We start from the raw sequence: 112,954 nt of genomic DNA, 5'->3' as shown, positions 1-112,954 counted from the left end.
CGTCCGACTCGGCCCGTATCCGTAGGCCGGCGCCGTCGGGCACGTCCCGCTGGGTCAGCAGCACGCAGATGGCGGCGAGGGCCTTGTCTGTCACGGTGAGCAAAGTTGCGATCTCCACAGTCCGTTCGGTGGCCGATGCGGGCCTTCGGGCTGTGCCGTGGCCTCGCGGGGACCGTCCTGCCCGGCGGAGCGAACCGCTGGTGTCCGGACAGGACAGTCCCGCTCGTCCGGCGCGCAGGTGTGCGGACAGACCTCGTCGCCCGATCACACTTCGCGCTGGACCCGGATAGTCTCGTGCGAGTACATGGCGGGAACCGCGCGACATCATGACGGTCTCATGACGAGTTCTCCCGCGACGAGCCCGGCGCTACCGGTTGCCTCGGGTGGCGCGGTTCGGGCCAGAGCCCCGACGGCGGCGGCGCGGCTGGCGAAGATCGGAAACGCCCGTCGAAGCCGCATCGTGTGCAAGACCGTCAGCAGGAAGCGCGAGGGAGCGGCGAGGCACAGCGGAACCTCTAGTTGTTTGGCGGTCTGCCGGGCTCGCACCATGACACCAAGCGCGGCCGCGTCGACGAGGTTGACGCCGTCAAGATCGAGTACTACGGGCTGGCCTGCGCCGATTGCCATCGTCAGCAGCATGCGAAGCTCCTCAGCGCTCCCCAGCTCGATATCGCCCCGGGCGGCAACCACCACGATTCCGGCCTCTTCGCGCAAGCTGTAGCTCGCCCGCGACGGCGACTCCCCGACGGTCTTCCCTTCCGCGGGTCGCCGGCTGCTGGCCCGCGTGGCACAGGGCACGCAGGTGTGCCGACCGGCGGCGAACGGCGAGCCCGCCCAGCCAATCTCGATCAGCACCGTCCGGACGAGCTCCTCGTCATGTACGCAGGTGTTCGTTGCGGTAACGACGACGCCGCAGCTGTCGCAGATGACGTCGATGGTCTGTCCGGTTGGGCTCGGCACGGCGGTCATGTCACCTCGTCCTGTCATCGTCGGAGCTGATGTCGAGCACCTGTGCCGCGCGGGCGAGGGTCAGCAGACGACGCAGCCGTGGGCTGGCTGATCGCAGCGAAAGTCGCGCGTCGTGGCGCCACAGGGCCCGGTGCACGTCGAGCAGCATCTCGATGGCGGCGGCGTCGATGGTCTCGCAGGCCGCGAGATCGACGACGACCCGCCGAGGCCGCAACGCGAGAATGTCACGGAACGTCGCAGTGAGAGCGGGGACGGTAGCAGCGTCGAGGTCGTCGGTGATCGCAACCTGGACCACGGAGACGGTGCAGGTCCTCGCTCGCGTCGTCGCCTCCACCCGCAGCTCCTCTCCCGCTTCGGCCCGCGCCCGCCAGCGTGACGGACGAGCGTGGCAGGGCTTCCGCGGCCGTGTGTCAGTTCGGTGACAATGACCGTCACCGCGGCCCACGGATGCGAGGAACACCTATGGGCCGGCATGATGCGATGGTGACGGCCGTACTGGTGATCGAGGACGACAACCGAATCCGCCTGTCGCTGGTCCTTGCGCTCGAGGACGAGGGATACACGGTCCACGGCGTCGGCACCGCCGAAGAAGGGCTGTTGCTGCACCGCCGCACCCCGGCCGACGCGGTGATCGTCGACCTCATGCTGCCCGGTGTCGACGGCTTCGAGTGCATCGGGCAGTTGCGCGAGCGTGACGACGACGTCCCGATCGTCGTGGTGAGCGCACGGGACGACAAATCCGACATCGTCGCGGCTCTGGAGGCCGGGGCCGACGACTACGTCGTCAAGCCCGTCGCCATCGAGGAACTGACCGCGCGGCTGCGGGCACTGCAGCGCCGGGTACGAGGGGCCGCGCCCCCCGATGACGTCCCCTCGCTGTCCTTCGGTGACCTGGAGGTCCGGCCGGAGGCCGGGGAGGTGCTGCTGCGGGGTACGCAGGTCGCGGTGACCCGCACCGAGTTCCGGCTTCTGTGCGAACTGGCCGAGCACGCTGGCCGGGTGCTCTCGCGTGCACAGCTGCTCACCCGGGTGTGGGGATACGACGTGGGCGACGACAGGGTCGTGGACGTGCACGTCGGTCGGCTACGGACCAAAATCGAGGACGACTCCAGCGCTCCGCGCCATCTCGTGACGGTCCGAGGCCTGGGCTACAAGCTGGTCCGGTGAGGCGGCCGCGGGGCTTGCGGGCCCGGATGACCACCGGCTACGCCGCCGGCGCGCTGGTGCTGTCGATCTGCCTGGCGTTCGCGTCGTACGAGCTGACACGCACGTCGTTGCTCGAGGAACGCGAGCGCACCGCCGTTCGGGCCGCCTACTTCAACGCGACAATCGTCAACGGCGGCATCAGTGGCGACCAGCCCGACGTGCTGGAGGTCCTGCGTTCCCTCGACACGGGGGCCGCGCGCCGCCCGGTGTTGCGCCGCGATGACCGCTGGTATGCCCGCGGCGCCGACAGCGGCGTCACCGACTCGATCCCACCTGCTCTGCGTCAGCTCGTCGAACACGGAAGTCCGGCCGTGCAACGAATACAGGCCATCGACGGCCCGGCTCTGGTCGTCGGAGTTCCGCTGGCCGAAGGCACGGCGTTCTACCAGGTCGACTCGTTGGCCGAACTGGACCGAACGGTCCGCACCCTGGGCGGGGTTCTGCTCGCCGTGGCGCTCGTCACCACCGCCGCCGGTGCCGGTGTCGGCTGGTACGCCACGCGGCGCGTGCTGCGGCCATTGGGGCAGGTGGCTCTGGCAGCTCGCGTTATCGCTGGAGGCGACCTGACCGCGCGACTCGATGCGGCCTCAGATCCCGATTTGGCCGGCCTGACCAGGTCGTTCAACGACATGGTGACCAAGCTGTCGGACCGACTTGAACGTGATCGCCGGTTCGCCGCCGACGTGGCCCACGAGCTGCGGTCACCGCTGCAGACGCTCGCCGCGTCGGCCAGCGTGCTGACCCGGCGCCGGGACGCCCTCGACCGGCGGACCGCGACCGCCGCCGATCTTGTGGCTGCCGAGATCCAGCGGTTCCAGGCGTTGGTCAACGACCTGCTGGAGCTGGCGCGCAGCGACGAGCCCGCTCACCGGGAACAGGTGGCTGTCGCGGAACTCGCCCGCCATGTCTGCCGTTCGCGTCACCTGCCCGATCGGATCGTGATGATGGCCGAGGACAGCGCCGAGAGCTGGCTTGTCGACCGCGGTCGCTTCCGACAGATGCTGGGCAACCTGCTCGACAACGCTGTCCAGCACGGCGGCGGGCCGGTCGCCGTCCGCCTCGGAGCGCAGCAGGACACCTGCTATCTGGAGGTTGACGACGAAGGACCGGGGGTGCACCCGGCGGACCGGGAGGTCGTCTTCGGCCGGTTCGTTCGCGGGCGTGCGGCGGCGGCACGGGGCGACAGCGAAGGCACGGGGCTGGGGCTCGCCCTGGTGGCCCAGCACGCCGCCGCGCACGAGGGCCGCGTGGTCATCCTGGACCGCCCGGGCGGGGGCGCCCGTTTCCGGGTCGAGCTTGCCGGGTGCCTGCGGTGAGGCGGCCAGCGGTCGCCGTCGCTGTCGTGGTCGCGCTGGTAAGCGGGTGCGGTGTGCCCGCCGAGGAGGCCCCGCGCCGGATCGAGGCACCCCATGGCCCGTTCCCGTCGTTCGCGGTTGCCACTGCGGCACCACCCGGCGACACCGACGTGGTCGAGCGCCTGTACTTCATCCGCGATGGACGGCTCGTCGCTGTCACACGGCGGATACCTGAGCCGCCGACCCTCGTCGAACAGTTCGACCATCTTTTGTCGGGGCCGACGGACGACGAACGCGAGCAGAGCATCACGACCGCTTTGACCGGCACCCCTTCGGTGTCGCGTACGCCCGGCAGCGAGGTCGTGACCGTGAACCTGACCGCCGAGGGTATCGGCGCCGGCCGCAGCGACGAAGCGGTCGCCTACGGGCAGATCGTCTGCACGTTGGTCGGCCGAACAGACGTCAGCGGTGTGGTGTTCACCCGCGACGGGCAGCGACGCGGCGTTCCCCGCGGTGACGGTTCACTATCGGAAGGCCCGCTGACCACTGCGGACTACACCGACATCATCGGTTGAGCCCTGGCGACGGCCGTTACACGTCGGTTGCCGAGAGAGGGATTTCGAGCGAGACCACGCCACGGAGGTCAAGCCAGGCGCGGTCGTTCGCGCGGACGAGCCGGATGTTGACGCCCTGGCAGGTCGGGCACCTGGCGACGACGCCTGGCGCGTGGTCGTAGACGTGCAGCCTCGCGACCACGCCGCGGTCCCCGCAGTGAGCGCAGACGCGCTCTGCCATCGACATATCGGCCGCGAAGATCTCCGTGAGCGGGCCGGCGAGGGCGTTGCCGTCGGTGTAGAGGTCGGTCATGGCCTCTCCTAGGATCCGCTCGGCCCGAACCGTTCGGTCTTGACCTTGTCAGGTTCGTGGCCTTGTGCGACGAGGATGTTGGCGACGGCCTCGACGAATCCGGTCGGGCCGCAGATGAACGAGGTCGGCATCACGTCCTGGGGCCACCCGTGGTTGGCGACCGCGCCGGGGTTGAGCCGGCCCACCTCGCCGGACCAATCCGGCGGGGCCTCCCGTGTGTACGCGTACGCGATGTCGAGTCCCGTGTCGTCGTTCATTCTCGACCGCAGTTCGTCGGCGTAGAGCACCTCTGCCGGCGTGCGCACCGAGTAGATCAGGCGGAACGGGACGGGGCTGTTGGCGGCGGCGCGGGCCCGGACCATCGCCATCAGCGGCACGAGCCCTGAACCGCCGCCGATGAGCACCACGGGCTCGGTGTCCGCGTCACGCCAGACGAACCAGCCGCCGATGGGGCCACGGATCTCGATCGGGTCGCCGACACTCATGCCCTCCAGCAGATACGGGGACACCTGGCCGGTCCGGCACGTCGAAGACCAGCGTGGCCGCCGTGGGGGTCTCCATTCGGCGCTCGACCAGCGTGGCCACCCGCCACGCCAGACGGCCGCCGTCTAGTCGCCTTGGTACCGCTGTTCGCGCCATGGGTCACCGTATCCGTGGTAGCCGGCCGTCTCCCAGAAGCCCAGTTCGTCGGTGGCATCAACTCCAAGCCGTGTACCGGCTCCTCGTCGACGTCGGAAGTCCGGTGAGACGATGCCCTTGTTCCAGTCCTATCAGTCCAGGGGCTTTACGCGGCACGATTCATGGCAGGCCGCCGGCTAAGCCGCCCCGTATCACGGGCTGTCCTGATGTGATCGGTCAGCGGGGTCCGTGAGACCTGTGCGCCGATGAGGCAGCCGACGGGCAGCAGTGAGCGTGCTGGCGAATGAGACGCTCAGCCATTCGTCTGGTGATGTGGCTCCACAGGGATCCCGGGCCGCCACGGCCTACATGTAACGCCCGTCGAAACGGCGACCCTGCCTCTCCTCGGTGAAGCTGAGCCCCACAGGCCTGTCGCCCTCGACGATCCAACGGAGGGTGTAACTGGCACGGTAGGCGGGCGGCCAGAATGACGAGAACCTGCCGTTCTCCAGCACCGACCACTCGCCTTCGGTCGGCCTGCCATTCTCGACGTAAGTCGTGCGGCCGTCGGCGGTGAACGTCTGTGTCGCGCCGTCCTCGAATACGAAAGGGCTAGCGGTCAAGGCTGCTGGCATGTGGTCTGCGGCTACGGGGTCGCCGTCGGCGACCGGTGGGATCTCGGATGATCCAGTCATCGCGGTCCTGCCTCAAGTGGTGGTGTCAGGTAAGCCTCACAGACTTATGCTTCACGCACGGCCGATTTCGACACGATCGCGCGCGCCACGGGCGGCGGGTCCAGATCAGGGCTGCGCAGCGGGAACGCACCGGGCTGCGTCGCACCGCACAGTGGTGGGCCGGCAGGCGGGCCACCGACGCCACCGCTGACGAACTGCCGGCCACAGGGCCATCGATCCGCGCCCTCCACGACCCCCCCGTACGCGGCCGCACCGTTCGTGACCACGACGGAGAGAAGGTCGGCAAGGTCGAGGACCTCCTGATCGACGCCGACGCGCGCGAGGTCCGCTTCCTCCGCGTCGAGCACGGCGGCACCCTGGGCTTCGGCGCGACGCCGTCGTTCGTGCCGGTCGACGCGGTGGCGCGGATCACCGACGACGAGGTGCACCTGGCCGGGGCGGGCAACGAGATCGCCGGAGCGCCTGTCTACGACCCCGACCTGGTTGACCAGCGGCCCTACTTCGAGAGCCTTTACGGCTACTACGGAGTCCGGGATACATGTACCCGGGCTTCCCGGCACCCATCGCCTTCGAACCACCGCCGGACGAGCCCGAGGTCCGCTCCGACGGCCGGCGACGCTAGCCGCACGGACCGGGCGGAGACACCGCGGCGGCCCGGCTGGCGGAACGGCCGCATGCGAACGGCGCATGCTCGGACAGGCCGAGATGGGTGGGTTACGGAAGCCTCGCGTCGGGCGGCGTCGACCGGAAGAGGGCGAGGGCCTCGGGCGAGCGGACCCAGCGCTGTCCCCGCCCGAGGAGAACAGCGACGGCGACGGCGAAGAGGTAGGCGACGCCCGCGACGACGAGCACGGCCATCGAGCCGGCGGCGGCGATTGCCAGGCAGGAACGGGTGTCGCGCAGCAACGCCGAAAGAGCGCCTACGGCGACAGCCACGATCACCACTCGTTCGCCGGTGCCCGGGACGGCGACGCGGGCCGCGAGCGCGGCGAGGGCGACCGCGACGCAGCCGCCGAGTGTCGCCGGGATGATCGACATAGGTCGGTTCTCGTCAGTGGACATAGTGCCGTTCCGGAGAAGGGGTCACCCTCCATGTCACCGCATCCGCCCGCGCACCGCTAGGGTCCGTGCCCGTTTCGATACGGTCGAGCGGGTGTGCCGGCTCCGGCTACCTGTAGCGGTGCGCCGCGGGCGGAACGGCCCGAGCTGTCGCAACCCGTTCAACCTTGTGTGTGCCGCCCGGTCCCGGTCTCGTAGACGTCGGGCACGCCGTCGGCGTCCAGGTCGCGTTCTTCTTGCGCACACAGATCGCGGTAGTGACGGTTGCGGGTGCGCAGGACCATCGCCGCGAACGCGGCGGCCAGCACGGAGCCGAGCAGGATGCCGAGCTTGGCGTGGTCGTCGCGGGCGGTTCCAGCGCCGAACGCGAGGTCGCTGATCAGCAGCGAGACGGTGAACCCCACACCCCCGAGCAGGGCGAGCCCTATGACGTCCCACCACGACAGCCCTTCGGCGAGCTGGGCCCGGGTAAACCGCTGGACCAGCCACGTGGCGCCCGTGATGCCGATCGTCTTGCCCACGACGAGGCCCAGGACGATCCCGATGGTGACGGGGTCGCGCAGTGCGCTGGTGACCCCACCCGCGCCGGTCAGGGAGACACCGGCGGCGAAGAAGGCGAACAGGGGCACGGCGACGCCGGCGGACAGCGGGCGCCAGCGGTGCTCGAAGTGCTCGGCCAGGCCTGGGCCGGGGCCGGCCGCGCGACGGACGACCGGGACCGCGAAGGCCAGCAGGACGCCGGCGACCGTGGCGTGGATGCCCGACGCGTGCACCAGGATCCATGTCGCGGCCGCCAGCGGGAGCAGCAGCCACCAGGACCGGATGCGCTTCTGCACGAGCAGCGCGAAGCCGGCCAGCGGCACCAGGGCGAGGAGAAGCGGCGCCCAGGCCAGGGAGCTGGTGAAGAAGATGGCGATGATGGTGATCGCGAGCAGGTCGTCGACCACGGCCAGGGTCAGCAGGAAGGTGCGCAGCGCGGCGGGTAGGTGGGTGCTGAGCAGGCCCAGGACGGCGAGCGCGAACGCGATATCGGTCGCCGTGGGTATCGCCCAGCCGATCGGCGCGCCGGTGGAGCTGAGTCCGTTGACGAGGACGTAGACGCCGGCCGGCACCGCGACCCCGCCGACGGCGGCCGCGACGGGCAGCGTCGCGCGCCGTGGATCGCGCAGGTCCCCGGCGACGAACTCGCGTTTGAGCTCCAGGCCGGCGACGAAGAAGAAGATCGCGAGCAGTCCGTCGGCCGCCCATTCGGCGAGCGTCAGGTCCAGATGCCATGCCGCAGGGCCGATTTCGACGGACGACACCGATCGGTAGCCGCCGGCCCAGGGCGAGTTGGCCCAAGCCAGGGCCACGATCGCCGCGACCAGCAGGAGCACACCACCTGCGGTCTCAGTCCGGAGGATGTCGCCGATGCGCCGGGTCTCGGCCCAGCTGCCACGGGCGAAAAGGCGATCCTGGATCGTTCTCGGCATAAAACGGAAGCCTTTCGGGTCGACGACAAGCTGCCGACCAGGCTTCCCGGCGCTCCTAACCGGCAAGTCTATGTCATGCCAGGGTTGGCGCCTTCGTCATGCGAATGCGAAGTACCGCAGCCAGAGGTAAGGGACGCAAAGCGCAACGGTGATGACGGTGACGACGAGCCCGTACTTGGTGAACTCCCAGAACGAGATCGGTCGGCCGGCGCGTTCGGCCATGCCGAGCACGACGACGTTGGCCGAGGCGCCGATGGCGGTGGCGTTGCCGCCCAGGTCGGCGCCGAGGGCCAGCGACCACCACAGCACCTGCGGGTCCTGGCCGCCGTAGTCGCCGCGGACCAGTTCAGCGACGACCGGACTCATCGTCGCCACGTACGGAATGTTGTCGACGATCGCCGACAGCACGGCGGAGCCCCACAGCAGCACCACCGACGCGGTCAGCAGACGGCCCTCGACCGCGTCGGCGGCCGCCTGCGCGACGCGGTCGACGACGCCGGTGTTGACGAGAGCACCGACCATGACGAACAGCCCGGCGAAGAAGACCAGCGTCGGCCATTCGACGTCGCGGGTCACCTCCCCGGCGTCGAGACGGGATGCCGCCAGCAGCACGAGGCCCCCGACGAGGGCAACCACCGACGGCTCGAGGTGCAGCACGGTGTGCAGCACGAACGCGGCCGTCACGAGCGCGAGGACGACCAGCGAGACGACCAGAAGGCGGACGTCGCGGATCGCGTCGCGTTCGCGCAGCGCCAGCACGGACGCCGCTCGCTCGGGGTCGTACCGGAATGCGTCCCGGAACAGCCACCTGCACAGCACGACGAACGCGATCAGCAGGCCCACCACGATCGGCGCGAGGTGCACCAGGAAGTCGTTGTAGGACAGGCCCGCGCGGCTGCCGATGATGATGTTGGGCGGGTCGCCTACCAACGTGGAGGTGCCGCCGATGTTGGACGCCAGCGCCTCGGCGATCAGGAACGGCGCGACCGGCACCGCCAACCGGTCGCACACGAGAAAGGTCACGGGCGCGACCAGCAACACCGTGGTCACGTTGTCGAGGAACGCCGACGCCACCGCCGTCACCAGGACCAGGATCACCATCAGCCGGTACGGCCGCCCGCCCGCGCGTTTGGCCGCCCAGATCGCGACGAACTCGAACACGCCCGTGCGCCGCAGAACGGCGACGATCAGCATCATCCCCAGCAGCAGAAAGATGACGTTCCAGTCGACGCCGGCGTCCTCCGAGAAGAACGCGTGCTCGGCGTCCGTGGCGCCGATCAGCAGCATCAGCAGGGCCCCGCCCAGCGCGGCGGCGACCCGGTGCACCTTCTCGGTGGCGATCAGCACGTACGCCACCACGAAGACGCCGATGGCGAGCCAGGCGGTGACCGTCACGAGGCGACCAAACGGTCGAGGAGCGCGTCGAGGGTGACCGCTCCCAGCAGGCCCTCCTTCCGGTCCAGGACCGCCACGAGCGGACTTCGGGAGCGGGCCATCAGCGCGGCGATCTCCAGGACGGTCGCGTCAGGGTCGACCACCGGGAGCTCCCGCTCGCGTTCCGGCAGGCAGTCACGAACCGTGCGGTCGCCGAGCTCGCGCAGGAAAAGGTCGGCGGCCGCCTCGTCGATCACGCGGGCCAGCGCCGGGTCGTCCTGGCAGTACGTGGGGATCGCCATCCGCAAGACCTGCGTGCCCGGGAGGATCGTCGAGGGGCGGCCGGCGTCGTCGACGACGATCAGCCCGGGCAGGTCCTGTCCGGCCAGCAGCCGGGCGGCCTCGATCGCCGGCGTGGTGAACGCGACGATGGGGAAAGGTGCCGCAAGATCGCGTGCTCGCATGCCGGCCTCCGAACGCGGACGTACGCTTCGCCGACCAGACTTCCCGGCACACCGCTGAGCACGCTACCGGAGTCGGCGCCCGCTCGCGACGCGGTGGACGAGCGGAGCTGGACTGCGATCTTGACGACTTCTTGACGTATCAGCGTCGACCGCGGCCTATGTGCGGGTTGGCGGAGTGATTAACCTGATTCCATGTGCTCGCCCGCGCTGACGTCGTTCGCGCAGGGCTTGCTGGCCCGTCGGTCGATGCTCGACGACTACCTGATGTACGTCCCGGATCCGCCGGCATCCGCGGCACGCTAGCTTCCGTCGTTTCGTTCGTCGCGCCACGCACGCGACCAGCTCTGTCCATCCTGTGCCTCGTGACATGAGGAGCTTTGACGTGAACGCTTCCAACGGGCCGGCGATCGAGATCGCCGGTCTGACCAAATCCTTCGGCCGCGCCGTCGCGCTGGACGCGCTCGACCTGACCGTCCAGTCGGGCGAGGTGCATGGTTTTCTCGGCCCGAACGGCAGCGGCAAGACGACGACCATCAGGGTTCTGCTCGGCCTGCTGCGTCCGGACGCCGGCACCGTGCGGATGCTCGGACAGGACCCATGGCGGGACGCCGTCGTCCTGCACCGCAGGTTGGCGTACGTGGCCGGCGACGTCACCCTCTGGCCGAACATCACCGGCGGCGAGGTGATAGACCTGCTCGGCCGGATGCGCGGCGGCCTCGACCGCGCCCGTCGTGACGAGTTGCTCGAGCGGTTCGACCTCGACCCGCGCAAGAAGGCCCGCACCTACTCCAAGGGCAATCGGCAGAAGGTAGCGCTCGTGGCGGCGCTCGCCTCGACCGCTGAGCTGCTCCTGCTCGACGAGCCAACCTCCGGACTGGACCCGCTGATGGAGGCCGAGTTCCAGCGGTGTATCCGTCAGGTCAAGCAGGAAGGCCGCACGGTGCTGCTGTCCAGCCACATCCTGGCCGAGGTCGAGGCGCTGTGCGACCGGGTCAGCATCATCCGGCTGGGCCGCACGGTGGAGAGCGGGACGCTCACCGAGCTGCGGCACCTGACCAGGACGTCGATCGCGGTGGAAACCACCGAGCCGCCGACGGGCATCGAGTCCCTGCAGGGGGTGCATGACCTGGTCGTCGACGACCACCACGCCCGTTTCGACGTGGACACCGCCGCGCTCGACGCGGTGATCCGCCGGTTGGCGCCGCTGGGCGTGCGGAGCCTGACCAGCACGCCGCCGACGTTGGAGGAGATGTTCCTGCGGCACTACGGCGAGGAATCCGCTCCCGCTCCGGCGGCGGTCGCGCGATGACCGGCGCGGGCGGGCTGCTGCGGTTCATGCTGCGGCGCGAGCGGATGGCGTTGCCCTGGTGGCTGCTGGGTGCGACCGTGCTGGTGCTCGTCCAGTCAACCCAGAGCCAGAACCTCTACGACACGGCTGAAGATCTCGCCAAGCTGCGTCAGACGCTGGGCGGCAACACCGCCGTGATCGCGATGAGCGGACCGCCTCGGCTTCTCGAGACCATCGGTGGCGAGGTCGCGTTCGAGATTCTCGCATTCGTGTCCATCATCGTGGCGCTGATGAACATGTTCCTGGTCGGCCGACACACCCGCGCCGACGAGGAGTCCGGCCGGGCCGAGCTCGTCCGGTCGGCCCGGGTCGGCCGCCGCGCCCCGCTGGCGGCTGCTCTGGGCCTGGCCGGCGTGGCCAACCTGGCCGTGGCGGTGCTGCTGTTCGCCGTGACCGCCGGCACCGGCCTGCCGCCGGGCGGGTCTGTCCTCTTCGGAGTGTCGGTCGCGGCCGTCGGGCTCACGTTCGCCGCGCTCACCGCTGTGGCAGTCCAGGTGTTCGAGAACACCAGGGCGGCGTACGGCGCGGCCGGCCTCGCCATCGGAGCGACGTTCGTGCTACGGGCCGCCGGCGACGCCGGCGATACCGGCCTGTCCTGGGTGTCACCGATCGGCTGGGCCCAACGCACGTTCCCGTACGTCGACAACCGCTGGTGGCCGCTGCTCCTCCCCGCCGCCGCGGTCGCCGCGCTGACCGCCGTCGCGATGGCGTTGCTCGAACGCCGAGACTTCGGCGCGGGCCTGGTGCGATCGCGGCCGGGACGGGCATACGCGTCGGCGGCGTTGGGGTCGCCGGTGGGACTGGCGTGGCGGCTGCAGCGTGGGTCGCTCATCGGCTGGGTGCTCGGCCTGTTCCTGCTCGGCACCGCCTACGGATCGATCGGCGACAGCATCGAGCAGTACGTCCAGGACAACCCCGAGGTGGTCCAGTTCCTCCCCGGCGGCGCCGCCGACATCGTGGACGCGTTCCTGGGCCTGACCATGCTGACCCTGGCCGTGATCACCGCCGCCTACGGCGTGACGGCGGCGCTGCGGGCTCGCGCCGAGGAGACCTCCGGCCGGGTCGAACCGGTGCTGGCCACCGGGACCAGCCGGGCCGCCTGGATCGGCAGCCACCTCAGCGTCGCGGTCGCCGGAAGCGCCCTGGTCCTCGCGGCGGCCGGCGCAGGCGAGGGACTCGCGTACGGCCTTACCGTCGGTGACCTGAGCCAGGTCCCCCGGCTGCTCGGCGTCGCCCTCGGCTACCTACCCGCCGTGTTGCTGGTCGTGGCGGTCGCGGTCCTCGGCATCGGCTGGCTTCCCCGGGCGGCTTCGATCGTCGCCTGGGTCATGGTCGCGTACTGCGCGATGGTCGCCCTGTTCGCCGACTCCTTCGAGATCCCCGGCTGGCTCCAGCGCGGATCGCCGTTCGCCCACACGCCGCAGGCGCCCCTGGACGTGCTGACACCGACCCCGCTCGTCGTGATCGCGGCGGTGGCCGCTGCGGTCGCTGCGACCGGCTATGCGGGGCTGCGGCGACGCGACGTGGGCTACTGAGCACCGGGGTGCGAAAGCGAGGTCCCGAGCAGACCGGCGGCGGCCACTGCGGTCTTGATACCGACGCAGCGGAGTCGTCCGTACGCCGTTAGTTCTGTCATCGGACCGACGAATTTCCGATCAGTGATCGCCATGAACGGCGGTGAACATGGAGGGCGACAACCGTTGGCGATCGAGGCGAGCTGCCTCCCGTCACGGACAAGACGTGAGGACTCGAGTGATCTCCACTGGTCACGTTCCCAGACGGAGGAGACGCCCTGTGCTGACCATCACGGACCAGGCACTCGCGGCGATCTGCGCGCTGCTGGCGCAGGACGACGTTCCCCAAGGCGCGGGCCTGCGGATTTCGACTGATCCCCATCGCAGGCTCCGCCTCACCTTCACGCCTCGGCCCGACGTGGGCGACTCGGTCGTCGACCGAGCGGGCGCCCGCGTCTTCCTCGATGCCGAAACCGCGCTGACCCTCCGCGACCGGACCCTGGACGCCGAGGCTGATCGCGTGGGCAGAGTGCGTTTCGCCGTGTGTCCTCAATCGCGCGGAAGTCGACCATTTCCCAACACGGAGGTACACGAATGTTGACTGTGACCGAGAGCGCGGTGACCGCGATCTCCACGCTGACGACGGCACAGGATCTGCCAGCCGGTTCTGGACTGCGCATTTCCGCGCATGGCGAGGCGCTGCGGGTTTCGGTGACTCCCCATCCGCAGGAAGGAGACGCGGTCTTCAACGCGTCAGGAGCGTTGGTCTTCATGGACCGGGACGCGGTCCAGCAGCTCGACGGCAAACGACTGGACGCCCAGATGGACGGCGACGGCGGTGTGCGGTTCGCGGTCGACGAGCCGGCCAGCTAGTTGGAGACAGAGTCGAGGGCGCGGCGCCCGCCCCGGCGACGCGCCCTCGGCCCATAATGGCCGCATAGTCGGCGGCGGTTGAGAGCTCTCCGATAACGAGCCGTCGGCGCGCGGCACCCCGTGGTTGGCCTCCGATCCTCGCCCGGCGCATGACGGCGCCCGGGCGTGCGTTGCGAACAAAACACACACTCTTGAACACCTTCGCGGTGCCTCGCGCCGGCGTGGCGGCCGCACCGGCCGGGGACGGACCCGGCGGCGGTTCCGCAACACATGGCGTCGTCTCCGGAGCAACCTTCCAGCGCGGCCGGTTCACCAATGCGAGGTGGCGCCGCACGCGCCGTCGTGTACCACCAGGCAGGCGCGCTCTGCGTTTGTCATGAGACCGCAGAGACTCCGATCGCTGATCGCCATGGCCGGCGGGAAACCTTGAGCATGTCAATCCGAGAGGCGACGCCACCCGATCCGGACGGAGACGAGATGACTGTGTTGGTTACCACTCACCGTGTGCCCGCAGCCGCGATGACCATCGCGATCACACCACAAGGCGACGTCCGCTCGCCTGATGCCCAGATGCTCCGCGACAGGATCATCGCGGTGCTGGCTGCCACTCATCCCGAACTCATCCTGGTGGACCTCAGCGCGGTTCCGGACATCGACGACGCCGGCATCGACGCTCTGCAGGACGGCCAGAAGCTCGCCGCCGCTCAGAAAGCCCGGCTCAAGCTTTTCGACCCGGCACCACAGGTACGCGAGAAGCTTCAGCGTCGTGGCCTCGCCGCTGTGGCCGACGAATAGCTCGCGGACACCGACCAGCGAAATGACCCCGGATCGACTGTCCCACGTCCTGGATCATCGACCGACCTTCCGTACTGTCGCGCGTTACCCCTCATATGTCTCTGCGGAGCAGGGCACTGAGCACCTTCGTGACCTCGGCGTGTCACTGGAGGACGTCACGATCGTCGGTCGTGGACTGGTTCCGTCGGCGGGCGCCAATCGCCTCGTCGCATGGCGGTCGAGCGGCCGCGCTGCCGCTCTGGGAGCGGCGACCGGCGGCATTCTCGGTGCCTTGCTGGGGCTGGTCGACGTCCTGTCACCCGCGGCGGCATACGTCGTGCTGTCTGCTATGGCTATTGGGACAGGACTAGGGGCGGCTACCGGCTACGTGCGGTACCGGGTACGCCGCGACCGCAGCGATCTGACGCGCAGCGGGCTCCGAGCCGACACCTACCAGATCCAGGTGGACGTCCGCAATGTCGATCCGGAACGGGCCGAGCACCGCCTGGCTCAGTTTTGGCCGGCGTGACAGCGCGGGCGAACCCGGCGAACGCGATCCGGCGACCCGACGGAGCGCAGCGAGTCCTCGCGGGTTCGTCCGCGGCCGACGGCGGAGAGCTCGGGCTGCGGCCCCGCTCTAACATGGACCGAGGCATTGATCACGCGGAGTTCGTCTGTCACTAAGGAGGGCTGATGGCTGAACCAGCCGTCTCTCAACCCAGGGCGCCAGAGGACGGTGCGGCGCTGGGCGCGGACAAGCCGGCCCCAGAAGACGACGCGCTGCTCTTAGCCGCACTGGACCACGTCTGGTCCATGGCTGAATCTCGCCGGTCCCAGCGACTGCAAGTGGTCAGCTACTTCCTGGTATCCATCGCCTTTATCTCTGCCGGTTATGTGTCGGCGCTCGGCAACCGACTCGGAGCCGTAGCGGCGGCGATTCCGGTCGTTGGCATCTTTGTAGCACTCGGGTTCTGGCGATCTGATCGCACGTTGAGACCCTTCATCACATCGGCCTACGAGCCGACCATCGCTCTCGAAGAGCGCCTTGCGGCGCGGCTCGGTGTGCCATCGTTGGAGCTCACAAGATGGGTGGTCGACCGGCGTCGCCCCGTAAACAGCGTAGGCCACCTCATTTCCGCAATGTATGGATTTTCCATCCTCGTATTCGCAGGCGCGGCAATCTATGCACTGGCTCGATAAGAGCAAAGTCGTCCGCACCGAACATCATGGCCAATCAGGTCGTCGGCGTGAACAGCTTCCAGTGGCCCTCGGTGACGACCTCGACGCCGTCGTCGTCGGTCACCTTGATGGCCGTCTCGTCGTCGATCGCATAGGCCGCGTTCGGCAGTCCGGCCGCCCACCGCTCTGCTTCGGCCATGGTGTTCTCCGGCAGGTCCACATGGTCGACGTGCGGGAAGATCGAGAAGTCGACGACGCCTAGGGTCTCGTCGTCACCGGTGGGCGCCTTCCAGCCGACGAAGTCCGCGCCGATCCGGGGAGTCAACACCATGCTGCCGGCACTGAACCCGACCCAGACCGCCTCACGCAGCGACGGCAACAGGTCGGCGAGCCCGGACTGCCGCATCCAGTAGGACAGGAAGAGGGCGTCGCCGCCGTTGACCAGCAGGACGTCCGCCTCCCGTACCCAGGAGGTCCACCGCTCCTTCTCGATGCCGGGCAGGGCGGTCAGCTCCAGCACGCCCACGGACTTCCAGCCCAGCTCGCACATCGGTTGGGCGGACTGCCCGCTGACAAAACGCCAGATCCCGGCAGGGCTGCCGTACGAGCTGCCGTAGCCCGCGGTCGGGATGCACAGCGCGGTGGATTCGGCGATCGGCTTGTCGAGCAGGCCGACCAGCGCGGCGTGGATGCTCGGGTTGTTGACGCCAGCGGACGTCAGAAGCAGCTTCATGGTGCCCTTCCGGTCAGGAGCGGTAGGTGGTCTGCCCGAACGGCTCGCCTTGCTGTGGCCGTACGCCGTGGATGGCGTCACCTCGAAGACGATGACCTCGTGGTCGTGGCGCTCGCTTCGCTGCAGCGCCGGTCGATTCGCTCGTGCACTGGTCGCATCTTGCCCCGAAACCGGTTGCGGAATGCAACCGAACAGGCTGACGCTAACATGACCGATTGCGAAGTACCATCAGTCTCCGATAGCTGACTACGCGGGCTCGGTGTGCACCAGGCCTGCGCGTGGTCGCTGATGTTCATGCGTCAGGTTCTCGCGGCAAGGTGTGTGTACTCAGTTGATGAGCGTGGTGATGCGGACGGCGGCGGCCAACGCGTCCGGGTCGCCGGTGCGCGTGTAGACCTCGGCGGCCGTGTCGGTGAACTTGATGACGTGCTCGTCGCCGTGCTCGACGGCGCGGGCGACCACCTCGGCCAGGGGGTCGGAGCCTTCTGGTGCGGACGGCAGAACCTCCGGCGGCGCGGCGTCGGCGGGTGCCCAACCGGCGTGGATCGCCGCGCTGGCCGTCCAGACCGCCGACAGGCTCGGCGCCCACAGGCCCGGTGGCAACGCGGGCAGTGTGTGCAGCACCGCGTTGGGGGCGGTCGCGGTGTGCACCAGCAACACCGGGCTGCCGTGGCCGTGCCGCAGGTAGCGCAGGGTCGCCGCGGTGACGAGGTCGGTCAGTGCCGCCCGGGTCCGCTCAGGATCGGGCAAAGGACGCAGTGCCGCGAGCGCGCGCGGCCACGCCGCCATCCGCTCCAGCTGACCGAATCGGTTGGCGACGTTGCCCTGCTGGTCAGCGACCCGCGGCAAGGCGTCCATCGCCGCACCGGCGTCCGCCGCCGGCGGCAGGTCATCGGGCTGATCACCACGTGGTACGCCACGGAACCGGGCCGCCCAGAAGGCCAGTCCGTGCGCCAACTCGTCCAGGGTCTGCTGATGCTCGGCTCCGGTGAGCAGCGCGCGGACCACGTGACCGACCCGAATCACGCCGTGCGTGGTGCCGGCCGCGATGCCGGGCAGCAGCCGCGGCCACCAGCGGACGAGCACATCGCGCCAGGGCTGCTCGGCGAGCTGTTGGCGAAAGTACGCCGTCCAGTCCCCGATCCGCCGGCCGGCGCCGAGGGCCTCGGCCCAGTTCTCGTCGGTGATCCGGTCGGTGGCCGTGGGCAGCAGGTCGAGTCGCCGCTCGTAGCGGTCGACCCAGCCGTCGACCAGGTAGGCGTACCCGCGCCGGATGAGGACCTCGACCGCCATGGGGCCGTGGTTGGTCAGTTGGTCCTCGCCCCACTCCGGTCCGGTGCGGTGGAACCGCTGGTACGCCTCGTTCAGCACGCCGCCTGTGTTCGTCATGGGACCCAGCCTGTGGCCTGCCGGTGGCACAGTCATCCGTGGTGACCACCTATGCCCACCACCTATCGACACTGGGGGATGATGTGGCGATGCGCGTAGAGCCGGTGTCGGCGCGCGAAGCGGAGGTCCTCACCCTGCTGGGCGAGCATCTGTCCAACGCGGAGATCGCCGGCTCGATGCACATCTCCGTGCGCACCGTCGAGCATCACGTCTCCGCCCTGCTGCGCAAGCTCGGTGTCGCCGACCGGCGGGCGCTGGGCCGCCTCGTCGGCCCGGTGGCGCCCGCCGTCACCGGTGTGCCGGTCGCGCGGGACTCCTTCGTCGGCCGCGCACACGAACGCGACTCGCTGCTTGCGCACATCGAGGAGCCGGGCCTGGTGACGCTCCTGGGCCCGGGCGGGGTCGGCAAGACCCGGCTGGCGGCCGAGATCGCGGCGGCGGCACCCTGCGGCGGCGCGTTCGTCGACCTGTTGCCGGTCCGCGACGGCTTCGTCGACCAGGCGGTCGCCGCTGCGGTCGGCGTCACCGAGGGCGCGCGACAACCGCTGCGCGAAGCGCTCATCGAGCGGCTGCGCGGTGGCCGGGTGCTGCTGGTCCTCGACAACTGCGAGCATGTGGTGGACGCGGTGGCCGAGTTCGTCGATCGGGTGCTGACCGGCTGCCCGGAGAGCGCGGTTCTGGTCACCAGCCGCCAGCGGCTCAACGTGCCGGGCGAGCGGGTCGTTCCCATCGGCCCGCTGCCGTTGGCCGCCGACGCGGAAGCGCTGTTCCTCGATCGGGCCCGGGCAGTGGACCCGGCGTTCACCGCCGACCCGGCGCAGGTGGCCCTGCTCTGCGCCAGGCTCGACGGCATGCCGCTGGCCATCGAGCTCGCCGCGGCGCGCAGCGCTTCGCTCGGGGTCGTCGGATTGCTGACCGGCCTTGACGACTATCTGCGCCTGCTCGACGGGGGCCGGGGGGGCCCTGAACGCCACCGCTCGCTCCGCTCCGTGATCGGCTGGAGCCACGAGCTGCTCGACGACGCGGAGCGGGCGCTGTTCCGCCGGCTCGCCGCCTTCGTCGGCGCCTTCGACCTCCCGGCCGCGGCCACGGTCGCCGACCTGCCCCCAGCGGTAGTCGCAGACGTGCTCGGCAGGCTGGCCGACAAAAGTCTCGTCGCGCGGGTCGCGGACGGCCGGTGGCGGCTGTTGGCGACGGTGCGCGCGTACGCGGCCGAGCGGTTGGCCGACGCGGGCGAGTCGGTCGAGGTGTCAGGGCGCCGACTGGCTTGGGCCGCCGCGACGGCCGAAGAGCTGCTCGGCCGGCGACGCAGCGATCCGGGCTGGTCCGACGAGTTTGACGCGGTCGCCGACGACCTGCGCGCCGCGCTGCGTGACGCCGCGCCGGGTCGGGAGCCGGTAGCGCACCGGCTCGCGCGGGCGCTGGCACGGCTCGCGTACGCCCGGCGGTTCCTGTCCGAGGCGGTGGAGCACGCGACCGGGGCCGCGCAGCGGGCGCCCGAGCCCCGCGCGGCCGCGGCCGACCTGCGGCTGGCAGCGTCCGCGACCTTCGCCGTCGCCCCGGCCGGCGCTGCGTTCGACCTCCTCTGCGCCAGCGAAGGAGACGCTGCCGCGCTCGCCCGAGCCGTCGTGATCGCCAACCGCTTCCCGTCCGGGTTCGACGTCGACGTGCCGCACGACCGGCTGGTCCGGCTGCTGCCGGATCTCGTGCCCGCGGACGCGGTGGCCGCCGCGCACCACGCCGCGGCACGGGCATGGAACGCGACCGGAGAGAAGTACCGGCCTGACCCGGCGCTGGCCGAGCAGGCGGTAGCGGCTGCCCGCGCAACCGGCGACCCGGTGCTACTCAGCGGCGCGCTGGACGCGCTCGGCGCGGTGGCCAGCAACGCGGGACGGCTGGGCGAGACTCGCCGGATCGCGGTCCGGCGGGTGGCACTGCTCGAGAGGATGGACCGCGACGATCCGGAGGCGGCGGCGGAGATCCTCGATGTGCGGCACAACGCCTGGCTGTCGGCGCTGGAGGTGGGCGACCTGCGGGCGGCACTGGAAGCGGCCGAAACGATCATGACGGACGACCTGCTGGGCATCCACCCGTACAGGCCGCTCTGCAAAGTCGTGCCACCGCTGATGCTGCTGGGTCGCTTCGCCGACGGGCTGCGGCACGCGGAGCCCATGTGGACCGCGTGGCGCCGATCCGGCGCGCCGGTCGCCGCCTGGCTGGCGCCGGCGGCCGCGTCCGTCGCGATGGCGTACGGCGTGCGCGGCGACGACACCGGGTTCCACCGCTGGCTGGCCCGAGCCGACCAGGTCACCGGCCCCGGCAACCCGATGCTCGCCGAGCGCCACGCCGGTTTCGCCGCCTTCGTCGCGGCGCGCGTCGCGCTGCACCGTTGGCCGGACGCCGACCCGGATCTTCCATCCGCCGCGAACCCGGGTCCGTTCCAGACCTATGTCGTCGCCGCGGCCGCCGAGCTCGCCGTGGCCGCCGGGTGTCCGGACGGGGCCGAGCGGCTGGTCGCGGCGGAGTGGGCCGGGGCCGAGAATCGTTGGGCAGCGGCGTGCCTCAACCGAGCTCGCGGCCGGCTGCACGGTGACCGCGCGGCGCTGGCGCGGGCGGCCGCGGGCTTCGAGCGGATCGGCGCGCGCTTTGAACGGACCTGCACGCTGGAGCTGCTGCGCGAGACAGGAGGCATGGCAGCTAGAAAGGTGGGCGTGCTGGAGGCGGGTCAGGGCGGTCCAGGCAGAGGTGGAAAGGCGCCCGACATCGCCCTCAGCCCCTGACGCGGGCTTCGCGGTGACCCGCTACCGCCTACCGCGCGGCGGTGCCAGCGAGGTCAGGATCGGGAGCGCCACCACGCCGGCGACGATCCGGAGCAGTATAAGGAGCGCCGTCCCCGCGCCGAGCAGATAAGCCATCGACCCGACCAGGAACCCGATGCCGACGGCGACCAGGACCCGGGTGCCGGGGACCTGGAGCGCCGTGGGCGGCAGCCACCGGTCAACAATGAGTGCCACCCGCGCCGCGTCGACCTCGAATTTCGTGGCGATCTCCACAGGCTGCCCGGCAACGTAAGCGGCGACGATGTCTGACTCGTGCTCGTGCAGCGTCCACGACATCCCGCCACGATAAGCACGGGTGGCGATGTCTGCTGCCCTCAGCGACGGCCGACGCGGGAGCGGCTGGAGACCGTCGACTGTGGAGCGACTGTCCGGTCAGACAGCTCATTCGGCCAGTGGCCATGGCCGGAGGCGCTCTTTCCACCATGCGGCCGGTGTGGCTCAAGAGAAAAAGGCGGTGCGCCGATGGGACGTAGAACCCGGTGACCGCTCGGGAAATCGTCGACACTGGCGATGAACGGCAGCCGTACACCGATGACGTCCGCGACGCCACGAATCGGGTCGTGGCTGCCGTAGAACGGATCGCCGATGGCGAGGATCGGCTCGCCGAGATCTACACATGACTTGCCGAGTACTCGCCGACTATGCGGCGCGTGCCGATCGGTCTCGGCAGCGTGCCGCGAGGGCTCGTCCTGGTTCCCGACGACATCGCCGCATACTCGACGGTCCCATCTGCCCGTAGCGCACCTCGGGCAACGCTGCTCTGATCAAGGAAATCCGTGATCCACGACGCCGTTTCGACGTCGTGGCTAGCGGATTCATTAGCGACGCCTCAGCCTGGACGGCCCGAGTTTCTCGCCGGTCACCCCGCCTCCGTCTTTTCTTGGCATCCTCCCGGGTGATGCCCCGGACTGCCCGCGCGTCGTGTGTGCGCGTCCCAGTGGTGCGGGGACGATAGGTGCATGAAACGGATGGTCGAGCCCACTTTCGTCTACGACGGCGACTGCGCGTTCTGCACGTCTTGCGTGCGGTTCATCGAGCGGTACGCCCTACGACGCCCTGGAGCGACCCCTGTTCGAGTCGTGCCGTGGCAAGTCGCCGACCTGCCGACGCTCGGGCTAAGCGTGGCTCTGTGCGAGGAAGCCGTGCAGTGGGTGGGCCCAGACGGAGACCGGGCGGATGGTCCCGCCGCCATTTCGGCTCTGTTGCGCACCAGCGCCGGCGCCTGGCGTCCCGTGGGTTGGATGCTCGGCTGCGGTCCGGTGCTCGCGCTGGCCCGGCCCGTCTACCGCTGGGTGGCCAGCAACCGGCACCGAATGCCTGGTGGCACCGCGGCCTGCTCCGTGTCGTACGCGCTCCACGATCGGCAGAACGGTCGGGCGTGAACCGACGAACGGTTACGGCAATGGCGACCCACCCCGGGCTCGGCGCCAGGCTTGCTCGAGGAACCGGTAGAAGCGGTCCGGCAGGAACACGGCGTCCGCGATGATCATCGCGCCGGAGAAGAGCGGAAGTCCCATGAGTACGGCGATGGACAGGTGCATCCCCATCAGCATGGCTAGGACGACGTATTTCAACCTGCTGAACAGCACGAACGGGAAAGCCACTTGCAGCAGCACGGTCAGGTAGGAAACGGCGGCGACCAGAATCGGGTAGCTGTCGACCATGGCCGAAAGCGCCGGCCACGGCCGGAAAAGACTGTTGTTCACCACGTAGTGCAGAGCGGTTCCGTTGCCCCACGTTCCGCCCTGCACCTTGTACAGGCCCGCGGCTCCGTAAACGATGCACACCTGTGCCGCGATGACGAACATGGCGCAGTTGTGCATCACGGTAGTCACCGTCTGGCGGGCGGCTCTGAGCGACTGGTACGGGCCGGACGTCGCCGGTGTCTCCGGCGGAGCGTCGACGTTGTCGGGGACAGCCCGAAGCCGGCTTCGTCGCGCGTCGAGAGACCATCGACGGCCACAAGCGGTGAACATGAGGTAGACGGCCATGAGGAGAGTCAGGTTGTCTCCGCCGTCGGTCATGTAGATGGCTCTGGCGTGAAACGAGGCGACCACGACGGCGAACAGGATCGACGTTGCCCTGGTCCGCCAGCCGAGCAGGAACAGCGCGCAGATGACCAGGGCCGCCCCGTAGCAGACCTCGAAGTACGCCCTGCTGTCGGACAGGGTCAGGATGCTGTTCCAGCCGGTCTGCGTGAACAGTTCGGTCGCCAGGGCGGGCGTCCAGGGTGACCCCGGACCCCAGATTTCGTCGCGGTGCGGAAACTCCCTCAGCAGGAAGGTGAGGTAGAGCAGTCCGTACCCGATGCGCAGCACGGCTGCGGCGTAGGGGGATATCGTCTGCTTGGTCAGATCAGCGGCGGACCCACCCAGACGGTTGAGGATCCGCTGCTTGGCTGGCTCGGTGGTTCGCGGCGAGGCGTGGCGCGGTGCGGGTGCCACACGTCGTACGTGTTCAGTGGTCATCGGGTTTCCACCGTCCACCATGGTAGTTCTCGGGTCTCAGCGGGGATCGATATCGCCGGCTGCGGTCCGTCCTTTGTGGCGGGCAGTGGGATGGCACGGGTGATCACGCGCAACTGGATGGCCTCGAAGGGGTCACCGCGGTAGCCGGCGACGCGGTCCACTGCGATGTTGCGGAGGTATTCCTGCACCATCCGTGCCCGCTGCGAGCGCGGTTGGTCGTCGTTGCCGTGGGTGTCGAGATAGGCGGTCCAGGCCCGTCGCAACAGGTTGATCGTGGTGTGGCTCGGGAAGGGATTATGTTTGACGGCAGAATCATCGACTGCGGTCAGGTCGAACCACGCGCTCACCTCGACGGCGCCGGTCGGGGAAGTCCGCTTGGTCCGCGCTGAGATCTGCCGAGAGACAGCGTCCGGATCAGGCGCGAACAGTTTCCAATTCTGTTCGAACACCGGATTGATCCAAGCGTCGATCTGCTCGTCGTACCGCTGGGAGATCGGGTTCGAGGGGGCGACGTGCAGGAATACTGCCATCAGGTGGACCACCGAGATCATCAGGCACAGCGCCACGGCTATCCCTGTCGCCGCCTGGACCAGTTGCGGCGGTTCTGTCGGCTGTTCGCCGTCGGTGACCATGCGGTCCACGATCTGCGGCTCGGACCCTTCTCGTTGCGTCCTCGACGCCTGTTGGCGTAGCGCCCGCATTTGATCTTCCTCTCCTGACGAGGCCTGCGACGGGGTCGCGGGCCGGCCGATGAGCGGGCCGCCTAGCCGGAAAGCCGGGTGGCGCGCGACGGTTTAACGATCCGCCGCGCGCCACGGCTCTTCCGCATCCGGCTACGACGATTCCCGTCGTCGGTGCGTCAGAGGTTCAGTTACGGCTTCTCCGGCTTGTCGGAGTAGTCGTCATCGCCGCCGTATCCACCGTGACTGCCTCCGTGGCCTCCACCCGGACCACCGGTGCCGCCGGTGTCGCCGCCGATCACGCCACCGGTGATGGGCCCGCCAGTGGTGGGGCCGCCAGTGGTGGGGCCGGCAATGGTCCCGCCGGTGATCGGCCCGCCAGTGGTGGGGCCGGCAATGGTCCCGCCGGTGATCGGCCCGCCAGTGGTGGGGCCGGCAATGGTCCCGCCGGTGATCGGCCCGCCGGTGATGGGGCCGGCGATGGTCCCGCCGGTGATGGGGCCGGCGATGGTGCCGCCCGTCGTGGGGGGCGTGTCACAGAGCGGCCGGGTAATCCGGTTGGTGTCCAGCGTCACCGAGCCGTTGCGTGCCAGCGCCCGTCCGTCGATGCTCGCCCCCGTGTTAACGGTGATCGACTCCAGGGCCATGATGGTGCCCACGAACGTGGTGTTGGTGTCCAGGGTGGCGGAACTTCCGATCTGCCAGAAGACATTGCACGGTGAGGCACCGTTGACCAGGAGAACCGTGCTGGAGGGGGCCGTGGTCAACGCCGATCCGATCTGGAAGACCCAGACCGAGTCGGAGTTGCCTTGGGCGTTCAGCGTGAGCGTGCCGGTGATTCCGGCGGTGGACGCCGCCCTGTAGACGCCAGGAACCAACGTCTGACCACCGAGGTCGGCGGTAATGCTCGCGTCCGGCGCCTGACTGGCGGCGTTGTTGTACCCCGTCGTCAGGTCGGTCTGCGCCTGAGCGGCGAGAGCATCCGTTTGATGGATGGCCCCTCCGGTAACAAGGCCGGGCGGGAACCCGGTGATCGACGTCCCCGGACTCACTCCGACGTCTCCGGTGATCACCGAAGGACCGGTATTGGTGACCGACTGGCCGCCCAGCACAGCGAAGCTTTCCGCCGCGCCGAGGTTGACGAACGTCGCGATCGCATATCCCTGACCCGGCATCATCGCCACCGCGACGGTGGCCGCCAGGGCCGTGAGAACGCCCGAAATCCACGCAGAACGCGTGCGCCGACGAGGCGCAGTCGAGGCTTTCACTGTCATCTTGAGCAAACTCCCGTGGAGGACATGGTGGGCTAAGTGGCCGCCAGCAGTTGTGGTGACGCGCTATCCCTCGCCGCGCGCGGGCGTCGCTGGGCCGTAGGCCTGCGGACTCATGGGAAACGAGACTTTCTATCGGCCACGTATAGGGCAGACATGATTCAAATAGGTAAGTCAGACAAAGTCAAACAAATACGCCTAACACGCCCCGCCGGCGTGCCTCGGGTCGATTCGCGATAGCCACTCGCCTCTGGTGGTACCAGGCGATTGCCTACTTAGGACGAACACAATCAGGCGGGTTACCCTGCGCCGACGCGGTCGTTGAGCTGGTGTGACCGCCATTTCTCCGATGAGAAACCTGCCCTCCCGCCGCGCGCTATCCGTCGTTGGCGTAGTCCTGGTTCTTGCCGTCGCCGGTATCGTCCTGTGGTCCCAACGCGCCGACAGCGGGGTCGAAGCCTGCGAGCAGATGGCTGCCGGCAACGCATCCATGACGGCGATCCGCCCGTTGTTCGCCGAGTCCCGCCACGACGACCTCCGCGACCACGGCGGAAAGATGATCGACGCCGCTGAGGCATACGGGAACCCGAACGCCGGATCGGATCGGCGTGACACAGAGCTGAAGATCGAGCGCCAGGCCGTCCAGACGGCATGCGCCGATCACGGGGTGACGGTCGAGCTGGTCTAGGAATAGGACGGCAGCCAGACCACAGTCGGTCGCACATGCGTGGGCGCCGAACCTACCTTCAAGCCGTCATCGGATCACCGTCGCACACTGCGGTACCACCCGCGCTGTGCTCCGGCGCCGCGGCGTCGATTCCGCCGCTCTCCATTGCTGATACAACAGCTCACTCGGGAGGTGCGTACAAACACCGCGGGCAAGCCACACGACCCTCAGCCGTCCACTCATCAGCAGGTCGGTAGGTAGGTGGTCATGCAGCGGGCCGCGCGGCGAATGGCTGCACGGCACCGGTCGCTGCGGCGTAACCGTGCGGCGCACCCGACGCACCCCAGCCCGCCGAGCCAGTTGAGGGCACAGTCATCTTCGAGGCGTCGCCGGGGACAACCGTCCATGCGGTGGCACTGGTGGGCTGTATCCGTCCGCCGAGATGGCCTTGGGCGCTCGGCGCTGTTTGTATCGCCGGGCAGGGCCAGACCGGCGAAGCTTTGTTGTACTACGGTGGCGCGGTGTTCACCGTCCAAGAACGCGACTTCACGCGTGATCGGCTCCTGAGTCTGGCCGTGGGTGACGCCGCCATTGTCGGGGCCGCCGTGACGGGATCCGATGCTGTCCAAGGTGGTGATCGGTGGTCGGACATCGATCTTGTGTTCGGTGTAGAGGGCTCGCTTGAGACCACCATGCGCCGCTGGACCGAACTGATCCACCACGCCTTCGATGCAGTTCATCACTGGGACTTGCACGCCGGCTCGGCGGTGTATCGAGTCTTCCTCCTAGCAAATGGGCTTGAGGCCGACATCGCGTTCGTGCCGGCCGCGGAGTTCGGGCCGCACGGTCCGAGCTGGCGTACGGTCTTCGGACATCCGGCACCCGCGAAGGAAGCACTGGCACCGAACCGCCGGACGTTGACGGGAATGGGCTGGCATCATGCCCTCCACGCGAGCGTTTGCATCCAGCGGCGCCGCTGGTGGCAGGCCGAGCACTGGATCAGCGCCTTGCGCAGCCAGATCCTGGCCCTGGCGTGTCTGCGCCTCGGGCATCCGACCAGCTACGCGAAGGGAGCCCACCTCCTTCCCGATGAGGTGACGGCTCCGCTGGCCGAAACGCTGGTCCGCGCTCTCGACGAAGCCGAACTTACCCGCGCTCTCAACGCCGCCACGAGCGCACTGGTAGCGGAGATCTCGCTCGTCGATCCAGCCCTTTCGAGCCGGCTGGCCCATATCCTTTCTGCACAACGCACCGGCGACGAAAGCCCCCGCCCGACCTGAGCGCTCCCCCCGCCCTGGCAATGTCCGGCCACAACCATTCCGAACACCCACCGCGAGAGGCCAAACGCGGCCGCATCCCGAAAAACCGACGCCTCGCGCGGTGATGCAGTGGATCAGGATCTGGGTCGTCACGACGAAGTGGCGCAGCGTAGAGGACTCGCCCCACCTCACAACCAGGCTGGTTCAGCGGATTCGGTCGAAGCGGGTCCTCGACGGCAAGGCCTCAGACCGTTGCCGCTAGGGGTCGTGGCTACCAGCAGCATGGCCGCCCGTCGGGAGCCGTGCCTTTCGATCGGGAACGGACGGTCGTCCGCTTCGCTTTGGATGCCGCATCTTCTTGGCCGCTTTCCGGGTGGGGACTTCTAGGGCCTCACGGTGTGCTTCGCCGAGCAGTTGCTGGGTTGTGCGGGCGTGTTGCCAATCTGTCGCGAGGGCCGCGGACCGGCGTCACGAGCACGCAGAAGCCCTCCAGGTGATCGATATAGAAGGATGGCTGGCGGTTCCGCGACCGTGCCGGATGACGGGCACCCCGCCACGTTTCCTATACGATCGCCTGGGGCGTCAGAATGCCGCAGCGTTGTGGGAGATGTCAACGGGTTCGCCGGCGGGGAGGTCGGGTGGCCGGCTTTCCGACGAGGTGTACGACTCGCTGCTCGGGCAACTGATGTCGTCGCAGAGGTCATCCATCTGGCCATGGCCGAGCCCCAGGGCGGTGGTGGCCGCGATCACCGCGCGTGACCCCGACGCCGCCGCGTACGCGATGCGTCGGCACATCCTGCGGTCCGGCGACCGTTTTCGGCGATTGTTCGATGAGGGCAAGGCCGCGGACGGAATAGCGGCGCAGGCTTGACGGGCCGCTGGGGCCAGGTGAATGCTGACGCAATCGGATCGGATCGGATTGGATCCATCCCCCGACCGTCCCCCCGACTCGAGGAGAAGCAGGTGCCTAGAGCGCTGCTCCTGACCGGCGACGCCGCCGAGGAACTCGACACCATGTATCCCTACTACCGCGTCCAGGAGGGCGGTTGGGACGTCGACGTCTCGTCACGGACGATGCGCGACGTGCAACTGGTCATCCACGAGTTCGACCCCAACTCCGACGCGTACGTGGAGAAAGAACGGCCGCAAGCTCCCCGTCGACGTGCCCTGGGCCGACGTCGACGTCAAACGCATCACCGAGCACGTCTTCGCCCGCAACCTCCCCATCGCGCTGGTCTGCCACGGCGCCCAGGTGCCGGCGGTCTACGGGCTGCTGAAGGGTCGCAAGACGGCGTGCTTCCCGCCGATCACCGGTGACATGGAGAACGCGGGCGCGACGGTCATCGACGCTCCCGACGTCGTCGACGGCAACCTCGTCTCCTGCCGCGGCTGGCCCGACATGCCGCAGTTCGGCCGGGCGATGATGGAGCTCTTCGCGAAGTCCGTCAACTCCGCATCCGCCTGAGCACATCTGACGTGCCCTGCTGACGGCATTTCGGACCGTCACAGTCGACAGCTCCCCCATCCACATCCCTGGTAAGCGGCACCGCGCCCGCGGTGCTGATGCCGCACGGCTCCGGACCCGGCACGACCGGGTCCGGCTCCTGGGCGACGACGGCGCAGGCGCTGGGCACGTCCTGGCATCGCATGGCTCCTGACCAAGCGGGCGCCGCATCGCACAACACGGACGCAATCCCAACGGTTCCCCCTCGATCAGGGGGAAGAGGAGGAGAGCCTCGCAATGAGGAAGCGCGCATCGTACGCGTTTGGGCTCGCAGGGCTGGTCGCCGCAGCGGCGCTGCTGCTGCAGCCGTCCGCGCCTGCCGCCAAGGCCGCACCACCAGACGCCGGCTTCAAGGTGCTCGTGGTGCGCAGCAGCCAGGACGCGGTGTCGTCGGCCGGCCTGGCCGCGATCCGGGACGCGGCCAGAGCCGGTGACTTCACGGTCGTGGCGCCCGGGCCAGCTGACGTGGGCGACCATTTCACGCAGAAGAAGCTGGAGCAGTACCGCGCGGTCGTGTTCTTGGGCACGGGTCTCGCCAGCCCCCTCACGGACGCGCAACGCGCGAACTTCGAGCGCTACTTCCGCAACGGCGGCGGCTTCGTCGGCGTCGGCTCGGCGGTCGAGACCGACCAGTCCTGGTCGTTCCTGACGGACATCCTGGGCACGCGTGCGTCCGGCAGGACCGACGTGCAATCGGGTGACGTGAAGGTCGCCGACCGCGTCCATGACGCGAGCAAGGATCTGCCGCAGCTCTGGTCGCGGACCGACAACTGGTACAACTTCACGAAGAACGTCCGCGGTGTGTCACACGTCCTCGTCACCGTCGTCGAGGACCCGTTCGGGCCGCAGCCGCAGGGCGCCACCCTCGACGGGATCGCCGGGGGCACGATGGGCGCCGATCACCCGGTCTCGTGGTGCAAGGACTTCGAGGGCGGCCGCTCGTTCTACACCGGACTGGGCAACACGGCCGCGAGCTTCGACGCCGACCTCACCAAGCACCTCGAGGGCGCGATCGGCTGGGCCGCGGGCCAGGCCGACCCGGTCTACAGCGATTGCGGCGCGACCGTGCTGGCCAACTACCAGCAGACGAAGATCGGCTCGCCGCCGAACCTGCAGGAGCCGATCGGCTTCGACCAGCTGCCGGACGGCCGCGTTCTGCAGACGGACCGCCTGGGCTCGCTGCGCATGCACGACTCGACCACGGGCGTCACCACGGTCATCGCCAACTTCGCCGACCCGAGCCTGCCGATGACTCAGCAAATCTATTCCGCGGGCGAGGACGGGCTCTACGGCCCGGCGGTAGACGCCAACTTCGCGACCAACAAGTGGGTCTACCTCTACTACTCGGGGAAGGAGGTCACCGACGTCAAGCTGAGCGACGGATCGGTCGTCACCCAGATCACGCCGAACACCACCCCGCCGAACGTGGCGGCGTCCAAGACCGCGTGGGATCCGTACGTGGGCTATTTCCAGCTCAGCCGCTTCAAGTTCGTCGACGCCACCGACAGCGCGCCGGCGCACCTCGATATGGGCTCCGAGGAGCAGATCCTGCGCGTGCCGGTCAATCGCCAGGAGTGCTGCCACGTCGCGGGCGACATCGACTTCGACAAGCACGGCAACCTCTGGATGGTCACCGGCGATGACACGCCCGCGGGTGGCATCAACGGCGGCGGCTACGGGCCGTACAACTCGCAGAAGACCGACGAGCAGCAGACCGTGCGCGTCACCGACGCGACGGGCGGCACGTTCACGCTGACCTTCGAGGGTCAAACGACGGAGCCGATCGCGTGGAACGCGGACCGCAATGCGATCGACACGGCGCTCGAGGCGCTCTCGAACATCGAGGCGGATGAGATCCAGACCAGCGGCGGCCCGGTCAACACGTCGAACGTCAACGTGTTCTTCCGCCGCGGCAAGCAACAGTCCGACCAGTCGCAGATAACCGCCGACGGCACCGGCCTGACCGGCACCGCCACGCCGGCGATCGCCACCGGCACGGCGCAGGCGGGCGGCTGGTATCAGCGGCTCACCGGTGACTCCCGCCGCAGCGCGCTGAACACCAACGACCTGCGCGGCAAGGTGCTGCGGATCAAGGTCAAGGACGGCGACATCTCCGCCGCCGATGCCAACAAGGTCGACTTCGGCTCCGGCACGGGCGCCTACTCGATCCCGTCGGGCAACCTGTTCCCGCTGGTCGCGGGCGCGCCGCAGGACAAGACGCGACCGGAGGTCTACGCGATGGGTTTACGCAACCCGTTCCGGATCCAGGTCGACGAGAACGACGTGGCGTACATCGGCGACTACTCCCCTGACGCCCAGACACCGCAGCGCTCGCACGGCCCGTCGGGCACCGGCCGCTACGAGATCGTGCGCAAACCGTCCAACTACGGTTGGCCGACGTGCTACAAGCGCGACCTCGCGCACTACGAGTGGAGCTTCCACGAATTCGCGCCTGGCACGACCACCGCGGGCACGCCGCTGCAGAACCCGCCTCAGAAGTTCGACTGCGACGGGCCGACGCAGCGCAACGACTCGCTGTGGAACATCGAGGGCGGTCCGACGGTCGAGCCGGGCCTGAGGGACGTCCCGCCGGTCACCGACCCGGACATCTGGTATTCCTACCGCGACAACAACACGAACGCGCCGCTGGGCACCCCGTGCGAGGCCTACTACGCGCCGACCCCGGGCCCGATCGCGCCCGGCTCGACGACCGAGTGCCCGCGGCTGTTCCCCGAGCTCTTCACCGGCGGCGTCGGTCCGCACGGGGTCACGAAGTACCACTACGACCCGCAGAACCCGAACCCCAACAAGTTCCCGCCGTACTACGACGACTCGGTCATCATCAGCGAGTGGACGCAGGACACGCTGCGCGAGGTCAAGCTCGACAAGCAGAACAACCACGTCCAGAAGATCAACAGCTTCCTGGATTGCGGCAGCCGCGCGAACGCCGGAGCAGGCAGGTTCCGGTTCGAGTGCGACAACCCGATGGACTTGCAGTTCGGTTCTGACGGCGCGTTCTACCTGCTGACCTACGGCAACGGGTTCAACGTCATCAGCCCGGACGCGGGCATGTACAAGTGGGAGTACGTCAAGGGCAAGCGCGCGCCGAAGGCCGTGCTCACCACGGACCGCACCGACGGCCCAACGCCGCTGACCGTGAACTTCTCCAGCGCCGGCTCGCTGGATGAGGATCCCGGCGACTCGATCCGCTACCAGTGGAACTTCGGCGACGGCTCGGCGATCGAGACCGACCCGAACCCGACACACACCTACACGCAGTCCGGCCGCTACACGGCCGTGCTGACCGTGCTCGACTCGTCCGGCAAGCAAACCTCGACCAGCACCGTGATCACCGTGGGCAACACGAGCCCGACGGTGGTCGTCAACACGCCGGTGGAGGGCGGGACGTTCGCGTTCGGCGACGACATCCCGTTCTCGGTCACGGTCACCGACCCCGAGGACGGGACGGTCAATTGCTCCGAGGTGCAGGTGACGTTCGTGCTCGGCCACGACGCGCACGGCCACGCCGAGGAGTCCGTCAACGGCTGCTCTGGCGTGCTCCACACGGTCGCTGACGACGTCTCACACGGCGGCAACGTCTCCGGCGTGGTCCAGGCGCGCTACACCGACCACGGCGGTCCGGGCGGCGTCCCACAACTGACCACGACCGACCAGCACCAGATCCGCCAGAAGCACCAGGAGGTGGAGTTCGTCGTCAACCAGTCCGGCACCAACACGGCGACCAACACCGACGGCGGCGCCGGCGTGCACCGCGGCAGCCTGGGCTCGGGCGACTGGCTCCAGCTCAACGGCCCGTTCAACCTGACCAACATCGATTCGATCACGTTCCGCGCGGCGGACGCGGCTGCCGGCCGGACGCCCGGGTCGCCGCTGGCGGCAATCGAGGTCCGTCAGGACTCGGTCACCGGGCCGATCCTGACGACGGCCAACCTCGTGTCCACCGGCGGGACGGGAACTTGGACGAGCCAGACGTTCCCGGTCTCGATGTCCGGGACGCATGAGCTGTTCCTGGTGTTCCGCCCGGTCACGGGTGGCGCCACGGGCGGCAACCTGTTCAACCTCAACTGGGCCGAGTTCGTCGGCACGGGCATCGGCTCCTAGCGAACCCTCCCCTATCGCGGCAAGAGAGAGAAGACACTCATGCGGAGAAGATTTCGCGCATCGGCAGTGGCCGCCTGCGTGACGGCGGCCGTATTCATCCCCGCTGCGCCGTCGTGGGCAGCGGAAACGACACCGCCGACGATCAACGTGGCGACGCTGTCGCCCGCTGCGCCGACCGGCCAGAACAACTGGTACCGCGGCCCGGTGACGCTGAACCTGTCGGGAACCGACGACGTCGGCATCGCCACGTTCCAGTACTCGCTCAACGGCGGCGCCGCCTACATCGACCTGCCCGTCGAAGGGGCGCCGGCGTCGGCCACGGCGTCGGCGGTGATCACGCAGGAGGGCAACACCAGCGTCCGGTACCGCGTGGTCGACACGTCCGGAAACGTCGCGGCGTTCCGCTCGATCTCGGTCCGGATCGACACGCGGGCGCCGGCTGCTTCGTACCCGGCGATCACCGACGGTCACGTCGGTCACGTCGCCACACTTATCCCGACGCGCACCGACCCCGCCCCCGGCTCGGGCGGAGTGGCGGTGCTGAACATGTACCTCGACGGCAAGCTGGTCCCGCCGTTGCCGGTGCAGACCTCCGAGCTGTCCCTCGGCGTGCACACGCTCGCGGTGCATCTCTCCGACGCCGCTTCCAACAGCGCGAAGTACACGCAGACGTTCATCGTGACGACATCGTTCGCGGACGTCGGCACGCTGATCGCCCGGTTCGTGACCGCCGGCAGCGTCTCGGCGGACGTCGGCGCGGCGCTGCAGGCCCAGCTCGACGAGGCGAAGGCACTCGCCGACGCTGGTTCGGACAAGCGCGCGAGCCAGGTCCTGAACGAGTTCGTCTCGATCGCCAACGACGGGATCGCGCCCGGCCCGGCCCGCAGAACACTCGTGGGCGATGCGCGTTACCTGATCGACCAGCTCAACGACCGGCTCGCGCCGGAGCCTGCGACGGGCCTCGAGTCTGAGCCCGCGGCGGGCCCGACGTTCATCCCGGACCCGGTGCTCGCCCCGCTCCCGCACAACCCGAACGCCGACTACAACGTCCTGGTCTTCTCCCGGACGACGGGCTTCCGGCACGACCACATCCCGCACACCGTGGCCGCGATCCAGAAGCTCGGCATCGCGCACAACTTCAACGTCGACGTCTACGACCCGCAACTCCCGACCGTCACGCTGCCCGCGAGCCCGTTCCTGAGCCTCGACGCGCTCAAGCAGTACGACACGATCGTCTTCGAGTCCAATGTCGGGCACCCGGGCCCGCTCAATCCGATCACCGAGCAGCCGAACCTCGAGGCCTACATGAACCAGGGCGGCGGCTATGTCGGCATCCACGGCGCCGCCGACTCGTTCGAGATCGGCACCTGGCCGTGGTACGGCAACCTCGTGGGTGGGTTCTTCACCAGCCATCCGTCCGGCCAGAACGGGTTCGGCCAGTGCGGCAGCTGTATCCACGCCGAGGTGGTGACCGAGGACAACACGCACCCGGCGACCGCGCATCTCCCCGCCCGGTGGATGACGGTCGACGAGCTCTACAACTTCGACCGCAACATGCGGGCCGACGTGCACACGCTGTTGAGCCTCAACGAGAACAGCTACCAGCGCAGCCTCAACAGCGGCAACGCGGCCACCAACCCGTTGCGGCTGATGAACGGCGACCACCCGATCGCGTGGTGCCAGAACTGGGGCGGTGGCAAGGCGTTCTCGAACATCCTCGGCCACTTCCGGACGCAGTACTACGACGACTCGTTCATGCGGATCATCCTCGGCGGGATCGAGACGACCGCCGACCGCACGGGCGCCAATTGCTCGTCCTACCGCGAGACCAGCCTGTTGATCGAGGCCGACCGAGCAGCCGGGCTGCTGACCGCGGCCGCCGCGGACGCCGCCGATGCCGCCCTGGACATCGCGCGGGACAGCTACCTGGCAACCAAATACACCGCCGCCATTCCGGCGCTGAACTCGATCGTCGAACTGGCGAACGACGAGGCCTCCGGCGACGCGGCGGCGCGTTCTGAGCTCGCGCGGCAGGCGCGCGAGCTGCGGGAGTGGATGCAGAACCTCAACCACTGACCCGTTCGCGCGGCGGGGGCGGCTTGTCGCCGCTCCCGCCACGCTGACGCCGGAGCACAGGGTCAGGGCTCGGCGTCTCGTTGCTGGTCGCGTTGTTGTTGGGTGTCGCGACGTAGTTCGGCCGCGTGGTCGGTGATGTCGGCGACGCGATCGGCGAGGGGGTGCCCAGCCGGAAGGTATTCGTGGATCGCGGCGAGCAGGGGAACCAGGGCGGCGGTGTCGTCGGCGCCGATGGCGTCGTGGAGTTGGTCGAGGCTGTGTTGCGCGTGCGGGCCCAGGTTGTCCAAGGCGGTGATGAGGCCGGCCAGCTGACGCAGCGCGGAGCTCTGCGTCTGGGCCCAGCGGTTGACGGCGCGGTCGGAGGCGCGTTGGTCGCGGACGGCTTGGACCCGCTCGTCCCGGGTTCGCCTGTCGTGGGTGTGGGAGGACGGCGCGAGCCGTAGGTAGCGGCGTTCGGCGGCCTGCCGGCTGGCCACTCCGAGCGCCGGGGCGAGCGCGATCCAGCTGGCACCGAGGTCGCGGCCGTGGTTGATCAACCGATATTCCCAGAGATCCAGTTGGGCGCGGAGCGCGCGTAGCGCTGAGAGCGCGGCGAGCACCTCGGCCAGCGGCTCGGCGTCGGTGCCGTCGATCGCGCCCTCGAGGTCGCGCCCGAGGGCGGCCACCCGCGCGGAAAGCGCGGCCTCACTGGCGAACGTCATAGGTTTGTTGACTTTCTGGTTGTCATCGGACTGATGACATGTTACAACATCCCTAGAGCGCATTGACACCGTCGTTGACGACAAGGAAGCGAGGTGAGATCGATGTTGATGCGCACCGACCCGTTCCGTGACCTGGACTCGCTGGCCCAGCGTGTCTTCGGCACCGCCCAGCCCGGCACATGGTCCCGGCCGGCGGCCATGCCGATGGACGCCTACCGCAGCGGCGACGATTACGTCATCCTTCTCGATCTTCCCGGGGTCGCCCCGGACGCGATCGACATACGCGTGGAACGCAACGTGTTGACGGTCAAGGCAGAACGCCGGCCGCTGCATCTGGGCGACGACGCGCAGCTGCAGGTTTCGGAGAGAGCCTTGGGCGTGTTCTCACGGCAGCTGTTCCTCGGCGACGCACTGGATGCCGACCGGATCGAGGCCGGCTACGACAACGGTGTGCTGGTCGTGAAAATCCCGATCGTAGAAGAGGCCAAGCCGCGCAAGGTCGCGGTCGCCGTGGCCGGCGACCGCAAGGAGATCAACGCCTGAGCATGCCACACCTCGGCTCGGGGGCCGTCGGTTCGACAACCCCGGCCGGCCATTGGTGAGGGGGTGACACCGATGCCCGCAACACAAGCCGGCAACGTCTACGCGGTCGAATCGACCCCGGTTCGGACAGTCGACGACGCGTTCCTCGACATCGTCTACCAGGATGAGGAACTGCTCCGGGCCGAATTCGACGCGCTGGTCGCCGCGTCCTGGGATCGTCCGCCACCCCCGCCACCGGCGTTACCGCGCCCGGCGGAAGGCCCACCACCGTGGCCAGTCCCGAGACCCGCCGTCGCGGTCCTCGGGGAGCAGGTGAGGCCGCGCCTGGTGTGGCGGCGGCCCCGGTCCCCTCCGATCGGGTCGCGACGACAGGAGGTGATCGCGTAAGACACGAAACCGATCAGAGAGCCAAGCAAGGTCGAGGTCCCGGGCGGCAGACAACCGCGGCGCACACACCTCGCCGCCGAACGCGCATCGGCGCACCGTACGCCCGGGCACCTCGACCCTCTCGTTCCTCGGGCCGAAGCGCTGTCGGCAACAGCGGTCACCACGAAAGGTGTTTGCCGGACAACGCACGGACGTAGGCCTACCGTTTGGGGTGACTCGAACCACGACGAGGAACCCCGAGATGACTGATCCGATGAAGGCCGTTGTGCTCGCCCGTTTCGGAGGGGCCGATGCGTTCGAGTTGCGCGAGGTCTCCGTGCCGCAAGTCGAACCCCGCCAGGTACGGGTGCGCGTCCACGCGACAGCCGTCAACCCGCTCGACTATCAGATCCGTCGCGGAGACTACTCGGATCAGGTGCGGCTCCCGGCGATCATCGGGCACGACATCTCCGGCGTGATCGAGGAAGTCGGATCCCACGTGACCGAGTTTCGCGCCGGCGATGCCGTGTACTACACACCCCGGATCTTCGGCGGCCCCGGCTCCTACGCCGAGCAGCACGTCGTCGATGTCGACCTCGTCGGCCGGAAGCCGGAGAACCTCAGTCACCTCGAGGCGGCGAGCCTGACTCTCGTCGGCGGAACGGTCTGGGAGTCCCTGGTAACGCGAGCTGCGCTCACCGTGGGCGAGACGATCCTCATCCATGGAGGCGCGGGCGGTGTCGGCACGATCGCGATCCAGGTCGCGAAAGCCATCGGCGCACGAGTGATCACCACGGCCAAGGCCGGCGACCATGAGTTCGTGCGGTCTCTCGGAGCGGATGCGGCGATCGACTTCACCGCGACGGACTACGTCGACGCCGTCGCCGAGATGACGCGAGGCAGGGGGGTCGATGTCGTCTTCGATACGATCGGCGGCGACACACTCAGCCGAAGCCCGCTGACGCTCGCCGACCTCGGACGCGTCGTCAGCATCGTCGACATCGCGCAGCCGCAGAACCTCATCGAGGCGTGGGGCAAGAACGCCGCCTATCACTTCGTCTTCACGCGACAGAACCGTGGAAAGCTGGACGGGCTCACCACGCTGGTCGAGCGCGGTCTGGTCAAGCCGGTCATCGGCGCGACACTTCCACTCGCTCGAATGGCCGAGGCGCATGAGCTCCTGGAGAACAGGCGATCGTACGCACTTCGCGGCAAGGTCGCGATCGATGTGGCGGGCGAGACTGTTGCGCTCCCCCGCCGCATCTCGTAGCGGAGCGCTCCACGCACCATGTCTCACCGCGCGGGCACGGCCTGGCCTCGGCGCGCATCGCGCCCCAGGCCCGCGATCGTGACCAGGCTGGCGATCACCAGCGCTGTCACCGGCACCAGTAGGCCGGACCGGTAGCTGTCCAATGTGGCCTCTGGATCGGCGCCGGAGCCGGCCACCGCGACCACCACCGCCGTCGTCACGGCCAGCCCCAGCGCCGACCCGAACTGGAACGACGTGGTCAGGATGCCGCTCGCCAGCCCCTGCTCGTCCGCGTCGACGTCGTCGGTCGCGGCGATCGTCAGCGGCCCGTACGCGAGCGCGAACCCGAGCCCGATTGCCAGCAGCCCCGGCAGGAGCGTCAGGAAGCTCCAGGTCATGCCGAGGGGTAGGAACCACGCGAACGCCAGCGCGACCAGCACGAGCCCGACCGCGATCACCCGGTGGTTGCCGAACCGGGCGACGAGTCCAGGCGTCAGGGTCGGGGCGAGGATCGCGTCGATGCCTATCACCGCGAGGGCGAGGCCGGTCTCGATCTCCGACCAGCCCCGCAGCTCCTGCAGGTAGAGCACGGCGAGGAACTGGAAGCCCATGAACCCGCCGACGAGCAGGAACGCGCCCACGTTCGCCCGCAACAGCGGCAACGAGCGCAGGATGCCCAGCCGCATCAACGGCGCCGCCGACCGCCGCTGGATGGCCACGAACATCGCGAACAGCGTCAGGCTGCTGGCGAGCGTCGCGAGCGTGACCCACGGCGCCACCTCCGGCAGGTGCACGACGGTGACCACCAGCAGCAGCATCGCTCCGGTCAGCGCGAGTGTGCCCGCGACGTCGAAGCGGGGCCGCCCCGCCGTCGGGACGTCCCGCGGGATCAGCGGGATCGCCGCGGCGAGCAGCAGCGACGCCATGACCACCGGCGCAAAGAACACCCACCGCCAGTCGACGGAGGTCAGCAGGCCGCCGATCACCATGCCGAGTGAGAAGCCGCCCGCGGCCGCGCCGGCGTACACGAGCACCGCGCGGTCTCGGGCCGGTCCCTCCGGGAACCTCGTGGTGATGATCGACAGGCCGGCCGGGGCCAGGAAGGCGGCCGCGACCCCGGTCGCGAACCGGGCCAGGATCAGCATCCACCCCTCGGTCGCAAGCCCGCCGAGACCGGAGAACGCGATGAACACCACCAGCCAGCCGATGAACATCCGCCGCCGGCCGAGCAGGTCAGCGGCGCGTCCGCCGAGCAACACGAAACCGCCGTACCCGAGCACGTAGCCGCTCACCACCCACTGCAGCGCGGCGGTCGACAGGCTCAGGTCGGCGCGGATGGCGGGTAACGCGACACCCATCATCGAGATGTCGACGCCCTCCAGAAAGATCGCCCCGCACAGGACGAGCAACAGAGCCCGGGACCGGGCGTTGACGTTCGTTGGCACAGGATTCCCCCACGTGAGTCGGTTACCTCTTGTAACCGGCTCCATCCTTGGTCACCATTGGGAACCATGGAAGAAGGCACTTCAACGTCACCTGGTTACTGCTGCGATACCGGGGGCGAGTTCAACGACGCCTTCCAGTGGGACACGCGGGAGGACTGCGAGGTGCGGCAGATCCTCGACCGCATCGCCGACAAGTGGTCGCTGCTGGTCGTGGCGCTGCTCGACAACCGCAAGCTCCGCTTCACCGAGCTGCGCCGGGAGATCGACGGCATCAGCCAGCGGATGTTGACGGTGACCCTGCGCCACCTCGAGCGGGACGGCCTCGTCCGACGTACCGTCCACCCGACCGTGCCGCCACGCGTGGACTACGAGCTGACCCCACTTGGCGTCACGCTGCACGCGACCGTCCAGACGCTGGTCGCCTGGACCGACGCGAACCAGGACCAGATCGCCGCAGCCCGCACCGCGTACGACAAGCGCGAAGCCGAAGCCGTCGCACTCTGAACGTAATCACCGTGACTGAAACGCTAACCACGCCAAGGGCAAACAGGACCCGACTTCCTCGACAGTTCGACCTGGCGCGGGCTTGTCCTGGTCACGTTCGCAACGTGTAGTCGTTCATCGCCGTGGGGCAGACCGCGCCGGCGGAGGTGGGGCCGACCTCACCCAGCCCCCACGTTCCTGGGCAGAGCGCACCTACCGCCTCGTTCGATACACCCGCATGCCGCGCGGCCACTTCGCCGCGCACGAGGAGCCCGTCCCGTCCTGCTCGGCGACGACATCACCGAGTTCTTTCGCACCCTGCGCTGACGGGTTCCTCCGCCGACCTCGATGACAATCTTGTGTCGTCAGAGAAGCCGTGTCACTCCGGCCGTCGTTCACGAGACACGGCGCGCGGCCGGACGGTCGTGGCCACCGCCGCCGCGACACCGCACTGCTAGCCGGGCGGCGGTCAACGCGTGGACGGTGTCAGCTGACTGGATGCCGTCGGGGCCCAACACCCACGACGGCCGACGCAAGCCGTGCCCCTGAACTGGCGGCCGCCCGCGGCGTGCGGGGCAGGACGGCGGGCAACAACGAGGCGGTCACGATGACCACCTGCGCCGTCGCGCCCGCCGGTGTCGTCGCGTCATCTCTCGGGGAGTCGTACTTGCCCCGTCAGTGGAGCGGACCCAGCAGGCCGCACAGAGGCGCACGGGTGATGGCGACACGCAGCACCCGTTGTGTAACGTGCGTTCAGGCCGGCTCCGAGGTGGCAACGACGGCTCCTGCTCACCGGACCAGACGTACGTCAGCGTAGGGTGCGAAAGCGATGACAACTCTTTTCGAATTCGCCGGCGGTGACGAGGCGTTGCACCGCCTCGAAGAGCTGTTCTACGCAAAGGCGTTGGCCGATCCCGTGCTGCGCGAGGTGTTTCCGGTCCGCCAGCCCCGCCACGTCGACCACCTGACTTGGTTCACTGCCGAGTCCTTCGGCGGTCCGGACCGATTCACCTCGGAGCTCGGCTTCCAATATCTGATCGATGTCCACCGCCACCTGAAGATCACCGACGAGCAGCGGGACCGGTTCGTCGAGGTCTACCTGGAGGCCATCGACGAAGCCGGCCTGCCCAACGACCACGATTTCCGCACGGCGGTCCGCGAACATGTCGAGTTCGGCGCCCAGGTCGCCCAACGAAACTCGTTGGCCGAAACCGACGCCGGCCTGCATCCGATCCGCTCCGTTCCGGCCTGGACCTGGGCACGCCAAGACACGACCTGATGAAGCCCGCTACGCCGTACGACTGAGCGGTGTAGGGCAGTCGGCTGATCACACCGCCATCCCGCTATAACGGATCCAACGATGGCACCACCGCCGGAACGTCCTCGACGCGTGGCTACGGGCCCATATGGCAAGGGTCGCGCACCAGGCTGTTCCGCCACACCCCCGGAGCGCTGGACTCTCGGCGAGCACCGCCGACGCCACGCGGCGAGCGCTCGCCGCAGGCAACGTCCGCGGCGATGTGCTGCTAACCCCTGGGCAGGGCGGCGTTGATCGCTCCCGCTGTCAGCTAGGTGATGTATCCGCTGTGGACACCCCCTTCACTAGCGACGGCGCATCAGCTCGTCGGAGGCGATGCCGCCAGGCGGGACTGCTGTGGATCATGACGTTGTGTCCGGTCAAATAGTCGCAGCCCTTCGAGGGTACGGCGATTGGGGACACAGCGGCCGCCTGGCGGCACCGACGACGCAGATCGGCTCGTGGCTGCTCATCTTCAGACACCGGGCTTACGGGGGCGCACATGTACGCGTGTGATCCCGTTGCCGTAGACAGCATGGTCAACCTCGATTCCGATGCGGTTGGCCGCCTTGTCGGGATTGAAGGTCTAGGCGCCAGTGTGAAGCTCGCGCCCGAGATTCTTGCCGCTGCCGACGGCATCACAAGGCAGGCACCGAACGCCAAGTAGCTCAGCGCAGGCATTCGCGGCAAAGTACCGGCGGCCATCATCGGCAGGATCTACCGGCGGGATCGTGCCTTGAGCTTCGCGGCGCGCGCCGCGCAGGGCGGTGGACCGCACGGAGGTGCGATAGGCGCCGGCTTGACGTTCCCGCTGCAGATTCTTGGCTCTGGCCTTTGAGGATCAGGTCGAGACCTGGGTCAGGTCGGAGGTGTCCCGGCAAGCGCCGACCCCCGACCGAGTGCCCGGACGTTGCGTCGCGCAACTCGCGGCATGAGCGGATGCCAGGTGTCCCCAGCCGTGATGCACAATTGTCCTCGTGGCCGGACCTTCAGCCGCAGTTCTGCTGCCGGGCGCGTGGACTGCTGATGACGTCCGGGAGTTCCGTGTGTGGCTGTCGGAGTCGCTCAGCCCGGACAGAGATAACTGGTGGGTACTTCGGGAACCGCGCAACCTCGACATGACGGAGCCGACGCCGGGGACCGGGCCGATGCTCGTCGAACCTGATGCTTACGAATGCGACGACCCTGATGAGGCGGCCTGCTTGACGCGTGCAGCGGGCTTCCTTCCGATCACCGAGATCGTCCTGGCCGCGGCAGTTAACGGCAAGGATGACCACCGGTTTCTCGCCCAGCTCGCTGTGGCGATAGCCCGCCGATACGGCGGCCTCATCGATCTCGACGGCGCGCTTCCGGTACCTCCACCACCGGGCGTCTCTGCTCGATCGGCCCTGGAGTCCAAATCTTGCCGAACGTCCGCTCATCGACAGTTCGGGAAGTCGGCCGGACTGAAGTCCAGGCAGGCAGTGTGACGGCAAGTGCCAGCAGGTAGCGCGCCCGATCGGCGGCAAATCCGGACGTGAAGATCTTGCGACGCTCTCAGCCCACAGAAAGAGTGCTGGTGTGGCAACGACGGGATGGGGCTTGAAGCACGAAGTGGAGTGGCAGGCCGCACTGGCCACACTCAAAACGGAGGGATGGAACGCCGCCCTCACCTGCTCGGCCGCCCCGGTCCAAGTGGAAGGCCACCTGCCCAGCGGAGAACAGTTCTACTTCCGCGCTCGTCATACCGACGCGTGCCTTGGCGTAGGCGGCGCCGACCCCAGCGACGTCCCCATCTGGGAACAGTGCGAGCCGCATCCCGAAGCGAGTTACCTATCCGCCCACGACGGACTGGCGATCTTGCACCGCCTTTCCGCCAGGTACTACCACGAGCAAGGTCACCAATAGTTGGCAGCCGCCCTGGTCGCGGCATGTGCGGATGTCCGTCATGGTGACTCCGCCAACTCGTGGCGGAGATCAGTCGCGTCGGTCCAGATGAGGTGGCGCAGATCCCCCAGCCGTTCGTTGACCACCTTCTCCTGGTCAGGCCGAACCGCATGGCCGTTGACGGCCAGGATCAGAAGATCGTTGAAACTGCCCATACCGCCGAACGCCGCGAGGATGTGGTCGAAGACCGCCGTCTCGTGAGCGACGAGTTCAGCACGGCATCGTACGAGCCACGCGAGCCAGTGCCCCTCGCCGCGCTCCCGAAGGAGCGCGGCGGCCTCATCCACGCTCGCAATGAGACCGGCCAATCGTGCGTCAAAGTCGCTATCACTCACTCACGAAGCGTAAGACACCATGCACGCTCGTCGACAGTTCGGGAAGTCCGCCGGACTGAAGTCCAGCCCCGCAGTGTGACGGCAACTGCCAGCAGGTAGCGCCCGATCGGCGGCAAATGAGTGCGCACGCTGATCGCCGCTGCTTTCATACTTACCTGGTGCTGGAACACGTCGGCGACGAAATCGAGCAGGCACTGCGGACCGGGGGCTGGGCCAACCACGGCGCCGATCCCGCTGCGGTCATGGCCGCAATCAGGGGACTACAACGGGTGCGAACTGCGCAGGAAGGAGAGCGCGCCTACAACGAGGTTCTCGACGCCATCGGGCACAATCACTCGGGCTGGCTCTATGACGCCGCAGGGCCTGCCGCGGGGGTCCTCGTCGCGGTCATCCGCGCCACCCAGGGCAGGCCGCGCAGGACCGCGATCGAGATCCTCATCGACTGCCTTGCCTGGGTACGCCCGGGACAGCAATTCATCGACGCCGACGGCCATACCCGCAGCGTCAAAGCAGCCCTCCGTGACGCCGTCGCAGGCTTGGAACCCGCGCTCCACATAATCGCGGCAACCTCGGACACCGTGCCGCTCGGCGTGTCCGCTAAGAACCTGCTGGAAGCACTACATAAGCACGATGGCTAACCTTCGGCGATCCGCGACCCGCCACCCACCTTGCCGAGCACTTTGCGGCAGACGCGGGCGCTGCAGGCGTACGTCATGATTGACGTCTATGGGCGCCGGCGATTCGTACACCACCATCACCGAGCCGACGTTCGTGGCGCGGTTCCTGCTCGATGCGGACACGGACACCGTGGACACGGTGGCCAACGTCGACGCGTTCGTCGACCTTCCCGATGGCTCCACATGGGCGCTGACAATCTTCACCGTCGATGAGGTCGGCCGCCTGTTGGCGCGGTGGAGACAGACAGGTGAGGTTGCGAACGGCAGCTACTTCTGGACCGCCGACCAACTGATCGTGCCGGAACCAGGTATACCGGCGATGACCGCGGCGATCCGAGAACTGGTGTGCAGCGGAGACATCACGAGTGCCGGCGTCCGATGCGAAGGCCAGGACCGAGACACCTCGGCGGCCGATGGGGAGTGACCCCTTTAGCCGTTGCGTCTAGCGCGATCTGCGGCGTGAGCGGATGCGTCGGCTCATCCACTAGCGTCCGGGCCGTGGCAGCCAAAGCAGCGGGAGCGTTTCGTCGGACGCTGATCGAGCGATCCGACCAGCGGGTCGCATGGGAACGGACGGACCAGGCCTTCTTCGCTGCCGGAGCGTGCCACATCCTCGCCTGGGTCTGGCAAAGCACATCGGCCGAGCGGGGGTTCGCTACGGCGGGTGATGGCCGCACCGGCCGCCTACGCGCTCGATCCGCGGCATGAGCGGATACGTGATCAAGCGTCGCGGTTCAGCGACAGGACGACCCACGTGCCCGGCACGACCTCGCGCTGCCTGATCGTGCGGTTGATCTCAGCGAGTGCCGCGGCGTTCGATGGTCTGCGCCCGCCTGCCGGGCGTCGCACTGGCGACCCCGCATCGCCGCAGCGGGCAGCACACGGGGGCTTCGTCGCGACTGGGCTCACTGGCGGCCAGGACGATCCTTACGTCTTGGCGCGGCGCTCGAATCCCAGGCCGGTGCGGTAAAAATGGTCGGGCAGCCGGTCGGCGATCCACACCCCGAACGCTGCCACGCCAACGCCGATCAGCAGCGTCCACGATCCCCAACCGGCGAGCACGACAATGCCGCCTATCAGGACGGAGAAGATCCTCACCGCGGTGACCTGATGAGCCCGCAGCTTGACGTCTTCTTCCAGGTCGCGGAGCCTTGCCGAGTTCCAGAGGATCCCACGCCGGAGCTGTCCGTAGGCCGGCGATCCGGGTCGCAGCGACGCCAGCCGCGCCCGGTCCTGCTCGACGCGCTGCTGCAGCTCAACGACCGCACGGCTGTCTGCCCCCGTATCGGGCACGTCGTCCTACCTCCAACAACTGTCGGCCTGCCTGCAGCTTCATTTTCGCACGGCCCTGCGCTCACTGCTCACCACGACGATCGAATCCGGCGGTCTGCACGACGGCGACGCGGTGGCAGCAGACTGATGACAATCTTCAAATCGCCGACGTCCGGCAGAGCCCGAGCTGGCTATTCCGACGGACCGCAGTACACCATCCCCTCGTGCGCGCGCTGGCCCCACTCGCTCATGGAGCCGGAAGAGCGCGCCAGAGAAGGCGCACTGGCCTCTCGGCACTGCACGGTACGCGCACAGCCGAATCTCTATGCGGGTAACTGCATCCTGCACCTACAGGGCTCACTTGCTGTGCCCCTGATCTGGGGCTCAACAGCACACCCTGATGAGGGCGGAACGCCCCGACCAGCGGCCGGGGCGTTCTCTGCCTCCCGGCTAGACCGCATCGGTCCACCGAGCGCGGACGGCGGCATGAGCGTGCGTTCATGCTGGGATGAGCGGTAGCCATGGGTATCGGAGGTTCCAGCATTACGCCGCAAATCGAGATACCACCCTGGCTTACAACCGCTAGCCTCCGCGAACGTGGAACCTGTGGACTGGACCGTCGATGAGTTGACTGAGGCGTGCCTGGAGGCGCTGGCCACTGGCTGTATCGAAGGCGTGCCGCTGGAGGCGGACCCGGAGGATCTGGCTTCGCGACTCAGCTATCCGAACCGGCTGCCTCCCGGTCAGCCGGATGAGGCCGAGCCCTACGGCCGCGCCTTCGAGCAGCAACACTTCGCCCGGGGCCTCCACATGACGCGCGACTGGAACCAGGTCACGGCCTTTTACTTCCGTGACCACACGCAGGCGCCGTGGGAGTCCAACGGGATCACTATCCGCACCTACTTGATGGACGAACCTCCCGAGTGGTCAGCCGTCGCAGCGGAACTGCAGCGGTACGGGTTCGAGCTGGTACCCACGCCGGACGCCCTTTCCTATCCGGACGAGTACACCGTTAGAGCGTCCGCAGTGTCGGCGAAGGTGGCGACCGGCGGCGACTATGCCGCAGCGCCGCCCGGCAGGCTGATCGACGTCACCATTGGCCGGAACGTCGTGCCGCTACCGCCCCCGGACCGGCGGGGGCACGTCCGTAATGCAATGCGGGCCCTGGGCAAGGCCGGCGCAGGGGCTTGGTCCGGCTGGCTAGCAGAGCGCGAGTTCACCGCGGATGACTACGTGGCGGTGCTGGCCGCGCTCACCCGGCTCAACAGCGACCAGCCGGCCCGCGCCGACGAGTGGGCCGCACTACTGTCCTGGTTCTTGGAACGGGCACGCGAAGCGACCGTCTTCCGCCGAGAGGAATGGGCCTACCACTGGGCGCGATATGGCTCGCCGTCGCCTGCTGAGGTGTCTCGGGCCTGCATGGCCGCTCTGCCTATGACGCTCGACGAAGCGCGGTCCATGCCGGAGAACTGGCGTGACATCACGCCAGACGAGGCGCGCCGCGCACGGATGACGCGAGCGCTGCTCGCTATGGCTCGTGATGCGGCACCGGACCCGGCAGCCGTCCAGGAAATCGACCGCTGGAAACAGGAAAAACGGCCATGGATCCACTAATTAACAGCCGCTCATCGCCATGAGCGGACAGCCGCTCGGCCGAAGATCGGGCGACGCTGGACCGGCATGCGATCCCGATGCCGCCAGGGCCGCTGGGGAACTGTATGAGGGTTCTCATGACGCCCCTGCGACTGCCTGACAAGCGATTGTGTAGGACGAAGAACGCGTCCAGGACTTCGACCACGCCGGCTCGACATGACCATGGTCAGGGGCCACTGTGCTTGCTCGGAATGGTTGGGATAGTCATGTTCGGATTTGCGGGGCGCAGGCCGTCCATCAAGACGGCGAGATAGGCATCGGCGAGGCCACCGCCGGAGCGCGCGATCGCGAAGGCCGTCTGTCCGATGAGGTCGGTCAGGATGTCCGCCTCCAGGTCCGTGCGGATCGTCCCGGCCCGCTGCGCGCCGACGATCATTTCCCGCACCGCGCTTTCCAACTCCGCGCGCAGCGCGGTCGTTTCCGGCACGGTCAGGCCGCGCAGCTCGTCGCTGATGCCGTGGTACGCCGACTGGAAGTCCATCAGGTCGGTCAGGAACGTCCGCAACGCCCGCTCGGGCTTGGCGTTCGCGAGTAGCTCCTTCGCGCGGTCGACGACGGGTCGCAGCAGGTTCGAGACGGCGGCGTCGAGTAGGGCGTCCTTGCCACCGAAGGCGCGCACGACAGTGCCTGCCCCGAGTCCGGCGCACTTGGCGATCGCCTCGACCGTCAGCGGCGTCGCCCGTTCGGCCAGCAACGCGGTGGCGGCGTCGAGGGCGAGCTGCCGGTTGCGCACCGCGTCCGCCCTGCGTCCACTCACGGGCGCGTTTGACATCTGGAACGCCCCTTCCACATAATTATCTGGAACGTGTATTCCATTTATCTTAGACGAGGGAGCGCGTGGATGAACGAGCGGATCCTCATCGCCGGTGCCAGCATCGCTGGCCTGACCACCGCACACTGGCTGGCGCGACACGGCTTCCGGCCCACGGTCGTCGAGCGCGCGCCCGCCCCCCGTCCCGGCGGCAACGGCGTGGACGTCCGGGAACAGGCCGTCGAGGTCGTGGACCGGATGGGCATCCTGCGGCAGCTCCGTGCGGCCGCCACCGACGTGCGGGGCATGAAATTCGTCGACGCCCACGACCGCACCGTCGCCCGGGTCGACGTCACCGGCGCGAGCGAGATCGAGGTCATGCGCGGCGACCTGGTTGCACTCGTGCATCAGGCGAGCGAAGGCGTCGAGCACGTCTTCGGCGACGCCGTCTGCGGCCTCGCAGAGGACGACGACGGCGTGACCGTCTCGTTTGAGAACGGCCTCGACCGACGCTTCGACCTGGTCATCGGCGCCGACGGCCTGCATTCCGCGGTTCGGCGGCTGGCGTTCGGGCCGGAGGCGAGCTTCGTCCAGCACGGCGGCCACTACTTCGCGTTCGCGAACGCCGACGCGAAGCTGGGCGAGGACTGCTGGGTGACCATGTTCAACCAGCCCGGCCGGATGGCGGGCCTCTACCGCTCCGGCAACCACGCCCAGGCCAAGGCCTACTTCATCTTCCGGTCCGCGCCGATCGCCTACGACCACCGCGACATCGGCGCACACAAACGGCTGGTACACGAGACCTTCGCGCACGAGACCGGCTGGCGCGTCCGGGAACTGCTGGCCGCCGCCCTGGACGATCCCGACTTCTACTTCGACGCCCTCAGCCAGGTACGCATGGACTCCTGGTCCGCTGGGCGCGTGACCCTCGTCGGGGACGCGGCCTGGTGCGCCTCCCCCGCCTCCGGAGCCGGCGCCGAACTGGCGCTCCTCGGGGCATACCGACTCGCCGGCGAGCTGGCCGCCGCCCGCGGCGACCACCGGATCGGCTTCTCGCGCTATCACGACAGCCACCGCGAGCTCGTCGTCAAGCGGCAGCAGATCGGCCCGAACGTCAAGCTCATGGTGCCCAAGACGCGAACAGGGATCGCGGTGCGCAATGCCGTCGCCCGGCTGCCACTGGTGCGCGCAGCGGCCGCCGTCGAGCGGCGCTACCGCACGCAGGCGCCGACGCTGGCACAGTACGCCCCAACGCACGATCAATCCGCGTGACGACACCGCGTTGCCGTCGGACCGCATCACCTTGCCGCGCAAGGTGCGGCCGCCGGTCGGCTGCGGCCGGTGGCGCCGCACCAGGAGGGCGGCGACACTCCCGCGCCGACCGGAACACGCGAGCCGTCCAGTAGCGAACCTGCGCACAGTCCGGGCAGGCCCACGACGTGCGCAGTTCAACTCCCTTGGCTGCCGCAGGAACCCTTGGCCGCCTTGGTGAGGATGCTGGGCAAGCGGCCGAGCATGCCGCTCCCCCCGGGGCATCCAGCGTTGCCTGGTCACCACCCCAAATAGGCCGACTGCTGGCCCAGTGACCTGCCTTGTGGGCGGCTGAACCCATCGTCAGCTCATACGGCCTTCCGCACGACGTCGAGGCGATGCGTTCCCGCGTTTTCGAGCGCTGACGCACGCTGACCCGTCCAGTCAGCCGACGTCGCAGCTCCTGGCCTCGAACTGGAGTTACGGCAATTCCTGCGTTCGGTTTGCCCACGGGTCGCGGGCCGGGCGCCATTCGAGCAGGACGGCGGTCGCGTCGTCCTGAAGGCTCTCGCCGTGGTGGGCGAGCACGGCTTGTACCAGTCGCCGCATGGTCTCTGGGGTCGGCAGTTCGTCGTTGAGGGCCCGTTGCACCAGATCGAGCAGCCGCTCCAGGCCGAACCGCTCACCCGCCCGATTGACCGCGTCGGTAACCCCGTCGGTGTAGAGCAGCAGGCGGTCGCCGGGATGCAACATCTCTTCGTGCACCCGCGGTGGTTTGTCGGAGAAGTACCCCAGACCCAGCGGCAGCGCGGTCGGGCCTGGCAGCTCTTTGATCGCCTTACCGTCGCGAACGACCTGGGCGCCGGGATGGCCCGCGTTGACCATACGGAGCGTGCCGTCACGCCGGTCGAGCTCGATCAACACGGCGGTGGCGAACAGCCCACGGTGCTCGGAGCTGAACCACCGGTCAATGCTGATGGCCGTCGCGGTCAGATCGAGCCCCGAGCGACGGGCGTTGCGGTAGGCGCCGACCGCCAGCGAAGCGAGCGCGCTCGCTTTGATGCCGTGGCCACAGGTGTCGAAGAGGCCGATGCTGAGCACGTGACCGTTGAGCGCGTAGTCGAACACGTCGCCGCCGACGTCGTAGCAGGGCTCGAGCACGGCTGTGACCACCACGTCGCTCGCGGCGAACGTCAGCGGCGGTAGGAGGCCCCAGACGATCTCGGCCGCCACCTGCATCGCCTCCCGGCGCCGCAGCCGCTCGACGGTGTCACCGAAGGCCCGCCGACTCTTCAGCAGCTGGGCCACACAGGCGGTCACGTCCTGGGCGTCGCTCTCGTCCAGGTCAGCATCGCCGGTGAACTGGACGACACCGAGCCGTTCACAGCCGTCGACAAGCGGCACCCAGAGCCTTCCCGGCCCCCGCTGCGCTTGGAGCGTCGTGAACGCGCGCCCGGCCAGCGTGGAGTCGATCGCCGCTGCCTCGACCGATCGGCCGGGAGGGGTCAGCGGCACCAAGCTCACCTGCGCATAGTCGGCCAGGAAGATGATGATGTCGGCCGCGTCGACCAACGGCGCGACCCCGGCCACCAACGCCGACAGCTCGTCAGGCCCGGCCAGCGGGGCACGCGTCAGCAGCCGCCGCATTGCTTCGTCGGCCCGCGCCACGCCACCACCCTAACCGCGTGCCGACCTCGCCCTGCGGCCCGGGCCAACTCAACCGCCGAGGCCAACGCGGATCCGGCGACAGGAACCGTCAGCCTCGATGCTCACCCAGCGCGCTGGCTGCGGGCCATGCACCCCACTGTTTGATCGACGTATGACACACTGCCGGCCATGGATCGGCGGAACGTACTGCGGGGTTCGGCTGCGGCGGGGTTGCTGGCGGTGCCTGTGGTCGCACTGGCGCCGGCGTCGGCGGCGTTCGCGTCGGGGACCGGCGGCACGATTGATCTGGTGGCCCGCGGGCTCGTTGCCGGCGACAACGACACCTACGCGGCGTCGAACACCGTGATCTGGGAGCAGGCCACGGCCGACGCCGTCGCAACGGCCGGCAGTGTGTGCCTGCCCGGTGCCGGCGTCTACCGGTAGGTAGCGTGCACCGCGGCCGTCGCCGGTGCGCCGGTCGGGGTGAGGGTGAGCGTGCCGTCCGCCGCCCCGCTGACGATCAGTTGCGCCGACACCATGCTCGCGGACTCGGGCACCGGTCCCACGCCGCCGACCTGCACGGTCGTCGATCCGGACGCCGGCACCACCAGGCCGGTGACGATGGATGACGGCTGCACCGGCACCAGCCGGGCCAACGACGGTGCGTCGGCGGCAGCGGCTGGTCGCGTCGGTGCCCCGGGCAGGTCGCCGGTCACGGCTACGATGCTCGGCGCGAGCACAACGAACGCAGCCACGATGGCCATTCCAGACCGACGCACGATCTACCTCCCCGTAGCAGCGATCACTGTCGGAGCCAGTCCAGGACCCAGCCAATGAGAACGCGGCGAACGTCAATGGACCAGGACGTTGGACAGGACGTTTGACCGGACGTACGGCTGTGCTGGAGGCAGCACGTGCCGACTACGCGGCAGTCGGCGACGACCCCGTGGGCCACTTACGAGATGAAGGCCCGGTAGGTTTCGTAGGAGGGTCGGTGGGTCCCGTCCGGTCGCACCACGCCCCACATGTTGTCGGCGCCGTAGTCGGCCCACTTGAACCACAGGTAGCCGTGTGCCCAGGGCCAGCTCATGAAGTCGGCCAGCGTGCGCTGCAGCCACATTGCCTGCACCTGCTCGGTGACCGCGGTACCGTCGACAATCTGGTTGATCCGGTAGCCGATCTCGGTGATCCAGACCGGATGTCCGGGGAAGTCGCGGTGGACGGCCCGGACGCTGGGCCAGCCCCTGGCCTCGGTGTACGAGCCGTACGGGTGGACGGTGACCCCGTCCGCCAGCCCCAGCGAGGCCGCCCCGTCCGGCGCGTCGCGCAGCAGCACGTCCCAGGACTGGCTGCTCCACGAGCCGTTCGCGTACTTGAAGGTATGCGGGTAGGCGGCGAGCAGGAACTTCGTAGCCGGGTTGGCCGCCCTGGCCGCCGTCGTCACCCGCTTGAAGAAGGTGGCGTAGGCGGTGGGTTCCGGGTTCGGATAGAACCAGGTTCCGTATGGCTCGTTGAGGACCTCGAAGTACGTCGGCGCGAGGTGCCCGTCGGTGCGCCCCTGCCAGAAGCTGCCCCCGGGGCCGTACCGGGCCGTGACAGCGGCGGCCCACCTCTCCCAGCCGGCCAGGTCGAACTGCGAGATGGAGCCGTACTGCACGAGGATCGGCAGCGGCGTCAGCCCGTTGCCCGCGTCGAGGGCGACCTTGGCGTCCATGCTCTGCACCGACTCGCCGTACACCAGGTTGATGCGGTTGAGGGTGATGCCGAGCTGCTTCGCGTCGGCTCCGGCCGTGCTCTGCGGTCCGTGCGCGTCGTCGATACCGAAGAGCTTCAGCGGCGGCACATCGATAGCGATCTCCGGTGCCCACGGGTTGTCCACCGGGCCTTCGGCGCGGGCGCTGACCCGGACCGATCTCCCGCCGAAGCGGGCCTGATCGATGACGAACGGCGCTGTCACGTTGGAGAAGTAGACGTCCGGCTGACCGGTGACCTTCACGACGAAGACGAACCTGGTCACCCCGGGAAGGGTGGCATGGACGTGGCGTCGGTCCGGCCGTACCGACAGCACCGGCACGTCAGGGGCGGGGGCTGGCACCTCGATCTGCACCGAGGCCGACCAGGGATTGGTCGCCGGGCCCTCGGCGCGGGCACCCAGCCGGACCGTTCGGCCACCGTACTTCCACGGGTCTATCAAGAACGGCGAGGTCGAGTACGAGGAGTAGTAGTCGGGCAGGCCGTCGGACTTCACCGAGAAGACGAAGCTGGCGGTCATCGGTAGCGTCGCCATGACGTGCCGGCGGTCGGCGGCGACCGTCAGCACCGGCTTCGCCGGTGGCACGTCGACCCGCACCGCGGGCGCCCACGGATGCGACGCCGCCCCGGCGGCGCGGGCGCTCACGGTTACCGGAAGGCCGCCGTACTTCCACGGATCCAGCACGAACGGCGAGAACACGTCCTGGTAGTAGGCGTCGGGCTGCCCAGCGACCTTCACCACGAAGACGAACGTGTCGGTGCCGGCCAGGGTCGCGTCGACGTGCCAGCGGTCCGCTCGAACCGTGATCGTCGGTGCCGCTGTCGCGGCGGCCATCGCCGCCGGCGGCCCGGCGAGGCTGAGGCCCGATCCCAGCAGCAGTGCGAAAGCGACAACCAGCCGTACGACAGGGCGCATCAGGACTCCAGGGCACTGGCGAAGCGGAGCGGGCGCGCGGAGCCTACGACAACCGGGTCCTGGTCATCCGCCCGCCGCCGCAGAGGACCCCATGTGCGACGTATGCGGCAAAATTGGTGGTGGAGGTTACGCTGCCCGACCACCCCGACGTTTCCGTCAGCCTGAACAACCTCGCCATGGTGCTGCAAGATCTGGGGGTCTGGCGGCGGCGCGGATGTTGGCCGATCGGCGTTGGAGGCCCGGTGGGTTGAACGGAGGTCACCGGGACAACCAGCGGCTTGGTGGCCAGTGAACCTTCGTCCGGCTGGCCGGGCAGCCTCAGGATCCGTTCGCGGCCTTCCGCACGGTGTCGAGCAGACGCGTGAGCCGGGCCGCGTCGTCGAGCGACGGTGCAGTCACCGTGCCAGTGTCGATGTCGTCGCGCAGCGCGGCGTACACCCCGGCGGTGTTGACTACCGACTCGCGCAGGCCGGCGGTCTCGCCACCTTCGATGTCGACGGGGTCGCCGTCGCGCACCAGCCGCAACGAACCAGCCTGGAAGCCCCGCTCACTTCCGCCCAGGAGATCGAGCGCGCCTTCTTCACCGTACAGCTCCAGGCGGAACGGACAGTCCTCGGCCGGGCGACCACCGACCACTTCGACGGTTACCGGCGTGCGGCCGGCCCGTCCCCGCACCAGGACGTGATCCGGCAGGCTCCGGTGCAGCCGCCGGTCCGTGCCGTCCACCCGCAGCTCGGGATACTGGGTGCTGAACTGGGCGGTGATGTCGCCGAGCGGGCCGAGCAGGACTTCCACGAGATCCAAGGTGTGCGCCAGTTGGATGGTCACCAGGTTCATCCCGACCGTGGGGTCTTCTAGTGCGACCTGGCTCGGCGACAACCGTTCGCCGAAGGCCGCGGTGGACGAATAGACCGTGGCGCTCAGGACGCGGCCGATGGCCGACGCCTCCAGTAGCCGCCGCAACTCGGACACCGCCGGATTGAATCGCGCCTGCAACCCCACTGCCACGTGCGACGAGGCGCCGGCCGTGACCGCCCTGATCCGGGCGCCTTCCGCGGAGTCGACGCCGACGGGCCACTCGGTGAGGACGTGCTTGCGGGCGTGGACCGCTGCGGTGATCAGCCCACGGTGAGCCGGCACCGACGCGACGACGCCGACGACCTCGACCGTCTGATCCGCGATCAGATCCGCGGCGTCACCGTACGCCCGCTCGACGCCGAAGGCTGCGGCCGCGGCGTCGGCGGTTTCCTGCGACCGAGTGGCCACGGCGGCCAGGCGTAGTCCCCGCAACGCTTGGATGGCAGGCACATGCGATTCCCGGGCCCAACCACGGCTCGCGTTCACGCCGATGAGTCCGACACCATATTCGCCGGTCATGGGGCCTCCCATCTTCGCTGTCACCACGCGTTGTTTTGTTTCATTTCATCAAGATTGCTCATCTTGGGAGTGTCGCCCAGCGGCGCTCGGAGGCGCAGGGATTCCCGCCGTTGTGCCGTAAGTGAGCCTTGACGAGGCCTTTGTAAGGGTCCGGCGCCACGCTCCGACGCGGTTGCTACCGACGCAGGTCGCTGCGCTGAATGCAGCTACTGCTGGGGCGTGGTCCTCGTCGATTACTCCTGCGGGATGCGCCCCGATCGGAGATGTCCTTGCCTTATGGCGTTGTTCTGCTCTTCAACGGCACCATGGGCAGAGTCTCGCAGCTTCGGCCATCGCCCCTGCGGGCTGCCTTCTCTGTCGCGATCTACGCGCGTCCCCGCCGCGGACGAAAGGATCGGTCGCCGTAGCGCGACCACTTCACCGTTGCTGGCGCCGAGACGGACGGGTGGCCTAAGGACGCGCCCGATGAGGGCACAGACTGCAGGTCGCCGACCGGCCGTCCGCGGTTTGGCCTCCGACATGGCAAAGGCGTGGCCAGCCAGGCTCGGGCGAACCTGAGCCTGGCTGGCCACGCCACGTCCGGCTAGACGCCGGCGGACCCTGCCCCGGGCAGCGTCCGCACGACGGTCAGCGTCACATCGCCGTGTCGGTAGGACACCCTGAACAGGTGGCGGCCCGCGTTCAGGACCCGCCCTTCCGGCAGGGAATGGAAGCGGCCCTTGATCGTGTCGCCGCGCATGATCGTCAGGACCGTGCCCGGGGTGAGGCGCGCGCGGATGTCCAGCTCGAGTTCGCCGTCCAGCACCAGGTCACCCTCGGCCCGCACGCTCGTGTAGTCGTGGTCGCCGGAGATGGTGATGGCAAGGCGACCCGCTCGGCTGACGGTCACGTCGCCGCCGACCTTCAGGACGTTGCCGGGTGCGACGTCGGTCAAGGTGAGGGACGCCGCGGACGCCGCTTCGTCGGACGACAGACCGGGCTCCAGCACGCCGCGGTCGACGTCGATGCTGCCTGCCACGAGACCGGTGCCGCCGAGCGTGCCGCCCTTGACCTCGATCGAGCTCGCGTGCGAGCCCGTGATCGAAAGCTTGCCGCCTTCAACCCTCGTGCCGCCCTTGTACGTGTTGTCGCCCGTCATGACCAGCGTCCCGTGGCCTCGCGTGGTCAGCGAAGCCACGTAGAGGCGGTTGTCGATCTTGTGCTTGATGTAGGCCGCGCGGGCGTCCATCCATTCCTTGCGCCACTTGACGGCGTCCTCGTGGGTGATCTTGTCGTACAGCTCGGGATGGCCGTCGGTAAGGGCTTGGATGTGGGGATCGGCCAGGATGCCCTGGAGCATGAACGCCTGTTCGTCGAGGGTGCCGTCCGGGTGCAGCACGTTGGGGCTGAACTCACCGGCGTAGTCGATGCCGTGCCGCTTGTAGCCGGCGAGCCACTCCCTGTCTTCCTTTTCCCTCGCCCTGATCGCTATCTCGCTGATGTCGTTCGACCACACGTCCAGGGGCGCTTTGTCCATGGTGTAGGTCATGGGGCCGAGGAGCTGGCCGGGTCCGTACATGCCCTTGGCCAGATCGGGAATCCCCCAGCCCCAGCGTTCGTCCGGAAGACCGTCGGGAGCGGTCCAGGCGATGGACGCGCCGGACGGGGGGGTCTGCCCGGTGCCGAGGAATCTCACGCCGTCGGACATCTTGTTGTTCGCCGTGGTGAACATCAGCTCACGTACCTGCTTGGCGTCCATGTTGGGGTAGCGGGAGAGCAGGACCCCCATCACCGCGGTCGCGACGGGCGTGGCCGGTGACGTGCCGCTCGAGTTCGAGTAGTTGGTGTCGCCGGCGCTGCTCGTGGTCCGAACGCTGTTCGAAGGGGTCGACACGGTCCACCATTTGGCGAGCCCCGCCTCGTTGAACCCGAACTGCTTCGTGTATTCGGGATTGGTCGCGGTGGGCGGCTGCACGCCGCCGACGGCTACGAACTGGTTCTCCGCCCAGGGATTGAAGAGGGGGTACGACGGGCGGAAGAAGGGGTTGCTCCAGTCGTTGTTGCCGGCCGACCTCACGTTGACCGTGCCGCTGTCCTTGATGGCATCCCAGATGGCGTCCATAAAGGACCGTCCGGGGTACCTCGGGTTGTATTGCTCGCCGCCCTCCGAATAGCAGATCTTGAAGAAGAAATACTGGTACTCCAGGTCCTTCAGGAGCTCGTTGGGGAGGATGGTCGCCATCGCCGTGGCACTGACGCTGTCCTTGCCGGCCAGCTCGTACGCATTGGCGAGATTGCCACCGACTCCAAGATCTTTTCCGAGGCCGTCGAAGCGAGACCTGTCCAAGGTCTGGACGAAAGAGCCCCAACTGCTGTTGATGACCTGGGCGCCGGCGTCGACCAGAGCCTTGTTGGCCGTGTACCAGTACACGTAATCGTGGAAGGGGCCGTGCGACTGAGTGTCGGAACCGCCGGTCTTGGCGACATACATCGTCGCCCCGAAGGCGATGCCGTGTTGTTCCTTGCCATCGCGGATGCCGGAAGTGACTCCGAGCATTCCGGTCCCGTGCGAGTAGTCGGTTGTGCGCGCCTGATCGCCGGCCACGGTGAACGGCTCGCCCGCGGTGAACGGGTTTCCCGGGGTTGCCGTGTTCCGATACCCGAAGCCGGACGTGCCGTAGACACCCTCCGCTCTCACCGGAACGATCAGCCCGGTCTGAAACGCTTCGTGGGTGGTCCGGTAGCCCGAGTCCATCATGCCCAGGTCGACGCCCTGCCCGAAGTAGCCGAGGGCGTACGCGGTGGACGCGTTCACCGCGACGAGCTGCCACGGGGAATCGATCGCGGTGCCGGGATTAGCGGGATTGTGTCCGGTGTAGTAACCGTATTCCGGCGTTTCCCAACTGGCCTTGGCGGCAGCGAACTCCTCCGGACGCGTGGCGACGAAGCCGGGGTCTCCCGGGTACGTCGGCACGCCATCGGGCGTCAAGGTGGGACCGGTCCTGGACGATGCCGAGGCGAATCCGGCCGGAAGGAACGCGATGCCCGCTCCGGCGGCGAGGGCGCCTCCCACTCGCTGCAGGAACTGTCGCCGACTCGTGTACCTCATGCTCATTCCGGCTCCTTCCCGAGGGGTCGATATCTTTGACGGACTGGGACGGTCATACGAGGTGGATCGACCGCACCTGGGTGTTGCCCTTGGTCTCGACGTACACCCGGTAATCGCCGACCTGGTACATGCCAGCAGCGTTGTTGTTGATGGTGAACGCGGCCGTCACCGGAGTCTCGCTGCCGTCGACATGGGTCTGCTTCACCGTGATGGTCAGCTCGTTGGTGTTGCCGCTCAGCTTCTTCACGACGGCCGACGGTGTCGCACCGACGACCGCGTTGGCGACTGTCACGTAGACGGCGTCGGGTGAGGAGAACTCCGCGTTCTTCTGCCCGTCACCGAACTGGAAGAAGCCCCGCTGTTCGATGGCACCGCGCCCGGGGAACGGATCGGGGTTCGAGGCCAGGTAGGTCGGGTTGACCGTGTAGAGGTCCGTCTTCGAATCCGCGAGGACGGGCCGCACCCCGGTGTACGGCGCATCGGTGATCGCGAGGTTCACCGACAGGTAGATGGCGTTGCGGTTCGTGGCCGAGATGCGCGACGAGAAGTATTTGTCCGGGCTCTGCCCCGCGGGAACGGCCAGCGGCACCACCTGGTCGCCGACGCGGATGTTGAACCGGAAGTCGCCGTAGCCGCCGGCGCGGAACTTCTCCCAGGCCGCGTCCGACATGTAGCCGGGCCGCTCCACCTTGAACTCCAGCCGCATCGGTGCCACGTACGTGCTGTTCAGGTACTCGGTGTCGGTCAGGGGCAGGTAGACCCCGCCCGGGGCGTGCCCCAGCGCGAAGGCCGCTGCCGTCGGGGCCGAGTTGCCGCGCACGTTCCACATGGGCACGTTGAACGAGGTGGCGGCGAGCAGGGCCTGGCCGTCCAACTGGCCCTTGTCGACGGCGGCCGTCGCGTCCTTGAAGGTTCCGATCGTGACGTCGAGCAGGTCGAGGTCGGCCCGGTCGGCGTTCAGCCCGGGCATGTCCGCCCACATGAACTTGGCACCGGCGGGCCCTGAGTACCGGGCCATCTCCAGCATGCCATCGGCCATGATCTTGGTCATCTGGACTGCCGAGTCGACCTTCATCCGCTCGTTGGCGGTGTGCCACCAGCGCTCGTTGCCCGGGATGACGGCGCCGAAGGCGGTCATCTTGTTCCGGAAGCTGCTGGCCAGGGTGCCACCGGTCGTGCCTTGCGGATAGGTCACGTCCATGAGGGAAGCCGGATCCGCGAACTCCTTCGGGTTGCCGTTGATCGAGGCCCGGTAGCTTCCGAACTGGAGAGCGGTGAGCGGGTTGTCGTGGTCGACGTACAACCCGGCGCCGATCGGCGCGCCGAGGTCGCCGATGGTGAATCCCTTCGCCTGGAACGCGGCCGTGACCGCCGCGGTCGCCTGGCTGGAGTCAGCCGCGTTGACGTGCATGCTGCGCACGAACATCGGCAGGCTGAGGGTGCCGGAGGCGTCGGTGTAGAAGGGCGTCGGCGTCTCCGAGTTGATGCCGCCCATGAGGGCGAAGGTCAGGTTCGGCGTGCCGTTGCTCGGGTTGCGCAACAGGTTCGTCGGGATGCCCATGTACTTGCCGATGTAGGCCTCGCCTTCGACACCGTCGCGGAAGAACAGGTCGGTGATGCCGTCCGCGGCCTTCTTCAACTGCAAGTCGTCGGCTCGCACCGCGTCCAGTCCCGTGGAGAGCAGGTACATCCCCCACACGACGGCGTTCTTGCCGTACTGCGGGGTCGGCATCTCCATCGCCACATCGGTATTGATCTCCAGCGTGAGCGAGTCGCCGGTGATCGTGGTCTGCACCTTGGGCGTGGTGCCGCGAGCGGCCGGGAGCCAACCCTTCTTCCTGGCGGCACCGGTGATCGCCGACGCGAATCGCTCGCGGTCGCCGTCGCGCACGCCGGCCACGTCGAGGGTGAAGATGGCCCGCGAGGCGATCTGCGTGGTGCTGCCGTACGCGATGTCCTTGAGGGTCGGGTCGCATGCGCGCAGCGTGACGCCAGCGGTGGCAGCCGTCAGCCGGAAGGGCTTGGCGCTGTCCGCGGACAAGCTCATCGCCACTGACGGGGTGACCGCTCCGGAGTTGCCGACGATGACTGGGAACCGCGAGTCCGAGGTGTAGGCCGCGATCGGCATCTCTTCCCGGTTGAGGTTCTTGTAGGCCCAGTTGTCGTAGAAGCTCGGGTTCGAGTTGTACGGAATGGACTGGAAGGTGGCGGTGTTCGTTGTCGACGGCGTACCAGGACCACCGTCTTCGTAGATCCCCATGACGATGCGGATGCGTCGGTCGACCGGCAGCCCCGCCTCGAGCAGCGCCTTGGCCGCGAGCAGCGTCGCGAGCGTCGGGCCGCTGTCGTCCTGCAGGCCCGCCCCGTAGACCCAGCCGTCCTGGACATACGGAGAGTGATAGGCACCAGGAGTGCCGAGGTTGCCATCGGCGTCCCGCCAACGCGCGAGCTGGGCCGGCGAGACGGAGGCCGTCGGCGAGTCGAGGTGACTCAACGCCATGACCATCTCCGGGGCGTCCGGGTCACCGATCTCCGCGTAGACGTACTTGTCGGGTTGGCGCTGGACGACCACCGGGAACCCCAGGTCGGTGGCCAGCTTGACCACCCAGGCGAGCTTGGCGACCTTGCGGTCGTACTCGTGTTGGTTGGCTTCGGTGTTGCTGACCGGGAAGGGGTACGCCGTCGCGGCCGTGCCGCCGCGGGAGATGGAGTCATAGCTCGACCCGTCCAGCATCGCCCCGATCAGGGTGAGCGGGTCGTAGCTGCCGTCCCCCGCCCGCGCGCTGTTGACGCGTCCAGCCAACGCCTCGACTTCCGCGTGGATCGCGTCGCGCTCGGCGTCGGTCACCGACAGGTCGTAGGTGACACTCGGCTCGAAGCGCTCCTTGCCGGAGCTGGTCGCGGACGCGTTGGCCGGCACACCCATGGACAGGAGCAATGACGTGGCAAGTGTCAGAGCAAGAGGCTTCTTCCGCATCTCCGCGATCTCCCTGAACGGTCAGACCCAGATCGTCGCTGTACGCGAGCAACGACCACTGCCAGCGCTGCCGGCTTCGTTACGTCACCCGGTGCGCCAGTTCGTCCATCATGGACGGCAACGTCGGCCTGTCGCGCTACGGAAGGGACACCTCCACCCAACTCCAGACGAGGCCGCTCGGTTGGCCTCGATATTAATGATCTTTGGTGATTCTGTATCCCACAGTTATCTCGCCGTTACCTCGACCCGCAGCTCGGTGCTGGCCCCCGGCAGCCGCGTGCGACCCGCTGAGCAGGTCACAGAGCAGCCGGGCGCCGCCCGGGTAGCGCTAGCGGACCGTCGGCTGACGCCCTTGTCGGATGTCTGGCGCGGGAGTTCTTGCCCGCGCGAGGATGCCGATCGCGGCGACCAGGCAGACGAGCCCGATGGCGGCCAGGACCGGCGAGTAGCCACCTGAGACTCCCAGCAGCGACGCCGCGGCGAACGGAGCGGCGGCTTTCGCGAGGGTCACGGGGGTGGCCAGGGCGCCGGCGATCGTGGCGTAGGCGCTCGTGCCGTAGCGGTCGGCGAGCAGGGCGGGCGCGGCGAGGCTGGCGACGCCGAACCCGATGCCGAAGGCGGTGACGCCGGCGGCGGCTCCGATGCGGCTGGCGGCGATGAGCGGGAGCATGAACGCCGCGGCGGCCTGGATCGCGAAGATGGCAGCGACGAGGGCGGTGAGCGGGGCGCGGCGTTGGCCACCGGTCAGCAGCAGTCGCCCGGTCACCGACAGCACGCCGAGCAGACCGGCGATGGTGGCCGCGAAGGTGGCGGGGTGGCCCGCGCTGGTGAGGAAGCCGACGAGGTGGATCGTCATGGTGCTCATCGCGGCACTGTGGGCGACGAACGCGACGGCGAGGAACCAGAAACGCGGATCGTGGAGCGCGGCGCGGACGACCGGCCGGCGCGCCGCCGCGGTCGATGACCGTTGGCCGGAGTGCTCGCGCGGCGGCCGCCGGATGACAAGCGCGTGGAGCGGGACAGCCACGGCTCCGTAGACCGCGGCGAGGACGAGCAGGGTCGTGCGCCAGCCGTGTCGGTCTTCGAGATATCCGGTGAGTGGCATGAAGATCGTGCTGGCGAATCCCGCGACGACGATCATCACGAGCAGTGCCCGCGCGCGGCGGTCGGGCTCGAACCACGAGACGATGACAGCGGTCGCCGGTTCGTAGAGCGCCATCGCCATCGCGACCCCGAGGGCGGCGAAGACGAGATAGAGCTGGCCGACGGTGCGCACCTGGGACCAAGCGACGAGCAGCAACGCGCCCGCGCCGGCACCGGCTGTCATCAGCGCGCGACCGCCGTGTCGGTCGAGCCATCGGCCGACGGGTACGGCCGCGGCCGCCCAGGCGAGGATCGCGGTGGTGAGGGCGCCGGTGACGGTCGCCGGTGAGGCGTGCAGGTCGGCCGCGATCGGGTGGAGCAGGACGGCGAAGGCGTAGTAGAGCGCGCCGTACCCGATGGTCTGGGTGATCGCGAAGACGCCGACGATCCGCCAGCCGTGGAAGGCCGGGTGACGGCCGCCGACCGTCTGGTCGGCGGCCGTTCTCGTCGGCGTCGACATCGGTCAGCCGCAGCAGCCGCCGGTGTCGTCGGAGCCGGCAGGTTGGGCGACCGAGATCAGTGTCAGCGGGGCGCGAAGCAGTCCGCCGGAGATGCCGGTGGAGAGGCCGCGCCCGGTCGGCTCCGCGGCCACCGTGGTCCCGCAGCATCCGCCCCCGCCGGCGATGGTGTCGCTGTCGATCACGGGGTTGCTGTTGCAGACACCGGTCTCGGGCAGGTCGAGCTGGACGTCGCGGGCCGCTGCCCAGTCACCGTCGAGGGCGGCGACCACTGACCGTGCTTGTTCGTAGCCGGTGGCGAGTAGGAAGGTCGGCGCGCGCCCGTAGCTCTTGACGCCGATGGCGTAGAAGCCTGGCTCGGGGTGGGCGAGCTCGTCGGCGCCGTGTGGTGGGACGGTGCCGCAGGAGTGCAGGTTCGGGTCGATGAGTGGGGCCAGCGCCCGGGTGGAGCCGAGCACCGGGTCGAGGTCGAGGCGCAGCTCGGAGACGAACGTGTGGTCCGGCCGAAATCCCGTGGCCGACACGATGCGGTCCGCAGTGATGTCGGTGGCACTGCCCGATACCCGTACCTGGCCGGTGTCGATCGGTTCGATGCGCTCGGCGGCGAATCCGGTGACGAGCTCGATGGTGCCGGCTTCGACGTGGGCGCGCAGGCGTGACCCGAGGGCGCCGCGTGCGGGCAGGGCGTCGGCGGCCTCGCCGCCGTAGGTGCGTGCCGGGCTGGTCGAGCGGATCGCCCATACGACCGTGGTGCCCGGTTCCTGCTCGGCGAGCTCGGCCAGGGAGAGCAGGGTGTTGGCGGCGGAGTGTCCCGCGCCGATGACCAGGGTGCGCTTGCCCGCGAACCGGCTGCGGTCGGTGCCGAGGACGTCGGGCAGCGCGTGTTCCACGAACCCGGCCGCGTCGGATTCGCCATGGGCCGGGATGCCCGACGCGCCGAGGACGTTCGGGGTGGTCCAGGTGCCGGAGGCGTCGATCACCGCGCGGGCGAGCAGGTCCTCGCCGGTGGCCAGGCGGACCAGCAGAGGCGTGGTGTCGCGGCCGGCGGTGCGGACGCGGTCCATGCCCTGCCGGGTCACGGCGACCACGCGGGCGGCGTACCGGATGTGGGGCTTGAGCACAGGAAGGTCCGCGAGCGGACGCAGGTAGTCGTCGGCGAGTTGCCCGCCGGTCGGCAGGACGTCCGGGTCGGGCTCGACCCAGCCGGCGTCGGCGAGCAGGCGACGGGCGGCGGCGTCGACGTTGTATCGCCAGGGCGAGAACAGCCGCACATGGCTCCATTGCCGGACGCTGCTGGTTGGTTCGTCCCCGGCTTCGACCAGGACGAACGGGATCTGGCGCTCGGCCAGGTGCGCGGCGGCGGCCAGTCCGACCGGTCCGGCGCCGATGACGACGACGGGTAGGTCGTCCAGGGGCGTACTCACGGAATATCTCCCTTGTCTTAGACGGTGGGGCTGCGGCGCTCGAGCAGGATCACGTCGCGCCACCGGTCGTGATGGCGGCCGACCCGTTCGCGGGTGCCGATGACGCGGAACCCGGCGCGGCGGTGAAGGGCCAGGCTGGTGCTGTTCTCGGGAAAGATGCCCGACTGGATCGTCCAGATGCCGGCGGCCTCCGTCGAGGCGATCAGCGCTGCCAGCAGCGCCCGGGCCACTCCGCGGCCTTGTGCGGTGGGGTCGACGTAGACGGAGTGCTCGACGACCCCCGCGTAGACCGGGCGGGCGGAGACCGCCGACACGGCGATCCAACCGACCACGGTGCCGTCGTCGTCGACCGCGACGTGCCGGTGGGCGGGCAGCTTGGCCGCGTCGAACGCCGGCCAGGTCGGCGCGGTCACCTCGAAGCTGGCGTCGCCGGTGTCGAGGCCGGCCTGGTAGATGCGCAGCACCGCCTCCGCGTCGGCTGGCGCCATGGGACGAATCCGCATCAGCAACCCACCGGGCCAGGTGCGGGCCTGCCCATCACCACGTCGGCGGCCGAGGGGAAGCAGTCGATGCAGGTCTGGTTGATCCGGTAGTGGCGGGCGTTGCCGACCTGGTCGACGAGCACGAACCGGACCTCGGTGAGGATCTTGAGGTGCTGCGACACGGTCGATTGCGCCAACGCGACCGCGGCGACGATCTCGCCGACGCTCATCGGCCGTCCCTGCCGAGCCAGGTACTCCACGATCTGGACCCGACTCGGGTCCGCGAGCGCCCGGAACCACGACGCGTACTCCGTGGCGACCGCCCGGTCCAACAGCTCGTACATGATCCACCAGCTTCATCGTTAATCGCCGATCAACGATGAAAGCTTAGTCCGGGACATGCTCGCCAGCCACCCGGTCGCGACGACGAGCCGGCAGATGGCGACCATGGTGGCCGGGTCGACGCGCTCGGCGGTGTCGGCCGGGCTGTGATAGCCCGCCATCCCCGCGCCGATCCCGACCGCCGCGAGACCAGCGGCGGCATAGCGGCGGTTGTCCGAGGCGACCGGCCCCGCCGTGAGCGGCAGCCCGGTGTGTCGCGCCGCCTGGTCGAGCACGGCGAGCAGGCCGTGCGCAGGACCCCCGGCCTCGACAGCGGCTGCCTGGTTCAGGTGACCGGCACCGTCCACATTGATCACCAATGGCTGGGTGGTGTCGGCCGCGAGTCGGGCGGCGTGGTGCGCGGAACCGAGCGCACCGGCCTCCTCGCCGTCGAGCAGGGCGACCGACAGGCCGACACCTGGCGGGAGACCCGCGGACAGGATCCGGGCCGCTTCGCAGACCACGGCGACTCCACTGGCGTTGTCGGCCGCCGCCGGCTGACGCAGCCCCGGATGGTCGCCGACACCGTCGTAATGCGCGGTCAGCAGGAGGTCGAGGCCGTCCGGTGTCGCCTCGCGTACGCGGGAATGAAGGTTGGCTCCGTCGACGTCGACGCGGCGGATCGGTGTGCTCGCCGCCCACGTGCTGCCCGCCGCCTCGCTCAGCCGTGCGTGCAGGCTGGCCTCGACGCCGAGCACGGGCAGCGGCCCCGGATTAGGTCCAGCCAGCATCGTGTAGTGCCAGCCGTCCCCGTCGACAGCTCGCCCGACCAGCAGACCGAGCGCGCCCGAAGCGTGCCGGTAGGCGTCGGTGAGAGCCATCGCGGCTGGAACCACCAGCCACCGCCCGGCCGGATCGTCGACGCCGGCCAGGCCCAGCGGCCCTTCCCTGTCCTCGGCCACGTCGGCCGAGGACAGGTGGACCATCACATCGCGGCCGAACAGCAACGGGTACGTGGAGGTGTGGTCGCGCCAGCGGGCCGTCGGTGCCGCGTAGACGTCGGGCACCGCCCGCACCGGGAACGCGTCGGTGGTCACGGTCCCGCCGGCTGCCACCAGGCGGTCGGCCAGCCACGCGCGGGCCGCGGCCCCACCGCTCGTGCCGACTCTGCGGCCGGTGAACGGCGCGTCGGCCAGGGTCGCGACCGTGGCGGCCATGCGCCCGCCGGAGACTCCGGCGAGGAGCTCGTCCAGGCCGGGGTCGCTCGATGCGGCACTCATCCGCAGCACCCGTTGCCAGTCGCGACGGCGTCGGCCTTGGCCGCACTGCCGCAGCAGGCGCTCTCCGCCTTGGCCTCGGCGGCGGTTCCGCAGCAGGTCGTGGCGGACGCATCTGCTGGCTCGGGCAGGGACAGGGTCGCCTGGGCAGGGTTGCCGCAGCAGCCGCCGGTGCCGCCGACCGAGAGTGCGGCGGCCGGGTCACCCACGAACCCACCCTGCGTCTTGGCGTCAGTCATGATCTTCTCCTTCTCGTCGGGGTTACGTCGGTCAGCGGGGTCCGAGCGCTGCCGCGAGGTGCTGCCGGGCGCGCTCGTGTCGTCGCCGAGCCCGTTCGTCGGCCGTGGTGACCTCGGCGCAGCTGTCACAGAACTGCACTCCTGCTTCGGCGACCGACCTGCGACTGATCCGGAACATGGCTCTCTCCTCGCAACTGAGCAGCCTGTCTCGAAGAACTTCGAACTAGATGGCTGTCTAAACAGAGAGTTGCACGCTGTTTCGAGATCTGTCAACCTAGAGGCATGTCAAAACAAGCGGCGGCGCTGCCCCTCGTCGACCTGAACGCGGACGCGCCGTGCTGCCCTCCGCTCGCCACCCGCCGCATCCCGGCGGAGACCGCGGCGGTTCTGGCGCCGGCGTTCAAAGCGCTCGGCGACCCGGTCCGGCTGCAGCTGATGTCGATGATCGCGTCGGCCGACGGTGGCGAGGCGTGCGTCTGCGACCTCACGCCGGCGTTCGAGCTGTCCGGGCCGACGATCTCCCACCACCTCAAGACCCTGCGCGAGGCCGGTCTTGTCGACGCCGAGCGCCGTGGGACGTGGGTCTACTACCGCGCCCGGCCAGGCATCATGCGTCAGCTCGCGGGCCTGCTGGCCACGGAATAGTCACGCGGGAAGGATCTCGGCGGTCAGGGACTGCACGCGGGTACGGATGTCGTCGCGGATGCGGCGCACAGCCTGGATGTCCTGGCCCGCCGGGTCGTCGAGCTCCCAGTCGAGGTGGACCTGGCCGGGAAAGTACGGGCAGACGTCGCCGCAGCCCATTGTGATGACCACCGTGGATGCTTCCGAATCGGCCGGCGTCAGGACCTTCGGCCGCTGGTCGGTGATGTCGATCCCGACCTCCGCCATCGCCTCCACCGCCACCGGGTTGATCTGGTCAGCGGGAGCCGATCCAGCCGAACGGACCTCGACCCTGTCCCCAGCGAGGTGCCGGAGGAAGCCCGCGGCCATCTGGGAACGGCCGGCGTTGTGCACGCAGACGAACAGGACGCTGGGTTTCGTACTCGTAGTCATCAGGCGGTGCGCTCCTCGTTCGTTGCGAATAGCTCTGTCATGAGGTCTCGGACGCGTCGGTCGATCTCGTCGCGGATGGGTCGCACCTGGCCGATCGGCAGCCCTGTCGGGTCCGGGAGCTCCCAGTCGAGATAGCGCCTACCTGGATAGACGGGGCACGCGTCGCCGCAGCCCATGAGCACGACGACGTCGCTGGCTCGAACGATCTCGTCGGTCAGCGGTTTAGAGAACGCGTCAGCGATGTCGACACCGACCTCTGCCAGCGCGTCCACGATCGGCGGGCTCATCGAGCCGGCAGGCACAGAACCGGCGGAGCGCACGTGGACGCGACCGGCCGCGTGGTGGTCGAGAAGGGCTGCCGCCATCTGCGACCGGCCAACGTTGTGGACGCAGACGAAGAGCACCTCAGGGACGCCGGTGACGATTGCGCCCTGATTACGGGCGACAGCGGCAAGCCGGTCGGTGGCGAAACGGACCGCCAGGTTGGGCAGGTGAATGGTCACGGTGGCCGTCTCGGCCAGGAGGGCGTACGACTCGTCGAGATAGCGCAGGATCGTCTCCAGGGAAAAGACGCCCCGGTAGGTGTCGGCGAGATGATCGCCCGCGCGGGCGAGGGTGGCGTCCGGGTGCAGCAGCGTGGGCAACTCTCGGTCGGTGTACGAATCGGTCATGGTGTCCCCCCGACGGGTAAACGCTCAACGGGATCGACAGCGGCGGGCTCCAAGGGCGCCGCAGCTTGTCGCGGAAAGAGGACCGCGACGGCCACGGCTCCGAGTACAGCGCCGGCGAGCTGGGAGACGATGAACCCCGGCAGCGATCCGGGCGCGATCCCCGCGAACGTGTCGGTGAAGGCGCGACCCACGGTCACCGCCGGGTTGGCGAAGCTGGTGGAGCTCGTGAACCAATACGCGGCACCGATGTAGGCACCGACCGCAGCGGGCGCGTACCGCGTGCGCTCCGTGCGGACGAGCGCGAAGATCAGCAAGATCAGCCCAGCGGTCGCGACGATCTCGCCGACCCATAGATGGGGTGCGTCGCGCTGGGTGGTCGACCAGGAGACGGCGCCCAAGCCGAACATGACATTGGCGAGAACCGCACCACTGATCGCCCCCAGTACCTGAGCGACGACGTACGCGGTGAGTTGTGGGGCGTTGACGCCGCCTGCGGCACGGCGGCCCAGCCACCAGTCGATCGCGGTGACGACCGGGTTGAAGTGCGCTCCGGAAACCGGACCCAGCACCAGGATCAGGACCCCCAGCGCCAACATGGTGGCGATGGTGTTCTCCAGCAGCTGCAGGCCCACGTCATCCGGCGACAACGTCGAGGCCATCACGCCCGAGCCGACCACCGCCGCGACGAGCAGCGCCGTGCCGAGGAACTCGGCGAGAAGGCGACGCGCGAGCGCGGGCGTCACGACCGGGACTCCGCGAAGGCGGGTGCGAGCCGGCCGACACGATCCGCGAGATCCGCGAACGCCGCCTCGAAGGCCTCGTCGGTGTCGGTGGGAACCGGATCCGGCACCGACCAATGCAGGCGGGACGCGTCGGCGGCCAGGGTCTCGTGAACGTGATCGCAGACAGCGATCAGCAGATCCCCCTCGTCGACGACAGCATCAAGAGCGGCGGTCCGCTTCGGGTCGATGGTGATCCCGTGACGCTTCGCCGTCCGGACCGCGCGTGGGTTGACCCGCCTGGCGGGCTCGGTGCCCGCCGACGCTGACGGGACGGAGCTCTGCTGCGCCCACAGGGCAGCCGCGAGCTGCGAGCGGGCGGAGTTGCGGGTGCAGACGAAGACGACCCGCCGTGGCAGGGCAAGGCCCGGAGGGGAAAGCGCGGCCAGTGACGCCGCGCGCAGACGCACGTAGCTGCGGCGCCGATCGTGTTCGGACCGGGACCGCTCCACCACACCCGCGTCCTCGAGGACACTCAGGTGATGTGCCAGCAGGTTGCTGGCCATACCCAGCGCCCTGCCGAGCTCGCTGGGCGACCCGTCGCCCAGGGCCAGCGCGTCAACGATCGCGAGCCGAGCCTGGTCGCCGAGAGCAGCGTGGACCCGGGCGCGCCGTTCGAGCTGGGATGACTCAGTGTTCATTGAGTCAATGTTTGCTGAGCATTCCGGCTGTGTCAACACGGTCAGGAAGCCAGACCGATCTGGCTACAGGTCGTCCAGATTATCGATTTCGGCGGCGGTGAGCGTGCGCTGATAGAGCCGCAGATCGTCAAGACCGCCGATGAAGTTGCCCGCTTGCGCCGCACCGATGTGCAGCGACCTGGTCTCCGGCGCCCGCCAGGACGAGGTCGTCGGGCCCGTGCCCTCCAGCACCCCATTGACGTAGAGCTGAGCGCGTCCCCAGCCCTTGTTCCAGACCACAACAAGGTGCGTCCATGCGTTGCCTCGACCAGCGGAAGGCCCGGCTGGCCCTCGAGGTTGTCGTCGCCTGGCTGTCACGTGCGTCGCTAGATCCGAGGCGACGCGTCTTTGCCTTAGCCGCTGGCTCGCGGTGTATTGGCATGGACCGTTAGGCCACGTGAACCCGGCGGGGGCGTCAGTTCGTGGTCGAGGGCGGCAGGGCCCTGACGATTGCGGTCGCTGTCTTCGACGCCCTCTCCTCGGCGGCCGCTGTGATGTCGGTCGCGGAGTTTGCCTTGCGTGAGCGGAGCGCCAGCGTCTCGATGCTGATCAGCAAGGAGCCGTGCGCGAAGGCCAGCTTCGCGTCGCCAGGCAGATAGTCGACACTCGCTTCGACCCCGGGGTTGACGCGCTTCACCGTCGCGGTGGTCAACCGCGCCTGCCTAGAGCCGATCGCCACCGTGCGGGAGTCCCTCCGCGCGGTGGCCAAGCCGATCGTGAGCTCGAAGTCGGCGGTGGAACAGGTCGCCGCCCGCACCTTGGCCGCCGCCGCAACGGCCGCGGCGTCGTCGTGCAGGTGAAACACCCGGATCTCCATGGTGGTCTTGGGACCGTGCAGACCGCTGATCGAGGTCACGGGGTCGACGTCGATGCCCGCGGACCAGTCGGCGTCGAGGGGGAGCCAGCCAGCGTTTCCCGGCGCATCCGGGTCGGCGATGAGCAGGTCACAGGTCGCGTGCGAGGAACTGCCCGGCTCGATCTCGCTCTGCTCGACCTCGTTGCCGAAGCCGCCTTCGTCGATCACTCGACCGATGGTCGCCATCAGCGCCGCGGACCCGGTTTCCGACGGCGACGGCGCTACGGTGACCGAGGGCGTCAGGGCGAGGGGCGGCGGCGCTGGTTCCGGCTCACAGCCGAACAGTCCCGTCACCAGTGCCACGCTTACGAAAACGGTTGCCCTACGCATCCACACCAGCACTCATCGATCGCCCTCCCCGTCCAGCCGGACGGAGCATACTTCGTCGCCGAGGATCGGTCGGTCCGGCGCAAGGTCGCAGCGACGAAGCGTTGGTCCGGGTCAGGCCAGGTCGACCACGATCGGCTGGAGCCGCTCCCCTGCTCAACGGCAGCCGGTTCAAGCGGTCCTACGTCGTGCCCGCACAATGACTCGGTCACGTGGCCACCGGAGTCTCGCTCCGCGAAATCAGGCCGATGCGTCATCCAAACGCCGCAGATTCGGTGCGACCGCCGGCGCGGCCTTGTCGTGGCCGCACGCCGCGACGACGGTTGAGCCTAGCCCGGTGCGTTGGTAGAGGACCCGCCGTCCGCTGCGCCAGGAGGTGACCAGTCCGCCTCGGCCGATGGGATCGGCCGCTAAGCGGATTCGGAGCTATGGCTGGGCGCGAACAGGGCTTCGAGACCGGCAAGCTGAAGCACGCGTCGCGTCAGCCCTTGGGCGCCGCGCACCTCCAGCCGTACGCCCTTCTCGACCGCCCGCACGCGCGCCGTCACCAGCGCGTTCAGGCCTGCCGCGCTGAAGAAGGTGACGCGGTGCAGGTCGCAATAGACGTGTGTGTGCCCCTCGACGGCGGTGATCAGCGCCGCGTGCAGCAGCGGCACTGTGTCCATGTCGACGTCACCGTCGGCGACGACGACGGGCGGTTCGCTTGCGCCGGGGCTGAAGGACAATGTGACCGTCAGTATCGGGTCGCCAGAGGAGTCGGTCACCGTTGCGGTGATCGGCATCGGTAGCTCGGCCGGCTCCAGGCGGGCGACGGCGTCGAATGGCGAGAGATCCGGCTCCGCGGAGGGCTTCGCGGATTCCAGCATGATCCACCCCCTGACGACATCTCAGGCAACTGGGCACACTGCTTGACCCGCTGCAAGCGTACGTATCCACACCCGCCGAATGCCAAACCCAATCGCCCAGGCGGCGGACACGGCTACCGCCGGGGAGCCCATTCGCAGGTGACAGGAGTAGCGTCCGTGGTCTGTGGCTGACCTTCGACGTCAGCGAGCCGGCGTCCAACAGCGGGCGCGGGTCCCGGCGATGGGCGACTGTCCTGATCCGTGCAGCGGCCCGCGAACGCGGACCGCCAACCCTCGTGCTCTGCGGTACTTCGGCCGCGCGGTCAGACCCGGCAGGACGGTCAGCCATGCAGCAGCCTCTGGACGCCACCGAGGCGTTCGGCGACCTCGGCAGGATCAAGCTCAGTGACACCGACCTCAACGGCGTCCTGGCCAAGATCGCGGAGCTCGCACGACGCACGATCCCCGGCGCGGAAGACGTGTCCGTCACCCTCGTCCGTGGCAGCGGCGCCCATACCGCCGCGTTCACCGGCCAGCTCGCGCTCACTCTCGACGAATGGCAGTACCAACAGGGCGCTGGTCCGTGCCTCGACGCCGCCGCGGCCGCCACCGTCGTCTCCGTCCCGGACATTTCAACCGACGAGCGCTGGCCGAGCTGGGCGACCGCCGCGCGCGGACAGGGTGTCTACAGCTCTCTGTCGATCGGTCTGCCCGTCCAGGAGTCAGTCGTCGGAGCGCTCAACATCTACGGCACGAAACCGCAGGCCTTCGACGATGACGCGATTGCACTCGCGCAGGCCTTCGCGGGGTATGCAGCCGTCGCGATGGCCAACGCTCACCTGTATGACACCACCGCCTCACTCGCGCATCACATGCAGGCAGCGATGGAGTCCCGCGCCGTCATCGAACAGGCGAAAGGGATCATCATGGGCGCGCGCCGTTGCACCGCCGAGGAAGCCTTCGCGATCTTGGTGAAGCTCTCTCAGGACACCAACCGCAAACTCCGCGATGTCGCCATCACCTTGGTCAACAAGGCCACGGGCACTGCGCCGTGACCGGTGCCGCGCGGGCGTTGTCGGCTGCGTACCCGATATTGGGGCGGGTGCGCCAGCCACGCTGTTGGACCGACGCACCCTGACCGCGCGTTCCTAGGATTTCGCACGGACGACTCCAGCTAAGCAAACCCTGCGGCGCCGTGTCGGGTCCACGCCGACCGCCGCCCTCATCGCCCTCGTTGGACAGATGGCGACTGCGTCCGCTCGACGAGGGCGGCGGCGATCTGGCGCAGCTTGCGGTTCGAGTCCTGGGACATCCTGCTGAGCGCGACGAAGGCTTCTTCCGGAGTGCAACGGCGGTCCGCCATGATGATGCCTTTGGCCTGTTCGATGACGGCGCGGTGCTCCATGGCCGTCTGCATCTGCGCGACCAAGCTGACGCTGCGGTCGTACAGATAGGCGTTGTCCAGGGTCACGACGGCGTGTTCGGCGAAGATGCACGCAACGCGTACCGCTTCGTCATCAAACGCATCGGGCTCCCGGCCGTAGATGTTGAGCGCGGCGTCGAGGTCTTCGCGCATCGGCATCGGAACTGACAGGACACTGCCCGCGCCGGCGGCGGCGGCCTGGGCGGGCCAGAGGTTCCACCGAGTGTCGCGGGCCGCGTCACTGACCAGCACCACGGCGTGCTCGACCGCAGCCTGCAGGCACGGCCCGGCTTCGTATCGGTATTGCAGCCCGTCCAGAGCAACAGCCAACTCGCTGGTGGACGCGGCCGTGCGGGGCCGGCGGCCGGCAACAAGCGTGATCGAAACGTCGGTCGCGCCGGGCACTGTTCGCGCCGCGACCTGAGCTACGTGGCGCGCGATGCCGTCGAGGTCCACCTCGCCCAGCTTGATCAAACCTAGGGAAGCAAGAGCGCGGTCAGCCTCGGATGGGTGTTGCGGCATCGTCGTCAATCCCCTGCAGCGGACCGTCGCCCGGTGGGACGGCTTCGTGAGTCGGGTCGCTGTCCAGCGGGCCCGAAGGCCGTTCTGGACACGCGCCGCTGCTTGACGCGAACGCTGACTTCGATGGTCAGCGGTCGAGCACGATGCTACCCGAGCACGCTCCGCCGTCGAATCATCAGGACCAGCTCAGCGCCCTATGAGGTTCGCTGACCTGCCCGAGCCCCTCCCCAACACCGCGGAGACGGCTCGAGGCGCTCGACTCCGCCGGCCTGTTGCGCACCGTCACGGCCGAGCACTCCCATGCACTCGACGGCCCTGCGCCTCGGAGCTCGGCCGGGCTGTTTGGGACTCCGGGTTGTGGGAATCCCTGCCACCGGCACATATGGCCAAAAAGAGCTGCTGGAAGGGACATCGTGGACGTCACCCTGCTACTGAAAGATGACCAAGAAACGGTCAGCGGACTGTTCAAGGAGTTCGGCCACGACACCGCAGCCCCATCAGCGAATCGGGCGCCCGCCGACAAGATCGTCAAACAGCGTATGACGTACCCGCTCGAGCTGATGCCGGAGGCGAAATGAGCACGTTGCGCGCTGTGGTCCTGGGGTGCTCGCTCAAGGCCTCCGACGAGGAGTCCAGCAGCGAGCTGCTCGGCCGGCAGGTCCTGGCCGCGCTCGCCGACCACGACGTTGACGGCGAGGTCATCCGTGTCGCCGACCGCAACGTCAAGTTCGGCGTCACCACCGACGAGGGCGACGGCGACGGTTGGCCCGCCATCCGCGCCAAGATCATGGACGCGCAGATCCTGGTCATCGCGACCCCCATCTGGATGGGCCAACCCGCGAGCGTCGCGAAGGTCGTCCTCGAGCGGCTCGACGCCGAACTGAGCGAGACGGACGACCAGGGCCGGATGCTGACCTTCGGCAAGGTCGCCGCCGTCGCCGTCGTCGGCAACGAGGACGGCGCCCACCACGTGTGCGCGGAGGTGTTCCAGGCGCTCAACGACGTCGGCTTCACGATCCCGGCCGCAGCCGGCACCTACTGGGTAGGCGAGGCTATGCGCAAGACCGACTACAAGGACGCCGGCCCGAAACCGGACACCACCGGGGCGGCGACCGCCACCCTCGCGGCCAACGTCGCCCACCTCGCTCGCCTGCTCGCCGCGGACCCGTACCCACCGTCGTGACCAGGAGGAACCGCCAATGACCGACGCCCAGCAGAAAGTGCCGCGGCAGCAACCGCCTGGCACCCTGACCGCGACGGGGCTCAAGCCCGACCACGGCGAAGACAACTACCGCGGCTCCGGCCGACCAACGGGGAAGAAGGCGGTCATCACCGGCGGCGACAGCGGTGTCGGGCGGGCCGGCACGATCGCGGCCGAGAGGGCGCCGACGTGCTCATCTCCTACCTCAGCGAAGACGACGATGCTCGCGACACCGCCGACGTCCTGGTCAACAACGCCGCGTTCCAGATGACACACGAGACGGTCGAAGAGATCTCCGACGACCTCATCCGCTAACCCCGACCGACAGGAGGACACCATGCCCGCAGGATCGAGCCCGAAGAGAGAACGCCAGTACAAGCACATCAAGGCAAGCGCCAAGAAGCGCGGCGAGTCCACCGACCGCGCCGACGAGATCGCCGCCCGCACCGTCAACAAGGAACGCGCCCGCTCCGGCGAGGCTCGCACTGCGAGCCGCTCGTCCACCAACGACGTCTCCTCGGGACACCGGGGTGGCAAACGATCCCACACCGGAGCGCAGGGACGCACCAAGGAACAGCTCTACAACGAGGCCAAGAAGCGCAACATCAAGGGTCGCTCCAGCATGACCAAGGCCCAACTGGAGAAGGCCCTATCGCATTGACGACGACCGGTCGGGCGGCGGCAGCCTGGACTCGCCAGGATGGCTGTCGTCGCTCCGACCGCAGGACAGAGCTGCAAGGCGACGACCGCCGCGCACCGTCGACCTGGACCTCCAGCCCGAACACGTGTCCTGCGCCGTCCTGGTGAGAGGTACCCTGCATGGCGTCGTGTGACCAGATAGCTTTTGCTAGCCCCGGAGACCCCCGCCGATCTGGAGAAGTCCGCGGACCATCCGTGCGCGGTAGCGGCCGCACCGCAGACGCTCGCAGTGGCGTACCCGATTATCGGGACGTCGCGCCGCCGGCGGTCGACGGTCAGCCGAGCTGCCGCAGCAGCGCCGTCGCATCACGGACGGCGTTGCCGTTGCCGTCATTGTTGAAATAGGCGTAGACGTCGCGGCCCTGGGCCTCCCATTCGCCGATGCGGTCCGCCCACCACCGCAGGCTGTCGTCGGAATAGGAGCCGGCGTAGAGGTGATGGTCGTCCGGACCGTGCAGCCGCACATAGACGAACGGGGCGGTGGCCCGCAGCACGCAGGGCAGGTTCGCTCCACTCATCACGCAGTACGCCGCGCCGTGGCGCTCGAGCAACGCGAAGACCGTATCGTCGTGCCAACTCGGGTGACGGAACTCGACCGTGACGCGGATCCAGTCGGGGACGCAGGCGAGAAAGTACTCGAGGCGGCGCTCGTCGCGCTGCATGCCCGGCGGTAGCTGCACCACCAGCGGCCCACGCTTGTCACCGAGCTCGTGCAGGCCCGCGCCGATGCGGCGTACCCATTCTTCTGGCTCGAACAGGCGCTTGCCGTGCGTGAGGCCACGCGGCGCCTTGACCGACATCTGAAATCCCGCGCTCAGCCGTCGCTGCCACCCGACGAACGTGACATCCCGTGGCCACCGGTAGAAGCTGGCATTGAGCTCGACCGACCGGAAACGCTCGAGGTAGCCCGACAATCGCTGCGCTGGCGGCGTCCCAGGAGGGTAGAGGACGTCAACCCAATGTTCGTAGCTCCAACCTGACGTTCCGACATGGATGGTCACGCCTCGTCTGTTTCACTGGCCGGCTTGCTCTAAACCCGGCGCGTGATGAGCCTTGAAGTCGCTGACGCGCCGCCCGGCCCGGGCGCTTGGCGCAGCACCGCCGCGCCCCGCACGCCATATGCGCATGTCCAAACGATCTTTCTGGCGCCGAGGGTAGGCTTGCGCTTGCTTCGTGGGCGGCCCTGCGTTGTCGGCCGCACAAAGACTCGGGGATCACGTGCCACCGGAGTCTCGCTCCGCGAAATCAGGCCGATGCGTCATCCAAACGCCGCAGATTCGGTGCGACCGCCGGCGCGGCCTTGTCGTGGCCGCACGCCGCGACGACGGTTGAGCCTAGCCCGGTGCGTTGGTAGAGAACCCGCCGTCCGCTGCGCCAGGAGGTGACCAGTCCGCCTCGACGCAAGATCGCAAGGTGGGAGCTGACGGTGGGTGGGCTCAAGCCGATCGTCCGAGCCAGATCAGTCGTCGACCGCGGCAGACGCAGGGTCTCGAGAATTTCGGCGCGGGTGCGGCCCAGGAGCGCGCCGAGGGCGTCGTCATCGGCCTCGACGGTTGCGCTGTCGTCGTGCTGCCACAACGAGCCGACGCCGCGGGCGGCGTATGTCAGGCTCGGGTCGCCGGCGAGGCCGTGCTCGATCCAGAGGTGCGGCCAGATGAAAACGCACGGCACCAGCGTCAAACCGCCGCCATCGATCTCGCCCTCGGCTCTGCTGGCGATGCGGATCGCGTGCTCGTTGAGCTCGATCGACGGGTGCAGGTCCTGCATGAGCTCCGCGATGCCACCCCGGGTCAGCCTGCCGACGCGGTAGGCGACATCGGCGTCAAGGACCGCGCGCAACTGCGGCCAGTGCGGCGCGACGGCGACCCGCCAGTACTGCTCGAGCGCGTGGGCCACTCGCGGCGGGCCGTCGGCGCCCACGTCGATGAGTCGCCGCGCGGCCGCCGGCAGACCGCGCCCGTGGTGAGCCCGCCTGAGCTCACTGGCAAAGTGTTCCAGCGGCCAGTTGGCGACAACCTCGAGCTGCTGTTCGATCGTCGTCGTCGTTGCCGTCGCCCCCACGAACAGGAACTCGGCGACGTGCCCTCCGGGCGGGACGACCGCGTTGAGCAGCTCGCGGTCGACCCGCCCGAGGTCCGAGCGGACGCGCTCGTACCAGCGCCTGTGCTGTGGCTGGATCGCGCCAGAGTTGATCATGTAGAGGCTCTTGGCGGCCTCCGCGAGTGGCGAGTAGGCGAAATGGATGCGCGCCAGAGCGGGTGAGGTGAGCCGGAACCGGATCATCAGGACAGAGTTTGGCACATGTTCTCTACGGGGCCTCGGTTCTTGGTGAACTCCCGTGTTCCATCGGGGTTCGCCACGAGGACATGGTGGCCTGACACCAGGTAGATGCCAGGGGTTGGGCTGCCAGCGAAGATGGGCGCGATGCCGTTGCCGTGGAAGACGAACGTGGTGCTTCCATCTGCGTCGTGGGTCGCACGCAGGGTGCCGGAGGCGTCACGTCGCGCTGACTCTCCAGTCTCGACGTTCGAGAACAGCACGCCGAGCGGACCCGCCCAGTCCTGCACCTTCGGGCTGCCGTCCGGGAATGTCTCCACCACCCGGGTGAGCTCGTGGTCGTACACCACCTCGCCGTGCAGCTCGAATGAGCAGGCATCCCCGGCGGGCACGGTGAACGACGGCGTACGGAACGGAACCCAGCCAGAGTCTGCGCCGAGCGCGACATCGGCCGAGGCCGTGGTCGCGGGGACCGTTGCCAGCACGAGCGCCGCGCCGCACGCCGCCAGCGTCTTCACAAGTGTCTTCATGCCCCCCAGCGTGTGCGGATCGCTGATCCGCGTCCACGATTAGGTTCACCTCGAATCGTCGGAGCCACTACGCACGAGGATTGCCTACCCGGTCGCATCCGGATGATGGGGCGCGTCGCCGCAGGTCCGGCACGGGCAAGCGGTGGCGTTGCAGTATCACCGTCGACATCTGACAATGTGGACTCCCGAGAGCACACCGCCAAGCAGAAGCGCAGGTATCGATCGTGACAACGCAGTCTGACGCCGGGCACGATGCGCGGCCGGACATCGACACCACCGTCCCACACTCAGCTCGCATCTGGAACTACTGGCTGGGCGGCAAAGACAACTTCGCCGCCGACCGTGCGGCGGGAGACCAGTACCGCGCGACTTTCCCCGGCGTGGTCGACCTGGCCCGGGCGTCGCGGGCATTCCTCAAGCGCAGTGTGCGCTACCTCGCCGGCGAGGCCGGCGTGCGGCAGTTCCTCGACATCGGCACGGGACTGCCCACATTCGACAACACGCACGAGGTCGCTCAGCGCATCGCACCGGACGCACGGATCGTCTATGTCGACAACGATCCGCTCGTGCTCGTGCATGCCCGCGCGCTGCTGGTGAGCACACCACAGGGTCGCACCGCCTACATGCATGAAGATCTGCACCACCCCGACCGGATCCTGGCCGGGGCCGCGAAAACGCTCGACCTCGCCGCGCCCGTTGCGATCATCCTCAGCGGCGTCCTCGGTCACGTCCCCCGCACCGACGACGCGCAGGGCATCATCCGGAGCCTCCTGGACGGCGTGCCATCGGGGAGTTACCTGGCTATCAACGACGGCACGAGCGAGGACGCCGTCGACGAGGCGGACAAGGCCGCCGACGAATACGCGGAGACCGGGGCCGTGCGCTACAACAACCGCCGGCCGGAGGAGATCGCGGGCTTCTTCGCCGGCCTGGAGTTGGTCGAGCCAGGAGTGGTGTCGGTGCCACTCTGGCGCCCGGACCCCGGCGATAACCTTGACAAGCTCGGCGCGTTCGGTGGAGTCGGGCGCAAACCCTAGGTTCACCCCCGCGCGTAGCGCGTGCGACGAACCCTTCCGCGCCTTGGTAGACGGACGCGGCGTGGAACGGTGACGCCGCGCCCGTCTTGACGAGCGTCAGGGCAGGTCGAGCGGGCGCAAGACCCGGTCGATGCCATGGGCGATTTGCCGGTTGCGCTGGTTGATGTCGAACGAGATGACGCGTGGGTCGCGGTCGTTCCGGTCGGCGTCGACGAGCTTGACCCGCTTCCACCAGTGCCCGTACACGTCGACCCTGATCGTCGAACCGGCCGCGGTCGTCAACGCCGCGCCGTCGGCCTTCAGCGCCGCCGCGCCAGTGATCCTGGCACCCGGCACCACGTGGTAGAGGAGCACCGCCTCGACGGTGTCGATGCCCAGACCAGCTACGGCGATGAACGCCACCTTCTCGCTCGGCAGCCGCTTGGTGTGTCGCAGGTCGGCGACGAGCCGCTGGAAGGCCCGATCGTTCGGGATGAAGGCGGTGAGCGTCGTGCGGCCGTCGGTGAGCACGCCGACCGCGCTGGACGGCTTGGCTTCCAGCACCGCCAGCACCGCGGCGGTCAGGATGTCGTAGTCGCCGCCGTTGCGGTCGAACCCGCTCTTGTCCGCCGTCAGCACCGCGGCGAGCGACCTGGTTCCCAGGGGCTTGGTCTTGCCGTGCGCGGAGGCCGGTGCGGCGACGAGAGCGGACGTGACGATCGCGGCCGCCGCGGTAACGGCGGCCAGCTTGCCGAGTCGGTTGAACCTCATCTTCGGGTGTCCTTCCGAGTACGGGGCGGTGGCGTCGGTGCCACCCACCCCGTACTTCGCCGTCCGCACCCAAGACAGATGCACCTGGTAGGTCAGCCACCGATCCGTGACCGGGGCTGACCGAGTTACAGGGCGTGCCCAGGGGTCGCGTCGACGTGATCGGGAACGGTTTCGTGCCGGTCCCCCACGGTTATCGTCCCCGTCGGTTCCACCATGAGGATCGACGCGCCGCCCTCGGACGAGGGCTTGTGCTCGGTGCCGCGTGGAACTGTGAAGACGTCGCCCGGGCTCATCACGACGGTGCGGTCGCGCAGTGAGATCGTCAGCTCACCGTCGAGGACCAGGAAGAACTCGTCGGTGTGGTCATGCGTATGCCAGACATGCTCGCCGCGCACCTTGGCGACGCGGATGTCGTAGTCGTTGACCCGGGTCACGATGCGCGGGCTCCACAGCTCCGCGAAGGACGCCAGGGCCGTAGCGAGGGAGATCGGTTCGGTCACACCCTCATCGTGGGGCCTTCCCTGAGTACGGCGTGAGTGCTAGGAGTCGCACATGACGCAAGAATCCTTGCACCGCGTCGTGGCCCTGGTCGATGCCGGCTCCAACCCCTTCGAGCTCGGCTGCGCCACCGAGGTGTTCGGGCTGCGCCGCCCCGAACTCGGCCGCGACCTGTACGACTTCCGCCTCTGCTCCGCCGCGCGGGCCACCCGGATGCGCGACGGCTTCTTCACGCTCACCGGTGTCGGAACGCTCGACGCGGTCGACGAAGCGGACACGGTCATCGTCCCGAACCGGCCCGACGTCGAGGTTCCGCGGCGCCCGGCCGTCCTGGATGCGATCCGCCGCGCCCACGCCCGGGGCGCCCGGCTGATCGGCTTTTGCAGCGGGGCGTTCACGCTGGCCGAGGCCGGAGTGCTCGACGGCAGAAGCGCCACCGCCCACTGGCAGTGGGCGGCCCAGTTCCGGTCGCGGTTCCCGCGCGTGAACCTGCGGACCGACGTGCTTTTCGTCGACGACGGCGACATCCTCACCGCGGCAGGCAGTGCCGCCGCCCTCGACCTGGGCCTGCACGTGGTGCGGCGCGACCACGGCGCCGAGATCGCCAGTGCCGTCAGCCGCCGGCTTGTCTTCGCCTACCGCGACGGCGGCCAGCGGCAGTTCGTCGAGCGCCCGATCCCCGACATCCCGGACGCCTCGTTGGCGCCGCTGGTGGCCTGGGTCCGGGAGCACCTCGATCGCCCGCTGACAGTCGCTGACCTCGCCGGCCGCATGGCGGTGAGCCCCGCGACGCTGCACCGGCGGTTCCGGGCCGAGCTGGGTACGACGCCGCTGGCCTGGCTGACCGGCGAACGGATCACCCTCGCCCGCCGCCTGCTCGAACGTGGCGAGCCCCGGGTGGACGTGGTCGCCCGCCGCAGCGGCCTCGGCACCGCGACGAACCTACGCACGCTCCTGCGCCGCGAGACCGGCTTGTCCCCCACCGAGTACCGCCGCCGCTTCGGCCGTCCACCCGCCGATCATCTTGTGGATTGTTCAACAAATCAGGTTTCGCCCGACCTAGCGCCCGATGGACGCTAAGCCGTGAGACTGACCTGTCCACATTGGGCCTCGACGCCATTACGCGCTGCCTGGTGTTGTCGGTCAGCTCAGAGACGAATCGCCCGGTCGGGGCGAGACTCCGCCGGCGGCCAGCCTCATCAGCGGCGAGTCGAGGTCGATGTCTGCCGCGGTCTGCTTCGCGCGTGTCGCGTTCCCGCCACAGCGGTGCTGGTAGCTGGCCCACGCCTGCTCGACGATCTCGATGCCGACACCGCTCGCCATCAAATGCGGTGAGCTCGGTGGCAGCGCGTTCGATGCGATCACCGGGTGCCGGGGTGCTCCAGTCCTCGGGACGGCGAAGACAGAAGGCGGCACCGTGAGCGCACGCAGGAAAGCCAGTAGTGGGCGCAGTTGGTCATCGGTTACCAGTGCGTGGCGGGCGCTGCTTCGGCGGTGAACGCCCTCGCCGTCCTCAAGCCGATCCGCGCGAAGCGGTCTGCAGTGGGCGGCCGCCTAACCCAACCTGGCGACCGTTCGTGGTCAGAGCACTAGTCAAATGCGCGGTTCTCGACGAGTAAGTCGGTTTTCGCGCTCACTGGATGGTTAGCAGAGCACTCTTTTGCAGAATGCTTTGCGTTGCAAAGCTTTTGGTAATGCAGGAGATCGGCGTCGACCCACCGGAGGAGCACCATGCCCGACAAGCCGCATCCCGACGAGGCGCCGGACGAGCTCCTCGCCTCGATGGCCACCCTCCGCCGGCGCACCCGGGCCGCCCGCCACGCCTACTGGTTCCCGCTGATCCTGTTCGGCCTGCTCGTGGTCGCCGCCGCACCGCTCTACGTCGAGTCGACCGAGCGGGTCAGCATGCTCGGCCTGCCGGGCGACGGCCCTCCGCTGGCCGCCCTCGGCGGGGACCATCTGGAGCAGTCCACCGCCCTCGGCTGGTACTGGTTGGTGGCACTGCTCGCGGGCTATCTGCTCAGCCTCGGCTGGTACCACTGGCGCGGTGAGCGGATGGGCCTGCGCACTCCGACCCGGGCCTACCTGCGGGCCGGCATCATCGGCACCCTCGTCGGCCTGCTGCTGCCGATCGTCCTGCGCTTCCTGCTGTTCCAGACGGACGCGTCCGTTTCCGGGGCCACCAGCTGGCTGACCATCCCGGTGCTCGGCCTCGCCAACCGCGGCATGCTCCCCCACCTGATCATCGCGCTCGGCCTGCTCGTGCTGGCCCGGCTCGAACGCAGCTGGGGCCTGCTGGCGGTGGCGGCCTGCTTCACCGCCGCCGTCGTGGCCGTCAACGGCTACTTCCACCTGACCGAGTTCGAGCCCGGCGACCTGACCCGCTACAGCTTCCTGCTGGGCGCCGTGCCACCGGCGGCCATCCTGCTCGTCGGCGGCGCCGCCGCCCTGTTCGCGAACCGGACCGCGCGCGCCGGGAGACCTGCGTGACGGAACCGTTCCCCACCAACGGCCTCAGCGACACCGTCCACCAGCGGCACCGCCTCGGCATCCTCACCATCGCCTCGGAGGCCGAGCGGGTGGAAGTCAGCTACCTGCGCGACGAGCTCGAGCTCACCCCCGGCAACCTCTCGCGACACCTCGCGGTGCTGGAGGAGGCTGGCCTGATCGAGCTCGACCGCGGCTATCACGGCCGTCGCCCCAAGACCTGGGTCCGGATCACGCCACAGGGCCGACACGCGCTGGCCGCCGAGATCAGCGCACTGCGCGAGCTCCTGCGCCGCCACCCAGGCCCCAGTCGCTGACCGCATCTTCCCGAACGGAGAGGGTTTCGTGGCCTCCGTAGGTGACTCCGGAATGGACAGCAGGGCAGTGGCCGTGGCGCTCCCGTTGTCGCTGCTGCATCCACCTGGTGAGGTAAGCGGTCAGCGGCGGCGGCCGAACGTGCAGAAGGGTGGGGCTAGATTCCCCAGCCGCTACAAGGACTCGGCGGTAGAGGCGACGACTCGACTATTGTCGATCACCTCTGCCCGGCGGAGGCAACTGCTCATTTCCGGCCGATAGCGGCAGCACCCGGCGGGACGTTGAAGAGGCCCGTGGGGCTGGTCGTCTCGTCCAATAGATGACCGTCTCGGTTTAGATCGATTCCCCCGGCTTGATAGTCGCTCTTTCCCGGGTGCCCCGTGGCGTCGCGTACAGGTGCTGGGGGGTACGACAAAAGTCTCGTCACTGTTCATGGCGGCCAGATTCGGAGTGACCGGCGACCACGCCTGGATGAAGACGGATTCCGTGGACTTGACGGTGTCCTCGTCACCGACGGCGACCACGCGACCGGCCCGGATCGCCATCGCGTCGGCCACGCTGACCGCGCGTCGCAGGGATGACGTTGGCGTTGGTCACTACCCGTGGCGTTCATGCGAGCTCCGCCCGCGCGGTGAAGTCCGCTTCCGTGCGGACGATCTCGCCGCCCGCCCGGCCGAGCAGTACGAAGCCGGCCGCGAACGGTGCGGCGCCGGCGATCTCGACAACTGAGGTGATCATGGAGTGCGGGCCGAAGCCGAACAGCGACGCGGTGCCACCGACCGCGTAGACGACGGCGCCGACGCCCAGGAGCAGCCCGGCTCCGCGCTGCCCGTGGCGGCTGAGCAGACGGGCGAGCAGCACGTAGCCCAGCGGGAAGAGGACGTTGGCGGCCAGCACGATGATGGCGCCCTCGACGTCGATGTCGCTGGAGGTGTGTACCAGGTCGGGCGCGTACTTGGCCGTGACCGGGTTGTGGCCGCCGTCGTAGACGATGAGGCCGAACCAGAGCACGGTGCCGATCACGGCGGTGTAGATCGCGGCCAGGCCCGGCGAGGCGAGCCGGCGGGTGCTCAGCGCCAGGACGCCGGCGAGGCTGACGGCCAGGACGAGCAGGCTGATGGCCTCCATGGTGTGGGTGAAGGCGTACCACCCGGCGTGCGCCGCGATGTCGTGACCGTCGCGTGCCGGGTGCAGGATGACCGTGAGCAGAAACAACGGGCCGCCGATCAGGGCGGCCGCGGCAGCCGTCCGCGGGACCAGGCGGCTTTCGACCTCGGCGCTCATGACTGCCCTCCGGTTCGGTCCGAACTGATCGGGCCGGCCCGGTGCGCGACTTCGGGCCGTACGGCGCTTACCAGCCAGTACGCGCCGCGCAGCTGGACGCCCTCGGGGCCTTCGTAGGGCCGGAGCGCGGTGGTGACGGCGCGCCGGGCCTGCGCTTCGGTGGTTTCGTCGGCGTCTTTGAGACGGAACCGGACCGGACCGGAGCCGAGGTGCATCTGCGCGGCCTGGGTCGCGTCCGGCCCGTACATCATCGGCACCTCGATAGGTGCGATGGCGATGTGTGCGAAGCCGGCCCCGGCCAGAACGGCGCGGATCCGCTCCGGGTCGGTGAGCGAGAACATGCCCGGGGCGTACGGGTCGGTCGTGTCGGGCCGGGGAGCTCGGCCGAGCAGCGCGGAGGTGAGGACGGTGAACCATTCCTGCCGACTCATCTCCTGCAGGCAGACGAAGGTCAGGCGGCCGTCGGGGCGCAGGCTGCTCGCGATGTTCGCGAACGCGGCGACCGGGTCGGCGAAGAAGGTGAGCCCGCCGCGGCTGATCGCCACGTCGAACTCCTCGGGCGGCAATGGGTGCACCTGCGCGTCTGCGTGCTCGAAACGCACGTTCTCGATGCCCTGGGCCTCGGCGATGAACCGGGCCCGCCGGATCATCGGCCCCGACAGGTCGACCCCCAGCGCGTGTCCGCCGACGGCCATGCCTGCGGCGAGGCGCGTGGTCTGCCCAGTGCCGCAGCCGACGTCGAGCACGTTCTCCGTCGCGCCGACGGTCGCCGACGCGAACAGCGGCTCGTTGAGACCGCCGACCACCCTGTCCCAGTGCTCCGAATAGTCGGCCCAGTACTGTCCGTCATATCCGTTCCACGCCTCGGCCTGCTGTGTGTTGACGATGTGTTCCATCCAGTGCTCCCTTGTTCTCGTTGCGGTCCTGCGGCCTCAGTCGCCGATGCCCAGGGCGGCGTTGACCGAGCGGTGATCCTGCAGGCACTGCAGGATGAAGTGGGCCAGGTCGGCGCGCGAGACGCGCAGGGCGCCTCGCACGTTGCGGCCGACGGCGCTGCGATAGGCACCGGTGCGCGGGCCGTCGGTGAGCCTCGGCGGCCGCACGATCATCCACTGCAGACCGCTGGCGCGGACCGCCTCCTCCATCCGGCGCTTGTCGGCGATGGTGTGGGCGAACAACCGACCCAGCAGCGGCTTGAGAACCAGCCGGGTCAGCGGGCCGTCGCCGGCGGTCGTGACGGTGCCGGCGCTGACCACCACGAGTCGTCCCACACCCGCGGTGCGCATGGCCCGGACGATGCTGGCGGTGCCGTCGGCGCAGATCGTGGTAGGGACCCGCCCGGCCCGCGAGCCCAAGGCCGACACCACGGCGTCGCAACCCTCGATCGCCGAGGTGAAGGTCGCGGGGTCCATCACGTCGGCCCGCACCACGCTCAGGCGCGGAAGTGACTCGCCGAGCCGGTCCGGGTCCCGAACCACGGCGACGACCTCGTGGCCAGCCGCACACGCCTGCTGGATGACCTGACGACCGGTGCCACCGGTCGCACCGAAGACCGCGATTCTCATGGCCGCCACGGTACCACTAATCCGAACATGGCTGTACGGGTTAGGCAGGTGCATCTTGTCACCTAACCATGTTCGGTCGAATCGGATACGGCCCTGTACGAATTACGTCCAGGACGGATAGGCGTCAGCAATCTAGCGCCGCGCGCGGTTGGCTCGACGCATGTCGACAACAACCTCGCACCGACGTCCCGGTGGTCGCCCGACGGCCGGATCATCAACGGCGGCGTCGGCCGGGAGAACCACGACCGGGACAGAGGGGCAACGTACTGGCGCCGTTCCCGTACGCGGTGAGGATCGCCTGATTGGCCTGGCCGCGGAGGTCCCCGGGGAGGAGAAGTCGCCATCAACTTGCGAGCGCCTCGTTCCGGTCAACGCCGTGTTGTCCGCACCGAGCGGACGAGTCCCTCCTCGATCCGGTCCACCGCGGACATGGCGCCGAAGCCAACGAGACGCACCAGGTCCCCATCGGTGCGGCCACCCGCGGCCCGCCACGCGGCGACATGCGCGTCGGTGAGCTCGTGCGGCGCGAGCGCGGCGTGCAGCGCGATCGCGGTGGCGGGTCGATCGGCCGGGGAGACCGTCGCCGACAACCGATCGAGCTGGCCGGCCAGCGGGTGCGTGCCGTCCCAGTCGCGGACCGTCGTACGCACCAGGTCGCGGGCCGGCGGCCCGAGCAGGGCCGCGCCCGCGGCCGCCCCGCCACGCAGCGCGGCGAACGCCGAGCCGATGGGCGTTCCGGCCGCCCAGTCCGGCGTGGCACCCCGTGGGCCATCGGCGATCAGCGCCAGGCTGCGGCCCGGCTCGAGCTCGCGCCGCACGGCCCGGGAGTAGGTCATGCCACCCACCCGCCGGACCGACTGAGACCGTTGCAGGTTGCCCGGGATCAGTTGGTCGTCGGTGAGGGCCGAGAACACGCGATTGGCGAAGTGAGTGGACAGGGCGGTACCGAGGAACTCGGCGGCGTGCTCGCCCGCGAAGGGCAGCTCCTCGGCCATCCGCATCGCGTCCGGGGCGCGCGTCGCCTTCGCCCAGGTGACGAGCCGGTCGTACCGCGGTTCAGCGATCGGCCGTCCGTGCAGCAGGTCTTCGGCGAGTCGATGTTCGCCGGTGGCGTGGATCATGATGGTGTGCGCGTCGATGCAGAAACGGCACTCGTTGGCCTGCGACACCGCTACGGTGACGACTTCCTTGTCGGTGCGGGACGCCTGCCCCGCCAGCTCCGCTTCACGCAGCAATGCCCAGGCCGCGGCGTGCAGGTCCGGGGCCGGCGACAGCAACGTGAAGGCGGCCTGACCGAAGTCGGCGGCCGATTGGGCGTAGACCTCGGCGACTCGGCCGGTGGCCGCTTTCCTCGGCACGGGTGCGACGTAGCGAATTGCCATGTGCTGACTCCCAGTCCATAAATCGAACATCTATGTTCGGATTACTGAACCGAGATTAACCAGTACATCCCTGTTCGGCTTTTGAAGAGGTCGTGGCGATGCTCACAGACGGGCGGCCAGACCCCGAGTCCAGGAGTCCGCGGCACCGTCCGGCGGACGCGATAAGCTGAACAGCCACGTGCGAATAACCCCGAGGGAGGGAAGATGGCCACGTCCTCAGGCCAGGTGCGCACCACTGCCCCACGAGGGCGGCGTGCCGACGCCCGCCGCAACATCGAGGCGATCCTCGACACCGCCGTCGCCTGTCTCGCCCGCGACCCGGAGGCCAGCGTCGTGGACATCGCCGCCGCCGCGGGCGTCGGACGTGTCACGCTCTACAGTCATTTCAAGACCCGGGCGGAACTGATCGACGCGGCCCTCGTGCGCACGATCCAGCACGCCGACCACATTCTCGCGGCCACCGACACCAGCGGTGAGCCGGTGCGGGCGCTCATCAACCTGGTGTCCTCGACGTGGCAGATCGTGCACCAGTTCCGCAACGTTCTGCTGGCCGCCCAACGTGAGCTGCCATCGGAGCGCATCCGCGGCGTGCACAACCGCGTCCTGCGCCGCACCCAGTCGATCATCGAACGCGGGCGGCGCAGCGGGGCGTTCCGCACCGACCTACCCAAGCACTGGCTCATCACCACCGCCTTCAGCCTCATGCACGCCGCCGCCGAAGACGCCTCGTCCGGTCGCATCAAGGTCGAACAGGCTCCCGCACTCATCACGGCCACACTGCTCGCCGCGTTCACCGCACCTGGGGCTACGGTCCACGACCCGCCCGGCCCACCGCCGCAACTACCTCAAGATCTCGACGATGGCTCGCCGGCTGGCGCGTCGAGAAGGGCGAGTGGGTAGTGAGCAAGATCGGCTCGGCTCAGCGAGCCGAGGCGCGGCAGGGATCCGCCGACCGGCGCGGTGGCGGCTCGGCTCAACCTCCGCGACTGGTTGGACACGCTGTCAGTCGCCGACGACTTCGTGGTGTATCCGGTCGACCTGGAGCGGAACCTGGCCGACTGCCTGCCGCCGGACCGACGTACACGTCTGTGACCAGAGACAATCGCCCGGACGGTGCGCGGTTGTGGGATGTATCCGCCGGGGGCACACAGACAGTGTGGTAGATGCCGGCCTCCGCCACCCCAGGACACGCGTCAGGTCGATGTTCGCGGGCTGGCGGCCACGCCGCCAGCCCGCGAGTACCGCGGCGCCGCGTTAAGGAAGGTCGCGGATCCGCAACGTCACCATGTCCGGTTCGGAGAGCTGGTCGGTGATCGCGTAGAAGCGGTTGCCGTGCACCGCGAGCCCGCCGTCGACCAGGGTGTACGCCCAGGTCGACTGGTTGGGCAGGTGGCCGAACTCGTACGTAGCGATCGGGTCCGTGCCTCCCGGCTCGAAGACCCACACGTCCTTGTCGTACGCGGAGTCGGTTCCCGCGACGACCAGCCCGTCCGACCGGATGGCGGCCGCGTTCGGGTAGGAGGTCGTCTGGTACGTGCCGACCCGCATGAGGTCGGAGGTGCGGAAGACCTGGTGGTAGTACGGCGCGCCAGCCGGAACGATGATCTCGTTGCCGTCCGGGGTGACCGCGAGCTGGTCCACGGATCCGCCGTCGGTGCTGCCGACCGCCTTCATCACCAGCAGGTTGTCGCTGATCTCGAAGCGGTACAGCGGGGCCGGCAACGAGTCGGTCTGGCCCGCGATCAGCACATTCGGCTGGCCGGGCACCGTCGCGAGCAACGCCGGCTTGCTGACCAGGTTGCGGACGGTGCCGTCGCCCACCGTTACGTTCAGCTCGTACTCCTTGGTCACTGGGTCGATCCGACCGATGCCGGCCGGGGCGTTGTCGCACCCCCAGGCGACCCAGAGCTGGCCGGCCGCAACCGCGACGTCCCGCGGACAGGTGTTCGTGCCGTCGGTCTTGCCGATCCAGTAGCCGCCCGCCTCGAACGTCGTCGTGTCGATCGTCGCAACCCATGACCCGGCGCTGGCGGCGATGTACAGCGTGCCGCCGTCGGGGCTCAGCACCATCCCGGCGGCACCGTCGACCTCACCGATCTTCCGCGGGTTACCGCCGTCGAGGTCGGTGGCCATGACGTCCTTGGTGTACTTCCCCGCAGTGACGTAAACCCGGTCGCGCGCGGCGTCGATGAGGACGTCGCCCGAGAAAAATCCAGCCTCGTACCCCGGGATCGGAATACGCACGTCAGTCCCGGAGACGGGTGGCGCGGTGGTCGGCGCGGCGGTGGGCGTCGCGCTCGGCGAGCTGGTCGGGCTGGCGCCGGGCCGCGGCTTCTTGCCGGGCCGCGGCGACTCGGTGGCCACTTTCGCGACGCTGCCCCGGCCCATGCCCTGGTTGACCCGCTCTACGTCGCTGCCTAACCGGTCGATCCCGGCCGCGGCAACACCTCCGCCGGCGGCCAGAAGCACGAGGGCTCCGCCCGCCACCATCCACATCCGCGTACGCTTTCCGACCCTGACCAACGGTTTCGTCCCTTCCCCGTTTGCGTTCCCACTCACGTGGGGTGGCACCAAATGCAGATCTTGGCCCGTTGGAGAGCGCCGGGCGGCCCGCCCGCGTCACTCCCGCGGCGCCATCGCCGCCCAAGGCCACGAACACGCGCGCCACACGGGCGGACCCGGCCCGCCTACGACTGCCGCGGAGCTGCTCGTCCCGACGCCCACCGCATCCAGCGGCTGCGCTTGGGAGGGTTGCCACTCAACCCGTCCAGGCGACATCACCCGGTTGGTACGCGCCGCCTCCGCCGCGTACGCCGCGCAGATCGCCGCTCGCGCGCTCCCGCCCATGTCGCAGCGCGGGTTGGCCGGTTTATCCGGCACGGCCTCGAAGGGAGCAATATCATCGGCGCATCAACGCCACGCCCGGCGTCCGTACCGTGCAGCAGGAGTTGATGCAGCCGTGCGAGGCAACGACAGCGTGCCGACCGCCACCGGCGTCACCGTGGAGCGCCTGTCGGGCCTGCGCCAGTGGAACGTCGGCCTCACCCTCCTGCACCTCACTCAAGCGGCCGTCGTCGTGGTACTCGCTGGTGACTTCGCCATCACCGTCACCTCGTCGATTCCCGAGGGGCCACCCGGAACCGCTGTGGGCGCGCCGGAGGCGCTGTTCGACGTGTCGATCGGGTGGGCCGTCGCGGTCTTCCTGCTCCTGGCGGCGCTGGACCACCTGCTGACCGGGACCGTGGCGCGCGGCATCTACGAACGTGATCTGCGGCGCGGCATCAACCGTTTCCGGTGGGTCGAGTACTCGGCCAGCGCGACGCTGATGGTCATCCTGATCAGCTTCTACGCGGGCATTACGAGCATCAACGCCCTCATCACCATCGCCGGCGCCAACGTCGCGATGATTCTCTTCGGCTGGCTCCAAGAACTGATGAACCCGCCGGGTCGCCGTACGACGACGATGCTGCCCTTCTGGTTCGGCACGCTCGTCGGCCTTACCCCGTGGATCTCGATCGCCGTCAACATCATCGGGTCCGAGACCGTACCTGGTTTCGTCTACGGCATCGTCGTCGCCCAGGCCGTGTTCTTCTTCAGCTTCGGGCTCAACCAGTGGCTCCAGTATCGGCAACGCGGCAGATGGGCCGAGTACGCCTATGGTGAAAAGGTCTATCTGGTGCTCAGCCTGGTCGCGAAGTCGGTACTGGCATGGCAGATCTTCGCGGGATCGTTGGCGGGCTGAGAACAACAGCGGCCACGACCGTACGGCTGATGGCATGTCGGGATGTCCACGCTCGAGTGCGCCATCAGAGCCGGTGAGCGCAGGTCGCCGTCGAACAACATGGCCCGGGTCCGGACCGCGAACTCGGTGGTCAAGCTCAGTCCTGGTACCTCAGCGGTCAGCGACCGAGGTCGCAGCCACAGCCTCGCACCGCTGTCGTTCCGCGGCGCCACCTACTCCGGGGTATTCACCTTGCTGCCGATGCTGGCCGGCCGCGGACGCGAGCACTTCGGCGAGATCCTGCGCGAGGTCGCCGTCCTGGCCGACCCAGGGGCGCTGAAGCCCCTGCTCGACCCCCGACGGTCCACCCTCGCCACCTCCCGTACCACGCGGCGAAATCTATTTGCCGAGCAACTGCTGGGTGACGGCCTCGGTCAGCCAGGCCTGGTAACGGGCTCGGCTCCATCCGCAGTGCCGGCGCAGCAGTTGGTACGTGTGCGGCGACGCGAGAGCGTAGAAGATGTCCGCCGCGGTTTGCGCGGTCAGGCCTGACCTCAGGGAGCCGGCCTTGTGGAGGCTTTCGGTCAGGGTGAGCCAGACCTTCCGGGTGGTGCGCGAGCCGGCATCGGCGGCGTTCCGCATGTCAGGGTCGGCGTCGGCGGCTTGCACGGTCACCATGATCAGGTCTCCGGCGCGTTCGAACAGCGCCACCGTGTAGTCGATGCTCTGGTGGATCGCCGTACGTGGATCTGCCTGGGCGAAGGCCTCCCGCATCTCGGGCCGGTCGGGCACGGCGACGGGTGCCTCGTCGCCGACGGTGGCCACGCCGAGGACGTGCCGGAACAGGTCGGCCTTGCTGGGGAACGCCGCGTACACGGTGCGTTCGCCCACCCCGGCAGCCCGTGCGATGTCGCGCACGGTGGTGGCGACATATCCCTGTTCGACGAAGAGCGCGGAGGCTGCGGTTCGGATGCGGGCCTTCGTCTGCGCGGCGGCCAGTTCGCGCTGAGGTGCGTGATATCGGCGGTGTCCAGCCTCGGCGGGATCTGGGTCGGGGCTCTTGACGGCGGGTGGCATGGGGAGCATTCTACCCACATGTTCGCAGCAGTTCTGCTGCAACGAATATTGGGGGTGCCGCCATGACCGCGCGTGAACTCGCCGGAATCCATCACGTCAAGATCCCGGTGACGGACCTGGCTCAATCGGTGCGCTGGTACCGGGAGGTGTTCGGGCTGCGGCCGACGTTGGAGTTCCCGGAGGCCGACGGAGTGGTGCGCGGCTGCGCCGGCGAGATCCCGGGACTGAGCGCGACGCTGGTGGCGTTCCGCGTGAACCCGGTGGCGGCGGAGGGCAACCGCGGCTTTGACCCGGTCAGCTTCGCCGTGCGTACGCGGGACGACCTGCAGGGGTGGGCGGAGCATCTGGACAGCCTGGACATTAAACACTCGCCACTGATCGAGGCGTCCGTCGGCTGGCTGCTGGTCTTCGATGACCCCGACGGGCTGACGCTGCACCTGTACACCTGGGCCGAACACGGGATCGATCAGTCGCACCGGCCCGGCTACGGCCGGCCGATCGTCAACCCCGACCAGTGGCAACCCGACCGCTGATTCCGATAAGGAGCTTGTTGTCGCAACCGTCCGTCGCAGGCGGCCGCCGCTCTGGGGGTCGTGGCCGCCTGAGCTCCATCGTCACCTCATTGGCGGTTCCCGCCGGGTTGATGTGGGACGACCGACCGGACCATGGACGCCGGCAGTCACGACCTCCCGGACTACCTGGCGCCGCGCGCACCGCACATCCCAAAGGTCCTATGCGGTCTCGACGGTGGATTGCGCGGGTGGTGTGACGTTTTCGGGACCTGCGGCGCTAGCGCGTGCGTAGTTGACTCTCACCTCAGACCTCTTGGAGACACCATGTCCCGGCGTGTGACCGTGATGTCCGTCGCGACCTTGTTGACGGGCGGTGCGGCGGCGCTGGCGTTGGCGAGCCCCGCTGCGGCCCAGATGGATCCGCCAGGCGCCAACGGCGATGTCAAGATCGACGGGTTCCCGTACGCGGAGGCCAACTCCAACGAACCCCACGTGTCCTGCCAGTTCCGCGTCGAGTTCTTCAACTTCGACAAGGACGAGCACGCCGACATCATCCTGTCGACCCAGCCACCGTCCGGAAAGTTCGTCGAGATCGAGCGCCTCACAAACGTGCTGGTCAGCGACGACGCCGCGACGGGCGGTTCGGTCAAGCGCGACCCGGACGCCTATTTCGAGTTCTCGGCGGACGATCTCGCACTCGACGTCGCGGAGCCCCACCCGCAGCAGGGCTACCACATCAAGCTGACCGTCGACCGCAGGAACCACCCGGAGTGGACCGAGAAGCACAAGGTGTTCTGGCTCGGGCCGTGCACCACCACGCCGTCTCCGGGCAACGGCGACGGCGGAGGCGGCGGGAACGGCGACGGCGGAGGCGGCGGCAGCGGCGACGCGGAGGGCGGCTCTCTCCCCCGCACCGGACCGGCAGTCGGTGCGATGCTCGCCGCTGGCACGGCACTCGTCGGCGGCGGCGCCGGTCTGCTGTTAGTCCGGCGGCGCCGGGCCCGCTTCGAAAGCTGACCACCCGCGTTTGCGGCCTGATGGGACGAGGGTGTTTGGGGTCCCGCGCTCCCGAGTGCGTCTCGACCACCCACGCCTGAAACGCCTCGACGTGCGCGCGGGCGACCTGACACGGGTCGTCCGCCGCGCCGACGGCGTCATACCCGACGCACTCGTAAGCGGCGGTCACCCCGCCGGCCGAGCCCGGCGCTGCCTGGGTGGTGGCGCAGAAACGACATGATGCTCGGCATCAGCCTTGCCGCGTTCGTCATCGTTGACCTGCTGGTCGGCGCGGTGCGCCGACGCCGTACCCAGCGCGCGGCACCCACCTCGCCCGCCCCGCCCACTTCGCCCGCGCCTGCCAAACCCTGAGCACGGGTCAATCCTGCGAGACTCGTGTAGACGACGACGTGGGTGAGGACAGGGAAGTCTTCGGGTCAGGCTAGGCGTCTGGCCCACACGCCGGGATTGCCGTCGCGCCAGACAACCAAGGTGGGGTTGTCCGCCAGCTCCACGTCGGAGAGCCACCCGGTGGTGATCAGCAGGTCCTCACCGGTGAGGGTGTCAAAAAGGGACACGTTCGGGTTGGAAAAACCCGAGTCGACGTAGAGGATCGCCCGTCCGTCCTCGCTGATCCCCCACGCCTCTGTCTGCTCCTGGTTCTCCGGATACGGACGGACGATGTCGGCGTTGGTCATCGGCTGTCCGTTGTTGCGGGGCCGGGCGATGCCTTGGTACTCGTCGTCTTCGCCCGATCCGTCGTAGGCAAGGTCGGCCGCGATGTAGGCGCCGTCCGCGGAAATCACGGCATGCAGCGAGTCCGTGTATCCCCAGGAGTCCGTGGGCGGGCTCAGCCGCACCGTCTGGCCCGTCGAGACGGTGTACCGGTACAGCAACATCGAAGTGTTGTAGGCCGCCCTGGACGTGTACACGATGCTTTCGCCAGCGCCGTCGACGTCCCAGGGGATGCCGGACGGGTCGCAGTGAGCGGTAGGGCAGGGCACCGGCACCGGGCTGCCCGCTCCGGAGATCACATATATGCCCGTCCCGGAGGCTGCTCCGTCCGGGAGCCTTCCATGGACGACGGCGGCCGTGTCCCCGCGGACAAGCTTGATGCTGCCGATGTCGAGCGACCCGTCCCCCAGCGGGCTGGTAACCCCGGTGGTCAGGTCGAGGATGAGCGCCGGGTACCGCCAGGTGCCTTCGGGGGCGTCCCAGTACCTCGCGACGTACGCCACGCGGTTGCCGTCGTAGCTCGTGGCCATCGCGGACCCTTCGAGGCTGGCCGGTGTCCGGCCGTCCGGCCGGCGCGACGCCAATGTGAGCTCACCGGTGACGAGGTCCTTGCGCATCAGAACCTGGCCGTAGGCACCACTGTTGTTCTGCACCTCGGCTGGCGCGAGGTTGCTGCGTCCGGCGACGTCGAAGAATACGTAGCGGCCGTCGCCGGACACCGTCGCTCCGTAGTCGCCGGCCGAGTCCGTCTTGTCGGGTACGCCGTCGGCGTCGACCGCCACGTTGAACACCGCGCCCGTGGGGCGGACTCCCTCCACCGGGCTCACCGGGTTGGTCGCCACCGAGGCGGCACTGGCTCCGACGGCGTTGACGGCGTAGACCTGGAATCGCAGCGGTACGTTTGGGCTCAGCCCCGTCACCTTGGCCGTCGTCTGCGAACCCGGGACGATGGTGACACGGCCGTTCGGAACGGGGACCACGACATATTTGACGATCGGAGAGCGGCCGTCGGTCACCGGGACGTCCCAGGTGACCTGCGCGGCGAGCGGTTTCGCGACGGCCCGCGGATTACGGGGCACGTCTGGCCGGGTGCTGCCGTTGATGTTGACCACCGCTCGCTGCCGCAGTTCCTTACGGAGATCGGTGGCCGGACTGACCGCCTCGACCACCGCTGTTCCGGACAGCGGTGACTCGAAGGTACCGTCGGACCGCACCGTGCCCGGACCGGAGATCAGCCGCCACGACACGGGCAGGTCACCGGGGTAACCCACGACCGCGGTCGTGAACCGCACGGATTCGCCGGGATCGACGTCGGCCTCGTCCGGCGTGATTTTCAGCCCTTGGAACGGGCCGTCGGCCTTGGCCATCGTGTAGAAGAAGTTGGCCACGTCGTCCCGGCTGAAGTCGATCTGCTTGCCGAAGAACTCCCGGCTTTTCAGGAAGACACCCAGGGTGATGCCAAGCCGCAGCTCCCACCACGGGTCCTGTGTGGTGTCGAACTTGAACTGCAGGTACGGCCGGACGGTGATGCCAGGTCCGGCCGCGTTGTAGAAGTACACGGTGCTTTCCACCGGCAGCGAGACCTCGAGGTTGCCGTCCGCGTAGGCGTCGACGTCGTGCCGAGCCGGGGTGTAGGCGTCGTTGATCCCGTGGGACTCGGTGACCACGCCGTTGGCGGTGGACAGCTCACCGCCAACCAAGCGGCCAAAGCTCACCGCGGTCGTGATCCCGACCGAACCGTTCACGGAAATCTTCGGTTTGACCTCGAGTTCCAGACAGATCACGACTGGGACGGGGCCGGCCTGGATGGTGAAACAGCGGCCCTTGAGCTTGAACCCGGGCAGCTCCCGCTCGGCCGCCTTCATCGCACCCACCTTCGCCCGCAGCTCCGCCTTGAACGAGACCCGGTTGAGGTGGTGGCTGCGGATGCCGTCGCTGCGGGTGATCTCCAGGGTGTTCTCCAGGTGCGGTGCGAAGTCAAGGTTGGCTTCGAGCCGGCCACCGACCGGCGGCACCTTGTCGGCGTTGTTCAGGGGATCGTCGGCCTGCTCCGCGTTGATCGACAGCGCCACCTCGGCGATGAGATGTCCGTCCCGGATCCCGATATCGACTCCGGCGCCCGCGGCCCGCGCCCCTTGGGCGAGGGTCTTTCCCTTGATCGTCGGCTGCTTGCGGCGGATGGCCGGTGACTCGCTGATGATCTGTTCGACGTCGCTGTCCCCGATCTCGGCGGTCGAGACCAGGTCGGCCTCGTCGAAGACGTCGGTCAACGGTGTCTGCCTGGTCGAGACCCGTAACTCGCCACCGTTCTTGGCGACCGTGGTCACCGTCCGGAGCATGCCGCGCGGGGCCAACTCGCTCGGCGGTACCAGCAGGATCGTCCCGCTGCGCAGGGCGAGGATCGCGGCGGACGGGTCGATGAAGATCAGTGTGCTGTCGCCGTCGATGCTCACGAGCGTCGACAGTTCGGCGGCCGAGAGGGTACGAGGGTTGTTCTTGACCTGAACCGCCGGTTTCACCGGGGCCGGCGTGCGGGCCGGGACGCCATTGCCTGCCTCGTTCACGGCCACGACGGTGAACTGGTAGGCGACGCTCGGGTCGAGCCCGCTCAACTGTGCGGACGTGGTCGCCACTGTGGTGGTCGCGCCGCCCGGGTCGGCGGTCACCCGGTAGCTGGTGACCGGTCCCGTGCCGGTGTCGACGGGTGCGTTCCAGCGCACCGATGCCGTGCCCTGGCCGACTGCACTCGCCCGCAGGTCGCTCGGCGCTCCGGGAACCCGGGCGGCGCTGGGCCGGACCTCGGTGGCCTCCGCGGCCTGACCGGTTCCCGCGCTGTTCGTCGCGGTGACGCCGATCGTGTAGGTGGTGCCGTTGGTCAGCCCGCTCAACCTGGCGACTGTCGTGTCGGCCGCCACCTCGACGCGGTGGGCGCCAGGTTCGGCGGTAACGGTGTAGCCGGTGATCGGCGCGCCGCCGTCCGCGGGGGCCACCCATTGCACGTCGACGCTGCGGTCCAACGCCACGGTGAGCAGCCCGGCCGGTTTAAGGGGCACATCGGCGGGCCGGGGGGTGGCCGGCTCGGACGGCGGCGACGGTTCTCCCGGACCGTTCGCGTTGATCGCCGTGACCGTGAAGGTGTGTGCGGTGCCGTTGACGAGGCCACCGATCACCGCCTCGGTCACCGACCCGGGGACGGTGACGCTCTCCCCACCCGGGGACGCCGTCAGCCGGTAGGAAGTGACACTGGCGGCGCCGTCGTTGGGTGCGGCCCAGCTGACCCGCGCCGCCTGGTCACGCGGATAGACGAAGGTGACGAACGGCGCCCCGAGCGACGGGGGTGGTCCCGGAGTGAGCGCCGCAGCGTCCGCCGCCGGCGACTGCCCACCGGCGCTTTCGGCAACCACCGATATCACGTACGTCGTGCCGTTGACCAAGCCGTCGATCTCGGCGGAGGTCTCCGTGCCGGGCACGCTGACGGATCTGCCACCCGGATTCGCCGTCACCACGTACCGGGACAGCGGCGCGTCGGTGGGCGGTTCACGCCAGAACACGCTGGCCGACCGGTCTCCCGGGACGGCGCTCACGTCGCTCGGAGCCAGCGGCGGTCGCGGGCTGCGCAGGTAACACGAGACCTCGACGGACACCGTGATGGCTCCGATGCCGATGTTGCTGAGCGACACCGCGCCGTTGGTGCCGAACTTCGCGTAGCTGAACGTGGTGGCGGACCGGCCGACGTAGTAGGGGGCGCTGTAGCCGTCTGGGCGCGCGCTGCCCGCCGGATGGGCGATGATCCAGCTGTTGAACGAGCCGGGGTCGGCGGTGATGGACAGGCACGCCCCGACCGCGCCCGCACCGGGAACCCCGCCGACGCCCGAGAACGGGACATTGAGCTTGGCTCCGGCGGCGATGGTGTACCGCCCGACCGACGCCGGCGTCAGCGGCACGACGCTCGCGCCCGGCGAGCTGGGCCGGGGCTCGGCGTAGTAACCGGTGACGTCCCCCCACACGGTCACCGCGGCGGTGCTGGCGTTGGCGACGGTGACGGACCCGCCCGTACCGGCGCCGACCAGCGCGTGACTGGCGGCCGTGACATCCGCCAACCCGGTCAGCTCCACTTGCGGGATCGGACGGGACCCACCTGTCGGGTACACGGTGACCTGGCCCGTGGCGGCGCCCCTGACCCCCACCGTCAGGGCGTACGCGGCAACTCCGGTCGTCGGCAAGCCGGTGCCGGCCGGCCGGACGTCCGCGGTACCACCGGCCTCGACGACAACCCCGAAGAAGGCCGCGGTCGGAGACAGCGCGGTGAAGGTGGCTCCGCGCGGTTCGGCGTCGGCGGTGATGTAGGCGCTCACCTGGACCGTGACGGCGGCGGCGGCCGTGCTCCTGTTACGCACGCTCAGTCGCCCGGCGTCGTCGACGCCCACGATGCTCGCACCTCTGGCCCATTTCCCGGCGGCCAGACTCAAGGTGGTTACCGCCGGCTCGACCGCGGCCGCTGGAAAGGCGACCAGGGCCCCGGCGCTGTCCGAGCGTGCGTTGATTGTCATCGCGACGCCTGCGGCACCGGCCGGGACGGGCCGTCCCGCGCCGGTCGCGGTGAGGGTGACGATGCCACCGGCGGGGATCGAGATGGTCTCGGCGATGAAGTGCGGGGCCACCGTGACCAGGCGACCAGTGGCCGGCGCGATCGGATCGGCCGCTTCGGCCGGCGCGGCGGTGCCCACCACCACCACGTTGACCGCCATCTGGAACAGCAGTGCCAGCACCGCGGTAACGGCGGTGCGGCGCCGCCGAGCCGATCCCCTCCGTCCGGAGGGCGTCGTAGCCACGATCAACAGGTCGCCAGAGCTCATGCGCGGGACGGTAGTGGGCGACCATACTCCACGACTTGCCCGCGGCGGACGAATAGTCCATGTAGGACACATTTGTCGCAGACATTGGCGACAACTCGCCAGTCTTTGCTTGCCCCCGATCTGACGTTAGTCCGATTCCAGCACCTGATGGGCCGACCTCGCCACCGACACGTTCCTCCCGCGATTGGCGGCGACGGCGATCACATGTAGCCGAGTGAAGACGCGGTCTTGACCACCGTGTCCAGGACCGTTGGCGTGTTGGTCGCGATGGCAGACGCGGACTTGCGAAGCCCCTTCATCCTGGCCGAACGCTTTCGATCTTTGAGAATCTCGTCGACGTGGGGGCCGAGCGAGGGCTTCGGAAGATGGTTGAGCTGCTCGACGTAGGCGGCCAACTGTCGGTCGATCTCGGCGATCTCGCGCTTCGCCTCGGCCACTTTCGAGGATCCGCCCGCCTTGTGCGGCAGGTAGCTGACGCGGTTGAGCAACTCCAACCGTCTCGCGGCGGCTCGGTCCCATTTTCGGGCAACGGCCGAGTATGCGGCGTTGGCCGGGTCGGCGACGAACCCCGACATGAGCTCGCGGAGCACCTGGAAGTCGGAAGGTTGGCCCGTCATCGGCAACGTGTGGAACACGCCCGAGTTCGAGCTGGCGTCGTCGAAGACGACGAAGCAGGGCAATTGGTCGATGATTTCAAGCTCGCGGGCGACAGCGTCGGAGCCGTAAGTCATGGCGGTGGCAAACCCCAGCTTGCGACCGCGAGCCAAGGGCAGGTTTTCCGGCTCCTTCCGTTCTTTGATGATGTCTCGCACGGTCATCATCACCGCCGGATGGTTTCTGCCGAAGTCACCGGTGCTCGATTCGATCTTCAGCTCGGCCTCGTTGTAGAAGAGCACGAACGCCACGAGCTCGCCGGTGAGAGAATCCATGGCTTCCCGGTAATCGTAGAGCCACTCCAGGGCTTCTTCGTCGACGCGGGTTGCCAAGGCGATGATGTAGGCCCCGTAGGGCCTCCCGAAAAACCGCCCCGAATTGGAAATCATCTCGTTGAGGTCACCCATCGACGCGATTTCCATGTAGTAACCCACCGCGATCTCCCGCCGCCCAGCAAAGCAGATGAATTTGCTCTCAACTTATCCAGACCGGTCAACCCTGGCCAGAGCCTTGACGACAGACATTGCCCGGGTTGGGTGACACGCCGGGCCGCGCTCACCCGGCTTGATCCTTCACGGTTGAGGCTCCAGATCGGTCTTGGGCCGCACCGTTGGCAGTGTCCGAGGGGGGATGCGATCTGTTGCGACGTTGTCAGCGAAGGCGCCGGCGGCCACGCGCACCGGTGACCCACCGTGCGTCACCTGGCGAGTCTGGTACGCCCACATCGCCCTACCGACGCAGTGTCCGGTTCAGAAACTCGGTCACCCTGGTCGTCCACTGTGCCCGGAGGTCGACGAGCCCTCTGGTGTGCCCTGTGGTGGGCAGGGCCCACAGTTCGGTCGAGGCAGGGGCGCCGGCCTGGTAGTACCGGGCACCGTCGACCTCTCCACGTCCGGCGACAAGAAGGACCGGTCTGGGCGCGATCCGGGCGACGGCCGCCCGCAGGCCGATCGGCGGTGCCGCGTCGGTGAGCAGGTCGGCGCCGGTGAAGGTCAGCCACTCGACGGCACGCTGGACCTGGCCCCGCACGCCACCGGGCAACGATGCGAGGTCGGCCGGCGAGCGGCGCCCGACGCCCTCGGCCACGACGGCCCGAACCCGGGCATCGACCGCCGCCGCGGTGAGTGCCTGTTCACCGCCCATCGACAGACCGACCACGCCGATCCGTTCATGGTCCACATCGGAGCGCCGAGCGAGGTCGCTCACTGCCGCACCGACGTCGGGGACGGCGTACCAACCGAAGTCCATCGCCCGTCCACCACTGGCTCCGTGGCCACGGGTGTCGACGAGCAGGACCCCGTACCCGGCGCCTGCGAGTACCGCGGCATGGTCGATGACGCTGGCCCGAGTCGATCCAGCGCCGTGCAGTAGCACGACGGCGGCGCCGTTGGCCGATGGCACGTACCAGGCTGACAGCGGGACGCCGTCATCCGTGTGCAGAACGACGTCTTCGTAGGCGAGGCCGACCGCCGCCGGCGTCCGACCGCCGGATGAGGTAGGTGGGACGTTGGTGGCTGCGATCGACTGCGGCAGTGGCAGAAGGACGAACTGGGCGACGACGGCCGCAGCCGGCAATGCGAGCAGCTTGCGCCAGCCACGCGCGGCTCGAACGAGCGCGACGGCGCCGGCGACCGCAAGGGCCAACCCCGTCAACGCGACGACTGTCGCCGCGACTCCTCGAACGGTCAACCCGGTCTTGCTCAGGTGGGCAGGCGCGATGCCCGCGCCCACCACCACACCGACCAAGCCGAACAGAACCGCCGTCCAGCCACGCACCCTGGCCCCCCGCCGCAGACCGGCGACCGCACCGACCGTCAGCGCGACGGCCGCGGCCGCGCGGGCGACCCGCCAACCAGCGCCGCCCTCGGCGGTGACGAGGATAGTCCCGGCCGTCCCCTGCAGGACTGCCAGACCGGTCGAGCGGAGCACCCGGCGCCAGGCTGCGAGGACCGGTTGCGGTGCGATGACGCCGATGTCGGCCATGGCGCCCTACTGGCTCCGCCCGGCCGGGATCGATGTGCGACGCGTGTCGAACGCGTAGCTACGGGCCTGCACGAGCCGAAGATCATCCTGGTCCCAGGTCAGCCGGTCGACGACGTCAACGACGCCGGCCACCTCGCGGGTCAACGCCACGGTGAGGCTGGCGACGCTGCGGCTCTCGAGCTTGCCCGTCTCGGTCACGACGCCGTCGGCGACGTCGACCTGCACGCGGAGCGGATCTACGCAGAGTCCTCGACGCAGCACGTTCTCGACGATGTCGGCGCGGATGTCCGCGTCCGGCCGGGTGTGCATCCGGAGCAGATCCCGTCGGGACACGATCCCGACGAGCCGGCCTCGCCCATCGACCACCGGCATCCGCCTGATCCGCCGTGCCAGGCGCCGGGCGGCGTCGGCGATTCGATCGTTGGGACCGATCGTGACCGCCGGCGTCGTCATCAACTGGGCCGCGGTGGTGCCCTCGGACGTGGCCGACGCAAGCCGCGCCGGCCAGCGCATCGCGCGGGATCGGGGCGCGCCGACCGCCTCGACCTTGTGCAGCAGGTCGGCCTCTGACACTATGCCGAGGACGCGGCCGTGCCCGTCGACGACCGGCACGGCACTGACCGCGTGCTCCACCAGTTCGTCGACGATCTCGCGATAGGTTGCCTCAGCGCGCACTGTGGTCACGCGTCGGGTCATCACGTCGCCGACCGTCCAGTGTCTCATCGTTCGATTCCCCTCGCCGCCGGCGTCGCGCCGCCCGCTCCTCACCTCAAGCATCGACGGCGGCACGGCCGGCCGGCAGCGCCGGAGGTCCCGTGCCCCTGGGCCGTCAGCCCCGCCGCGTCACGTAGCGCCGTGCGATGGTTGGCTGGAGCGTCGGCGTCATGCTCCTCGTTCTGTTGGAGTCCGCGTCCTGTCTCGGGCCGAGCCGGACCGCGGGGGTGGGTCACCGCATGCCGGCGCATCGGCCACCTGGCACCGGATGGGGACGTTCGACCCTGCCTTCGCCGAGCGGGCCGGACGACTGTGGACAGTGGGTGAGCCGACAGGCGAGATGGTGGGCGCACGTCGGTCCACCCGGGACGCACGCGTCACAGAAGGGAGAGCGTCGTCATGAACACCCTTTCCACGGTCCTGATCATCGTCGCCGCAGCAGTGCTGCTGGTGCTGGCACTGGCCGTGCGCATCGTCAAGCAGTACGAACGCGGTGTGCTGTTCCGCCTGGGCCGGGTGATCGGCTCCCGGGAGCCCGGACTGCGGATCATCATCCCGATCATCGATGTCCTGCATCGGGTCTCAATGCGGATCGTGACGATGCCGATCCAGTCACAGGGCATCATCACTCGCGACAACGTCAGCGTCGACGTGTCCGCGGTGGCCTACTTCCGGGTCGTCGACGCGGTCAGGTCCGTCGTCGCGATCGAGAACGTCCACGCGGCCATCAACCAGATCGCCCAGACCACCCTGCGCAAGGTGGTCGGTCAGCACACCCTCGACGAGACCCTCTCCGAGACTGACAAGATCAACGTCGACATCCGCGAGATCCTCGACATCACCACCGTCGAGTGGGGGGTCGAAGTGACCCTGGTCGAGCTCAAGGACATCCAGCTGCCCGACAGCATGAAGCGGGCGATGGCCCGCCAGGCCGAAGCGGAGCGCGAGAAGCGCGCGAAGATCATCAACGCGGAAGGCGAGTCGATGGCGGCGGCCGCCCTGGGCGACGCCTCCGACACGATGATGGCCCACCCACTCGCCCTGCAGCTGCGTAACCTGCAGAGCCTGGTCGAGATCGCCGTCGACAAGAACAGCACGGTGGTGTTCCCCGCACCGCTGATGAGCACCATCGGCGAGCTCGGCACGTTCCTCACCCGTGAAGCGGCCGCAGCCGCGTCGCGGACCACACCGGCGGACGCCCAGGCGAACGGACGCTCGGCCCCGAAGGCCACCACCGTCGCCTGACCGCAGGTGCTCCGGGCCCTCATCGTCGTCGCCACCAGCGCGAAGGTGAGGGCCTCGGAGCACACCCGAGCGCGTCCTGCCCAGGTGTTCCTGGGCTGGGGCTGGGAGGGCATTGCCCATGGTCTGTTGGCGTTCGGTGAGGATTTGCCGGCGCCCTTCTCGTCGCACGCGGCCCGCCGCTCCCGACGACGGCGCAGGTCATTGCCCCGCCCAACGGGACGTGGCCGTCGGGTTAGGGTGGAGGGTCTCCGGGGATCTCATGGCGTCTCCTTTCACGGCGACGCCCGGAGGAAGCATCGTGTGCCGCCTCCTGAGGCGTACCAGCGAGATCGACCCCTTGAGCGTGCGCCAGCGCATTGCCGCGTGTAGGGAACAGGGTCCTGTGCGCTAGAGACGTCCGGAACGACGTCCGTCGTGTCGAGCGACGGCTGGTCGACATTGGCCGCATCGTGTCATCACCGCGTACCGCCGCGGAGTCGGCGCCTACGCGCACGTCCGCGACCCGGACGGCAACGTGATCGGCCTACTCCGCCCCGACGAGCCGGCGCCTCAGGACGACCCTGCCGCAACGAACGGTTCAGAGCCCATGACACGCGAGACCACCGACCTGCGCGCCTGCCGAGGCTTTGCCGGGTCCCGCTGGCGTTCTTCCTGGAGCCGACGTTCCTCGGCCTGTGGATCTACTGGGTCTTCCGGCGCCGACTCGGCGTCACACACATCCCGTCGGGAATCGACCGTTGATCAGGCCGGCGGCAGCGTGTCGACGGCGATCTCCGTGGCAGCCAGCGTGAGGCCGGCGTGCCACCCTGGGGCACGTCCGTGCGGCGGCGCGGCGATGGCGGTCATGTCGTGCCCGCTCATCGCCAGCAGCCACGCGGTCAGCGAGTTCGAGTTCCACATGTCGCCGGCGCCGATCTCGTCGCGGCCCCAGGTCAGTGGGGGCACCTCGGGAACGAGATCGAGCAACCTGCGTACGCGGCGCCGGTCCCGCCCCACGAGTCGCGGTCCGTCGACGGCGTCCGCGGAGTCCGGGATGACGCCCATGCGCCAGCGCCGCACCTCATAGCGGAAAGCAGCGATCCGGCCGAGTGCCCGGTGCCCGACAGGGCCGGTCTGGACCACCCCCCGGTTGGCCGCGACGCTGCTCCACGCTGGCGCCATCTCCACCACGAAGCGGCTCCCGTCGAGTCGAAGCTCCAACGCGGTGTGGTAGAGGTCGCGCGTCGGGCGGTGTTCACGCCATGCCACCAGGGCCTCGTACATCCGCCCGTTCCATTGGACGACGCGCCCGCCGGCGCCGAGCGGTAGCCAGTACAGCAGAACCGCCGCCCCAGGATCGTCCATACCTCCAACGTTGCGTCGTCGGCGCCGGCGACGCATAGGGCCTGCGTCCTCGTCCCCCGGGCCGTTCGGCCCTGATGGCCGCCCCGATTCCCGAGGATCGTCGAGTGTGGAACGGCGCACCCGACGACTCGGAGGACGCCATGACCGTGAGCGCACCGGCTCGCCGCCCGCCCGTCGCGACGCGACGGTTCGGGTATCTGATCGCCGTCGGCTTGAACGCCTTGTTCCTGTACCTGGTGAACGTCCGGCCCGGTTGGGACGCGCTGCCGATCCTGACCGAGGACACCGTGCTCGTTCTCGGGTTGGTCAACGTCTCGGCGACGCTAGGAATCCTGACCAACGTGTCCTATGTGATCACCGACCCGGCTTGGTGGCGTGCGACCGGGGAGATCGTGACGACGGCCGTCGGTCTGGCCGTCCTCGTCCGACTCTGGGACGTGTTCCCGTTCGCCTTCGGAGGTGGCGGGACGAACTGGGGGCTCCTGGTCCGGGTGGTGCTGGTGGTCGCGATCGTCGGCTCCATCCTCGGCATCGTGGTGCAGCTTCACACGCTGGCTCGTGAGCTGCGTCGTTGACGACGCCGCCACCATGAAGGAGGCATCATGTTCGGCTATCCCGTCAAGGTGCGCGCCGACCGCACCGCCCCGCCGGGGCGCTGGCTCTGGCTCGTCAAGTGGTTGCTGCTGATCCCCCACTTCGTGGTGCTCGTCTTCCTCTGGACAGCGTTCGTCGCCATGACGGTCGTGGCCTACGTCGCGGTGCTGGTCACCGGCCGCTATCCGACCTCGATCCACGCGTTCAACGTCGGGGTGCTCCGTTGGAGTTGGCGGGTCAACGTCTACGGGTACGCGGTCCTGGGCACTGACAGATACCCACCGTTCACGCTCGCCGAGGTGCCCGACTATCCCGCGGGGCTCGATGCCGGACCGCCGCCCACGATGCCGCGCTGGCGCCCGTTGGTGGCGTGGCTGTTCGTGCTGCCGCATCTGCTCGTGCTCGCCGCGTTCGCCGGCAGCTCCTGGGCCGCCACCCGCGACGGTGTCAGCGGTCCGATGGGGGTTGTCGCCGTCGGGTTGGTCATCGCGGCGTTGGCGCTGCTGTTCACCGGTCGATACCCCGCGGGCCTGTATGACCTCCTCGTCGGCGTCGCCCGGTGGGGAGTGCGAGTCGTCGCGTACGTCGCCCTGCTCTCGGACACATATCCACCGTTCCGGCTGGACCAGGGTGCCCGCGAGCCGGACCTCGATGGGCCGACCGATCAGGCTGGTGCGACAGGCCGACCGGCCGTGCCGTCGGCGGGCGGGCCCGCCGCGGCGCCGGCTACCGGTGGCGGTGCCGGCCGGACGGTCGCGGTGGTCGCCGGCGTACTGCTGCTCTTCGGCGCGCTCGGCCTCGGCGCGGCCGGCGGGCTGTCCGTCGCGCTCGGAACGCAGCGCGACGACGGATTCATCAGTAGCCCACGGGCCGCCGTGGTGAGCTCGACCGCCGTGGTCACATCGGAGACGTTGGAGATGCACACGGACCGCACCATTCTCGAACGGTTGGGGGTCGGCGACGTCCGACTCACCGCCGTCGGCGCGGGCGCCCACTTCGTCGGAGTGGCGCGCAAGACCGATGTGGACGGCTGGTTGGCCGGAACCGCCTACGACCGGGTGACCGCCGTGGCCGGGCGTTCGGGAGTCAGGCTCGATCGGGTCGACGGCGTGGTGCGCGCCGTCGGCGCGCCGGAGGACCAGTCGTTCTGGTTGTCCTCGGCGGTCGGCGCGGGCACCGTCACGATGAACTGGACCATGGAGAGCGGTACGTACGTCGTCGTGCTCGCCAACGCCGACGGGGCGCCTGGTATCGCCGCCGACATCGGCGTCGCCGCCCGCATTCCGGACCCCACGCCGCTGGGGGTGGGCCTGCTCGGCGGGAGCCTGATCGCTCTCGTCGCCGCGCTCGCCCTGATCTACGTCGGCGCCTCCGGCCTCGGGCGAGGCGGACCGCCCTCCCCCACGACGGGTCCGCCGGTCGTTGACGACCCCACTGCGAGGCCCGGTCAGGCCGATCCCACACCCCTCCCGGGCCACGGCGCCGGATGATCCGGGGCTCTGGCCGCACAGGGCTGGGCAGCCTACGAGCTCTACCCGCCTGTGATCGCCTGGCAGGTGCCCGGCGCCACGTGGCAAGCGCCTACGCCGTGCTACGCGACGACATCCGGCAGGGCACACGGACAACGGCGAGGAGATGAGCGAGACGGCGCGCGTGTTCGAAGTCCGCCGACCTGCGCACCTCCCATCGTTTTCGCCAGCGACCCGCCGATGCGCACGCGACCTCGTCGTCACGCGCCGGGGGTATCTCCGACCTGGCTGCCGACCGCCTGCGTCCGAACGGCCAGGTGCGTCTGCTGGCGTCCCGGAATCGTCGGCCGGCGCTGTCCGCTGGGGGATCAGGCGGGGAGCCCTGGCGGGCAACGCTGGGCAAGGCCACCCAACAAGACGGAGACCTGCTCTGTTGGGCGCCGCACGGAGCGACTCCATTCTCCCAAGCGCAGCCCCCTGTTGGGTGGCCAGAGGTGTGATCAGGCCCAACAGGCGGATCGGGTCGAAACGAATCATCGTGGCTGTCGGGTGGGTGACGGCCGTCGACACGTCTCCTTAGCGATCACAGTGCGGCGGTACGCCCGCACGTACGCCACGGATGCCTGGTCAGCGCGGGTGGTGCTCGTGGTCGAGGCCGGCGAGGAGATGAAGACTCTGGCCCGCGACCTCGATAGCCTGCTCGCCACAACGCAGAACCGTCAGTGACGACCGCACGTCCGCGGGCGAAGCTGACCGCGTACGGGGTGCGGGCGAACTGGCGTAGCGCCTGCCCGGTGGACAGAGTCTCGTCCGCGGCGGCCAGGACGATCTCGCACGCGAGCCCGGACGGTTGGAGGCGTTGGGTGTCGTAGACGAACGCGAGGCGTTCGCTGTTACCGGCGTCGCCGGCGGTCACGTCGGAGACCAGGAACGCCCGGTCGGACTCAGGAACTCGAGCATCTGCAGGAAAGCTGCCGCGCTGGTGCGGACGGCAGCTCGCCGAAGTCAACCAACGATCCATCGCGGGCGTCTATTCGTGTGTTACGGGTGCTGTCCGGGGCCGTCGTTGGGTGAGCGCGTTGACCTGTTCTCGGACGTAGGTGATGTCGTCGGACATGGGGAACCACGGCATGCTGCGGCGGATGGTGATCCGGCCGTGCAGGGCGAGCCACATGTTGGTGGCAGCGTCGTGGGCATCCGCTTCGCCGACCACCGCTGCGGCGAGGTCGACGAGTTGATGGAAGGCCCGCATTCCGGCGGAGCGCACGGTGTCCGGCGTGTCGGCGACCCCCGCGCGGGCGCTGTGGAACATCACCGCGTAGTGGCCAGGTCTGGCGGCCCCGAAGCGCAGGTAGGCCTCGCCTGCCGCGCGAAGCCCGGCGACAGGGTCGTCCGGTACATCGTGGACGGCGTCGGTGAGCGCCTGCGTCAGCTCGGCGAAGCAGGCGGTCTTCATTGCCTCGATGAGCGCCTGCTTGTCCGCGAAGTGCAGGTACATCGCGGTGTGGGTGACGCCGGCGCGCGCGGTGATCGTGCGTACGGACAAATGGTCGATGTCCGGGTCCTCGGACAGCAGGTCGGCGGCTGCCGTGAGCAGAGCGTCTCGTAACCGCTCACCTTCACCTCGGCGGTTGCGTGACTGTGCTGCGGCGCTCACAGCGTAGATCGTAGAACCGACCGTAGGTTGACAGCGTACATTTACACTGTCAACCTAGTCTCATGCGACGGTTCACGCTCATAGCCGCGCTTGTCGCGGCCATGCTGGCCATCCCGACGACCTCCGGTGCCGCCTCCGCCGTGCCGCGTTCCGACCCGCCGCCCGATCCGCCGACCCGGGTCGTCGCGCACGAGCAGGCCATTATCGGCGTCGGCAGCGACACCACGGAGACGCTCTTCGAGCGGCTCGCCGCCGACTACAACCGCTCCTTCGGCCGAGCCGCGCCGTTGGGCAGTTGGCGGGCGACAGGGTCCTCGCCGATCGTCCCGAAGGCGGGATGTGACCCGATCGCGCGACCGAACGGCTCCTCGCCCGGCATCGCGGCGCTGGCCACCAGGCAGGTGCTAGCCGATGGCCGCGCGTGCGTCGACTTCGCGCGCTCGCTGGCCCCCCGCGCGCCGGGCGCTCCGCCGAACTCCGTGTTCCTCCCGATCGCCCGCGACGCGATCACCTACGCACACAACAGGCGGTCGAACGCCCCCGCGGCGCTCTCGATCGATCAGCTACGCGCGATCATCGAGTGCCGGGCCACCCGCTGGGAGCAGGTCGGTGGGACCAGCGCCGAAGCGATCGACGTCTTCCTGCCCGAGGTGGGTCCGGGCCTGCTGGCACTGCTGGGCCATATGGGCGGGGTCACCGCGATCGGTTCGTGCGTGCGTACCGTCCAGCAGGACCAGGGCACCGACCCGCTGCTGGTCGGCAACCGCAACGCGCTGGTCTTCTACGCGGTCGGCAAGTACATCGGCCAAGCCGTCTACGGTCACAGCGACGAGCACGGCGACCTCGTCCTGGGCGACATCAACGGAATCCCGGCCACCGTCTTCAACCCGGTGACCCGCCGCGTGGAGATCAACGTCGGGCAGGTGCGCGGCATCCCGAGCGCTCCAGAGAGTTTCCGGATCACGGAGTACGTGGTCGTGTTGCGCGACGCTTCCGGCGCTGTTCCGCCGCGAATCGAGCGGCTCTTCGCCGGCCCGGGCAGCTGGCTGTGCAAGAGCCCTGCGGCGAGCGACGCGATCGCGGACTACGGCTTCCTCCCTCTTGCCAGCGCCGATTGTGGGCGGCCGTCATGACCCCCTCGCCGGGCCGGGTCCTGGTCACGGGGGCGACCGGCTTCCTTGGGGGTTGGTGCGTGATCGAGCTGCGACGCCGTGGTCACCCGGTTCGCGCGACCGTCCGCGACGCCGGCGACACGGAGCGCGTCCGCGCCCACCTACGCGCGTTGTTGCCACAGGCGCACCTCGACCCCGCGACGCTGGACACGCTCGAGTTCGTGACGGCCGACCTCACCGCGGAAGGCGGCTGGGACGAGGCCGTGCGCGAGTGCGTCGGGGTGCTGCACGTGGCGTCACCCTTCCCCGGACGCCCACCCCGCGATCCCGACGACCTGCTCCGCCCGGCGCGGGACGGCACCATCCGGGTACTCGCCGCCGCCGACCGGGCAGGGGTCCGGCGGGTGGTCGTCACCTCCTCGACCTCGGCCATCGCATACCGGTCCGGCGACGGCCCGCACGATGAGGCACAATGGACAGACGTGTCCCATCCTCTCGGGCGGCGCGCCTACGTACGGAGCAAGACCCTGGCCGAACGCGCCGCCTGGCAGACGGCCGCCAACCTGCGGACCGAGCTGACCGTCATCTGCCCCGGCACCATGCTCGGACCCCCGACCACACCTCGGCTTTCGTACTCTGTCACCCCGGTCGCACTGATGCTCAACGGCGCGATGCCGCGGCTACCCAACGTAGGCTTCCCGGTCGTCGACGTCCGCGACATCGCGGCTCTGCACGTCACAGCGCTCACCGAACCGGTCGCCGCCGGTCAACGATATGCGGCGGTGGCCGGTTTCCGTTGGCTCGCGGACATCGCCGCCGTGCTGCGCGAAGGGCTCGGCGACCACGCCGAAAAGGTGCCAACCAAAACCATGCCGGACCCCGCCGTACGCGCCCTGTCGTTGGTCCAGCCCAGTCTCCGTCAGATCCTCCCGGACCTGGGCCGCGAGCAACACTTCGACACCACCAAAGCGCGCCGCGACCTCGACTGGCAGCCACGCCCGCTCGATGAGACCATCCTCGACTGCGCTCACGGCGTCCTCACGATGCGACAGGATCGCCCCTGACCCGGGCCGCCAGTCAACGCTGCGACCAGCATCAGCAGCGCGCCGCCCCAATTGAGGTTTCGCGCCGCGTGCGTTCCTGATGAAGGGGATGTCGTCGGCCGGGGAGCCCGGGAACCTGGTCCTGTGCTGATCGCGGGACTTGGCGCCGACGACAAGCCGTCGCGCATAGATCGGCGCCGACAGCCGCAGGGCAGCCGCCCCGCACCGCTAGCGCGCCGGTCACCACATGTCATCGAGGGGCGGCGATCTGCCTACGCAGGCGGCGCGCGTCGAGGCGGGGCAGAGCGGCGACGGCGACATCCAGGATCCTTGCTCACACAACGGCTGCGTTCGAGGTAGGCGATGGCTATCAGACCCGAAGGCGAGAGCCCAGGCACGACGGAGGTTGTTCCGTCAAGCGGCCGCCGATAGACCGAGTCGGCGCGGAGTTGCGCGGGGCGCCTACACGGCATGGCCCTTTCGCGGAGTGGACATGCCGCCAACGTCGCACAGTCGGTTGGCCTCGTGCCCGCCTCCCGAGCGACGAATGCGGCACCTGCGTTGGTTGGTACGGAAGCCGGCGGGAGCTGACCGTCGTCGTGGTCCGCGCTTTCGACCACCAGGCCAATCCACGACCCGGACCGGCCCGGATCGCTGTGCGTCCCGAGTCGGCGGTACCAGAACCAGCCAGGCATGCCCGGCGGTGGTAGGCCGAGCTCGTCGCGGACGCGATTCCAATGTCCGGTGGCACTTGGCCGACGTCGTGGAGCTGGCTGACGACGACGATCACTTCAACTGTTTGCCTGTACGACGAGGTCGTCGTCGACGGTGAGCAGTTCTGCCTCGCGGCGGATGTCACGAACGCTGGTGAACGCGGCTGTCGTGACGCGGAACCTAGCTGGTCGAGTCAGCTCCTCACTGGCAAGTCTCCACGGGGCCGTTGGGTCTGTCTCAGGGGCTGCCGTCACCAGTGTGACGCCGCCTGCGCGAACGTCGTCGTCATCCTCGTGCGGTTCGTCGTACCGCAAGTAGCGGATCATCGCCGATCCTGAGGGGATTGGAGTGGGTGAGGTCGCCGCAGGGAGGGGTCGCCACCGGTGGACGAGTTCCGCGAACGCCAGGTCCGAGGCGCGTTTGCTTTTCGCGCCGGCTGTGAGGACTGCGCTACCAGCGCCGGCCGCGACGCGGCAGATCTCCCGGACGGGGACGGTGGCGGCCAGGTCGGGGTAGTAGCTGACCAAGCGGATCTGGACCATCAGCATCATGAGCGCACGGGCAGCCGCCTGCTGCTGCGGCGTCAACGAGAGGGGGACGGCTTGAGGCCAGTCAGGGCGTTCGTGAGGAGTTGTTGAGTCGGCGGCGCGGCCGGCCGCGGACTCGTGCCACATCGGGTCGTCCGGCCACACCGAGGCGCTGCTGGCCACGATGGTTCCGCTCCTGCCGATCGCGACGGTGACCGTGGCATCGGCAGCGACGATGTCGAGGCCGATCCGGTCGGTGGCGTCGAAGCGCAGGTCGCGGACGCTGAGGAACCTGAAGTGCAGCGGTGCCGGCGGCCAGGGTTTCCGAGATCCGTCCCGGGCAACGCGGCCCATGCTCGGCACGAACCGGCGCGGCGCGGCGACCGTCATGTCGACCTGCAGTTGCGTGCCCGCGGGTCGGACCGCGATCGAACGCACGCTGGCGTTCGCCAGGTCGTAGTCGGCGCCGACGGCGTTGATGATCTGGGCGGTCACCGGGAAGAAGCCGGGACGGACGCATCCCCGGTAATCGCGAACGACCGAAGGCTCGGCCGTGGCGGCGGGCAACTCTTGGTGAAGCGACGCGTCCAGGTCGACCATCAGTTGACGGCGCGCGGGGCCGAGCGCGGCCATCCACAACAGACCAGCCCGCGCGTGCTCGTCCCGCAGCGGCCCCGGGGCACACGCGGCATTCAGCAACGGAAAGGTGTTGTTGTCCCAGATGTCGGCGATACGGCCTATCCGGGAACAGTCGAACGCCCGGGCATCCGCGGACAGGGCCGCAATCTCTTGCACGGAACGGTCCAACAGCCCAGCGAAGGTATGCAGCGGCGAGCGCACGTCGCCGAGTATGCCCGCTCGGCGAACCAGGTGCCGATACTCGACCCCGCGCGGGCTACGCGGCAGCACGGGGTTCTGACGTGGTGAAGGCGGTGGGTGAGCGGTGTTAGAACCATGTCGATGGGTGGGCGAGGCGCCACATGCGTCCGCGCCAGCGTGCACGCTGAGGGTGAAGAAACAGCCTGGACCGGCCCACCGAGGGCACCGTGGC

111 protein-coding genes and 5 pseudogenes (2 of these 116 cut by a window edge) are annotated in these 112,954 nt (G+C 68.9%); 54 read left to right on the top strand and 62 right to left on the bottom strand.

Translation table 11 applies throughout. The features are described 5' to 3' along the window. From AB0J88_RS20795 to AB0J88_RS20785, 3 genes are all read right to left on the bottom strand, one after another. On the bottom strand, positions 1-94 hold the 5' end (the start) of the coding sequence (locus tag AB0J88_RS20795) for a hypothetical protein (RefSeq protein WP_364353471.1). 185 nt of this gene lie to the left of the window's left edge; the window shows 94 of its 279 coding nt (coding positions 1-94); the start codon lies at positions 92-94; its stop codon lies off the left edge, out of view. A 230-nt stretch (positions 95-324) separates the two neighbouring features. Beyond that, on the bottom strand, positions 325-969 hold the full coding sequence (locus AB0J88_RS20790; protein WP_364353468.1) for an STAS domain-containing protein: 645 nt from the start codon (positions 967-969) through the stop codon (positions 325-327). A gap of 1 nt (position 970) precedes the next feature. Continuing rightward, positions 971-1,303, bottom strand: coding sequence for an STAS domain-containing protein (locus tag AB0J88_RS20785; protein WP_364353465.1), 333 nt, complete (start codon positions 1,301-1,303; stop codon positions 971-973). Between the two features lie 149 nt (positions 1,304-1,452). Here AB0J88_RS20785 and AB0J88_RS20780 point away from each other — a divergent pair, with 149 nt between their 5' ends. Genes AB0J88_RS20780 through AB0J88_RS20770 form a run of 3 tightly spaced genes read left to right on the top strand, consistent with a single transcriptional unit; the run spans position 1,453 to position 4,045 of the window. Beyond that, positions 1,453-2,136, top strand: coding sequence for a response regulator transcription factor (locus AB0J88_RS20780; protein ID WP_364353462.1), 684 nt, complete (start codon positions 1,453-1,455; stop codon positions 2,134-2,136). A 26-nt stretch (positions 2,137-2,162) separates the two neighbouring features. Continuing rightward, complete coding sequence (locus tag AB0J88_RS20775; RefSeq protein WP_364353911.1) at positions 2,163-3,491, top strand: HAMP domain-containing sensor histidine kinase; 1,329 nt, start codon at positions 2,163-2,165, stop codon at positions 3,489-3,491. Continuing rightward, positions 3,488-4,045 carry a GerMN domain-containing protein gene (locus AB0J88_RS20770; protein WP_364353459.1) on the top strand — a complete coding sequence of 186 codons (558 nt, stop codon included), beginning with the start codon at positions 3,488-3,490 and terminating at the stop codon, positions 4,043-4,045. The genes AB0J88_RS20775 and AB0J88_RS20770 overlap by 4 nt, the downstream gene beginning before the upstream one ends. A gap of 16 nt (positions 4,046-4,061) precedes the next feature. On the opposite strand, the gene AB0J88_RS20765 is transcribed toward AB0J88_RS20770, so the two are convergent. The 5 genes and pseudogenes from AB0J88_RS20765 to AB0J88_RS20745 form a co-directional block, all read right to left on the bottom strand. Further along, positions 4,062-4,337: a DUF6510 family protein gene (locus AB0J88_RS20765; RefSeq protein WP_364353456.1), complete on the bottom strand. Its 276-nt coding sequence runs from the start codon at positions 4,335-4,337 to the stop codon at positions 4,062-4,064. Positions 4,338-4,345: 8 nt separating this feature from the next. Continuing rightward, a pseudogene (locus tag AB0J88_RS20760) lies at positions 4,346-4,976 on the bottom strand (oxidoreductase). After that, positions 4,946-5,053, bottom strand: a pseudogene (locus AB0J88_RS20755) (sulfite oxidase-like oxidoreductase); the annotation flags it as partial. The pseudogenes AB0J88_RS20755 and AB0J88_RS20760, both read right to left, overlap by 31 nt. Before the next feature lie 267 nt (positions 5,054-5,320). Further along, positions 5,321-5,650, bottom strand: a complete 330-nt coding sequence (locus tag AB0J88_RS20750) for a hypothetical protein (RefSeq protein ID WP_364353453.1) — start codon at positions 5,648-5,650, stop codon at positions 5,321-5,323. A 44-nt stretch (positions 5,651-5,694) separates the two neighbouring features. Then, positions 5,695-5,997, bottom strand: a complete 303-nt coding sequence (locus tag AB0J88_RS20745; RefSeq protein ID WP_364353935.1) for a hypothetical protein — start codon at positions 5,995-5,997, stop codon at positions 5,695-5,697. Between AB0J88_RS20745 and AB0J88_RS20740 the strand changes: the two genes are divergently transcribed. Next, complete coding sequence (locus AB0J88_RS20740; RefSeq protein WP_364353908.1) at positions 5,950-6,681, top strand: hypothetical protein; 732 nt, start codon at positions 5,950-5,952, stop codon at positions 6,679-6,681. The two genes, AB0J88_RS20745 and AB0J88_RS20740, sit on opposite strands and share 48 nt — an antisense overlap. Before the next feature lie 189 nt (positions 6,682-6,870). On the opposite strand, the gene nhaA is transcribed toward AB0J88_RS20740, so the two are convergent. The 3 genes from nhaA to AB0J88_RS20725 form a co-directional block, all read right to left on the bottom strand. Further along, positions 6,871-8,181, bottom strand: coding sequence for a Na+/H+ antiporter NhaA (nhaA, locus tag AB0J88_RS20735; protein WP_364353450.1), 1,311 nt, complete (start codon positions 8,179-8,181; stop codon positions 6,871-6,873). 96 nt (positions 8,182-8,277) lie between these two features. Beyond that, positions 8,278-9,576, bottom strand: coding sequence for an ArsB/NhaD family transporter (locus tag AB0J88_RS20730; RefSeq protein WP_364353447.1), 1,299 nt, complete (start codon positions 9,574-9,576; stop codon positions 8,278-8,280). Beyond that, positions 9,573-10,019: a CBS domain-containing protein gene (locus tag AB0J88_RS20725; protein WP_364353444.1), complete on the bottom strand. Its 447-nt coding sequence runs from the start codon at positions 10,017-10,019 to the stop codon at positions 9,573-9,575. Before AB0J88_RS20725 ends, AB0J88_RS20730 begins: the two co-directional genes overlap by 4 nt. Before the next feature lie 382 nt (positions 10,020-10,401). Here AB0J88_RS20725 and AB0J88_RS20720 point away from each other — a divergent pair, with 382 nt between their 5' ends. The 7 genes from AB0J88_RS20720 (at position 10,402) to AB0J88_RS20690 (ending at position 15,728) form a co-directional block, all read left to right on the top strand. Further along, the gene (locus AB0J88_RS20720) at positions 10,402-11,328 is read left to right on the top strand and encodes an ABC transporter ATP-binding protein (RefSeq protein ID WP_364353441.1); all 927 of its coding nucleotides are present in this window, start codon (positions 10,402-10,404) and stop codon (positions 11,326-11,328) included. Continuing rightward, the gene (locus AB0J88_RS20715; protein WP_364353438.1) at positions 11,325-12,902 is read left to right on the top strand and encodes an ABC transporter permease; all 1,578 of its coding nucleotides are present in this window, start codon (positions 11,325-11,327) and stop codon (positions 12,900-12,902) included. Before AB0J88_RS20720 ends, AB0J88_RS20715 begins: the two co-directional genes overlap by 4 nt. 259 nt (positions 12,903-13,161) lie before the next feature. Continuing rightward, positions 13,162-13,482: an adhesin gene (locus tag AB0J88_RS20710; protein WP_364353435.1), complete on the top strand. Its 321-nt coding sequence runs from the start codon at positions 13,162-13,164 to the stop codon at positions 13,480-13,482. Next, positions 13,476-13,754 carry an adhesin gene (locus tag AB0J88_RS20705; RefSeq protein WP_364353432.1) on the top strand — a complete coding sequence of 93 codons (279 nt, stop codon included), beginning with the start codon at positions 13,476-13,478 and terminating at the stop codon, positions 13,752-13,754. The genes AB0J88_RS20710 and AB0J88_RS20705 overlap by 7 nt, the downstream gene beginning before the upstream one ends. A gap of 477 nt (positions 13,755-14,231) precedes the next feature. After that, positions 14,232-14,549: an STAS domain-containing protein gene (locus tag AB0J88_RS20700; RefSeq protein ID WP_364353429.1), complete on the top strand. Its 318-nt coding sequence runs from the start codon at positions 14,232-14,234 to the stop codon at positions 14,547-14,549. Between the two features lie 139 nt (positions 14,550-14,688). Continuing rightward, the gene (locus AB0J88_RS20695) at positions 14,689-15,057 is read left to right on the top strand and encodes a hypothetical protein (protein WP_364353426.1); all 369 of its coding nucleotides are present in this window, start codon (positions 14,689-14,691) and stop codon (positions 15,055-15,057) included. A 164-nt stretch (positions 15,058-15,221) separates the two neighbouring features. After that, a complete protein-coding gene (locus AB0J88_RS20690) occupies positions 15,222-15,728 on the top strand; it encodes a hypothetical protein (protein WP_364353423.1) in 507 nt (168 codons plus the stop codon). Between the two features lie 34 nt (positions 15,729-15,762). On the opposite strand, the gene AB0J88_RS20685 is transcribed toward AB0J88_RS20690, so the two are convergent. Further along, the gene (locus AB0J88_RS20685) at positions 15,763-16,440 is read right to left on the bottom strand and encodes a Type 1 glutamine amidotransferase-like domain-containing protein (protein ID WP_364353420.1); all 678 of its coding nucleotides are present in this window, start codon (positions 16,438-16,440) and stop codon (positions 15,763-15,765) included. Positions 16,441-16,767: 327 nt separating this feature from the next. Then, positions 16,768-17,829 carry a questin oxidase family protein gene (locus AB0J88_RS20680; RefSeq protein ID WP_364353417.1) on the bottom strand — a complete coding sequence of 354 codons (1,062 nt, stop codon included), beginning with the start codon at positions 17,827-17,829 and terminating at the stop codon, positions 16,768-16,770. 89 nt (positions 17,830-17,918) lie between these two features. On the opposite strand from AB0J88_RS20680, the gene AB0J88_RS20675 reads away from it, so the two are divergent. Continuing rightward, positions 17,919-20,609 (top strand): LuxR C-terminal-related transcriptional regulator, encoded by a 2,691-nt coding sequence (locus AB0J88_RS20675; RefSeq protein ID WP_364353414.1) that lies wholly within the window; start codon positions 17,919-17,921, stop codon positions 20,607-20,609. Positions 20,610-20,630: 21 nt separating this feature from the next. Here the strand turns inward: AB0J88_RS20675 and AB0J88_RS20670 are convergent, their stop codons facing one another. Continuing rightward, positions 20,631-20,945: a hypothetical protein gene (locus AB0J88_RS20670; RefSeq protein ID WP_364353411.1), complete on the bottom strand. Its 315-nt coding sequence runs from the start codon at positions 20,943-20,945 to the stop codon at positions 20,631-20,633. 203 nt (positions 20,946-21,148) lie between these two features. Here AB0J88_RS20670 and AB0J88_RS20665 point away from each other — a divergent pair, with 203 nt between their 5' ends. Then, complete coding sequence (locus AB0J88_RS20665; protein ID WP_364353408.1) at positions 21,149-21,289, top strand: hypothetical protein; 141 nt, start codon at positions 21,149-21,151, stop codon at positions 21,287-21,289. 339 nt (positions 21,290-21,628) lie between these two features. Then, positions 21,629-22,051, top strand: coding sequence for a DUF393 domain-containing protein (locus AB0J88_RS20660; protein WP_364353405.1), 423 nt, complete (start codon positions 21,629-21,631; stop codon positions 22,049-22,051). 12 nt (positions 22,052-22,063) lie between these two features. Here the strand turns inward: AB0J88_RS20660 and AB0J88_RS20655 are convergent, their stop codons facing one another. The 3 genes from AB0J88_RS20655 to AB0J88_RS20645 all read right to left on the bottom strand — a co-directional run bounded on the left by AB0J88_RS20655 (position 22,064) and on the right by AB0J88_RS20645 (position 25,091). Further along, positions 22,064-23,137: an HTTM domain-containing protein gene (locus AB0J88_RS20655; RefSeq protein WP_364353402.1), complete on the bottom strand. Its 1,074-nt coding sequence runs from the start codon at positions 23,135-23,137 to the stop codon at positions 22,064-22,066. Continuing rightward, positions 23,134-23,769: a DUF5819 family protein gene (locus tag AB0J88_RS20650; protein ID WP_364353399.1), complete on the bottom strand. Its 636-nt coding sequence runs from the start codon at positions 23,767-23,769 to the stop codon at positions 23,134-23,136. Before AB0J88_RS20650 ends, AB0J88_RS20655 begins: the two co-directional genes overlap by 4 nt. A 239-nt stretch (positions 23,770-24,008) precedes the next feature. After that, positions 24,009-25,091, bottom strand: coding sequence for an ice-binding family protein (locus AB0J88_RS20645; RefSeq protein WP_364353396.1), 1,083 nt, complete (start codon positions 25,089-25,091; stop codon positions 24,009-24,011). A gap of 346 nt (positions 25,092-25,437) precedes the next feature. On the opposite strand from AB0J88_RS20645, the gene AB0J88_RS20640 reads away from it, so the two are divergent. The 6 genes from AB0J88_RS20640 (at position 25,438) to AB0J88_RS20615 (ending at position 34,716) form a co-directional block, all read left to right on the top strand. After that, positions 25,438-25,776, top strand: coding sequence for a hypothetical protein (locus AB0J88_RS20640; RefSeq protein ID WP_364353394.1), 339 nt, complete (start codon positions 25,438-25,440; stop codon positions 25,774-25,776). 500 nt (positions 25,777-26,276) lie between these two features. Next, positions 26,277-27,035, top strand: a complete 759-nt coding sequence (locus AB0J88_RS20635) for a hypothetical protein (protein WP_364353392.1) — start codon at positions 26,277-26,279, stop codon at positions 27,033-27,035. 586 nt (positions 27,036-27,621) lie between these two features. Beyond that, positions 27,622-27,885, top strand: a complete 264-nt coding sequence (locus AB0J88_RS20630; protein WP_364353390.1) for a hypothetical protein — start codon at positions 27,622-27,624, stop codon at positions 27,883-27,885. 291 nt (positions 27,886-28,176) lie between these two features. Beyond that, positions 28,177-28,479 (top strand): DJ-1/PfpI family protein, encoded by a 303-nt coding sequence (locus AB0J88_RS20625; protein ID WP_364353387.1) that lies wholly within the window; start codon positions 28,177-28,179, stop codon positions 28,477-28,479. A 276-nt stretch (positions 28,480-28,755) separates the two neighbouring features. Then, complete coding sequence (locus tag AB0J88_RS20620) at positions 28,756-32,640, top strand: ThuA domain-containing protein (RefSeq protein ID WP_364353384.1); 3,885 nt, start codon at positions 28,756-28,758, stop codon at positions 32,638-32,640. Between the two features lie 39 nt (positions 32,641-32,679). Further along, on the top strand, positions 32,680-34,716 hold the full coding sequence (locus AB0J88_RS20615; RefSeq protein WP_364353381.1) for a ThuA domain-containing protein: 2,037 nt from the start codon (positions 32,680-32,682) through the stop codon (positions 34,714-34,716). A gap of 62 nt (positions 34,717-34,778) precedes the next feature. On the opposite strand, the gene AB0J88_RS20610 is transcribed toward AB0J88_RS20615, so the two are convergent. Then, entirely contained in the window at positions 34,779-35,417 is a 639-nt protein-coding gene (locus tag AB0J88_RS20610) for a hypothetical protein (protein ID WP_364353378.1), read from the bottom strand. A gap of 102 nt (positions 35,418-35,519) precedes the next feature. On the opposite strand from AB0J88_RS20610, the gene AB0J88_RS20605 reads away from it, so the two are divergent. Both AB0J88_RS20605 and AB0J88_RS20600 read left to right on the top strand, forming a co-directional pair. Further along, positions 35,520-35,960 carry an Hsp20/alpha crystallin family protein gene (locus tag AB0J88_RS20605; protein ID WP_364353375.1) on the top strand — a complete coding sequence of 147 codons (441 nt, stop codon included), beginning with the start codon at positions 35,520-35,522 and terminating at the stop codon, positions 35,958-35,960. A gap of 628 nt (positions 35,961-36,588) precedes the next feature. After that, the gene (locus tag AB0J88_RS20600; RefSeq protein ID WP_364353372.1) at positions 36,589-37,596 is read left to right on the top strand and encodes a zinc-dependent alcohol dehydrogenase family protein; all 1,008 of its coding nucleotides are present in this window, start codon (positions 36,589-36,591) and stop codon (positions 37,594-37,596) included. Between the two features lie 23 nt (positions 37,597-37,619). Here AB0J88_RS20600 and AB0J88_RS20595 read toward each other — a convergent pair whose 3' ends face one another. Then, positions 37,620-39,020 carry an MFS transporter gene (locus AB0J88_RS20595; RefSeq protein WP_364353369.1) on the bottom strand — a complete coding sequence of 467 codons (1,401 nt, stop codon included), beginning with the start codon at positions 39,018-39,020 and terminating at the stop codon, positions 37,620-37,622. Between the two features lie 66 nt (positions 39,021-39,086). Between AB0J88_RS20595 and AB0J88_RS20590 the strand changes: the two genes are divergently transcribed. The 4 genes from AB0J88_RS20590 (at position 39,087) to AB0J88_RS20575 (ending at position 42,269) form a co-directional block, all read left to right on the top strand. Continuing rightward, positions 39,087-39,524, top strand: coding sequence for a helix-turn-helix domain-containing protein (locus AB0J88_RS20590; RefSeq protein ID WP_364353366.1), 438 nt, complete (start codon positions 39,087-39,089; stop codon positions 39,522-39,524). An 808-nt stretch (positions 39,525-40,332) separates the two neighbouring features. Continuing rightward, positions 40,333-40,782: a group II truncated hemoglobin gene (locus AB0J88_RS20585; protein WP_364353363.1), complete on the top strand. Its 450-nt coding sequence runs from the start codon at positions 40,333-40,335 to the stop codon at positions 40,780-40,782. Positions 40,783-41,335: 553 nt separating this feature from the next. After that, positions 41,336-41,467 carry a hypothetical protein gene (locus tag AB0J88_RS20580; protein ID WP_364353360.1) on the top strand — a complete coding sequence of 44 codons (132 nt, stop codon included), beginning with the start codon at positions 41,336-41,338 and terminating at the stop codon, positions 41,465-41,467. A gap of 310 nt (positions 41,468-41,777) precedes the next feature. Next, positions 41,778-42,269, top strand: coding sequence for a DUF6368 family protein (locus AB0J88_RS20575; RefSeq protein WP_364353357.1), 492 nt, complete (start codon positions 41,778-41,780; stop codon positions 42,267-42,269). 456 nt (positions 42,270-42,725) lie between these two features. On the opposite strand, the gene AB0J88_RS20570 is transcribed toward AB0J88_RS20575, so the two are convergent. Beyond that, positions 42,726-43,061 carry a hypothetical protein gene (locus tag AB0J88_RS20570; protein WP_364353354.1) on the bottom strand — a complete coding sequence of 112 codons (336 nt, stop codon included), beginning with the start codon at positions 43,059-43,061 and terminating at the stop codon, positions 42,726-42,728. Positions 43,062-43,219: 158 nt separating this feature from the next. On the opposite strand from AB0J88_RS20570, the gene AB0J88_RS20565 reads away from it, so the two are divergent. Both AB0J88_RS20565 and AB0J88_RS20560 read left to right on the top strand, forming a co-directional pair. Beyond that, on the top strand, positions 43,220-43,699 hold the full coding sequence (locus AB0J88_RS20565; protein WP_364353351.1) for a hypothetical protein: 480 nt from the start codon (positions 43,220-43,222) through the stop codon (positions 43,697-43,699). 133 nt (positions 43,700-43,832) lie between these two features. Continuing rightward, on the top strand, positions 43,833-44,162 hold the full coding sequence (locus AB0J88_RS20560) for a hypothetical protein (protein ID WP_364353348.1): 330 nt from the start codon (positions 43,833-43,835) through the stop codon (positions 44,160-44,162). Positions 44,163-44,665: 503 nt separating this feature from the next. Here the strand turns inward: AB0J88_RS20560 and AB0J88_RS20555 are convergent. Further along, entirely contained in the window at positions 44,666-45,031 is a 366-nt protein-coding gene (locus AB0J88_RS20555) for a hypothetical protein (protein ID WP_364353345.1), read from the bottom strand. 576 nt (positions 45,032-45,607) lie between these two features. On the opposite strand from AB0J88_RS20555, the gene AB0J88_RS20550 reads away from it, so the two are divergent. Next, a complete protein-coding gene (locus tag AB0J88_RS20550) occupies positions 45,608-46,624 on the top strand; it encodes a hypothetical protein (RefSeq protein ID WP_364353342.1) in 1,017 nt (338 codons plus the stop codon). Between the two features lie 205 nt (positions 46,625-46,829). Here the strand turns inward: AB0J88_RS20550 and AB0J88_RS20545 are convergent, their stop codons facing one another. Continuing rightward, positions 46,830-47,435, bottom strand: a complete 606-nt coding sequence (locus tag AB0J88_RS20545) for a TetR/AcrR family transcriptional regulator (protein ID WP_364353339.1) — start codon at positions 47,433-47,435, stop codon at positions 46,830-46,832. Between the two features lie 33 nt (positions 47,436-47,468). Here AB0J88_RS20545 and AB0J88_RS20540 point away from each other — a divergent pair, with 33 nt between their 5' ends. Continuing rightward, positions 47,469-48,686 carry an FAD-dependent monooxygenase gene (locus tag AB0J88_RS20540; protein WP_364353336.1) on the top strand — a complete coding sequence of 406 codons (1,218 nt, stop codon included), beginning with the start codon at positions 47,469-47,471 and terminating at the stop codon, positions 48,684-48,686. A gap of 459 nt (positions 48,687-49,145) precedes the next feature. Here AB0J88_RS20540 and AB0J88_RS20535 read toward each other — a convergent pair whose 3' ends face one another. Beyond that, the gene (locus AB0J88_RS20535; protein ID WP_364353333.1) at positions 49,146-50,333 is read right to left on the bottom strand and encodes a PP2C family protein-serine/threonine phosphatase; all 1,188 of its coding nucleotides are present in this window, start codon (positions 50,331-50,333) and stop codon (positions 49,146-49,148) included. A 168-nt stretch (positions 50,334-50,501) separates the two neighbouring features. On the opposite strand from AB0J88_RS20535, the gene AB0J88_RS20530 reads away from it, so the two are divergent. Further along, positions 50,502-50,756, top strand: coding sequence for a hypothetical protein (locus AB0J88_RS20530; RefSeq protein ID WP_364353330.1), 255 nt, complete (start codon positions 50,502-50,504; stop codon positions 50,754-50,756). On the opposite strand, the gene AB0J88_RS20525 is transcribed toward AB0J88_RS20530, so the two are convergent. From AB0J88_RS20525 to AB0J88_RS20470, 12 genes are all read right to left on the bottom strand, one after another. Next, positions 50,747-51,067: a hypothetical protein gene (locus AB0J88_RS20525; protein WP_364353327.1), complete on the bottom strand. Its 321-nt coding sequence runs from the start codon at positions 51,065-51,067 to the stop codon at positions 50,747-50,749. The genes AB0J88_RS20530 and AB0J88_RS20525 overlap by 10 nt on opposite strands. Positions 51,068-51,267: 200 nt before the next feature. Beyond that, complete coding sequence (locus AB0J88_RS20520) at positions 51,268-52,980, bottom strand: glycosyl hydrolase (RefSeq protein ID WP_364353324.1); 1,713 nt, start codon at positions 52,978-52,980, stop codon at positions 51,268-51,270. A 318-nt stretch (positions 52,981-53,298) separates the two neighbouring features. Beyond that, complete coding sequence (locus tag AB0J88_RS20515; protein WP_364353321.1) at positions 53,299-54,357, bottom strand: Gfo/Idh/MocA family oxidoreductase; 1,059 nt, start codon at positions 54,355-54,357, stop codon at positions 53,299-53,301. 583 nt (positions 54,358-54,940) lie between these two features. Then, positions 54,941-57,445: a S8 family serine peptidase gene (locus AB0J88_RS20510; RefSeq protein ID WP_364737983.1), complete on the bottom strand. Its 2,505-nt coding sequence runs from the start codon at positions 57,443-57,445 to the stop codon at positions 54,941-54,943. Between the two features lie 52 nt (positions 57,446-57,497). Further along, complete coding sequence (locus AB0J88_RS20505) at positions 57,498-60,422, bottom strand: M20/M25/M40 family metallo-hydrolase (protein ID WP_364353315.1); 2,925 nt, start codon at positions 60,420-60,422, stop codon at positions 57,498-57,500. A 328-nt stretch (positions 60,423-60,750) separates the two neighbouring features. Continuing rightward, positions 60,751-62,025 carry an MFS transporter gene (locus AB0J88_RS20500; protein ID WP_364353312.1) on the bottom strand — a complete coding sequence of 425 codons (1,275 nt, stop codon included), beginning with the start codon at positions 62,023-62,025 and terminating at the stop codon, positions 60,751-60,753. A 3-nt stretch (positions 62,026-62,028) separates the two neighbouring features. After that, entirely contained in the window at positions 62,029-63,447 is a 1,419-nt protein-coding gene (locus AB0J88_RS20495) for an FAD-dependent oxidoreductase (RefSeq protein WP_364353309.1), read from the bottom strand. Positions 63,448-63,464: 17 nt separating this feature from the next. After that, positions 63,465-63,950, bottom strand: a complete 486-nt coding sequence (locus tag AB0J88_RS20490; RefSeq protein ID WP_364353306.1) for an N-acetyltransferase family protein — start codon at positions 63,948-63,950, stop codon at positions 63,465-63,467. Beyond that, entirely contained in the window at positions 63,950-64,273 is a 324-nt protein-coding gene (locus tag AB0J88_RS20485; RefSeq protein WP_364353303.1) for a metalloregulator ArsR/SmtB family transcription factor, read from the bottom strand. The genes AB0J88_RS20490 and AB0J88_RS20485 overlap by 1 nt, the downstream gene beginning before the upstream one ends. A gap of 18 nt (positions 64,274-64,291) precedes the next feature. Continuing rightward, the gene (locus tag AB0J88_RS20480; RefSeq protein WP_364353300.1) at positions 64,292-65,530 is read right to left on the bottom strand and encodes a M28 family peptidase; all 1,239 of its coding nucleotides are present in this window, start codon (positions 65,528-65,530) and stop codon (positions 64,292-64,294) included. Then, positions 65,527-65,766: a hypothetical protein gene (locus AB0J88_RS20475; RefSeq protein WP_364353297.1), complete on the bottom strand. Its 240-nt coding sequence runs from the start codon at positions 65,764-65,766 to the stop codon at positions 65,527-65,529. Before AB0J88_RS20475 ends, AB0J88_RS20480 begins: the two co-directional genes overlap by 4 nt. Positions 65,767-65,797: 31 nt before the next feature. Further along, the gene (locus tag AB0J88_RS20470; protein WP_364737950.1) at positions 65,798-65,944 is read right to left on the bottom strand and encodes a hypothetical protein; all 147 of its coding nucleotides are present in this window, start codon (positions 65,942-65,944) and stop codon (positions 65,798-65,800) included. A gap of 104 nt (positions 65,945-66,048) precedes the next feature. Between AB0J88_RS20470 and AB0J88_RS20465 the strand changes: the two genes are divergently transcribed. After that, positions 66,049-66,411 (top strand): metalloregulator ArsR/SmtB family transcription factor, encoded by a 363-nt coding sequence (locus tag AB0J88_RS20465; RefSeq protein WP_364353294.1) that lies wholly within the window; start codon positions 66,049-66,051, stop codon positions 66,409-66,411. Here AB0J88_RS20465 and AB0J88_RS20460 read toward each other — a convergent pair whose 3' ends face one another. From AB0J88_RS20460 to AB0J88_RS20430, 7 genes and pseudogenes are all read right to left on the bottom strand, one after another. After that, entirely contained in the window at positions 66,412-66,822 is a 411-nt protein-coding gene (locus AB0J88_RS20460; RefSeq protein WP_364353291.1) for an arsenate reductase ArsC, read from the bottom strand. After that, on the bottom strand, positions 66,822-67,493 hold the full coding sequence (locus AB0J88_RS20455) for a three-helix bundle dimerization domain-containing protein (RefSeq protein WP_364353288.1): 672 nt from the start codon (positions 67,491-67,493) through the stop codon (positions 66,822-66,824). Before AB0J88_RS20455 ends, AB0J88_RS20460 begins: the two co-directional genes overlap by 1 nt. A gap of 110 nt (positions 67,494-67,603) precedes the next feature. Beyond that, positions 67,604-68,236, bottom strand: a pseudogene (locus tag AB0J88_RS20450) (MIP/aquaporin family protein); the annotation flags it as partial. Beyond that, positions 68,233-68,913 (bottom strand): ArsR family transcriptional regulator, encoded by a 681-nt coding sequence (locus AB0J88_RS20445; RefSeq protein WP_364353285.1) that lies wholly within the window; start codon positions 68,911-68,913, stop codon positions 68,233-68,235. The gene AB0J88_RS20445 and the pseudogene AB0J88_RS20450, both read right to left, overlap by 4 nt. 63 nt (positions 68,914-68,976) lie before the next feature. Continuing rightward, positions 68,977-69,270: a LamG domain-containing protein gene (locus tag AB0J88_RS20440; RefSeq protein ID WP_364353282.1), complete on the bottom strand. Its 294-nt coding sequence runs from the start codon at positions 69,268-69,270 to the stop codon at positions 68,977-68,979. 97 nt (positions 69,271-69,367) lie between these two features. Next, positions 69,368-69,976, bottom strand: a complete 609-nt coding sequence (locus tag AB0J88_RS20435) for a hypothetical protein (RefSeq protein ID WP_364353279.1) — start codon at positions 69,974-69,976, stop codon at positions 69,368-69,370. A 569-nt stretch (positions 69,977-70,545) separates the two neighbouring features. Beyond that, positions 70,546-71,001: an STAS domain-containing protein gene (locus AB0J88_RS20430; protein ID WP_364353276.1), complete on the bottom strand. Its 456-nt coding sequence runs from the start codon at positions 70,999-71,001 to the stop codon at positions 70,546-70,548. A gap of 326 nt (positions 71,002-71,327) precedes the next feature. On the opposite strand from AB0J88_RS20430, the gene AB0J88_RS20425 reads away from it, so the two are divergent. Beyond that, positions 71,328-72,035, top strand: coding sequence for a GAF and ANTAR domain-containing protein (locus AB0J88_RS20425; protein WP_364353273.1), 708 nt, complete (start codon positions 71,328-71,330; stop codon positions 72,033-72,035). A gap of 167 nt (positions 72,036-72,202) precedes the next feature. Here the strand turns inward: AB0J88_RS20425 and AB0J88_RS20420 are convergent, their stop codons facing one another. Continuing rightward, positions 72,203-72,877, bottom strand: a complete 675-nt coding sequence (locus AB0J88_RS20420) for a GAF and ANTAR domain-containing protein (RefSeq protein WP_364353270.1) — start codon at positions 72,875-72,877, stop codon at positions 72,203-72,205. A gap of 461 nt (positions 72,878-73,338) precedes the next feature. Between AB0J88_RS20420 and AB0J88_RS20415 the strand changes: the two genes are divergently transcribed. From AB0J88_RS20415 to AB0J88_RS20400, 4 genes and pseudogenes are all read left to right on the top strand, one after another. Beyond that, positions 73,339-73,503 (top strand): hypothetical protein, encoded by a 165-nt coding sequence (locus tag AB0J88_RS20415; RefSeq protein ID WP_364353267.1) that lies wholly within the window; start codon positions 73,339-73,341, stop codon positions 73,501-73,503. Beyond that, entirely contained in the window at positions 73,500-74,108 is a 609-nt protein-coding gene (locus AB0J88_RS20410) for an NAD(P)H-dependent oxidoreductase (protein ID WP_364353264.1), read from the top strand. The genes AB0J88_RS20415 and AB0J88_RS20410 overlap by 4 nt, the downstream gene beginning before the upstream one ends. Positions 74,109-74,124: 16 nt before the next feature. Continuing rightward, positions 74,125-74,429, top strand: a pseudogene (locus AB0J88_RS20405) (NAD(P)-dependent oxidoreductase); the annotation flags it as partial. Between the two features lie 34 nt (positions 74,430-74,463). Further along, a complete protein-coding gene (locus AB0J88_RS20400) occupies positions 74,464-74,787 on the top strand; it encodes a plasmid stabilization protein (RefSeq protein ID WP_364353261.1) in 324 nt (107 codons plus the stop codon). 313 nt (positions 74,788-75,100) lie between these two features. On the opposite strand, the gene AB0J88_RS20395 is transcribed toward AB0J88_RS20400, so the two are convergent. From AB0J88_RS20395 to AB0J88_RS20385, 3 genes are all read right to left on the bottom strand, one after another. Beyond that, positions 75,101-75,826 (bottom strand): DUF72 domain-containing protein, encoded by a 726-nt coding sequence (locus AB0J88_RS20395; protein ID WP_364353258.1) that lies wholly within the window; start codon positions 75,824-75,826, stop codon positions 75,101-75,103. A 244-nt stretch (positions 75,827-76,070) separates the two neighbouring features. Continuing rightward, positions 76,071-77,108, bottom strand: a complete 1,038-nt coding sequence (locus AB0J88_RS20390; RefSeq protein WP_364353255.1) for a DUF5937 family protein — start codon at positions 77,106-77,108, stop codon at positions 76,071-76,073. Then, on the bottom strand, positions 77,108-77,632 hold the full coding sequence (locus tag AB0J88_RS20385) for a hypothetical protein (protein WP_364353253.1): 525 nt from the start codon (positions 77,630-77,632) through the stop codon (positions 77,108-77,110). Before AB0J88_RS20385 ends, AB0J88_RS20390 begins: the two co-directional genes overlap by 1 nt. A 224-nt stretch (positions 77,633-77,856) precedes the next feature. On the opposite strand from AB0J88_RS20385, the gene AB0J88_RS20380 reads away from it, so the two are divergent. Then, on the top strand, positions 77,857-78,669 hold the full coding sequence (locus tag AB0J88_RS20380; protein ID WP_364353250.1) for an SAM-dependent methyltransferase: 813 nt from the start codon (positions 77,857-77,859) through the stop codon (positions 78,667-78,669). A 96-nt stretch (positions 78,670-78,765) separates the two neighbouring features. Here the strand turns inward: AB0J88_RS20380 and AB0J88_RS20375 are convergent, their stop codons facing one another. Further along, positions 78,766-79,419, bottom strand: a complete 654-nt coding sequence (locus tag AB0J88_RS20375) for a fasciclin domain-containing protein (RefSeq protein ID WP_364353247.1) — start codon at positions 79,417-79,419, stop codon at positions 78,766-78,768. 125 nt (positions 79,420-79,544) lie between these two features. Beyond that, positions 79,545-79,919: a cupin domain-containing protein gene (locus AB0J88_RS20370; RefSeq protein ID WP_364353244.1), complete on the bottom strand. Its 375-nt coding sequence runs from the start codon at positions 79,917-79,919 to the stop codon at positions 79,545-79,547. Positions 79,920-79,971: 52 nt separating this feature from the next. Here AB0J88_RS20370 and AB0J88_RS20365 point away from each other — a divergent pair, with 52 nt between their 5' ends. Further along, positions 79,972-80,997, top strand: coding sequence for a helix-turn-helix domain-containing protein (locus AB0J88_RS20365; RefSeq protein ID WP_364353241.1), 1,026 nt, complete (start codon positions 79,972-79,974; stop codon positions 80,995-80,997). Positions 80,998-81,060: 63 nt separating this feature from the next. Here AB0J88_RS20365 and AB0J88_RS20360 read toward each other — a convergent pair whose 3' ends face one another. Further along, positions 81,061-81,240, bottom strand: a complete 180-nt coding sequence (locus AB0J88_RS20360; protein WP_364353238.1) for a hypothetical protein — start codon at positions 81,238-81,240, stop codon at positions 81,061-81,063. A gap of 408 nt (positions 81,241-81,648) precedes the next feature. Here AB0J88_RS20360 and AB0J88_RS20355 point away from each other — a divergent pair, with 408 nt between their 5' ends. Further along, complete coding sequence (locus tag AB0J88_RS20355) at positions 81,649-82,407, top strand: hypothetical protein (RefSeq protein WP_364353235.1); 759 nt, start codon at positions 81,649-81,651, stop codon at positions 82,405-82,407. Then, positions 82,404-82,721 (top strand): transcriptional regulator, encoded by a 318-nt coding sequence (locus AB0J88_RS20350; RefSeq protein WP_364353232.1) that lies wholly within the window; start codon positions 82,404-82,406, stop codon positions 82,719-82,721. Before AB0J88_RS20355 ends, AB0J88_RS20350 begins: the two co-directional genes overlap by 4 nt. 607 nt (positions 82,722-83,328) lie before the next feature. On the opposite strand, the gene AB0J88_RS20345 is transcribed toward AB0J88_RS20350, so the two are convergent. The 4 genes from AB0J88_RS20345 to AB0J88_RS20330 form a co-directional block, all read right to left on the bottom strand. Then, entirely contained in the window at positions 83,329-84,003 is a 675-nt protein-coding gene (locus AB0J88_RS20345; protein WP_364353229.1) for a hypothetical protein, read from the bottom strand. After that, positions 84,000-84,899, bottom strand: coding sequence for a methyltransferase domain-containing protein (locus tag AB0J88_RS20340; protein ID WP_364353226.1), 900 nt, complete (start codon positions 84,897-84,899; stop codon positions 84,000-84,002). The genes AB0J88_RS20345 and AB0J88_RS20340 overlap by 4 nt, the downstream gene beginning before the upstream one ends. Before the next feature lie 36 nt (positions 84,900-84,935). Next, positions 84,936-85,568 carry an SDR family oxidoreductase gene (locus tag AB0J88_RS20335; protein ID WP_364353223.1) on the bottom strand — a complete coding sequence of 211 codons (633 nt, stop codon included), beginning with the start codon at positions 85,566-85,568 and terminating at the stop codon, positions 84,936-84,938. Between the two features lie 368 nt (positions 85,569-85,936). Further along, positions 85,937-86,950, bottom strand: a complete 1,014-nt coding sequence (locus AB0J88_RS20330; RefSeq protein ID WP_364353220.1) for a carboxymuconolactone decarboxylase family protein — start codon at positions 86,948-86,950, stop codon at positions 85,937-85,939. A gap of 204 nt (positions 86,951-87,154) precedes the next feature. Here AB0J88_RS20330 and AB0J88_RS20325 point away from each other — a divergent pair, with 204 nt between their 5' ends. Beyond that, a complete protein-coding gene (locus tag AB0J88_RS20325; protein WP_364353217.1) occupies positions 87,155-87,850 on the top strand; it encodes a TetR/AcrR family transcriptional regulator in 696 nt (231 codons plus the stop codon). Between the two features lie 60 nt (positions 87,851-87,910). Further along, the gene (locus AB0J88_RS20320) at positions 87,911-88,042 is read left to right on the top strand and encodes a hypothetical protein (protein WP_364353215.1); all 132 of its coding nucleotides are present in this window, start codon (positions 87,911-87,913) and stop codon (positions 88,040-88,042) included. A gap of 162 nt (positions 88,043-88,204) precedes the next feature. Here AB0J88_RS20320 and AB0J88_RS20315 read toward each other — a convergent pair whose 3' ends face one another. Further along, positions 88,205-89,419 (bottom strand): hypothetical protein, encoded by a 1,215-nt coding sequence (locus AB0J88_RS20315; RefSeq protein WP_364353212.1) that lies wholly within the window; start codon positions 89,417-89,419, stop codon positions 88,205-88,207. A gap of 508 nt (positions 89,420-89,927) precedes the next feature. Here AB0J88_RS20315 and heR point away from each other — a divergent pair. Beyond that, positions 89,928-90,692 (top strand): heliorhodopsin HeR, encoded by a 765-nt coding sequence (heR, locus tag AB0J88_RS20310; RefSeq protein WP_364353209.1) that lies wholly within the window; start codon positions 89,928-89,930, stop codon positions 90,690-90,692. Between the two features lie 378 nt (positions 90,693-91,070). On the opposite strand, the gene AB0J88_RS20305 is transcribed toward heR, so the two are convergent. Beyond that, positions 91,071-91,748 (bottom strand): helix-turn-helix domain-containing protein, encoded by a 678-nt coding sequence (locus tag AB0J88_RS20305; RefSeq protein WP_364353206.1) that lies wholly within the window; start codon positions 91,746-91,748, stop codon positions 91,071-91,073. 62 nt (positions 91,749-91,810) lie between these two features. Here AB0J88_RS20305 and AB0J88_RS20300 point away from each other — a divergent pair, with 62 nt between their 5' ends. The 3 genes from AB0J88_RS20300 to AB0J88_RS20290 all read left to right on the top strand — a co-directional run bounded on the left by AB0J88_RS20300 (position 91,811) and on the right by AB0J88_RS20290 (position 93,628). Beyond that, positions 91,811-92,281 carry a VOC family protein gene (locus AB0J88_RS20300; RefSeq protein ID WP_364353203.1) on the top strand — a complete coding sequence of 157 codons (471 nt, stop codon included), beginning with the start codon at positions 91,811-91,813 and terminating at the stop codon, positions 92,279-92,281. Positions 92,282-92,584: 303 nt separating this feature from the next. Then, positions 92,585-93,277: an LPXTG cell wall anchor domain-containing protein gene (locus AB0J88_RS20295; protein WP_364353200.1), complete on the top strand. Its 693-nt coding sequence runs from the start codon at positions 92,585-92,587 to the stop codon at positions 93,275-93,277. Between the two features lie 216 nt (positions 93,278-93,493). Beyond that, positions 93,494-93,628, top strand: a complete 135-nt coding sequence (locus AB0J88_RS20290) for a hypothetical protein (protein ID WP_364353197.1) — start codon at positions 93,494-93,496, stop codon at positions 93,626-93,628. A gap of 65 nt (positions 93,629-93,693) precedes the next feature. On the opposite strand, the gene AB0J88_RS20285 is transcribed toward AB0J88_RS20290, so the two are convergent. The 4 genes from AB0J88_RS20285 to AB0J88_RS20270 all read right to left on the bottom strand — a co-directional run bounded on the left by AB0J88_RS20285 (position 93,694) and on the right by AB0J88_RS20270 (position 102,207). After that, complete coding sequence (locus AB0J88_RS20285) at positions 93,694-98,847, bottom strand: fibronectin type III domain-containing protein (RefSeq protein WP_364353194.1); 5,154 nt, start codon at positions 98,845-98,847, stop codon at positions 93,694-93,696. Between the two features lie 200 nt (positions 98,848-99,047). After that, positions 99,048-99,935, bottom strand: coding sequence for a hypothetical protein (locus AB0J88_RS20280; RefSeq protein ID WP_364353191.1), 888 nt, complete (start codon positions 99,933-99,935; stop codon positions 99,048-99,050). A gap of 295 nt (positions 99,936-100,230) precedes the next feature. Then, complete coding sequence (locus tag AB0J88_RS20275) at positions 100,231-101,484, bottom strand: alpha/beta fold hydrolase (protein WP_364353188.1); 1,254 nt, start codon at positions 101,482-101,484, stop codon at positions 100,231-100,233. A 6-nt stretch (positions 101,485-101,490) separates the two neighbouring features. After that, entirely contained in the window at positions 101,491-102,207 is a 717-nt protein-coding gene (locus AB0J88_RS20270; RefSeq protein WP_364353185.1) for a CBS domain-containing protein, read from the bottom strand. A gap of 390 nt (positions 102,208-102,597) precedes the next feature. Here AB0J88_RS20270 and AB0J88_RS20265 point away from each other — a divergent pair, with 390 nt between their 5' ends. After that, positions 102,598-103,443 (top strand): slipin family protein, encoded by an 846-nt coding sequence (locus tag AB0J88_RS20265; RefSeq protein WP_364353182.1) that lies wholly within the window; start codon positions 102,598-102,600, stop codon positions 103,441-103,443. Positions 103,444-104,184: 741 nt separating this feature from the next. Here AB0J88_RS20265 and AB0J88_RS20260 read toward each other — a convergent pair. After that, a complete protein-coding gene (locus tag AB0J88_RS20260; protein WP_364353179.1) occupies positions 104,185-104,787 on the bottom strand; it encodes a hypothetical protein in 603 nt (200 codons plus the stop codon). A 140-nt stretch (positions 104,788-104,927) separates the two neighbouring features. Here AB0J88_RS20260 and AB0J88_RS20255 point away from each other — a divergent pair, with 140 nt between their 5' ends. From AB0J88_RS20255 to AB0J88_RS20245, 3 genes are all read left to right on the top strand, one after another. Beyond that, positions 104,928-105,362 (top strand): hypothetical protein, encoded by a 435-nt coding sequence (locus AB0J88_RS20255; protein WP_364353176.1) that lies wholly within the window; start codon positions 104,928-104,930, stop codon positions 105,360-105,362. A gap of 27 nt (positions 105,363-105,389) precedes the next feature. Beyond that, on the top strand, positions 105,390-106,871 hold the full coding sequence (locus AB0J88_RS20250) for a DUF4389 domain-containing protein (RefSeq protein ID WP_364353173.1): 1,482 nt from the start codon (positions 105,390-105,392) through the stop codon (positions 106,869-106,871). 528 nt (positions 106,872-107,399) lie between these two features. Beyond that, on the top strand, positions 107,400-107,576 hold the full coding sequence (locus AB0J88_RS20245) for a DUF6228 family protein (RefSeq protein WP_364737945.1): 177 nt from the start codon (positions 107,400-107,402) through the stop codon (positions 107,574-107,576). Between the two features lie 304 nt (positions 107,577-107,880). On the opposite strand, the gene AB0J88_RS20240 is transcribed toward AB0J88_RS20245, so the two are convergent. Then, positions 107,881-108,507, bottom strand: a complete 627-nt coding sequence (locus AB0J88_RS20240; RefSeq protein WP_364353167.1) for a TetR/AcrR family transcriptional regulator — start codon at positions 108,505-108,507, stop codon at positions 107,881-107,883. 62 nt (positions 108,508-108,569) lie between these two features. Between AB0J88_RS20240 and AB0J88_RS20235 the strand changes: the two genes are divergently transcribed. Both AB0J88_RS20235 and AB0J88_RS20230 read left to right on the top strand, forming a co-directional pair. After that, positions 108,570-109,640: a substrate-binding domain-containing protein gene (locus AB0J88_RS20235; protein ID WP_364353164.1), complete on the top strand. Its 1,071-nt coding sequence runs from the start codon at positions 108,570-108,572 to the stop codon at positions 109,638-109,640. After that, positions 109,637-110,683, top strand: coding sequence for an NAD-dependent epimerase/dehydratase family protein (locus AB0J88_RS20230; RefSeq protein ID WP_364353161.1), 1,047 nt, complete (start codon positions 109,637-109,639; stop codon positions 110,681-110,683). The genes AB0J88_RS20235 and AB0J88_RS20230 overlap by 4 nt, the downstream gene beginning before the upstream one ends. A gap of 770 nt (positions 110,684-111,453) precedes the next feature. Here the strand turns inward: AB0J88_RS20230 and AB0J88_RS20225 are convergent. After that, positions 111,454-112,743: a hypothetical protein gene (locus AB0J88_RS20225; RefSeq protein WP_364353158.1), complete on the bottom strand. Its 1,290-nt coding sequence runs from the start codon at positions 112,741-112,743 to the stop codon at positions 111,454-111,456. A gap of 182 nt (positions 112,744-112,925) precedes the next feature. Between AB0J88_RS20225 and AB0J88_RS20220 the strand changes: the two are divergent. Beyond that, positions 112,926-112,954 (top strand): annotated as a pseudogene (locus tag AB0J88_RS20220) (ABC transporter ATP-binding protein); its annotated part runs 541 nt beyond the window's last position; the annotation flags it as partial.

Source organism: Asanoa sp. NPDC049475 (genome assembly GCF_040676915.1).
Classification (GTDB): domain Bacteria; phylum Actinomycetota; class Actinomycetes; order Mycobacteriales; family Micromonosporaceae; genus Asanoa.
Note: the sequence above shows the minus strand (reverse complement) of the source record. Positions and strands in the feature narration are given on the sequence as shown.

Bases quoted from the DNA above. Each gene is read 5' to 3' on its own strand.
- AB0J88_RS20255 (WP_364353176.1), top strand. From the start codon at position 104,928: ATGACCGTGAGCGCACCGGCTCGCCGCCCGCCCGTCGCGACGCGACGG.
- AB0J88_RS20295 (WP_364353200.1), top strand. From the start codon at position 92,585: ATGTCCCGGCGTGTGACCGTGATGTCCGTCGCGACCTTGTTGACGGGC.
- AB0J88_RS20230 (WP_364353161.1), top strand. From the start codon at position 109,637: ATGACCCCCTCGCCGGGCCGGGTCCTGGTCACGGGGGCGACCGGCTTC.
- AB0J88_RS20545 (WP_364353339.1), bottom strand. From the start codon at position 47,435: ATGTCAAACGCGCCCGTGAGTGGACGCAGGGCGGACGCGGTGCGCAAC.
- AB0J88_RS20675 (WP_364353414.1), top strand. From the start codon at position 17,919: ATGCGCGTAGAGCCGGTGTCGGCGCGCGAAGCGGAGGTCCTCACCCTG.
- AB0J88_RS20530 (WP_364353330.1), top strand. From the start codon at position 50,502: ATGGATCGGCGGAACGTACTGCGGGGTTCGGCTGCGGCGGGGTTGCTG.
- AB0J88_RS20475 (WP_364353297.1), bottom strand. From the start codon at position 65,766: ATGACTGACGCCAAGACGCAGGGTGGGTTCGTGGGTGACCCGGCCGCC.
- AB0J88_RS20585 (WP_364353363.1), top strand. From the start codon at position 40,333: ATGACAACTCTTTTCGAATTCGCCGGCGGTGACGAGGCGTTGCACCGC.
- AB0J88_RS20500 (WP_364353312.1), bottom strand. From the start codon at position 62,025: ATGTCGACGCCGACGAGAACGGCCGCCGACCAGACGGTCGGCGGCCGT.
- AB0J88_RS20790 (WP_364353468.1), bottom strand. From the start codon at position 969: ATGACCGCCGTGCCGAGCCCAACCGGACAGACCATCGACGTCATCTGC.
- AB0J88_RS20580 (WP_364353360.1), top strand. From the start codon at position 41,336: ATGGTCAACCTCGATTCCGATGCGGTTGGCCGCCTTGTCGGGATTGAA.
- AB0J88_RS20470 (WP_364737950.1), bottom strand. From the start codon at position 65,944: ATGTTCCGGATCAGTCGCAGGTCGGTCGCCGAAGCAGGAGTGCAGTTC.
- AB0J88_RS20465 (WP_364353294.1), top strand. From the start codon at position 66,049: ATGTCAAAACAAGCGGCGGCGCTGCCCCTCGTCGACCTGAACGCGGAC.
- AB0J88_RS20250 (WP_364353173.1), top strand. From the start codon at position 105,390: ATGTTCGGCTATCCCGTCAAGGTGCGCGCCGACCGCACCGCCCCGCCG.
- AB0J88_RS20705 (WP_364353432.1), top strand. From the start codon at position 13,476: ATGTTGACTGTGACCGAGAGCGCGGTGACCGCGATCTCCACGCTGACG.
- AB0J88_RS20235 (WP_364353164.1), top strand. From the start codon at position 108,570: ATGCGACGGTTCACGCTCATAGCCGCGCTTGTCGCGGCCATGCTGGCC.
- AB0J88_RS20400 (WP_364353261.1), top strand. From the start codon at position 74,464: ATGCCCGCAGGATCGAGCCCGAAGAGAGAACGCCAGTACAAGCACATC.
- AB0J88_RS20700 (WP_364353429.1), top strand. From the start codon at position 14,232: ATGACTGTGTTGGTTACCACTCACCGTGTGCCCGCAGCCGCGATGACC.
- AB0J88_RS20425 (WP_364353273.1), top strand. From the start codon at position 71,328: ATGCAGCAGCCTCTGGACGCCACCGAGGCGTTCGGCGACCTCGGCAGG.
- AB0J88_RS20485 (WP_364353303.1), bottom strand. From the start codon at position 64,273: ATGTACGAGCTGTTGGACCGGGCGGTCGCCACGGAGTACGCGTCGTGG.
- AB0J88_RS20715 (WP_364353438.1), top strand. From the start codon at position 11,325: ATGACCGGCGCGGGCGGGCTGCTGCGGTTCATGCTGCGGCGCGAGCGG.
- AB0J88_RS20360 (WP_364353238.1), bottom strand. From the start codon at position 81,240: ATGGCGAGCGGTGTCGGCATCGAGATCGTCGAGCAGGCGTGGGCCAGC.
- AB0J88_RS20385 (WP_364353253.1), bottom strand. From the start codon at position 77,632: ATGAAGACACTTGTGAAGACGCTGGCGGCGTGCGGCGCGGCGCTCGTG.
- AB0J88_RS20290 (WP_364353197.1), top strand. From the start codon at position 93,494: ATGATGCTCGGCATCAGCCTTGCCGCGTTCGTCATCGTTGACCTGCTG.
- AB0J88_RS20650 (WP_364353399.1), bottom strand. From the start codon at position 23,769: ATGGTCACCGACGGCGAACAGCCGACAGAACCGCCGCAACTGGTCCAG.
- AB0J88_RS20510 (WP_364737983.1), bottom strand. From the start codon at position 57,445: ATGAGGTACACGAGTCGGCGACAGTTCCTGCAGCGAGTGGGAGGCGCC.
- AB0J88_RS20630 (WP_364353390.1), top strand. From the start codon at position 27,622: ATGTCAACGGGTTCGCCGGCGGGGAGGTCGGGTGGCCGGCTTTCCGAC.
- AB0J88_RS20330 (WP_364353220.1), bottom strand. From the start codon at position 86,950: ATGGCAATTCGCTACGTCGCACCCGTGCCGAGGAAAGCGGCCACCGGC.
- AB0J88_RS20765 (WP_364353456.1), bottom strand. From the start codon at position 4,337: ATGACCGACCTCTACACCGACGGCAACGCCCTCGCCGGCCCGCTCACG.
- AB0J88_RS20325 (WP_364353217.1), top strand. From the start codon at position 87,155: ATGGCCACGTCCTCAGGCCAGGTGCGCACCACTGCCCCACGAGGGCGG.
- AB0J88_RS20390 (WP_364353255.1), bottom strand. From the start codon at position 77,108: ATGATCCGGTTCCGGCTCACCTCACCCGCTCTGGCGCGCATCCATTTC.
- AB0J88_RS20410 (WP_364353264.1), top strand. From the start codon at position 73,500: ATGAGCACGTTGCGCGCTGTGGTCCTGGGGTGCTCGCTCAAGGCCTCC.
- AB0J88_RS20690 (WP_364353423.1), top strand. From the start codon at position 15,222: ATGGCTGAACCAGCCGTCTCTCAACCCAGGGCGCCAGAGGACGGTGCG.
- AB0J88_RS20300 (WP_364353203.1), top strand. From the start codon at position 91,811: ATGACCGCGCGTGAACTCGCCGGAATCCATCACGTCAAGATCCCGGTG.
- AB0J88_RS20645 (WP_364353396.1), bottom strand. From the start codon at position 25,091: ATGACAGTGAAAGCCTCGACTGCGCCTCGTCGGCGCACGCGTTCTGCG.
- AB0J88_RS20640 (WP_364353394.1), top strand. From the start codon at position 25,438: ATGAGAAACCTGCCCTCCCGCCGCGCGCTATCCGTCGTTGGCGTAGTC.
- AB0J88_RS20490 (WP_364353306.1), bottom strand. From the start codon at position 63,950: ATGCGGATTCGTCCCATGGCGCCAGCCGACGCGGAGGCGGTGCTGCGC.
- AB0J88_RS20365 (WP_364353241.1), top strand. From the start codon at position 79,972: ATGACGCAAGAATCCTTGCACCGCGTCGTGGCCCTGGTCGATGCCGGC.
- AB0J88_RS20610 (WP_364353378.1), bottom strand. From the start codon at position 35,417: ATGACGTTCGCCAGTGAGGCCGCGCTTTCCGCGCGGGTGGCCGCCCTC.
- AB0J88_RS20265 (WP_364353182.1), top strand. From the start codon at position 102,598: ATGAACACCCTTTCCACGGTCCTGATCATCGTCGCCGCAGCAGTGCTG.
- AB0J88_RS20270 (WP_364353185.1), bottom strand. From the start codon at position 102,207: ATGAGACACTGGACGGTCGGCGACGTGATGACCCGACGCGTGACCACA.
- AB0J88_RS20305 (WP_364353206.1), bottom strand. From the start codon at position 91,748: ATGCCACCCGCCGTCAAGAGCCCCGACCCAGATCCCGCCGAGGCTGGA.
- AB0J88_RS20520 (WP_364353324.1), bottom strand. From the start codon at position 52,980: ATGCGCCCTGTCGTACGGCTGGTTGTCGCTTTCGCACTGCTGCTGGGA.
- AB0J88_RS20340 (WP_364353226.1), bottom strand. From the start codon at position 84,899: ATGGAACACATCGTCAACACACAGCAGGCCGAGGCGTGGAACGGATAT.
- AB0J88_RS20680 (WP_364353417.1), bottom strand. From the start codon at position 17,829: ATGACGAACACAGGCGGCGTGCTGAACGAGGCGTACCAGCGGTTCCAC.
- AB0J88_RS20605 (WP_364353375.1), top strand. From the start codon at position 35,520: ATGTTGATGCGCACCGACCCGTTCCGTGACCTGGACTCGCTGGCCCAG.
- AB0J88_RS20655 (WP_364353402.1), bottom strand. From the start codon at position 23,137: ATGACCACTGAACACGTACGACGTGTGGCACCCGCACCGCGCCACGCC.
- AB0J88_RS20445 (WP_364353285.1), bottom strand. From the start codon at position 68,913: ATGAACACTGAGTCATCCCAGCTCGAACGGCGCGCCCGGGTCCACGCT.
- AB0J88_RS20375 (WP_364353247.1), bottom strand. From the start codon at position 79,419: ATGAGGTTCAACCGACTCGGCAAGCTGGCCGCCGTTACCGCGGCGGCC.
- AB0J88_RS20750 (WP_364353453.1), bottom strand. From the start codon at position 5,650: ATGACTGGATCATCCGAGATCCCACCGGTCGCCGACGGCGACCCCGTA.
- AB0J88_RS20590 (WP_364353366.1), top strand. From the start codon at position 39,087: ATGGAAGAAGGCACTTCAACGTCACCTGGTTACTGCTGCGATACCGGG.
- AB0J88_RS20275 (WP_364353188.1), bottom strand. From the start codon at position 101,484: ATGGCCGACATCGGCGTCATCGCACCGCAACCGGTCCTCGCAGCCTGG.
- AB0J88_RS20600 (WP_364353372.1), top strand. From the start codon at position 36,589: ATGACTGATCCGATGAAGGCCGTTGTGCTCGCCCGTTTCGGAGGGGCC.
- AB0J88_RS20430 (WP_364353276.1), bottom strand. From the start codon at position 71,001: ATGCTGGAATCCGCGAAGCCCTCCGCGGAGCCGGATCTCTCGCCATTC.
- AB0J88_RS20660 (WP_364353405.1), top strand. From the start codon at position 21,629: ATGAAACGGATGGTCGAGCCCACTTTCGTCTACGACGGCGACTGCGCG.
- AB0J88_RS20455 (WP_364353288.1), bottom strand. From the start codon at position 67,493: ATGACCGATTCGTACACCGACCGAGAGTTGCCCACGCTGCTGCACCCG.
- AB0J88_RS20685 (WP_364353420.1), bottom strand. From the start codon at position 16,440: ATGAAGCTGCTTCTGACGTCCGCTGGCGTCAACAACCCGAGCATCCAC.
- AB0J88_RS20615 (WP_364353381.1), top strand. From the start codon at position 32,680: ATGCGGAGAAGATTTCGCGCATCGGCAGTGGCCGCCTGCGTGACGGCG.
- AB0J88_RS20620 (WP_364353384.1), top strand. From the start codon at position 28,756: ATGAGGAAGCGCGCATCGTACGCGTTTGGGCTCGCAGGGCTGGTCGCC.
- AB0J88_RS20285 (WP_364353194.1), bottom strand. From the start codon at position 98,847: ATGAGCTCTGGCGACCTGTTGATCGTGGCTACGACGCCCTCCGGACGG.
- AB0J88_RS20355 (WP_364353235.1), top strand. From the start codon at position 81,649: ATGCCCGACAAGCCGCATCCCGACGAGGCGCCGGACGAGCTCCTCGCC.
- nhaA (WP_364353450.1), bottom strand. From the start codon at position 8,181: ATGCCGAGAACGATCCAGGATCGCCTTTTCGCCCGTGGCAGCTGGGCC.
- AB0J88_RS20515 (WP_364353321.1), bottom strand. From the start codon at position 54,357: ATGACCGGCGAATATGGTGTCGGACTCATCGGCGTGAACGCGAGCCGT.
- AB0J88_RS20460 (WP_364353291.1), bottom strand. From the start codon at position 66,822: ATGACTACGAGTACGAAACCCAGCGTCCTGTTCGTCTGCGTGCACAAC.
- AB0J88_RS20335 (WP_364353223.1), bottom strand. From the start codon at position 85,568: ATGAGAATCGCGGTCTTCGGTGCGACCGGTGGCACCGGTCGTCAGGTC.
- AB0J88_RS20345 (WP_364353229.1), bottom strand. From the start codon at position 84,003: ATGAGCGCCGAGGTCGAAAGCCGCCTGGTCCCGCGGACGGCTGCCGCG.
- AB0J88_RS20725 (WP_364353444.1), bottom strand. From the start codon at position 10,019: ATGCGAGCACGCGATCTTGCGGCACCTTTCCCCATCGTCGCGTTCACC.
- AB0J88_RS20670 (WP_364353411.1), bottom strand. From the start codon at position 20,945: ATGTCGTGGACGCTGCACGAGCACGAGTCAGACATCGTCGCCGCTTAC.
- AB0J88_RS20505 (WP_364353315.1), bottom strand. From the start codon at position 60,422: ATGCGGAAGAAGCCTCTTGCTCTGACACTTGCCACGTCATTGCTCCTG.
- AB0J88_RS20480 (WP_364353300.1), bottom strand. From the start codon at position 65,530: ATGAGTGCCGCATCGAGCGACCCCGGCCTGGACGAGCTCCTCGCCGGA.
- AB0J88_RS20260 (WP_364353179.1), bottom strand. From the start codon at position 104,787: ATGGACGATCCTGGGGCGGCGGTTCTGCTGTACTGGCTACCGCTCGGC.
- AB0J88_RS20775 (WP_364353911.1), top strand. From the start codon at position 2,163: ATGACCACCGGCTACGCCGCCGGCGCGCTGGTGCTGTCGATCTGCCTG.